Origin of the sequence: Brevibacterium sp. FME37, from assembly GCF_014897485.1 — a bacterium.
In the GTDB taxonomy this organism is placed as follows: Bacteria; Actinomycetota; Actinomycetes; order Actinomycetales; family Brevibacteriaceae; genus Brevibacterium.
In genome coordinates, this window is record NZ_JABUYE010000016.1 from 1 (window position 1) to 112,833 (window position 112,833).

At 61.8% G+C, this 112,833-nt stretch carries 112 protein-coding genes, 1 tRNA gene and 3 pseudogenes (1 of these 116 only partly in view); 53 read left to right on the forward strand and 63 right to left on the reverse strand.

What is annotated here, in order from left to right:
* A pseudogene (locus INT29_RS16125) lies at positions 1–204 on the reverse strand (IS3 family transposase); the annotation flags it as partial.
* Positions 201–509: a transposase gene (locus INT29_RS20250; RefSeq protein ID WP_009883324.1), complete on the reverse strand. Its 309-nt coding sequence runs from the start codon at positions 507–509 to the stop codon at positions 201–203. The gene INT29_RS20250 and the pseudogene INT29_RS16125, both read right to left, overlap by 4 nt.
* A gap of 303 nt (positions 510–812) precedes the next feature.
* Between INT29_RS20250 and INT29_RS16135 the strand changes: the two genes are divergently transcribed.
* Both INT29_RS16135 and INT29_RS16140 read left to right on the forward strand, forming a co-directional pair.
* Positions 813–1,445: a hypothetical protein gene (locus tag INT29_RS16135; protein WP_193072391.1), complete on the forward strand. Its 633-nt coding sequence runs from the start codon at positions 813–815 to the stop codon at positions 1,443–1,445.
* A 497-nt stretch (positions 1,446–1,942) separates the two neighbouring features.
* Positions 1,943–2,704: a hypothetical protein gene (locus tag INT29_RS16140; protein ID WP_193072392.1), complete on the forward strand. Its 762-nt coding sequence runs from the start codon at positions 1,943–1,945 to the stop codon at positions 2,702–2,704.
* Between the two features lie 113 nt (positions 2,705–2,817).
* Here INT29_RS16140 and INT29_RS16145 read toward each other — a convergent pair whose 3' ends face one another.
* From INT29_RS16145 to INT29_RS16155, 3 genes are all read right to left on the reverse strand, one after another.
* Positions 2,818–3,222, reverse strand: a complete 405-nt coding sequence (locus tag INT29_RS16145) for an alpha/beta hydrolase (RefSeq protein ID WP_193072393.1) — start codon at positions 3,220–3,222, stop codon at positions 2,818–2,820.
* Positions 3,223–3,396: 174 nt separating this feature from the next.
* Positions 3,397–4,944 carry a hypothetical protein gene (locus tag INT29_RS16150; RefSeq protein ID WP_193072395.1) on the reverse strand — a complete coding sequence of 516 codons (1,548 nt, stop codon included), beginning with the start codon at positions 4,942–4,944 and terminating at the stop codon, positions 3,397–3,399.
* Positions 4,945–5,426: 482 nt separating this feature from the next.
* Positions 5,427–5,645 carry a helix-turn-helix domain-containing protein gene (locus INT29_RS16155; protein WP_193072396.1) on the reverse strand — a complete coding sequence of 73 codons (219 nt, stop codon included), beginning with the start codon at positions 5,643–5,645 and terminating at the stop codon, positions 5,427–5,429.
* Positions 5,646–5,782: 137 nt separating this feature from the next.
* Between INT29_RS16155 and INT29_RS16160 the strand changes: the two genes are divergently transcribed.
* The gene (locus tag INT29_RS16160) at positions 5,783–6,346 is read left to right on the forward strand and encodes a hypothetical protein (protein WP_193072397.1); all 564 of its coding nucleotides are present in this window, start codon (positions 5,783–5,785) and stop codon (positions 6,344–6,346) included.
* Between the two features lie 218 nt (positions 6,347–6,564).
* On the opposite strand, the gene INT29_RS16165 is transcribed toward INT29_RS16160, so the two are convergent.
* Positions 6,565–6,807, reverse strand: a complete 243-nt coding sequence (locus INT29_RS16165) for a helix-turn-helix domain-containing protein (protein WP_193072399.1) — start codon at positions 6,805–6,807, stop codon at positions 6,565–6,567.
* A gap of 98 nt (positions 6,808–6,905) precedes the next feature.
* On the opposite strand from INT29_RS16165, the gene INT29_RS16170 reads away from it, so the two are divergent.
* Entirely contained in the window at positions 6,906–7,700 is a 795-nt protein-coding gene (locus INT29_RS16170; protein WP_193072400.1) for a hypothetical protein, read from the forward strand.
* Between the two features lie 455 nt (positions 7,701–8,155).
* Entirely contained in the window at positions 8,156–8,473 is a 318-nt protein-coding gene (locus tag INT29_RS16175; RefSeq protein WP_193072401.1) for a hypothetical protein, read from the forward strand.
* 117 nt (positions 8,474–8,590) lie between these two features.
* Here the strand turns inward: INT29_RS16175 and INT29_RS20790 are convergent, their stop codons facing one another.
* A complete protein-coding gene (locus INT29_RS20790) occupies positions 8,591–8,857 on the reverse strand; it encodes an AAA family ATPase (RefSeq protein ID WP_413463167.1) in 267 nt (88 codons plus the stop codon).
* A 367-nt stretch (positions 8,858–9,224) separates the two neighbouring features.
* On the opposite strand from INT29_RS20790, the gene INT29_RS16180 reads away from it, so the two are divergent.
* Genes INT29_RS16180 through INT29_RS16205 form a run of 6 tightly spaced genes read left to right on the forward strand, consistent with a single transcriptional unit; the run spans position 9,225 to position 14,031 of the window.
* Complete coding sequence (locus tag INT29_RS16180; RefSeq protein WP_226842116.1) at positions 9,225–10,172, forward strand: NAD(P)-dependent oxidoreductase; 948 nt, start codon at positions 9,225–9,227, stop codon at positions 10,170–10,172.
* The gene (vanA, locus tag INT29_RS16185; RefSeq protein ID WP_193072403.1) at positions 10,169–11,209 is read left to right on the forward strand and encodes a D-alanine--(R)-lactate ligase; all 1,041 of its coding nucleotides are present in this window, start codon (positions 10,169–10,171) and stop codon (positions 11,207–11,209) included. The genes INT29_RS16180 and vanA overlap by 4 nt, the downstream gene beginning before the upstream one ends.
* Complete coding sequence (vanX, locus tag INT29_RS16190) at positions 11,206–11,814, forward strand: D-Ala-D-Ala dipeptidase VanX (RefSeq protein WP_193072405.1); 609 nt, start codon at positions 11,206–11,208, stop codon at positions 11,812–11,814. The genes vanA and vanX overlap by 4 nt, the downstream gene beginning before the upstream one ends.
* Positions 11,786–12,457, forward strand: a complete 672-nt coding sequence (locus INT29_RS16195) for a hypothetical protein (protein ID WP_193072407.1) — start codon at positions 11,786–11,788, stop codon at positions 12,455–12,457. The genes vanX and INT29_RS16195 overlap by 29 nt, the downstream gene beginning before the upstream one ends.
* Positions 12,454–13,587 (forward strand): UDP-N-acetylglucosamine--N-acetylmuramyl-(pentapeptide) pyrophosphoryl-undecaprenol N-acetylglucosamine transferase, encoded by a 1,134-nt coding sequence (locus tag INT29_RS16200; protein ID WP_193072408.1) that lies wholly within the window; start codon positions 12,454–12,456, stop codon positions 13,585–13,587. Before INT29_RS16195 ends, INT29_RS16200 begins: the two co-directional genes overlap by 4 nt.
* A 3-nt stretch (positions 13,588–13,590) precedes the next feature.
* Positions 13,591–14,031 carry a GNAT family N-acetyltransferase gene (locus tag INT29_RS16205; protein WP_193072409.1) on the forward strand — a complete coding sequence of 147 codons (441 nt, stop codon included), beginning with the start codon at positions 13,591–13,593 and terminating at the stop codon, positions 14,029–14,031.
* Here INT29_RS16205 and INT29_RS16210 read toward each other — a convergent pair.
* Positions 14,011–15,114 carry a sensor histidine kinase gene (locus INT29_RS16210; protein WP_193072410.1) on the reverse strand — a complete coding sequence of 368 codons (1,104 nt, stop codon included), beginning with the start codon at positions 15,112–15,114 and terminating at the stop codon, positions 14,011–14,013. The genes INT29_RS16205 and INT29_RS16210 overlap by 21 nt on opposite strands.
* Positions 15,107–15,799, reverse strand: coding sequence for a response regulator transcription factor (locus INT29_RS16215; protein WP_193072411.1), 693 nt, complete (start codon positions 15,797–15,799; stop codon positions 15,107–15,109). The genes INT29_RS16210 and INT29_RS16215 overlap by 8 nt, the downstream gene beginning before the upstream one ends.
* Before the next feature lie 149 nt (positions 15,800–15,948).
* Between INT29_RS16215 and INT29_RS16220 the strand changes: the two genes are divergently transcribed.
* Positions 15,949–16,506 (forward strand): M15 family metallopeptidase, encoded by a 558-nt coding sequence (locus INT29_RS16220; protein WP_193072412.1) that lies wholly within the window; start codon positions 15,949–15,951, stop codon positions 16,504–16,506.
* A gap of 324 nt (positions 16,507–16,830) precedes the next feature.
* Positions 16,831–17,574, forward strand: coding sequence for a class I SAM-dependent methyltransferase (locus INT29_RS16225; protein WP_193072413.1), 744 nt, complete (start codon positions 16,831–16,833; stop codon positions 17,572–17,574).
* A gap of 6 nt (positions 17,575–17,580) precedes the next feature.
* Here the strand turns inward: INT29_RS16225 and INT29_RS16230 are convergent, their stop codons facing one another.
* Together INT29_RS16230 and INT29_RS16235 are read right to left on the reverse strand one after the other, a co-directional pair.
* Positions 17,581–18,270 carry an isochorismatase family cysteine hydrolase gene (locus INT29_RS16230; RefSeq protein WP_193072414.1) on the reverse strand — a complete coding sequence of 230 codons (690 nt, stop codon included), beginning with the start codon at positions 18,268–18,270 and terminating at the stop codon, positions 17,581–17,583.
* Between the two features lie 128 nt (positions 18,271–18,398).
* Positions 18,399–18,929: a GNAT family N-acetyltransferase gene (locus INT29_RS16235; protein ID WP_193072415.1), complete on the reverse strand. Its 531-nt coding sequence runs from the start codon at positions 18,927–18,929 to the stop codon at positions 18,399–18,401.
* A 40-nt stretch (positions 18,930–18,969) separates the two neighbouring features.
* On the opposite strand from INT29_RS16235, the gene INT29_RS16240 reads away from it, so the two are divergent.
* Entirely contained in the window at positions 18,970–19,593 is a 624-nt protein-coding gene (locus tag INT29_RS16240; protein ID WP_193072416.1) for a TetR/AcrR family transcriptional regulator, read from the forward strand.
* Between the two features lie 131 nt (positions 19,594–19,724).
* Here the strand turns inward: INT29_RS16240 and INT29_RS16245 are convergent, their stop codons facing one another.
* Positions 19,725–20,102 carry a DUF4440 domain-containing protein gene (locus INT29_RS16245; protein ID WP_193072419.1) on the reverse strand — a complete coding sequence of 126 codons (378 nt, stop codon included), beginning with the start codon at positions 20,100–20,102 and terminating at the stop codon, positions 19,725–19,727.
* A 17-nt stretch (positions 20,103–20,119) separates the two neighbouring features.
* Entirely contained in the window at positions 20,120–21,589 is a 1,470-nt protein-coding gene (locus tag INT29_RS16250; protein ID WP_193072421.1) for an MFS transporter, read from the reverse strand.
* Positions 21,590–21,691: 102 nt separating this feature from the next.
* On the opposite strand from INT29_RS16250, the gene INT29_RS16255 reads away from it, so the two are divergent.
* The 6 genes from INT29_RS16255 to INT29_RS16280 all read left to right on the forward strand — a co-directional run bounded on the left by INT29_RS16255 (position 21,692) and on the right by INT29_RS16280 (position 27,182).
* Entirely contained in the window at positions 21,692–22,405 is a 714-nt protein-coding gene (locus tag INT29_RS16255; protein ID WP_193072422.1) for a TetR/AcrR family transcriptional regulator, read from the forward strand.
* A 31-nt stretch (positions 22,406–22,436) separates the two neighbouring features.
* Entirely contained in the window at positions 22,437–23,789 is a 1,353-nt protein-coding gene (locus INT29_RS16260; RefSeq protein WP_193072424.1) for an FAD-binding oxidoreductase, read from the forward strand.
* 144 nt (positions 23,790–23,933) lie between these two features.
* Positions 23,934–24,398, forward strand: a complete 465-nt coding sequence (locus tag INT29_RS16265) for a DUF1801 domain-containing protein (RefSeq protein ID WP_193072425.1) — start codon at positions 23,934–23,936, stop codon at positions 24,396–24,398.
* Positions 24,395–25,210 carry a VOC family protein gene (locus INT29_RS16270; protein ID WP_193072426.1) on the forward strand — a complete coding sequence of 272 codons (816 nt, stop codon included), beginning with the start codon at positions 24,395–24,397 and terminating at the stop codon, positions 25,208–25,210. The genes INT29_RS16265 and INT29_RS16270 overlap by 4 nt, the downstream gene beginning before the upstream one ends.
* 12 nt (positions 25,211–25,222) lie before the next feature.
* On the forward strand, positions 25,223–26,092 hold the full coding sequence (locus INT29_RS16275; RefSeq protein ID WP_193072428.1) for an alpha/beta hydrolase family protein: 870 nt from the start codon (positions 25,223–25,225) through the stop codon (positions 26,090–26,092).
* 178 nt (positions 26,093–26,270) lie between these two features.
* Positions 26,271–27,182, forward strand: coding sequence for a threonine/serine dehydratase (locus tag INT29_RS16280; RefSeq protein ID WP_319020927.1), 912 nt, complete (start codon positions 26,271–26,273; stop codon positions 27,180–27,182).
* Between the two features lie 67 nt (positions 27,183–27,249).
* On the opposite strand, the gene INT29_RS16285 is transcribed toward INT29_RS16280, so the two are convergent.
* Positions 27,250–28,452, reverse strand: a complete 1,203-nt coding sequence (locus INT29_RS16285; RefSeq protein ID WP_226842106.1) for an MFS transporter — start codon at positions 28,450–28,452, stop codon at positions 27,250–27,252.
* Positions 28,449–28,808 carry a VOC family protein gene (locus INT29_RS16290; protein ID WP_226842108.1) on the reverse strand — a complete coding sequence of 120 codons (360 nt, stop codon included), beginning with the start codon at positions 28,806–28,808 and terminating at the stop codon, positions 28,449–28,451. The genes INT29_RS16285 and INT29_RS16290 overlap by 4 nt, the downstream gene beginning before the upstream one ends.
* A gap of 45 nt (positions 28,809–28,853) precedes the next feature.
* Here INT29_RS16290 and INT29_RS16295 point away from each other — a divergent pair, with 45 nt between their 5' ends.
* Both INT29_RS16295 and INT29_RS20795 read left to right on the forward strand, forming a co-directional pair.
* Positions 28,854–29,300, forward strand: coding sequence for a MarR family winged helix-turn-helix transcriptional regulator (locus INT29_RS16295; protein ID WP_193072430.1), 447 nt, complete (start codon positions 28,854–28,856; stop codon positions 29,298–29,300).
* Positions 29,301–29,418: 118 nt separating this feature from the next.
* A complete protein-coding gene (locus tag INT29_RS20795) occupies positions 29,419–29,733 on the forward strand; it encodes a Chromate resistance protein ChrB (RefSeq protein ID WP_413463168.1) in 315 nt (104 codons plus the stop codon).
* On the opposite strand, the pseudogene INT29_RS16300 reads toward INT29_RS20795, so the two are convergent.
* Positions 29,632–29,907, reverse strand: a pseudogene (locus tag INT29_RS16300) (helix-turn-helix domain-containing protein); the annotation flags it as partial. The gene INT29_RS20795 and the pseudogene INT29_RS16300 overlap by 102 nt on opposite strands.
* 68 nt (positions 29,908–29,975) lie before the next feature.
* A complete protein-coding gene (locus INT29_RS16305; RefSeq protein WP_193072431.1) occupies positions 29,976–30,845 on the reverse strand; it encodes an NAD(P)H-binding protein in 870 nt (289 codons plus the stop codon).
* Positions 30,846–30,936: 91 nt separating this feature from the next.
* Here INT29_RS16305 and INT29_RS16310 point away from each other — a divergent pair, with 91 nt between their 5' ends.
* A complete protein-coding gene (locus INT29_RS16310) occupies positions 30,937–31,671 on the forward strand; it encodes a helix-turn-helix transcriptional regulator (protein ID WP_193072432.1) in 735 nt (244 codons plus the stop codon).
* A gap of 32 nt (positions 31,672–31,703) precedes the next feature.
* On the opposite strand, the gene INT29_RS16315 is transcribed toward INT29_RS16310, so the two are convergent.
* The 4 genes from INT29_RS16315 to INT29_RS16330 are packed head-to-tail and all read right to left on the reverse strand — an operon-like array spanning position 31,704 to position 33,433.
* On the reverse strand, positions 31,704–32,261 hold the full coding sequence (locus INT29_RS16315; protein ID WP_193072433.1) for a hypothetical protein: 558 nt from the start codon (positions 32,259–32,261) through the stop codon (positions 31,704–31,706).
* Positions 32,254–32,451 carry a hypothetical protein gene (locus INT29_RS16320; RefSeq protein WP_193072434.1) on the reverse strand — a complete coding sequence of 66 codons (198 nt, stop codon included), beginning with the start codon at positions 32,449–32,451 and terminating at the stop codon, positions 32,254–32,256. Before INT29_RS16320 ends, INT29_RS16315 begins: the two co-directional genes overlap by 8 nt.
* Complete coding sequence (locus tag INT29_RS16325) at positions 32,448–33,239, reverse strand: hypothetical protein (RefSeq protein WP_193072435.1); 792 nt, start codon at positions 33,237–33,239, stop codon at positions 32,448–32,450. The genes INT29_RS16320 and INT29_RS16325 overlap by 4 nt, the downstream gene beginning before the upstream one ends.
* Positions 33,236–33,433 carry a hypothetical protein gene (locus tag INT29_RS16330; protein WP_193072436.1) on the reverse strand — a complete coding sequence of 66 codons (198 nt, stop codon included), beginning with the start codon at positions 33,431–33,433 and terminating at the stop codon, positions 33,236–33,238. Before INT29_RS16330 ends, INT29_RS16325 begins: the two co-directional genes overlap by 4 nt.
* Positions 33,434–33,537: 104 nt before the next feature.
* Between INT29_RS16330 and INT29_RS16335 the strand changes: the two genes are divergently transcribed.
* Both INT29_RS16335 and INT29_RS16340 read left to right on the forward strand, forming a co-directional pair.
* Positions 33,538–33,807, forward strand: coding sequence for a hypothetical protein (locus tag INT29_RS16335; protein WP_193072438.1), 270 nt, complete (start codon positions 33,538–33,540; stop codon positions 33,805–33,807).
* Between the two features lie 2 nt (positions 33,808–33,809).
* Positions 33,810–35,219 (forward strand): type IV secretory system conjugative DNA transfer family protein, encoded by a 1,410-nt coding sequence (locus INT29_RS16340; protein WP_193072439.1) that lies wholly within the window; start codon positions 33,810–33,812, stop codon positions 35,217–35,219.
* A gap of 81 nt (positions 35,220–35,300) precedes the next feature.
* Here INT29_RS16340 and INT29_RS16345 read toward each other — a convergent pair whose 3' ends face one another.
* From INT29_RS16345 to INT29_RS16395, 11 genes are all read right to left on the reverse strand, one after another.
* Positions 35,301–35,924: a hypothetical protein gene (locus tag INT29_RS16345; protein WP_193072440.1), complete on the reverse strand. Its 624-nt coding sequence runs from the start codon at positions 35,922–35,924 to the stop codon at positions 35,301–35,303.
* 52 nt (positions 35,925–35,976) lie between these two features.
* Positions 35,977–36,186 (reverse strand): hypothetical protein, encoded by a 210-nt coding sequence (locus tag INT29_RS16350; RefSeq protein WP_193072441.1) that lies wholly within the window; start codon positions 36,184–36,186, stop codon positions 35,977–35,979.
* A 28-nt stretch (positions 36,187–36,214) separates the two neighbouring features.
* Complete coding sequence (locus tag INT29_RS16355) at positions 36,215–38,404, reverse strand: hypothetical protein (protein ID WP_193072442.1); 2,190 nt, start codon at positions 38,402–38,404, stop codon at positions 36,215–36,217.
* Complete coding sequence (locus INT29_RS16360; RefSeq protein WP_193072443.1) at positions 38,389–38,877, reverse strand: hypothetical protein; 489 nt, start codon at positions 38,875–38,877, stop codon at positions 38,389–38,391. Before INT29_RS16360 ends, INT29_RS16355 begins: the two co-directional genes overlap by 16 nt.
* A 748-nt stretch (positions 38,878–39,625) precedes the next feature.
* Positions 39,626–40,057, reverse strand: coding sequence for a hypothetical protein (locus INT29_RS16365; RefSeq protein ID WP_193072444.1), 432 nt, complete (start codon positions 40,055–40,057; stop codon positions 39,626–39,628).
* 136 nt (positions 40,058–40,193) lie between these two features.
* Complete coding sequence (locus INT29_RS16370) at positions 40,194–40,556, reverse strand: hypothetical protein (RefSeq protein ID WP_193072445.1); 363 nt, start codon at positions 40,554–40,556, stop codon at positions 40,194–40,196.
* Positions 40,546–41,418 carry an endonuclease domain-containing protein gene (locus tag INT29_RS16375; protein ID WP_193072446.1) on the reverse strand — a complete coding sequence of 291 codons (873 nt, stop codon included), beginning with the start codon at positions 41,416–41,418 and terminating at the stop codon, positions 40,546–40,548. Before INT29_RS16375 ends, INT29_RS16370 begins: the two co-directional genes overlap by 11 nt.
* Before the next feature lie 57 nt (positions 41,419–41,475).
* Positions 41,476–42,510, reverse strand: coding sequence for a hypothetical protein (locus tag INT29_RS16380; protein WP_226842110.1), 1,035 nt, complete (start codon positions 42,508–42,510; stop codon positions 41,476–41,478).
* 1 nt (position 42,511) lies between these two features.
* Complete coding sequence (locus tag INT29_RS16385) at positions 42,512–44,398, reverse strand: ATP-binding protein (protein ID WP_193072447.1); 1,887 nt, start codon at positions 44,396–44,398, stop codon at positions 42,512–42,514.
* A gap of 126 nt (positions 44,399–44,524) precedes the next feature.
* The gene (locus tag INT29_RS16390; RefSeq protein ID WP_193072449.1) at positions 44,525–44,794 is read right to left on the reverse strand and encodes a hypothetical protein; all 270 of its coding nucleotides are present in this window, start codon (positions 44,792–44,794) and stop codon (positions 44,525–44,527) included.
* Positions 44,795–44,836: 42 nt separating this feature from the next.
* Complete coding sequence (locus tag INT29_RS16395) at positions 44,837–45,040, reverse strand: helix-turn-helix transcriptional regulator (RefSeq protein ID WP_193072450.1); 204 nt, start codon at positions 45,038–45,040, stop codon at positions 44,837–44,839.
* Positions 45,041–45,180: 140 nt separating this feature from the next.
* Between INT29_RS16395 and INT29_RS16400 the strand changes: the two genes are divergently transcribed.
* The 6 genes from INT29_RS16400 (at position 45,181) to INT29_RS16425 (ending at position 50,722) form a co-directional block, all read left to right on the forward strand.
* On the forward strand, positions 45,181–45,771 hold the full coding sequence (locus INT29_RS16400; protein ID WP_193072451.1) for a hypothetical protein: 591 nt from the start codon (positions 45,181–45,183) through the stop codon (positions 45,769–45,771).
* 495 nt (positions 45,772–46,266) lie between these two features.
* Entirely contained in the window at positions 46,267–46,737 is a 471-nt protein-coding gene (locus INT29_RS16405; protein WP_193072452.1) for a MarR family winged helix-turn-helix transcriptional regulator, read from the forward strand.
* Entirely contained in the window at positions 46,734–47,015 is a 282-nt protein-coding gene (locus INT29_RS16410) for a hypothetical protein (RefSeq protein ID WP_193072454.1), read from the forward strand. Before INT29_RS16405 ends, INT29_RS16410 begins: the two co-directional genes overlap by 4 nt.
* A gap of 337 nt (positions 47,016–47,352) precedes the next feature.
* Entirely contained in the window at positions 47,353–47,673 is a 321-nt protein-coding gene (locus INT29_RS16415) for a YhdT family protein (RefSeq protein WP_193072455.1), read from the forward strand.
* Positions 47,670–49,172 (forward strand): sodium/pantothenate symporter, encoded by a 1,503-nt coding sequence (panF, locus tag INT29_RS16420; RefSeq protein ID WP_193072457.1) that lies wholly within the window; start codon positions 47,670–47,672, stop codon positions 49,170–49,172. The genes INT29_RS16415 and panF overlap by 4 nt, the downstream gene beginning before the upstream one ends.
* A gap of 2 nt (positions 49,173–49,174) precedes the next feature.
* Positions 49,175–50,722, forward strand: a complete 1,548-nt coding sequence (locus INT29_RS16425) for an amidohydrolase family protein (protein WP_264298594.1) — start codon at positions 49,175–49,177, stop codon at positions 50,720–50,722.
* A gap of 264 nt (positions 50,723–50,986) precedes the next feature.
* Here the strand turns inward: INT29_RS16425 and INT29_RS16430 are convergent, their stop codons facing one another.
* Both INT29_RS16430 and INT29_RS16435 read right to left on the reverse strand, forming a co-directional pair.
* On the reverse strand, positions 50,987–52,327 hold the full coding sequence (locus INT29_RS16430; protein WP_319020930.1) for an APC family permease: 1,341 nt from the start codon (positions 52,325–52,327) through the stop codon (positions 50,987–50,989).
* A gap of 144 nt (positions 52,328–52,471) precedes the next feature.
* Positions 52,472–54,172 carry an amidohydrolase gene (locus INT29_RS16435; protein ID WP_193072462.1) on the reverse strand — a complete coding sequence of 567 codons (1,701 nt, stop codon included), beginning with the start codon at positions 54,170–54,172 and terminating at the stop codon, positions 52,472–52,474.
* 108 nt (positions 54,173–54,280) lie between these two features.
* On the opposite strand from INT29_RS16435, the gene INT29_RS16440 reads away from it, so the two are divergent.
* Both INT29_RS16440 and INT29_RS16445 read left to right on the forward strand, forming a co-directional pair.
* Positions 54,281–54,883, forward strand: a complete 603-nt coding sequence (locus tag INT29_RS16440; protein ID WP_193072463.1) for a TetR/AcrR family transcriptional regulator — start codon at positions 54,281–54,283, stop codon at positions 54,881–54,883.
* 563 nt (positions 54,884–55,446) lie between these two features.
* Positions 55,447–55,689 (forward strand): annotated as a pseudogene (locus INT29_RS16445) (transposase); the annotation flags it as partial.
* A gap of 209 nt (positions 55,690–55,898) precedes the next feature.
* On the opposite strand, the gene INT29_RS16450 reads toward INT29_RS16445, so the two are convergent.
* From INT29_RS16450 to INT29_RS16460, 3 genes are all read right to left on the reverse strand, one after another.
* Positions 55,899–57,449 carry a class I adenylate-forming enzyme family protein gene (locus tag INT29_RS16450; protein WP_193072464.1) on the reverse strand — a complete coding sequence of 517 codons (1,551 nt, stop codon included), beginning with the start codon at positions 57,447–57,449 and terminating at the stop codon, positions 55,899–55,901.
* A gap of 27 nt (positions 57,450–57,476) precedes the next feature.
* Positions 57,477–58,235: an enoyl-CoA hydratase/isomerase family protein gene (locus INT29_RS16455; RefSeq protein ID WP_193072465.1), complete on the reverse strand. Its 759-nt coding sequence runs from the start codon at positions 58,233–58,235 to the stop codon at positions 57,477–57,479.
* A gap of 135 nt (positions 58,236–58,370) precedes the next feature.
* Positions 58,371–59,882 carry a sodium/proline symporter gene (locus INT29_RS16460; protein ID WP_193072466.1) on the reverse strand — a complete coding sequence of 504 codons (1,512 nt, stop codon included), beginning with the start codon at positions 59,880–59,882 and terminating at the stop codon, positions 58,371–58,373.
* Positions 59,883–60,040: 158 nt separating this feature from the next.
* Between INT29_RS16460 and INT29_RS16465 the strand changes: the two genes are divergently transcribed.
* Positions 60,041–60,937 carry a LysR family transcriptional regulator gene (locus tag INT29_RS16465; protein WP_193072467.1) on the forward strand — a complete coding sequence of 299 codons (897 nt, stop codon included), beginning with the start codon at positions 60,041–60,043 and terminating at the stop codon, positions 60,935–60,937.
* A gap of 868 nt (positions 60,938–61,805) precedes the next feature.
* On the opposite strand, the gene INT29_RS16470 is transcribed toward INT29_RS16465, so the two are convergent.
* Positions 61,806–62,282, reverse strand: a complete 477-nt coding sequence (locus INT29_RS16470) for a hypothetical protein (protein ID WP_193072468.1) — start codon at positions 62,280–62,282, stop codon at positions 61,806–61,808.
* Between the two features lie 193 nt (positions 62,283–62,475).
* The gene (locus INT29_RS16475) at positions 62,476–62,679 is read right to left on the reverse strand and encodes a helix-turn-helix transcriptional regulator (protein WP_193072469.1); all 204 of its coding nucleotides are present in this window, start codon (positions 62,677–62,679) and stop codon (positions 62,476–62,478) included.
* Here INT29_RS16475 and INT29_RS16480 point away from each other — a divergent pair.
* Both INT29_RS16480 and INT29_RS16485 read left to right on the forward strand, forming a co-directional pair.
* Positions 62,678–63,445 carry a hypothetical protein gene (locus INT29_RS16480; protein ID WP_193072471.1) on the forward strand — a complete coding sequence of 256 codons (768 nt, stop codon included), beginning with the start codon at positions 62,678–62,680 and terminating at the stop codon, positions 63,443–63,445. The genes INT29_RS16475 and INT29_RS16480 overlap by 2 nt on opposite strands.
* Positions 63,438–64,619 (forward strand): tyrosine-type recombinase/integrase, encoded by a 1,182-nt coding sequence (locus tag INT29_RS16485; RefSeq protein WP_193072472.1) that lies wholly within the window; start codon positions 63,438–63,440, stop codon positions 64,617–64,619. Before INT29_RS16480 ends, INT29_RS16485 begins: the two co-directional genes overlap by 8 nt.
* 77 nt (positions 64,620–64,696) lie before the next feature.
* Here INT29_RS16485 and INT29_RS16490 read toward each other — a convergent pair.
* Positions 64,697–64,773, reverse strand: a tRNA-Leu gene (locus INT29_RS16490).
* Positions 64,774–64,936: 163 nt separating this feature from the next.
* Here INT29_RS16490 and INT29_RS16495 point away from each other — a divergent pair.
* Positions 64,937–66,193, forward strand: a complete 1,257-nt coding sequence (locus tag INT29_RS16495; RefSeq protein ID WP_193072473.1) for an MFS transporter — start codon at positions 64,937–64,939, stop codon at positions 66,191–66,193.
* A gap of 102 nt (positions 66,194–66,295) precedes the next feature.
* Positions 66,296–67,198, forward strand: a complete 903-nt coding sequence (gene ppk2 / locus INT29_RS16500; RefSeq protein WP_101569621.1) for a polyphosphate kinase 2 — start codon at positions 66,296–66,298, stop codon at positions 67,196–67,198.
* A gap of 245 nt (positions 67,199–67,443) precedes the next feature.
* On the opposite strand, the gene INT29_RS16505 is transcribed toward ppk2, so the two are convergent.
* From INT29_RS16505 to INT29_RS16525, 5 genes are all read right to left on the reverse strand, one after another.
* Positions 67,444–68,493: a TIGR01906 family membrane protein gene (locus INT29_RS16505; RefSeq protein WP_319020928.1), complete on the reverse strand. Its 1,050-nt coding sequence runs from the start codon at positions 68,491–68,493 to the stop codon at positions 67,444–67,446.
* 130 nt (positions 68,494–68,623) lie between these two features.
* On the reverse strand, positions 68,624–69,550 hold the full coding sequence (locus INT29_RS16510; protein ID WP_193072474.1) for an AEC family transporter: 927 nt from the start codon (positions 69,548–69,550) through the stop codon (positions 68,624–68,626).
* A gap of 104 nt (positions 69,551–69,654) precedes the next feature.
* Entirely contained in the window at positions 69,655–69,972 is a 318-nt protein-coding gene (locus INT29_RS16515; RefSeq protein ID WP_193072475.1) for a hypothetical protein, read from the reverse strand.
* A gap of 59 nt (positions 69,973–70,031) precedes the next feature.
* A complete protein-coding gene (locus INT29_RS16520) occupies positions 70,032–70,382 on the reverse strand; it encodes a DUF202 domain-containing protein (RefSeq protein WP_193072476.1) in 351 nt (116 codons plus the stop codon).
* A complete protein-coding gene (locus tag INT29_RS16525) occupies positions 70,379–70,759 on the reverse strand; it encodes a YidH family protein (RefSeq protein ID WP_101569887.1) in 381 nt (126 codons plus the stop codon). The genes INT29_RS16520 and INT29_RS16525 overlap by 4 nt, the downstream gene beginning before the upstream one ends.
* A 148-nt stretch (positions 70,760–70,907) precedes the next feature.
* Between INT29_RS16525 and INT29_RS16530 the strand changes: the two genes are divergently transcribed.
* Positions 70,908–71,495, forward strand: a complete 588-nt coding sequence (locus tag INT29_RS16530) for a DinB family protein (RefSeq protein WP_193072477.1) — start codon at positions 70,908–70,910, stop codon at positions 71,493–71,495.
* A 110-nt stretch (positions 71,496–71,605) separates the two neighbouring features.
* Positions 71,606–75,931 carry an ATP-dependent RNA helicase HrpA gene (gene hrpA, locus INT29_RS16535; protein WP_226842112.1) on the forward strand — a complete coding sequence of 1,442 codons (4,326 nt, stop codon included), beginning with the start codon at positions 71,606–71,608 and terminating at the stop codon, positions 75,929–75,931.
* A 25-nt stretch (positions 75,932–75,956) separates the two neighbouring features.
* On the opposite strand, the gene INT29_RS16540 is transcribed toward hrpA, so the two are convergent.
* On the reverse strand, positions 75,957–76,331 hold the full coding sequence (locus INT29_RS16540) for a hypothetical protein (RefSeq protein WP_193072479.1): 375 nt from the start codon (positions 76,329–76,331) through the stop codon (positions 75,957–75,959).
* Between the two features lie 127 nt (positions 76,332–76,458).
* Between INT29_RS16540 and INT29_RS16545 the strand changes: the two genes are divergently transcribed.
* The 9 genes from INT29_RS16545 (at position 76,459) to INT29_RS16585 (ending at position 86,724) form a co-directional block, all read left to right on the forward strand.
* Positions 76,459–78,051 carry a peptide chain release factor 3 gene (locus tag INT29_RS16545; protein ID WP_101569889.1) on the forward strand — a complete coding sequence of 531 codons (1,593 nt, stop codon included), beginning with the start codon at positions 76,459–76,461 and terminating at the stop codon, positions 78,049–78,051.
* 185 nt (positions 78,052–78,236) lie between these two features.
* Positions 78,237–79,322 carry an inositol-3-phosphate synthase gene (locus INT29_RS16550; protein ID WP_101569628.1) on the forward strand — a complete coding sequence of 362 codons (1,086 nt, stop codon included), beginning with the start codon at positions 78,237–78,239 and terminating at the stop codon, positions 79,320–79,322.
* Between the two features lie 228 nt (positions 79,323–79,550).
* Positions 79,551–81,134: an AbgT family transporter gene (locus INT29_RS16555; protein WP_193072480.1), complete on the forward strand. Its 1,584-nt coding sequence runs from the start codon at positions 79,551–79,553 to the stop codon at positions 81,132–81,134.
* Between the two features lie 235 nt (positions 81,135–81,369).
* Positions 81,370–82,164, forward strand: a complete 795-nt coding sequence (locus tag INT29_RS16560; RefSeq protein ID WP_193072509.1) for a Bax inhibitor-1/YccA family membrane protein — start codon at positions 81,370–81,372, stop codon at positions 82,162–82,164.
* Positions 82,165–82,229: 65 nt separating this feature from the next.
* Entirely contained in the window at positions 82,230–82,577 is a 348-nt protein-coding gene (locus tag INT29_RS16565) for a hypothetical protein (protein ID WP_101569631.1), read from the forward strand.
* A 78-nt stretch (positions 82,578–82,655) separates the two neighbouring features.
* Positions 82,656–84,230: a molybdopterin-dependent oxidoreductase gene (locus INT29_RS16570; protein ID WP_101569632.1), complete on the forward strand. Its 1,575-nt coding sequence runs from the start codon at positions 82,656–82,658 to the stop codon at positions 84,228–84,230.
* A gap of 151 nt (positions 84,231–84,381) precedes the next feature.
* Entirely contained in the window at positions 84,382–84,564 is a 183-nt protein-coding gene (locus tag INT29_RS16575) for a hypothetical protein (protein ID WP_101569633.1), read from the forward strand.
* Positions 84,561–86,099, forward strand: a complete 1,539-nt coding sequence (locus tag INT29_RS16580) for a sodium/proline symporter (protein ID WP_193072482.1) — start codon at positions 84,561–84,563, stop codon at positions 86,097–86,099. The genes INT29_RS16575 and INT29_RS16580 overlap by 4 nt, the downstream gene beginning before the upstream one ends.
* Complete coding sequence (locus tag INT29_RS16585; protein WP_101569635.1) at positions 86,092–86,724, forward strand: hypothetical protein; 633 nt, start codon at positions 86,092–86,094, stop codon at positions 86,722–86,724. Before INT29_RS16580 ends, INT29_RS16585 begins: the two co-directional genes overlap by 8 nt.
* 44 nt (positions 86,725–86,768) lie before the next feature.
* Here INT29_RS16585 and INT29_RS16590 read toward each other — a convergent pair whose 3' ends face one another.
* Positions 86,769–87,188: a VOC family protein gene (locus INT29_RS16590; RefSeq protein WP_101569890.1), complete on the reverse strand. Its 420-nt coding sequence runs from the start codon at positions 87,186–87,188 to the stop codon at positions 86,769–86,771.
* Positions 87,189–87,206: 18 nt separating this feature from the next.
* Here INT29_RS16590 and INT29_RS16595 point away from each other — a divergent pair, with 18 nt between their 5' ends.
* A complete protein-coding gene (locus INT29_RS16595) occupies positions 87,207–88,106 on the forward strand; it encodes a helix-turn-helix transcriptional regulator (RefSeq protein WP_101569636.1) in 900 nt (299 codons plus the stop codon).
* Between the two features lie 61 nt (positions 88,107–88,167).
* Here the strand turns inward: INT29_RS16595 and nhaC are convergent, their stop codons facing one another.
* From nhaC to INT29_RS16635, 8 genes are all read right to left on the reverse strand, one after another.
* The gene (gene nhaC, locus INT29_RS16600; protein WP_193072484.1) at positions 88,168–89,628 is read right to left on the reverse strand and encodes a Na+/H+ antiporter NhaC; all 1,461 of its coding nucleotides are present in this window, start codon (positions 89,626–89,628) and stop codon (positions 88,168–88,170) included.
* Entirely contained in the window at positions 89,625–90,767 is a 1,143-nt protein-coding gene (gene iadA / locus INT29_RS16605; protein ID WP_193072486.1) for a beta-aspartyl-peptidase, read from the reverse strand. The genes nhaC and iadA overlap by 4 nt, the downstream gene beginning before the upstream one ends.
* Positions 90,768–90,803: 36 nt before the next feature.
* Entirely contained in the window at positions 90,804–91,622 is an 819-nt protein-coding gene (locus tag INT29_RS16610; RefSeq protein WP_193072487.1) for an ABC transporter ATP-binding protein, read from the reverse strand.
* A complete protein-coding gene (locus INT29_RS16615; protein ID WP_101569640.1) occupies positions 91,622–92,413 on the reverse strand; it encodes an ABC transporter ATP-binding protein in 792 nt (263 codons plus the stop codon). The genes INT29_RS16610 and INT29_RS16615 overlap by 1 nt, the downstream gene beginning before the upstream one ends.
* Positions 92,410–93,351 (reverse strand): ABC transporter permease, encoded by a 942-nt coding sequence (locus tag INT29_RS16620; RefSeq protein ID WP_193072488.1) that lies wholly within the window; start codon positions 93,349–93,351, stop codon positions 92,410–92,412. The genes INT29_RS16615 and INT29_RS16620 overlap by 4 nt, the downstream gene beginning before the upstream one ends.
* On the reverse strand, positions 93,348–94,448 hold the full coding sequence (locus INT29_RS16625; RefSeq protein ID WP_193072489.1) for an ABC transporter permease: 1,101 nt from the start codon (positions 94,446–94,448) through the stop codon (positions 93,348–93,350). The genes INT29_RS16620 and INT29_RS16625 overlap by 4 nt, the downstream gene beginning before the upstream one ends.
* 2 nt (positions 94,449–94,450) lie before the next feature.
* On the reverse strand, positions 94,451–96,016 hold the full coding sequence (locus INT29_RS16630) for an ABC transporter substrate-binding protein (RefSeq protein ID WP_101569643.1): 1,566 nt from the start codon (positions 96,014–96,016) through the stop codon (positions 94,451–94,453).
* Positions 96,017–96,128: 112 nt separating this feature from the next.
* Positions 96,129–97,649 carry a malate:quinone oxidoreductase gene (locus INT29_RS16635; protein WP_101569644.1) on the reverse strand — a complete coding sequence of 507 codons (1,521 nt, stop codon included), beginning with the start codon at positions 97,647–97,649 and terminating at the stop codon, positions 96,129–96,131.
* 64 nt (positions 97,650–97,713) lie between these two features.
* Here INT29_RS16635 and INT29_RS16640 point away from each other — a divergent pair, with 64 nt between their 5' ends.
* A complete protein-coding gene (locus tag INT29_RS16640) occupies positions 97,714–98,616 on the forward strand; it encodes a LysR family transcriptional regulator (protein WP_101569645.1) in 903 nt (300 codons plus the stop codon).
* 40 nt (positions 98,617–98,656) lie between these two features.
* Here INT29_RS16640 and INT29_RS16645 read toward each other — a convergent pair whose 3' ends face one another.
* The 3 genes from INT29_RS16645 to INT29_RS16655 are packed head-to-tail and all read right to left on the reverse strand — an operon-like array spanning position 98,657 to position 102,744.
* Positions 98,657–100,765: an iron ABC transporter permease gene (locus INT29_RS16645; RefSeq protein ID WP_226830701.1), complete on the reverse strand. Its 2,109-nt coding sequence runs from the start codon at positions 100,763–100,765 to the stop codon at positions 98,657–98,659.
* Positions 100,766–100,792: 27 nt separating this feature from the next.
* A complete protein-coding gene (locus INT29_RS16650; RefSeq protein ID WP_319020929.1) occupies positions 100,793–101,848 on the reverse strand; it encodes an iron-siderophore ABC transporter substrate-binding protein in 1,056 nt (351 codons plus the stop codon).
* A gap of 50 nt (positions 101,849–101,898) precedes the next feature.
* Positions 101,899–102,744 carry an ABC transporter ATP-binding protein gene (locus tag INT29_RS16655; RefSeq protein ID WP_257929974.1) on the reverse strand — a complete coding sequence of 282 codons (846 nt, stop codon included), beginning with the start codon at positions 102,742–102,744 and terminating at the stop codon, positions 101,899–101,901.
* Positions 102,745–102,936: 192 nt separating this feature from the next.
* Here INT29_RS16655 and INT29_RS16660 point away from each other — a divergent pair, with 192 nt between their 5' ends.
* Positions 102,937–104,070 carry a metallophosphoesterase family protein gene (locus INT29_RS16660; RefSeq protein ID WP_193072491.1) on the forward strand — a complete coding sequence of 378 codons (1,134 nt, stop codon included), beginning with the start codon at positions 102,937–102,939 and terminating at the stop codon, positions 104,068–104,070.
* Positions 104,067–106,745 (forward strand): AAA family ATPase, encoded by a 2,679-nt coding sequence (locus INT29_RS16665; protein ID WP_193072492.1) that lies wholly within the window; start codon positions 104,067–104,069, stop codon positions 106,743–106,745. Before INT29_RS16660 ends, INT29_RS16665 begins: the two co-directional genes overlap by 4 nt.
* Here the strand turns inward: INT29_RS16665 and INT29_RS16670 are convergent.
* The 5 genes from INT29_RS16670 to INT29_RS16690 all read right to left on the reverse strand — a co-directional run.
* Positions 106,732–108,438, reverse strand: coding sequence for a class I adenylate-forming enzyme family protein (locus INT29_RS16670; protein ID WP_193072493.1), 1,707 nt, complete (start codon positions 108,436–108,438; stop codon positions 106,732–106,734). The two genes, INT29_RS16665 and INT29_RS16670, sit on opposite strands and share 14 nt — an antisense overlap.
* 130 nt (positions 108,439–108,568) lie before the next feature.
* Positions 108,569–110,302, reverse strand: coding sequence for a class I adenylate-forming enzyme family protein (locus INT29_RS16675; protein ID WP_193072495.1), 1,734 nt, complete (start codon positions 110,300–110,302; stop codon positions 108,569–108,571).
* A gap of 50 nt (positions 110,303–110,352) precedes the next feature.
* Positions 110,353–111,558 carry an acyl-CoA dehydrogenase family protein gene (locus tag INT29_RS16680; RefSeq protein ID WP_193072496.1) on the reverse strand — a complete coding sequence of 402 codons (1,206 nt, stop codon included), beginning with the start codon at positions 111,556–111,558 and terminating at the stop codon, positions 110,353–110,355.
* Positions 111,542–112,369 (reverse strand): SDR family oxidoreductase, encoded by an 828-nt coding sequence (locus tag INT29_RS16685; protein ID WP_193072497.1) that lies wholly within the window; start codon positions 112,367–112,369, stop codon positions 111,542–111,544. Before INT29_RS16685 ends, INT29_RS16680 begins: the two co-directional genes overlap by 17 nt.
* Positions 112,366–112,833, reverse strand: the end of a protein-coding gene (locus INT29_RS16690) for a phosphotransferase family protein (protein ID WP_193072498.1). 567 nt of this gene lie beyond the right edge of the window; 468 of the gene's 1,035 nt are visible here — the last part of the coding sequence; its start codon lies beyond the right edge, outside the window; it ends in the stop codon at positions 112,366–112,368. The genes INT29_RS16685 and INT29_RS16690 overlap by 4 nt, the downstream gene beginning before the upstream one ends.

A 112,833-nucleotide genomic window follows, 5' to 3' on the forward strand; every position in this document is an offset into this window, starting at 1 on the left:
CGCTTCGGCTTCGTCGGCGAGGTATCGGTACCCGAACTCGGGATCATCGCGGTGGGCATCGAAGAGCGCATCGGCCCGATATGCCTCAATGACGACTGCTTCAGGGATGGGTGCTGCCAGCCACCGGTAGTAGGGCTGGCGGGAGAGCTTCAAGACCCGGCACGACACCGCCACGGGGATCCCGTCGGCGGCGAGCTCTCTCACGAGCGGGTAGAGCCTTTTGACGGCAGATTCGCCTGTGACAGATACGCGGCCGCGCGGCGCAGGACCTCGTTCTCCTGCTCAAGCAGACGATTGCGCCGACGCATCTCTCGTAGTTCGGCGGACTCGTCGCTGGTGTTGCCGGGTTTGTTGCCGGCATCGATTTCTGCTTGGCGGAGCCATTTGTTGATGGTGCCTTCGTGGACTCCGAAGTCCTTGGCGATCTGTCCGATCGTCGTCTTGGAATCCCTGGTCTGGACGACGCGGATGACGTCGTCGCGGAATTCTTTCGGGTAGGGCTGTGGCATGGTGTCTATCCTTCCAGGCTTGCCTATGAACAAGCCAGATTAGATGTCACCTAACCCTGCATCAGTCCCGGTCACTCGTCCCGATGGATGTGACAGTGTGAAGTGGCCTCGGCACGACGGTTTCATCTGCTTGAGTATGCGTCCCGGTGGAAAATGCGGGACGCATGCGGGGTTTGGTGACAATCCTTCTAAGCGTGTCTGAGGACAAGCCAGATTAGATGTGATCAAACCTCGCATCCGCATCAGCCCCTCTTGGTCTGCCGCTCGAAATAGACCCACATACAAGGCGTATGATCGGGAACTATGATGACAAGTGATTTGATTCAGACGATTGTTGCGTTGATCGCAGTCGGCGCAATCGTTGTCAGCTGGTTGGTCTCGTCCAAGTCAATACGCGCCAACGACCGCGCGACAAAACTGCAGAGAGTCATTGAGACATCCGTGGAAATGCAAAGCGAAGTCGGAGTGCTCAGTGCCGAAATACTCCCCTTCTGGACGGATAACGAAACTCGTGCTAAGCATGCCCAGATGCCGCAAACGATCAAGGTGCACCGTGCGATGGAACAGACCAGGGTCTTAAGCAGCATGCTTCATGTACACGTGATGATCGCAGCTCAATCGGAGGAACCAGGCAAGGAGTTGACTTCGGCGGCATCCATGCTAGCCGAGGCCGCCATGACGCTCTACCACGTGTTGATTCCGTCAGAAGGCGCAAAAGAGAAGGTGGAGGAGCCCCTGAAATATTTCCTCAAGGAAGTGGGTGAATCCTCGCTACCGCTAGCAGATGCCAAAGAAATCACAGAGCGAGTTGAACAAAAAATCAAAGAGCACGGTGACCCCTCGGACAGCGGGAACTACGCCGACAAGCTTGTCGAGATGTGCAAAGCAAACTTCGCGGACAAACTTGCCGAGTATGCGGGCAGACCAGTGACTTAACTGGTACCTGCAAATCACTGTCGAAAACGGAACGCTTGTCTTCAGTGGCCTCAGATGAGCATGATGCGAAATAGGATCTAATTGTCGGAGGCAGAAGCATTCTCCTCGGCCATCACAGCCATGGAGGTGTGCACGAAGTCATGAGATCGTGTGTCCCCGATGTGCAGAGACAGGACATACAAAGCTAAGAGACTGGCTGTCCGCGATGTATCGGGGTTCCACACCGAATGCCAAAGTTCGACGTTCCAAGGTACACCGGGCGCGACATCGACGTGCGAGGATCAGCGACGAAATATTTCTGCGCCGTCGCCAGGTTACGCGGCGCGATTGGCTGGTAGCGTCGACACAAACGCCGTATCGTGCCGTTCGCTGGATTCATTCTGAACAGTCAATAGCGTTTGCGTGATGCGCTCCACAGCGGGCGTGTTGTAAGTGTCAAGGGAAATCCCTTATTGTGCGGTGCCTACCGCATCATTGGTTCGGGAGGAGACCATCGTATGGAAATCGTTCCAAAGTTTTCCGCGACTCAGGCGGACCAGCTGGGCAACTATGTGTACGTCTACTACGACACTGAGTCCAAGGAGCCGTTCTACATCGGGCGGGGACGAGCGAATCGTGTTCTCTCTCACATGAGATCCAGTCACAATGACCTGGTGCGCGACCGCATCGATGGCGAGAACTACGACTTCGATATCTTGGCATACGGCCTCGACGTTGAGACTGCGAAGAAGGTCGAAGCCGCCGCCATCGATCTCATTGGTGTCGACAACCTGCTCAACAAGTCGCGTGGTAGCGGTGCGATGCAGTATGGCCGCGTGAACGTGCGGACCCTCCTTCGTTCCCTCGCGTCCGATGACATCACCGAGATCCACCACAATCTCATTGTAGTGTCGATCAACGACACGTATGAGAAATACGGAGACGATCCGCAGGCGCTTCATGAATCGACCCGCGGTGTCTGGGCGGGGATCAGCGACGAGAAAGCGGATGAGTCGGAATACGTCGTTGGTGTGGTCGAAGGGCGCGTCGTCTACGTTATGACCGCCGCAGCATCTCTTCCCGCAGGCTCGACGGAATACTTCGTGCGCGGTGACGGCGAGGCCGAGGGGCGGATCGAGTTCGTCGGACGTACTGCTGACGAAGAGATTCAAGATCTCTATCTCGGGCGACGAATCCGCGCGGGGCAAAGGCCGATGTACTACGGCCCCTTCCACGATAAAGTCTACTTCGTCGACGGTGAATGGCGTTCGGCCAGGTGACTCTCTAACCTGGCTAGTCGTGTCGTCGTATCTTCGAACGGGTCGGGGACCAGGCGGCAACCAACTCCGAATGCTGAGATGACACGCAAGTATCGTGTGCGGATTGCACGCTCCTAATCGTTTGTTCGCCGCGGCGAACTCCGCAGGCTACAAATAATTTCGGCGGGGAACGGATTCTCCGGTGCAAAGCGGTAGTCAACGCTGACACCGATCGCTCCAGCGGCCACTGCGATATCTCGTACGGTGGTATCCGCAAGCTCGAGATCACCGATAGTCCATCCACCACCATGGAAATAGATGAAGGCAGGAGCCGGAGATGGAACATCGATAGGGGTGTAGATTCTGACTGGTGTTCCGGCGATGACGCCGTTCTCGACCTTGGAGAGGTCCTGACGATCTCCAGTCAAGGGCACTGCTTCTGCGAGTTCGGCGCGGTTCTGTTCGGCGGTTTGGGTATCGAGCGGTGGTGTACCGGCGGTGAGGTCGAGGAACTTCTGTGCGTCAGGATGAACCGTCATCAACTACGCCTCCATGTCTGTCTTCGATGAGCTTCTTTGCCTACGAGCAACAGTAAACTTCAGATGTTCTAGCTCTCAGATTCGATTTCGCAAGAGGTGGCATAGAGGCCCTGATTGAATTGTGCGGCTTTCGTGCCTGGCCAGTCCCGACTTCGGTGCGACTCCGAACCTCGGCTACTTCCAGTCAGTCCGATCCGGTGCACCAGCTTCTAGCCATTCGCGGGCGTCATCGAGAGCCTGCCCACCCCAAAAGACGGCATAGTTCAACTGGTGGTCACGAGCACTATGCCGCTTCTGGACATCGCGATGCGTCCAGTTGATGACGGCATTGCGATAGAAGTCTGAGTCCCTCTTTCGCCAGGTCTCAAGGAGAGCCTGATCGTCGTCATCCGTGGTGTCGAACCAGTGCAGGCCATGAGTCCAGAACCCATTGAGTTCAATGAAGAGATCACGAGAAGGAATGTAGAAGTCGCATTCCCAGGGATAGCGATCAGGGTCCTTGTACTGGGCCTTAACGTCGGCAGTGCCGAAGTGTTCGATGAGCAGCTGGTGCAGGTCGCGTTCAGGCTGCGAGTCCCGCCACGTTCCATTCGCACGTTTGACGGACAGCGCCCTATCCGCATTTTCGGGCTCCGCCCACCACTGGGACATCCTGCGCCCGTACGCGGCTTTAGCCTCAGGAGAATAGTCCTTGGCCTCTTGCATGAGAGCCAAGCGCTCATCAGTCATCGCCGCTCGCATCAGGTCTCGTCGCTCAGGCCGCTGGTTATGGTGGTCGACGCCGTAACGATCTCGAGATGTCTCTCTGATCTTCGCCTGAATCGACTCGTGTTGAAGCGGATTGTCGACTCCGTAGCGCGATTGGACAGTCGCGCGAAACTTTGCGGCATCTCGGGCGCGAAGCTCAGGGACCGAGGCCCGTGCACGGTTACTGGCTGCCCGTTTGGCGTTGGCCTCTGCGGAATGGGCTTGCTCGACTGAACGACTCGCGCGCTCCCGCATTGCGCCCTTCTCAGCGCGCTGAAAGCGATCAACCTCGCCGAGAGCTGAGAACAGTGCGCGCAGGGCTGGTAACGAATGTCCGAGCCCCAAGGCATCCAGCAGGCCGTCCCTCTTCAGTTCGCCAGTGGAGAATTGTGAGAGCACCTTGTCAATATCGGTAGGCGAGACGCGTTCGCTGACGTGTGCGGCCGAATACTTGACCCGATCAATGCCGCGGGTTTGGTCTCGTGCGCGCGACCTGTTCCCTCCGAGATCGACGCCGGTTAACGACTCAACCGCGGCTCGATCGAAGCCGCGGCAGGCTAGGTCGGCTGCGCTGTTTTCTTCGAAGAGGCCATTGAAAACTGCCAGTGGTGCATACCGCTCGCGTTTCGGGTTTCGGCCGATGGCTTTGAATACCGCGCGGAGCCGGCTGGATGCGTGGGGTTCGGAGCTTCGAAGTCCCAAGCCCTGCAAGACATCGAGGTGCGCAGCGCCGGCGATGTACCGGTCCACTGCGCGATCGACACCCTGCCGTCCCAGGCGTCGAATCACATGGCATGCTGCGTAGTCGACTCGAACGATACCTGCAGTCTCAGACCTGAGTCTTCTGACCTTGTGCCCAACGTCGGTTCCTGTGGCTTCGAGTATCTCTCGACGATTGAATCCGCGCAGTGCGAGATCGACGGCGGAGCCCTCCTCCGACAGTGTGATGGGCGACGGCTGCGGTTCCATTGTCATCGATCTCCTTTGGGTTCTTCTCAGTGGCTGCTCGCGCGTCCACGGATCAGTCGGTCCACCACTCGTCCTCCGGGACGTCTGAGTCATCCTGGACACTCGCATCATAAAAGCTGAGCGGTGACCATCCGCCGAGGGCCTCGGGGGAGAGGCAGACTGAGCAACAGCACAGCCCGAACTCGAGGCACTGCAGAAGCAGGTTCATGTCATGGCCGGTGTGCCAGTCACCTGTTGTTCGGTCTCTTCCAGGCAGAGCGCCGCAATACGGCAGCAGGTCTCCGAACTCCAGGTATCCATTTCCTGGATTGTTATAGAGGTGGTGAACCACATCGTGTCGGTTAGTGGAAGTCATAGCTTCCATTATCGCATGGAACATTGGATCTGCCTACGGGTACTGCTGTGCAGTTCTCTCGGCTCGGCGGTGGTGTCGTGATCGATGAGAAGTGTTAGTGCCAGTTCTCGCAGACGGCTCCTGCCGCGGATGGCTAGTTGATAGCAAGGAGGGAAGTCGCCGGCACAGCCAGCTTGACGGCCAGGTCATCGACCGAATCGAGTGAGAGATTTCGCTCGCCGCGCTCGATGCCGGCGTAGTACCGAGGTGTGAATCCGAGTTCCTCAGCTATGGCCTCCTGGGTGAGGCTTCGAGCGTTGCGTAGTGCGCGCAACTGCGATCCAAGTATGGATTTCAATGCTCTTTCGGTCATCGTTCCAGACTTTCTAGTAGAAGTGATCGCGACCAGGTAGTTATAGCTTCTAGTTGAGGGTAGATTTGAGGGAGTGCGGTAGAAAATGCGTGTCAGTGGGAAGGCATGTAGGCAGCGGGACGAAGGGAAGGGGCGTTATGAGCATTCGCCGAGACGACGCGTTCGAGGGGATCGTCGACGAAGCGGTGTCGACCAAGGAGCGGGCGGAGATGTCAGCGTCTGCGCAGAGGTTCGCCTTGATCTTCTGGATTCGAAAGAGCGTTTTGGCCGAACACCGCCGGCTGTACTTGTACGCCGATGAGCACCCAGAGGCCGCACAGGAACTGGTCGACCCGTCGATTCGTCTTTCGGAGAGGGCTAGATCCGAACGTTCGTGGAACTTGCCTGCCGGATGGGTACGTATCATCAACGGCCTGCATGCGGATTTGAGTTGTCTGCTCGGTGACTACGAGGTGGCGTACGTTGGTCAGAACGCGGGCGGTCTGCGGTTTCGCACGTCCCCAATCGCCAGGGGAGGGGCTGCTGAGCGAATCGGCGTGGCCAGGGCGGACTCGATGGCGGTGTGCACGGTTTGTGGGGGAACGGCCAGGATTGAGACGCCGCCGCGGTCGGCGACGAGGTGCCCGCGGCACCCAAGCTCGCGTCCGGACAGGATTGTCGGCGCAATCGCGCGTCCCCCGGGCTGGACCATGAAGGGGTGACCAATACATGAGTAAGCACATCCGCATCGTCGTTGCGCAGGCTGCGTTGGTCATTGATGGGCGGCAGCGCGGGCCTATGCTGCGCGCGTGAAGGGTGGGCTGTACTGTTGCCCGGGCCGGCCGCTGGGCCGTGATCAGTCATAGCCTCACCATGCGCGATGGGAGCTGGCCCATGCCTGTTCTTACCGCTCTGCTTGCCTGTCCTGCGGTCGCCAAGCTCAGTTGTTCGTGCCCTGTGGTTCGATCGTCACCAGCAGCTCGGTCGGCGGCACGTCCAGACCACGCGCGAGTTTGACGATGGTGTCGAGGGTCGGGTTGCGCACTCCGCGTTCGATGCCGCTGATGTAGGTGCGGTCGATCTCGACGTGATGGGCGAATTCTTCCTGCGAGTCCCACCCGCTTTCCTTCCGCAGTTCGCGGAGACGATCACCGAAAGCACGGCGATGAACAGGAATGGTCATCTACTAAGCACAACGTTAGGATGACTAAAGATCCACGGACTATGAGTCACATAGTTGAATACTGTCTATTGCAAACCGCCACAGGGGGCACAGAGCGTATGACCACAACCATGACGACTAGGACCGCTACGCGGGTCGCATCCGCTGCGGCTCTGGCTCTGTCAGCGATGCTGGCACTCAGTGCCTGCGGGGGAAGCGACGACGCCAAGGACGGCTCTCAGACTGAGGGGGTCGGTGACAACTCCGAGTCGAATCCCGGGAGCAGCAAGACCTGGGAATACGATTTCAGCAACACGCGCGTTACCGACGATAATGATATTGACCCAGTAGCTGCAGGATCCAGCACCTTCACCGTCACAATCCCCGATGAGCTCAAGGCCGCCAAGCCGAGCAGTGCCAAGACCTGGCTTGTCGACAGCTACAACGTCACAACCAAGGCTTTCGACTCCGGGATCTGCCGTGCCGATGTCACGGTCAACTTTGCCTCCGGTGGCCAGCAGGCGATCACCACCCCGGGACTGAGCTCACGCAGCGGTGTCGAGTTAGTGAGTGGACGTCTAATGGGCGTCCGCTACGGAACAACCGTAGACAAGGTGCCCAGCGATGACGAGCTCGGCACGCAAGGCGGTCTGTTCCTCACCGAGGACTACTCGAAGATCGCGATCGTGAACGACTGCTCAGGGCCCGAGGACCAAGCCGCTTTTGTCGACCTCCGGTTCCCCTACCTCAAAGACGATGGCGACGACGACTACATGGCAGAGGCTGGCGTATCTGTGTATCAGGGTGGTCAGTCGGGCGCAGCTGGTGCGACCACGATGATCACCGGCTCCACCCAAAACGTTGACATTTCGGTCACTGGAGACTGGGTGGCTGAAGACCCCGAGGAGGAGTGAACCTCACGCCAACCAGACACAACAGAAGCTCCCGCGGTCATCATGACCGCGGGAGCTTCATTGAACTTGCAAGAAAAGTAGAACCCCGGCGACATCATTCCGAGGAACGAGGGGTCATCCGGGGTGTTCAAGGATCATTTTGCCACAGTCGCTGGCATCTCGCACCGCCGTCCTGCGCTCGATGACTATCTAGTCGAACTGACTGGCCTCGAGGATGCGTGGGGATAGGGGGCTCCGGCAACAACGCCATAGTGGCACCGGCCTGGGGCGCAGTGCTTGGACTATTCTGAGAAGATGTTCTCGACGATGAGTCCAGTATGAGCACGTGCGCGGTTGTTTGGTGCGACCGATCCGCGATGGCGCGTGGCCTGTGCAAGCGGTGCTATGCGCGGTACAAACGCGGGCTCGTCCCGAACGAGACGAGACAGTACGCGACTTGGGAAGCGAAAGAGCGGGTGCGGTACGAGGCTACCCAGCGTCGTGAGGCTGGTGAAGGTATCGCTGACATCGCAGTTTCTCTGAGTATCAACGAATCGACACTGGGCAAATGGTTTCGAGGGTGGGGAGTGCGGCCTGCAGGCGGGAAGTTCGGGAAGTCTTTGGCGCAGAATCAGTGGAAGCGGTGGACTCGCGATGATGCTGCTATTGCGTATACGCGCACGGATCTGTCAATCGCGATGCGTGCCGAACTCCTGGGCCGGTCATACACAGCAGTGGTTGGATTCGTCCGCGACTACCGGAAGCGACCTGGCGACCCCTATGGGATCAAATAGAGCAGCTTGATGGCCCCAAGGCCGTGGCCGTTGTCCTGCCGGTGCCATAGAATGTCTCGGTCATCCTTCGACTATGCGCTCCGGTAAGAATGCAACGGAGAACCCTTGCCGCCCCGTTCAGATTCGGGAAAGTGCGAACGGAAGGCGCACGTTCGCAGTTCTCTTTGTTCTTCTGCGACGTTGTGGGGTATGAGTTCTGCGTTTCTGTACCCCACTATGTTTCGCTGGAATTTCAGCTTGGAGGAAGAGGTTCCAGATAGCGTGGTTGGCCTTCTCAAACTCATCGAGGAGGACGACACTGCGCGGCCTCTGGAGGACCTTTGTCTTTAGAAGCCCCTCTGTAGTGCTGCCCTTCCAAATCCTGCTCGCACCGATGAGTTTCATTCGTGCATCTGCCTCAGACCGGAGAATCCCAGTAGGAAACGACCTTTACCATCACACCGGGGCAACGGTAGCCCGGCTGGGGACGGTTGCGCACCGCCCGGCTCATCGACTGCCGGAGAGCGATCGCTGCCCCTAGCGGCGGCAAGAGACGTGTTCGATCGATGGGTGAGGCCCAGAGCCTTTAGCAGGGCTGCACATATCGTGCGCATATCGTCTAGCGCATACGTCCTCGCAACATCGCCTCGCGTTAACTCGAGGTATGAACAAGCACGACCCGCCCCTCGCCCTCGGCGACAAAACCTCGACCCCACCACACCCCCGAACGCTGACCAAACCATGTCCCGTGGCCCCATCCACCGCAAGACTGATGGTGTTCGGATGCAGCAACGACGAAGCCCTCGTATTTCGCGAGCTGGGAGCCCGCTTCGCCATAGCGCCGATGATCGTTGAGGATCCCGTGGGGGAATCCAACGCCGATCTGGCCCGCGGTACACGCTGCATCAGTGTGAGTCACAAGACCCCGATCACCAACCGCACGCTCGTGGCACTGAGTAACGCCGGTGTGGAACACGTCTCGACCAGAAGCATTGGCTACAACCACATCGACGTCGCCTTCGCCGAACGCGTCGGAATATCAGTCGATAACGTCTCCTACTCACCCGACAGCGTGGCCGACTACACGCTGATGTTGATGCTGATGGCCGTGCGCCACGCAAAATCCACCATCCGTCGCACCGACGCTCACGACTATCGACTGAGCGAGGTCCGAGGTCGCGAACTCCGCGACCTGACGGTAGGGGTCATCGGAACGGGTCGCATCGGCACGGCAGTCGTCAAACGGCTCCGAGGATTCGGCTGCCACGTGCTGGGCATTGATCGCCAAACACGAGCCGGCATGGCCCACAGCGAGATCGATGACCTCATCGAGCACAGCGACATCGTCACCCTCCACGCTCCACTGACACCGGAGACGCATCATCTCCTCAACCGTCAGCGCATCGAGCGGATGAAGCCCGACGCAATCGTGATCAATACAGGTCGCGGACCGCTGATCGACACGACAACTCTCCTGTCCGCGCTGGAGGCCGGTCAATTGGGTGGCGCGGCTCTCGACGTAATCGAAGGAGAGGAAGGAATCTTCTACGCCGATCACAGAAATCAACCTATTGAGAACGAGGCCCTGGCGCGGCTCCAACGCCTGTCCAATGTACTGATCAGCCCGCATTCCGGCTACTACACGGATCACGCCCTAAGAGACATCGTCGAAAACAGCATCATCAACTATCTGAAGTTCGAAAGCAGGAAATCATCATGAACAAGACAAAAATCGGAATCATCTTCGGCGGCGCAAGCGAAGAACACCCTGTCTCGGTCAAGTCGGCCAGGGAAATCGCGCTCAACCTCGACACTGAGAAGTATGATCCGTACTGGATTCGCATTACGAACAGCGGTGAGTGGAAGCTCTGCGACGGTCCCGGCCAATTGGGGGAGGAGCACTTCGGTCACAGCATCGTTTTGTCTCCTGACAGAAGTGTCCACGGTCTGCTGGTCGAAGCGCAGGACTGCAAAGAGACTGTGCACCTTGACCTTGTCTTCCCCCTCTTGCATGGCACGCTCGGTGAGGACGGTGCCATCCAGGGCTTGCTGGAGCTTGCCGGCATCCCGTACATCGGTTGCGACGTTCAGGCTTCAGCCATTGCTATGGACAAATCCCTGACCTATATCGTGGCGGCCAACGCGGGGGTTCTGACGCCGAACTACGAGGTCGTGGCTGCACACGCTGAACTCGTCAGCAGCCCCTTCGCCTATCCGGTGTTCGTGAAGCCGGCCCGCTCGGGGTCGTCGTTCGGCGTCAGCAAGGTCACAGGAGCAGACGAACTGGCCAGTGCTGTGGACACCGCCCGAGAATTCGACTCCAAGGTCCTGGTCGAAGAAGCCGTGAGCGGCAGCGAGATCGGATGCGCCGTTCTGGGCAACGACGAGAACCTCATTGTGGGCGAAGTCGACCGCGTCGACCTCTCTGGGGGATTCTTCCGCATCCACCAAGAAGACTCGCCCGAAACCGGATCGGAGAACTCGACCTTCATCGTTCCCGCCGACATCTCCGAAGAGTCCCGCCAGTTGGTCCAGGAAACGGCGAAGACCATCTATCGCGCGCTGGGGTGCAGGGGGCTTGCTCGCGTCGACATGTTCCTCACCGATGACGGACACGTGGTGATCAACGAAGTCAACACCATGCCCGGCATGACCTCATACAGCCGCTACCCACGAATGATGGCCGCCTTTGGACTCTCGCTCTCCGACGTCATCGACCAATTGGCTTCGCTCGCGCTGGAGTGGAAGAGGCGATGAACGACGACTTCGTCTTCATCGACGAGTGGGTACCCGGCATCCGCTGGGATGCTAAGTATGCCACCTGGGACAACTTCACGGGCAAACCCGTCGACGGCTACCTCGCCAATCGCATCGTCGGCACCCGGACCCTGTGTGAAGCCCTGGAACAAGCTCGTGACAAAGCCGCGACCATCGGGTCCGGACTGCTTCTGTGGGACGGCTACCGTCCCCAACGAGCCGTCGACAGGTTCATCCGGTGGTCACGACAGCCCGAAGACGGCCAGACGAAACAGCGGCACTACCCGCGTATCCAGCGAACTCAGATGCTCACCCACGGATATGTAGCCGCGCGTTCGGGCCACAGCAGGGGCAGCGCTCTCGATCTGACCCTCTTCGACCTTGCCACCGGTGAGCTCGCGCCGATGGGCGGCAGCCACGACCTCATGGACCCGATCTCAAGCCATCAAGCCCAAGGAATCACACCCGTCGAGGCTGAGAACCGTGCACGTCTTCGCTCCATCATGGAGGACTCCGGATTCGACCGATACGACCGCGAATGGTGGCACTACACACTGAAGCAGGAGCCCTACCCACATGACTACTTCAACTTTCCCATCGCATGATCCGAGCCTGACCTGCATCTCGCAGTGGGGAGATCCGAACCGCAACGACGACGTCGTGATGAGCCACACAGACCAAGCGGGTCTGGAAGTCTTCCTCGGCGATGCAAGTCCCTCACGGCTGCACGACTGGGCCGCCGACGGATACCGGTCAAGTGATGAATACCTGTTCTGGTCCCGGAAGGTCTGCGGTCTGGCATGTCTGCAGACACTGCTTCATGGGTGGACCGATGCCCGGTTGACGATGAGCGAACTCATCGGCCACGCGCTCGAACAGGGCTGCTACACGGTGGAGCCCTCCGGCAAAGTCCACGGTCTCATTTACCGCCCGTTCATGTCCTGGATCAGCTCTCAGTTCGGATTCGACTGCGAACTCGTCGAGCGCACACCCATCCACCTGTCCGGCAGACAGATACGACCGGGACAGGTAATGATCGCTTCGGTCTCGCCTGAGATCCGCGAGCCCGACACCTCTTCTCCACAACCAGGAGGCCATCTCGTACTTGTTTATGCAGTCGACGACGGAGCGGTGCACTTTCACAACCCGTCGGGATACTCCCACAACTCAGACTCAGCAGAGCTGCCCACACAGGTATTCGAGCGGTTCCACGCCGATCGGGGAGTCTTGATTGGAGCGCCATCATGATGTCTGGCGAACCTGCACCCCGCATCGTCATCGCAGGAGGCCACTCGGCTGGACACATCGAGCCCGCGATGAACTGTGCCGACGCGCTGCGTAGACTTGAGCCAACGACCGAGATCACCGCTCTCGGTACGGTCCGCGGGCTGGACACTACGCTCATCCCAGCTCGCGGATACTCGCTCGAGCTCATCCCGCCGGTGCCGCTGCCGCGTACCCTGAGCATCGACCTTTTGCGAACACCGGCCCGGCTCCAAGACTCGGTCCGGGTAGCAGGTTCGGTGCTCGACCGGGTCCGGGCCGAGGTCGTGCTGGGATTCGGCGGCTATGTCGCCATGCCCGCGTACCTCGCCGCCCGACGACGTGGCCTGCCGATCGTCGTCCACGAGGCCAACGCCCACCCCGGAGTGGCCAACCGAATGGCCGCCCGGATGACGCCCCGCGTGTTCACCGCCGCCCCGAACGTCCCATTGGTGCACGCCACCGCGATCGGCATCCCGCTTCGACCAGCGATCACCGGGCTCGACCGACACGCGTTGCGCGACACAGCCCGGCAGCGGTTCGGGCTGCAGTGCGAGGGGCAGGTCCTGCTGGTCACCGACGGTTCGCAAGGAGCGGGGACGATCAACAGCGCAGCGTCCGGCGCTACTGCCGCGTTCCGCGCCTCCGACGTGCAGATTCTTCACATCACCGGGCGGCAGCACATGATCGACGTATTGCCCAGCTGCCCAGACGACCCGCCCTACTTCACCGTCCCATACGTCGACGAGATGCAATACGCGTACGCTGCAGCCGACTTCGTGATCTGCCGCTCCGGGGCGATGACGTGCGCAGAGCTCGCCGCCATCGGGCTGCCTGCCGCATACGTTCCATTGCCGCTGCGCGGCGCTGAGCAGCGGTTGAACGCCGAACCCGTCGTCGCTGCCGGTGGAGCGCTACGCGTCGACGACGCCGACCTTGACCCAAGCTGGATCGAGACCACGCTCATCCCTCTGCTCACCGATCCCGCGCGGATCGCGACGATGTCGGCCCACGCGTCAGCGTCCGGCGTGCCGGACGCTGACGTCGTCCTGGCCCGGCAGGTGCTCGCCGCGGTCGCGGAGCAACGAAACGTCGACTCACGGAATTTGAGGTAGACCATGCTGATAAGGCTCGCTCGCAGCGCTGACGCCGAAGCCGTCAACGAATTGCTCGGCCAGCTGGGCTATCCCCAGGACGATCGGGGAGCGACGGCTGCTCGGCTCCAGGCCTGGGGTGACGCCCCGGCCGGAGCGGCCTACCTCGCCGAAGCCGACGGCGAGGCACTGGGCGTCATCGCTGTCTACGTCTGCCCGTTCTTCGAGCACGACGGTGCATGGGCACGGATCACCGCACTGGTCGTCTCCGAGCGAGCTTGCGGACTCGGGGTGGGATCCCGGCTCGTCGACGCCGCCGAAGCCTTTGCCGCCAGACACGGTTGCTCCCGGGTGGAGGTCACGAGCCACGATGGACGGGTGAACGCCCACAGGTTCTACGAGCGCTGCGGCTACACGATCCAGACTGGACTCTCGTCGCGCTTCCTACGAGACCTTTCGACTTGATACCGGCAGTCGCACCGTGGCGCGGAGTCCACCCTCGGCGCGGGGGCTGAGCGACAGCGTTCCGTCGTGCACTTGCGCGATGTTGTTCACGATCGCGAGACCGAGCCCGACGCCGGCCTGGCCGTCGTGGATTCGTTCGGTTCCGCGCTGGAACGGCTCGGTCAGTGTCGACACCAAATGGGGACTGAGCTTGTCACCGGTGTTCTCGACGGTCAGTGTGGCGGCGTCGTGCCCGAGCGAGGTGTGGACGTTAACACTGCCGCCTGTCGGGAGATTGTGGACGATGGCGTTGTGCAGGAGATTGGTGGTCAGCTGCAGCAACAGCGCAGGTGATCCGGTGGCTGGTGCGATCTTTCCGGAGACTTCAATGGCGACACCGCGCTTCTCTGCGAACGGCAGCAGGGTCTCGGCGGCTTCTTCGGCGATGAGCGACAGATCGACGTCTTCGCGTGTGAATGTTCGCTGGTCCGTGCGACTGAGCAGCAGCAGTGCTTCGGTGAGCTCGATCGCTCTGGCATTGACGCTACGGAGGCGCTGATCGACCTGGCTGTCGGTGTGTGCGGGATCGTTGCGGGCGACGTCGAGGAGGGTCTGTGTGATCGCCAGCGGGGTGCGCAGCTCGTGGGAGGCGTTCGCGGCGAAACGCTGCTGCTCGGCGACGTGTGCTTCAAGGCGGGCGAGCATGCCGTCGAAGGCATCAGCAAGCTCACGGAACTCGTCCCGACTGCCCTTGAGCTCGATCCGATGCGACAGTGAGCCTCGCGCAGCTGTGCGCGTGGCGTCCGTGATCCGAGACAGGGGTGCGAGCATGTGGCCGGCGAGGATCCATCCACCGACCAGGCCAAAGACCAGCATGAACCCGAGGATGAGGATCGCGGCTGGAATGAACACCACCGGGCCACGACTGTTCGAGTCGAAGACTCGGGCGAAGTCGGAGACATCTGGGAATTGGAGTCCCAACGATGATCCTCTGAGTAAGAATGCCCAGACCGCGACCAGGAGCAGGACGCTTGCGATCATGAGGAACCCGGCATAGCTGAGCGTTAACTTGGCCCGTGCGCTGAGTCCCTTGTGCCTATCCAAGGACTTCACCATCCTGAGCGTCCTGGCCGTCATCGATGCGGTACCCGACTCCGGCAACCGTGGCGATCAGCCATGGCTCGCCGAGACGCTTGCGCAAAGCTGAGACTGTGATGCGTACGGCGTTGGTGAACGGGTCGGCATTCTCGTCCCAGGCTCGCTCGAGTAATTCTTCGGCGCTGATGACGCCGCCTTCGGCTGAGACGAGGACTTCGAGCACAGCGAATTGTTTGCGGGTGAGCGCGATGTAGCGGCCGTCACGGTAGACTTCGCGGCGGAACGGGTCCAGTCGCAGCCCCGCGATTTCCCTCACGGGTGGCCTGTTGTGAACGCGTCTGCGGTCGAGTGCTCGCAGCCGGAGGATGAGCTCGCGCAGTTCGAAGGGCTTGGTGAGGTAGTCGTCGGCACCCAGTTCGAAGCCCGATGTCTTGTCGTCCAAGCGGTCTGCGGCGGTGAGCATCAGGATCGGCATTCCGCTTCCAGAGGCGACGACGCGTTCTGCCACTTCGTCTCCCGACGGGCCCGGGATGTCGCGGTCGAGGACTGCGATGTCGTAGCTGTTCACGCTCAACAGCTCGAGCGCGGTGTCGCCATCTCCGGCGATGTCGGCTGCGATTGCCTCCAGGCGCAGCCCATCGCGGATGGCTTCGGCCATATAGGTCTCGTCCTCGACTACTAGCACTCGCATGCTCCAAGCCTACGCAACCGCACCTATCGTCAGCATATGCAGAACCGCATACGGGCTGGCAACGCGCCGCTGGCTTGACTGGCAGTATGAACCGAACAGCAAGAATACCTGCACGTAACCACAAATCCCTCAGGACCACCATCGGCACGATGACCGTTGTGGCAGCTGTGGTCCTCGCATTTGTCGTCTTTCAATCCTCAAACGAGTTCTCACTCAGCTCGACTTTCAGCAGTCAGAGCGATTCGACAACCTCCGACTCAGGCGGCGATCTTCCGGAAGGTGTCTCCGTTTTCGACGACGAGTACGCTGGGGTGGCCAATCTCGACCCGGCTCTCCTTGCCGCTGTGCGCGACGCGGCGACGGATGCAGAAGCCGCTCGTGGCATCGAGTTTTCCGTCAATAGCGGATGGCGATCACGCGACTACCAGGACCAACTCCTGCGCGAAGCCGTGTCGGAATACGGAACACTCGAAGAGGCCTCTCGCTGGGTTGCCACCCCGGACACGTCGTCACACGTGTCAGGGGACGCCATTGACATCGGCGGTCCCCAGGCGGCGGATTGGCTGTCCGAGCACGGCAGGAAGTACGGCCTGTGCCAGACCTACCTCAACGAGTCCTGGCACTATGAACTCCATACCGAAGCCCCTGACGTCGGGTGCCCACGAATGTATGCAGATCCGACGCATGATCCGAGGATGCAGCAATGACAGCACGGAAAGGTCGCATCGCTGAAGGGGTGCCACGTCAACTTGAGCGTGAGAACGGCAAACACATGCAACGAGTTTTTCACTTCGCTGCGACGACGTCGCTAGAATTCCAAAGGGATATACGGCCCAGGCGACAAGCGACACGATACAAAGTCCTTCGTAACAGGCCGGAAGTTTCAAAACGACCGGAATCCTCACAGTCAATTCGCGAGACTCGAAGAGCGGCAAGATATGTTGCTCGGTGAGAACTCGGCCATCTTCGACGACACGCGTCCTCCTCGTTGAACCTCAGCTTGGGAACTGCAATTTGAGAGACTGGTCCATATGACTGACAGACATCTGAACACCGAGGCTCCGAGAGGGCCGCGTGCCAACGACTACGAGGCCTTCGCTCGAGCTTACTCGGCCGAGAACGACGACAGCCTCGCAAACGCGTACTACGAGCGGCCCGCCATGCTGGCGCTGGCTGGTGACGTGGCGGGACGCAACATCCTTGACGCAGGGTGCGGATCGGGCTCGCTCAGCTCTGCCCTCCGCGACCGCGACGCGACTGTTACGGGCATCGACGCCAGCGCAGGAATGGTTGAACTCGCCAGGCAGCGACTTGGCGACGGTGTCGACCTCCAGGTAGCAGACCTTAACGATCCGCTGCCGTTCGATGACGGCTCGTTCGACGACGTGATCGCCTCGCTGGTGCTGCACTACATCGAAGACTGGGGCCCGACGCTGTCGGAGATGCGACGCGTGCTCCGGCCGGACGGCTGCCTATTCGCATCCGTCGACCATCCGATCGTCGCCTACACCATTCAGGAACCCCGGCCGGACTACTTCGCAAACACCAGCTACGAATTCGAGTGGGAGTTTGGCGGGAAGCGCGTCCCGATGCGCTTCTGGCGCAAGTCGCTGCAGCAGATGCTCAACGCCTTCGCATCAGCCGGATTCCGTCTCACGAGCATCACCGAGCCGCAACCCCTCCCTGAGGCACGTGAGCTCCATCCCGATGGGTTCGCGCACTTTTCTGCGGCACCGGGCTTCCTCTTCTTCGCGCTCCAAGCAACTGCTGAGTAGCCACTCTCACTGACCGCGAACGAGTTGGAGGATCTCGTCTGTTGGTCGTACGTCGCCGTAGGAGCGGTAGATGGTGTGAATCGCCGCGTTGTGATCCTGATCCCGCCCTGCAGCGCAAGCGTCGGCAGCAAGGATCACCCGCAGCCCCTGGGTGCTCGCGTCGCGCACCGTCGCCTCCACACAGACATTCGTCACTGCCCCCGCGACGATGAGGGTGTCGATGCCTCGTGCGTCGAGGATCCCGGGCAAAGGGCTGCGGCCTGGGAAGTACGCGCTGTGCGCAGTCTTCTCGACGGCGATATCGTCGATTTCATGGTCGAGGCCCGGCCAGAGCCGGGTCTTCGGTGCGCCAGTGCCGCCCGCGTGCGCGTACGCCTCAGCGACCTCGTCGCCGAGAAATTCGCGCGCTGTCGCCGTCGGCTCGCGATAGCCGGGGACGACCCAGGCGACTGTTCCGCCGACGTCACGGACAGTCGAGGCGAGCTGATTGACTCGAGGCACGATTCCGCGGGCATAGGCCGACTGCTCGACGAAGAACCGGATGAGGTCAATCACGACGAGCGCCGTGCGCATCGGGTCGACGTACTCGAAGGTGTGCCGACGGCCTCGACGCTGCTCGTGGCGACGATACTCGCGCTCCTCGATGAACCAGTCGTGCGCGTCGGAGGTGACTACCGGTTCGTCGTGAGTCGACATGGTTCCAATCGTATTCGTTCGTCGCCGATCTCGGTGCCCCTGCGCCGTCCACGAGTCCACTCTCTCGACCGGTGAGAGCGTTGGGTCATCATTCAGCGGAGCTTCCCACGGTTCCTATCACGAATGACTCATGTTATGCGTTCGTACTGGATGAGCGCGAGGTCGTGACCCGATGGCGCGGTTCCCACCTCACGACCGGTCTCCACAAAGCCGGCCCGGGTGAGGACAAGCTGAGAGCCGACGTTGTCGGTGGCTGTGCGAGCTGTGAGCCGCTTGAGGCCGCTGCGGTGGGTGAACTGCGCTGCGAGGTCCAGCGCCGCAGTACCGACGCCGCCTCCGCGGTGATCTGGGTGCACCCAGAAGCCAACCTCCGCTTGGTCCCCGGAGACATCAAAAATCACGAGGCTACCTGCAAACTCGTCGGTCTCGGCCTTGGCAATCGCGAGGACTGCCAGATCGCCGCGCTCGAGTCCGGCGCGAACCTCGCCATCGATTAGGGTCTTCACGGACGTCGGCGTGTAGGTGGGCTCCGGCAGGTGCCCGTACCTCTGGACGGCGGGGTCATCCGTCCCCGCAGCATAAGCAGCGGCATCGCCATGGTGAAGCTGGCGCAGGCGCACGTGATCGTTGCGCAATGGAAGAAAAGCGGCATCGAGCATATCCTTAAACTAACATAGTTCGCATAGGAGGGGATGCTCAATGAGCTACTGGGACCACCGCAAGCCCATGCAAAGGGCGCGAGCGGTTGACGTGGAGGCCATCGCCCGCGAATCTGTCGGACTGTTAGATGCTGGCGGGCTCCGAGCGCTGACGGTCAGAGCGGTGGCGGCCCGGCTGGGCGTCGCCCCGGCGAGCTTGTACTCGCGGTTGAACTCGGCCGACGACCTGTTCGACCTCGCTCTCGACCAAGCTCTCACCGACGACGAGTACGTGCAGCGGGGGATGGGTGAGATGGGCATTCAGGACCTCATGCTCGCCTTCCATCGGCATCTGCTCCGGCATCCGTGGGCCTGTCAGGTCATCGGCTTCCATGCCCCGCGAGGACCCTCTTACCTGCGTCTGTCCGAGCGCATGTGCAGCCTGCTGGCGGACGTGAACGTGCCGGATCCGCTCAGCACCTCCTACGCGCTGTCGAACTTCGTCATCGGCAGTGCGACGACCACACCCGTGTCCGACGATGAGCGATCCCGCCCCGTCGATGCGTCCATTGCCCCGCTGTATGGCAAGTTGCACGCGGAGCATGTCGATAGTGCGCACCAGATCGTCGCCACCGGTTTGGCAGCGCTGCTCCACCACGGCTTCACAATGCAGCCCGACTCGTAGATGGTCGAGCCGCGGTACACAGCAGCAACGGCGTCCAGGTCGACGTGTGTCGACCTGGACGCCATCGCGACTAAGATGGGATCGGAGTCGCAGCCGGCCGGTCGTGCCCCGTAGCGGATCGAGGGCAGAACCTACTGCGGCTCGTCCTCGATGAGGGGCGTCAGCACCGCGATCCGCCAGCCGTCTGAGGTCTGGACAAGCTGGTAGATGAACCGCTCAGCCGGGACGCCGTCATAGGACCAGCTCACCTCGACCCAGGAGCTGTGGCCGGTTTCGGCGACCGTTCTGATGTCAGCGGTGACGTTGTCGACGTCTTCGTACTGGCCGAACGAGGCCGCGAAGAACTGCTCGGTCTGCGATGAGTCAGAGACGGCCACAGCCTGGCCGGGGAACTCGACCAGGGCCGGCACGGCGTAGAGGCCGGCGATTGCCTTCGCGTCTCGTGCGAGCATCGCGGCGGCGTAGGCGTCGAAGAACTGCTGGGAGTCGAGCTTCTCGTGGGTGTTCATTTCTGTGTTCCTCTCTGTCAGGAGCCGTGGGTCGGCTCGGTCTGGTGCTCAGGAAGCGGAAGGTGCTCAGAGCCGCTCGATCTGCGTCGCAGCAGGAGGCCGGCGAGGATCGCTGCGGCGACCAGGACCCCCGTGCTGACGGTCAGGGCGGTGGTGTAGCCGTGAATGATGGCCCCGTCGTCACTCGCCGCGCCGGTGGCCTGGTAGGCGGTGCTGGAGATGACGGCGACGGTGTTGAGTAGGGCGACGCCGATCGCGGCACCGAGCTGTTGGGAGGCGTTGTAGGCCGCTGATGCAGCCCCGAGCTCGTGGACGGCGACGCCCTCGGTGGCCGTGCTCGCGGTAGCGGCGATCACCAGGCCCATCCCCAGGCCTGTCAGCACCATGGCGGGCACTAGGTAGATGGGCAGGACATTCGTCGACTCGGCGTCGAGGAATGTGAGGACGGCCAGTCCGGCCGCGGCGGCGAGGAGGCCGCTCACCACCAAGGCCGCCGGTGAGACGAGACCGAGGAGTCGCCCGGCGATGATCATGGATCCGATCAGCGCGGCGAGGGCGTGGATGAGCAGCACGAGTCCGGCGTTTAGCGGCGAGTAGCCCAGCTGGGCCTGCATGTAGTAGCTCATGAACAGGTAGAAACCGAACATCGCCAGGAATATCAGCGCGATCGCGATGAACGAGCCGGCGCGGGCGCGGTTGGTGAGGATTGTCAACGGGAGGATCGGGTTGTCCACCGCGCGCTCGACGAAGACGAACGCGACGAGCAGGACGAGACCGCCTCCGATCAGGGCTGCGACGGCGGGCCCCGAGGTCTGCTGCCCGTCGAGCTGGCTGATGCCGATCACGATCGAGGCAATGCCGCCGGCGCTGAGCAGCGCGCCGAAGACGTCGATGCGACCGGCCTGCTTGACTCCCGGCATCCGCGGGATGACAGCGGCACCGAGCGCGACGATAACGGCGATCGGGACGTTGATGTACAGGCACCAGCGCCAGCTGGCGAAGTCGGTCAGTGCCCCGCCCAGGAGCAGGCCGATGGCCGACCCGGCTGCGCCGACGGCGGCGAAAACGCCGAAGGCCCGGCCCCGTTCCCTGGCCTCGGTGAAGGACGTCGCGAGCAAGGACAGGGCGGCGGGTGCCAGCAGAGCGGCGAACGCCCCTTGAAGGGCTCGGGCGGCGATGAGGATCTCCGCACTCCAGGCCAGTCCGCCGATCAGGGACGGAACCGCGAATCCAATCAGGCCAATCACGAACGCCCGCCGGTGCCCGATGGCGCTGCTGACGCGACCGCCTATGAGCAGCAGCCCACCGAACGTCAGCAGGTAAGCGGTGATGACCCAGTGCCGATTGGCCTCGCCCAGGCCCAGCTCGACATCGGCCGAGGGCAGGGCGATGTTGACGATGGTGCCGTCGAGGACCACCAGCAACTGCGCCATCGCCACCAGTGCCAACGTCCACCAGTGCGCCGACGATTCTTCTCGTTTTTCCATCTTCGACTCTCGTCTCCCTAACAGTGGTCACGTATCCCGAACAGTGTTAGTCTAGTCTAGCAGGACACCGGGACCCGGTGACGAGTCAAGGAGGGCGATCGGATGCCAGGACCCCGTGAAGGGCGCGCAGAACCGTCGAATGTATGGCTGCGCCCGCAGCGCAGCCGGCGCGGCGAGCCACCGGTGACCAGCGAGCGGATCGTTGACGTCGCAGTCGAGATCCTCGACGGCGGCGGCCTCGAAGCACTGACGATGCGGCGTGTGGCCGAGCAACTCGGCGTCGTCGCCCCGTCGCTGTACTGGCACGTCAAGACCAAGGACGACATTATCGACCTGGCCGTCGATCACGTCTTCGCGAAGGCCGACGCCCCGACCGGAACGCAACACAACAATTGGCGGGCGTGCATCGAAGCCATCGCCCTTGCGTGGCGGGCGACCCTGGTCGCCCATCCCTGGGTCGCGCCGGTGGCGGCGTCTCGTCCCAGCTTCGGCCCGAGCTACCTGGACCAGCTGGAGCTGGTCATGTCGACCCTGCACCGCGCGGGTCTGGCCGGTGCTGAGCTGTCGGCGGCGATGTGGACGCTGCACAATCTAATCTTCGGCTCGGCCTCGACCGAGGCGACGTTGAACATCAGCGACCACGACCGCGAGGTCGGGCAGGCACTACTGCAGGAGCACGCGGACCGCTATCCAACCCTGGCCGGCCACCGCTATCTCGACGATGACGATTGGCTCGGTGACTTCACCCGGGGTCTCGCGTATTTCCTCGACGGCCTCGAGCTCCGGATTCGCGCCCGACCCGAGCCCACCTCATGACCACAGTCCCCACTTGGAGAGGAGAACGACCATGAGCCAGCAACACGTTGCGGCGATACCCGGCTTCCGCGGCCCCATCACGGCGGAGGACGGGGGAGCGGGCACGGACTGCATGCAGACTGCCGTCACGATCCGTCCCGAGCTGACGGTCGAGCCGCTCGGCAGCGACGATGTGGCCCGCGCGATCGGCCATGCCGCCGAACAGAGCCTGCCGGTGTCGGTGACCAACACCGGACATGGTGCGACATCACTGACTGGCGGACTGCTCATCCGCACACACCGAATGTCGGAGATCAGGATCGACCAGGAGGCTCGGACAGCCGAGATCGGGCCCGGTGCCACCTGGGCGCAGGTCACGGCCGCAGCCGCGCGGCACGGGCTGGCCCCACTCAACGGCACGGCCGCCACGGTCGGGGCCGTAGGCTACACCCTCGGCGGAGGGATCTCACCGCTGTCACGGGCATTCGGCTACGCCGCCGACCACCTCGTCGACCTCGACCTCGTCACCCCCGACGGACGGCTGCGGCGCGTGAGTGCCGAGGACGATCCGGACCTGTTCTGGGCCGTCCGCGGAGCCGGAGCCCAGCTCGGCGTTGTCACTCGCATGACCTGCCGACTCTTTCCCATCGACCATGTCTGGGCCGGGGTGCTGCCCGTCGTCAGCGACGACTGGGCGGAGATCGCTGATCGATTCGTCACGTGGTCGGCGAGCATTCCCGACCAGATGGGTGCGTTCCTGTCGCTGAAGGCCTTCCCCGACATGCCGAGCCTGCCCGAGGTCATCCGGGGCAAGCGCACCGCGTCGATCTATGTGACGTCGCTGGGCACCGAGACCGAGGCAGCTGATCAGGTCAAGGCCCTCGGCGGGCTCGTGGATCAGTCCGCGCGTCTCGCACCGACACAGCCGGCCGACTTGGCGGAAGTGTTCCGCGAGCCGACCGGGCCGCACGCGTTCCAGGGCGACGCCATGGCGACGTCAGGCATCAACGCAGAAGCACTGACGACCCACAGGGACGAGCTAAGGGCCGAGGACAGGCCACAGTTCGTGTTCATCCACCGCCTCGGCGGGGCGATGAGAACTGCGCCCGACGGCGGCACACCCATCGGCAACCGCGGCGCTGACTACCTCGCCCGGATCATCACCGGCCCCGGCCCTACTGACGACTCCGCATCCATTGCAGATGAGCAGGGCAGCCTCCTGCGGTCGCTGAGCATCGAACCCAGCGGGCGCGTGCTCAACTTCCTGTTCGGCGACAACCAGAGCACCGCCCCCACCCAGGACTGCTACGCGCACGATGACCTGAGCAGACTTACGAGCATCACTGCACGCGTGGACCCGAACCGACTGCACCGGCCGGCCCGAGGACGACTCGATGGCCGGTGAACGCATCGACTGCCAGCACCGGATGCGACTGCTACCCGCTGTTTGTCGCTCGTGAAGGATCCGTCAGGAATCGAGAAGCACCACGATCAGGCTCCCCATAGCCTCGAAGCACCAAAGTTCACACCACCAAAAGAGGAGAGAGAAATGACTGAGAAGACAGCCCATCCCCAGACTGATGACGACACGATGTCGGCGCAGGAGCGCGCCGCGATCAAGGAACGCGCCGCGGAGCTCAAGGCCCAGGGCCGCGCCGGCAAGGCCGCCGAGAAGGCCGCCGCGAACGAGGCGGCCCTGCTAGCGAAGATCGCCGAGATGTCCGAGCCCGACCGCAGTCTCGCCGAACGGGTGCACGCCATCGTCACCACGTGCGCTCCGGATCTGGAGCCGAAGCTGTACTACGGCCAGCCCGGGTATGCGAGGAAGGGCAAGGTTCTGTGCTTCTTCCGCAGCGGGCAGGGCGACAAGGAGCGGTACTCGACCTTCGGATTCAGCGTCCAAGCCGACCTCGACGACACCAGCGGACTCTGGGCGACTTCCTACGCGCTGACCGAACCGACCGAGGCCGCCTGGGCCGAGTTGGAGACACTGATCAGAAAGGCCGCCCGGTGAACGAGCAGACCCGTCACACAAAAACACTGTTCGCCCTGGACGTCGTCACCCTCGCAGGAGACCCTGCTGCGTCCAAGGACTTCTACGCCGCAGCCTTCGGCCCGCTGATGAGCAAGAGCGCCGGGTCTGTCGAAGTGGACATGCACGGCACCGGGCGCTTCGAACTGGCATCAGCAACAACTGTCGGCAGCGGCGGCGAGGGCGCATCGTCGTCGTTCCCGGGATACGTCGTCACCTACGCGCTGGCCCAGCCGTCCGAGGTGCAGGCGGTGATGGACACCGCCGCCCACGCTGGTGCACAGGTGCTCAAGCCGGCCAAGAAGGCCCTGTTCGGGTCGTTCTCGGGATCCTTCCGAGCGCCCGACGGCGCGATCTGGAAGGTCGCTGCGGACTCCAACAAGAACAAGGGGCCGGCCGCAGCGGCACCTCGGCCCACCGAGATCAGCATCATCCTCGGCGTCAAAGACCCCAAGGCATCACGGGCGTTCTACCAGGCACTGGGATTAAAAACCGATCGTGACTACGGGAATAAGTACATCGACTTCCACCCTGTCGATGGTGCGGTACGTCTCTGCCTGATGCAGCGGGGCGTCCTGGCCAAGGACGTTGGCATCAACGACCCCGGCGATGGCACCGGGGGACTCACACTGAGCCACCGGGCTGCAACCAACGAGGACATTGAACAGCTCATCGCCGTCGCCGACTCGTCCGGCAGCCGCTCCGCAACGCCGCGAGCTCACGAGGCAGGGTCGGGCTCGGGTCACTTCGCGGACCCGGACGGCTTTCGCTGGAATCTGTCGACCTCGAAGTGATTGGAGAGGTCCATGGCTCCGCAGCCACCCGCCGTCGCAACGCTGTACGACGCCTCCCGGCCCCACTGGTCCGCCCCATCCAGAGTGCGCCCCATCGTGACCCGGATCTGGGCACCTCCAGAACCGGACGTCCCCGCACCGGCCATCCTGCTGTCCCACGGGACCGGCGGCGCAGCCGAGGACCTCGATTGGCTCGCCGAGCACTTGAACACGGCGGGCTATCTCGTAGCCGCGGTCGACCATCACGGGAACAACGCCAATGACGAGTACCTCGTCGAAGGCTTCGCGTTCGTGTGGGAACGCCCCCGCGACCTCTCCTTCCTACTGGACCATCTCATCGAGTCCTACGAGGTCGACAGCACAAGGATCGGCGGGGCAGGGTTCTCGCTCGGCGGGTACACTGTCGCCGGGATCCTCGGCGCTCGGATCGATCGGGCAGTGACGCAGGCGGTCTTCCACGGTGCACTGCAGGCACCTGAGGTGCCGGAGTTTCCTAGCTTCATCGCTGTGCTGCGCGCCAGCTACTCCGACGAGCAGCTCGCCGCGATCGTCAGGGACAGCGCGCAGAGCTTCGCCGATCCACGGATCCGCGCCGGCTTCGCCATCGCGCCGGCGATCGGCCGGATGCTCGACATCGGCAGTCTCGAGTCGATCACTGCCCCCTTTCGAGTTCGGTGGGGCGGGGCCGACGACATCGCCCCGCCCGAGGACAACGCCCTCGTCTACCTGGACGCCATCCCCACGGCGACCGGTGAGAGCGTCGGACCAGACGTCGGCCACTACGACTTCAGGGCCGAGAACGACGACCCGCACGGCGCACGTCCGCGGGTTGCTGCCGATGCGCTCGGATTCTTCGACTCGGTCTTCGATGCCCCCACATGAGCGGACTGTGTGACGAGAATCGGAACGTTGACACCGTCGTCCACGATCAAAGAATCGAGCTCCGGGCATGACGCGACCACCAACAGACAATGCGCCAGTAGTGCGAGGCGCAGGCGTCACAACGCCGACGCGCCTCGACACGGCTCGGATCCGCGCGGCTCGAGAGGTGATCGACCCCGTGTTCCTCGACACGCCGCTGTACCGCTGCGAGGCGCTGGAGCCGGTCTTGGGGTGCACGGTGAGCATCAAGCTCGAGACGGCGAACCCGATCCGCAGCTTCAAGGCCCGCGGTACCGAGCTGGTAGCGAGCCAGCTCGCCGCCAGAGGCGAAAAGGCCGTGGTGTGCGCCAGTGCGGGCAACCTCGGTCATGCCTTGGCCTGGTCCGGCCGCGAACGAGGACTCGACGTCACTGTCGTGGCGTCCCGGCATGCGACGGCGACGAAACTCGACCGCATCCGAGCTCTGGGAGCCAGGCTGGAACTGGTTGACGGCGACCACGAGCTGGCCCGTGAGCGGGCAGCGGCCATCGCCGAGCATGAGGGCATCCGCCTGGTCGAGGACAGCCTCGACGTCGAGACCTGCGAGGGCGCGGCGACCATCGGACTGGAACTGGTGGAGACGCTGCCGTCGTTCGACGCCGTTCTGATCGCTCTCGGCGGCGGAGCGCTAGCAACTGGCGTGGGCCATGTAGTGAAGTCCTGCGCACCAGGGACAGAAATGATCTGCGTCCAGCCGCAGGGCGCGCCGGCGATGACGCGCTCGTGGCACCAGCGCCGCGTCGTCACCACCGGGCCGACCGACACAATTGCCGACGGCGTCGCCGGCCGACACCCCATCCCCGCGGTGCTGGACGACCTCGTTCTTGTCGCGGACGACGCCGTCCTGGTCGACGAGGCCTCGATCATGACAGGCATGCGGATGATCTTCGAGCATGCCGGGCTCGTCGTCGAACCATCGGCCGCCCTCGGCATCGCGGCCATCCTCGAAGACCGCGACCGCTTCGCCGGCCGGCACGTGGTCACCATCGTGTGTGGCAGCAACGTCGACACTGACACCTACCGCGGGTGGGTCGACGCCGCACCCATGTAAAAGATGCGAACACCGCTCGAGGCTGACCGGTCGATGACGTCAAGACCATCGGCGGCATCCGGACGACCTATGCTGGCAATTCTTCTTGATCCTGTGTCGTCCGTGCCTGAATGACGGTGAGCAGGGTGGCCAGCAGGGCCATGAGGGCCGCGGGCACGCCGAGCAACGCGATGGCGAGCCACTCCTGGGCGATTCCGCCGAGGATGCCTCCCATCGCGACTCCGACGTAGATCGCCGAGGAGTTGAGCCCGAACAACAGGGGAGCGGAAGCCGGGGCAATCATCACCAGTCGGTGCTGCTGGACCACTGATGCCATCCCATCGGTTGCTCCCCAGACCAGCGCCCAGACGACCACAATCGCCAGATGGTCGACCGTGAGCGGACTGATCGCGAGCATTACGGCACCGCCGCTGAGTGCGGCCACGGCGACTTTTTCACCAGAGATCTTGTCGACCCAGGAACCGGCGAGGAAGTTGCCGGACAGGACGCCCAGGCCCCAGGCGAAGAGGATCAGAGTGAGAGCGTGTGGAAACGAGCCGGACGTAGCGTCGGCGGTGATCGCACCGATATAGGTGTAGACGGTGTAATGCCCTGCCATGACCAGCGCCGTCGCCGCCAGGATCGTGAGAACCTTGGTCTGTCGCAATGGCGCGAGCCGAGCGGTCAGGCTCACGGCCGGCAGCGAGATCCTCGGCAACGACGCCCAGATTCCCAACGTGGCGAGAACTCCGAGGCCGACCACAGCCCACAACGTCAGTCGCCAGTCGACGCTCCCGATCAGATTGCCTAACGGCATACCCAGCGCGGTCGATAGAGTCAAGCCGCCGATGACCAGCGCCATGGCCCGGCCTCGGCGCTCCTCGGGCGCGATTGCGACGGCCGCGCTGGAAGCCAGCGCGGTGATCGTGGCAGCTCCCAGGGCGGTGAGAACTCGGGACGTCATCATGATCGAATAGCTCGGACTCAGCGCGGTCGCGATGTTCCCGACGACGAACACTGCCAGCGCCAGCTGGAGCGCCCTCCGGCGATCGAGGGAGCTCAGCAGCCAGCTCAGCACCGGCGCGGCGATCGCCAGCGTCAGTGCGAACACGGTCACCAGCTGTCCGGCCGCCGCGGTGCCAACCTCGAGATCGGCGGCGATCGCTGGTAGGAGGCCCGCGATGACGAACGCGTCGGTCCCGACGGCGAACGTCGCCACGGCCAGCGGGAGCAGCGACTTGACCAAGCCCGATGGCCGAGCGGCTGTTCGAGCGTCCTCGGTCTGGGTCAACCCTGCGCTCCGGGCTCGTGGGAGAGGCTGAACTCCACGCCCTGGTCGTCGACGCAGTGAGCGAACGCGCCGGACGGGATCGTCACAGGGTCCTCGGCAGTGCCGCCCAGTTCGCGTACACGGGCCACGGCCGCGTGGATGTCGTCGACGGAGAAGAAGATCCGCGGGTGCCGCGACGGTTCCTCGTGCGGTGCTCCGCCCAGAGGGTTGGGTCCGTCGATCATCGAGTATCCGGGGAAGTTGCCTTCGCGGAATGTCCAGCCGAACAGCGTGCCCCAGAATCGCTGCGTCGCTTCGATGTCGTTGCTGGGCACCTCGAAATATGTGACATTGCCGGCCATGATCTGCTCCTTCATTTTGATGTCAATGTGTTGACACGAACGCTATGTCACAATGTTGACATGAGTCAAGAGGTAGTCGGTGATCTCGATCTGTCAGTGAGCTACGTCCTGAAGCAGGTGCACGCGTCGATGCGCGCGGCTATGGAGGAATCGCTGCGTCCGATGGAGCTGACGGTTCCTCAGTACGCGTGTCTCGAGCTACTCGGGCGCAACTCCGGGCTGTCGAGCTCGGAACTGGCTCGACGTGCCTTCGTGAGCCGGCAGTCGATGAATCTCGTCCTGCGCCGGCTCCAGGAGCGCGGGCTACTTGCCCGGCCGAGCCAAGCGCCACATGGCCGAGCGCTGCCGAGCGAGCTCACCGATGACGGCCGCGCGGTACTTCGTCATGCCAGTGCTGCCGCCCGCGCCGCGGAGAAGGAGTTGTTCTCGCCCCTGTCTCTGGAGCGGCAGCGACGGTTGCGCGAAGACCTAGCGGAGTGCCTGGCGGCTGCAGCGAACAGCGAGTGATGTCCAGGAGTCATTGATCGGCACCTTCAGGCAAATAGGTTCGCGGCTGACGCCTGCGCCACAGATTGATTCGGTGACAGGTGTTAAATGTCCTCCGGTAGCACAGTGTTCTGACCATATGGATTGGTTGGTTCTTGTCGTCAGGCTGACGGGCGCGGCATCCCGGACGAGGGTCGGCGTATGGTGGGAGCTGCGGAAGATCGGCGCGGCACCTGTCGTCTCCAGCGTGTGGACGGTTCCCGACACGCCGCCCTTCTCCGACGGGGTGCCGAAGGTGGTGGAGCTGGCTGATCGCGGCTGTGGAAGCGTGTTGGTCTTGCCGACCCGGGGCAGCGAGCTGAACCGGCCCCTCCCTCAACCGCATTCGCAGGCTCACGCACCGTATTGTTACTGCCTTCCGCGTTTTGTTCGGCGAGATTTTGAGTTGCGATGAGCGGTCGAGCATGGCCTCCCCAGCGAGAAAACTTCCGACCCATCTCTTGACGGTCGGCCATGAAGCTTGAAAGCGGGCTGCGACCTCACTGATGGGCCACCCATCCTCGACGACGAGGCGAGCGACTTTGAGTCGGTGACGCGGAGTCAGGGCAGCGTTGGCGTGTGAAATCAGTTCTCATATATTCAGCTGGGCGGCCCCGCGCGGGGCCGCCCAGCGTTTGATCCGGTCTGCCGAGTTCTTCAGAGAAGCGGGATGAGCTCCCCATGGATCCAGGTGCGCAGGCGCGTCGGTGTGGTGGTGAGTACTGAACGGTTTTGTTCGGATTCGAACCCCTCACGCAGGCCGGTGGACATCCCCAGGATTGCGTCGGCCATGCCGGGTGACATGCCCACCTGAAGGTACTGGTCACGCATCTGGGCATCGCTGATGCGCTCGACGTGAACCACCCGATCGAGCTCCTCAGAAATGATCGTCGCCGCTTGGGACCATGTCAGATCCTCGGGGCCGTGAACTGCCCGAACATGGCGTCCAGACCACTCTGGATTCAATAGGATAAGCGCTGCCACCTCAGCAATGTCTCGTGGGGCGACCCAGCTCATCGGCGAGTTGAGTGGCAGCACGGTCTGTAGCCGCCCGGACTTGATCGATGCCAGGTCCAACAACAAATTCGTGAAGAAGAAACCGCACCGCAGGTGTGTGACATCCACATCACAGGCGTCGAGGGCGACCTCCGTCTCAGCGAGGCCGTCGATCTCGCCCGCGCCATGACGCTTTTCCGCGCCGACGCTGCTTTGAAAGACGACCCGTCCGATGCGGTTCGCCTCGACCGAGGCGACGATTGACTCCGTCGCACGGCGATAGTCGCCCAGCGGATCAGGGGAGTCAGTGGATGGGTCGACCCAATAGATCGCATCGACACCAGCAGTAGCAGAGACCACTTGGTTCGGGTCGCGTGAGTCAGCCTTCACTAGGTCCACATGCTCGGCAAGGGCCGTGGAGACGTTCTCAGGGTGGCGGCTAAGCAATAGCGGTCTGACTCCGGCCCGGATGAGCATGCGCGTCAGGTGTTGACCAACGTTGCCTTGCGGAGTTGTGATGGCGATCTTCATGGTGAGTTCTCTCTGCCGTTCGTATGTCGTCCTACCACGCTAAATGCAGATCAGGCCTGATCCTGTCCGCATTTTCTGGGAACATGGATCCATGGACAACCCCTCGACACGATCACTCAGGTTGCTGGCGCTGCTCCAGTCGGGGCGCGATTGGGGCGGTCGCGATTTGGCGGATCGTCTGCAGGTGAGCGAACGAACCGTGCGGCGGGACACCATGCGTCTGCGCGATATGGGTTACGATGTCCGCTCCCGTCCGGGCCCAGGCGCTGCTTACGCACTGCGGCCGAGCATGAAGATTCCACCGTTGCTGCTCACGGCGGACGAGGTCGCGACAATCATCACAAGCCTGTTGATTCTCGAGGCATGGTCGCCCGACGACGCCACCGCTGCGACCGCGCGCGCGAAGCTCGAGCAGGTGCTGCCCAGAAAGCTTCAACAGCGTGCTGCGGCAGTTGCGCTCTCAACACAGGTCTTGCGAGAGCCTCCGGCGTCCGTGGATTGGCACCTCGTCGGGGAGATCGCTGACGCCGTCGCGAATGCTTCGCGGCTCACCTTCGACTACACCGACCAGTATGGTCGTCATTCGCATCGGACCGTGGAACCGTATCGACATCTCCTGCGTCAGCAGCGCTGGTATCTCATTGCCTATGACCTCACACGCGAGGATTGGCGCATTTTCCGCCTCGACCGTATGGAGGCAGCCGCAATCTCGCCCGGGTCGCATGATCCGCGAGCCTTCCCATGGGCCTCGATCGAGGATTGGCTCACAAGCAACTTCGGAGCAAGCGACGAACACTCAACTGATGTCCCCGGTCAGTACAATTAGAGCCGCGATTACACTGGCAATCAAGGTGATCATCATGCGACACCACCTTCCTCGGCCTCAGGCTCCGCAGAACGAGTCTTGATCTCGACACCACTGCGGCTCTTCATTTTCGAGAGCATCCCAGAGAAGAGCTTCGGGGAGACGATCAACGAAGCGATGAGGGCAGAAGCAGCTCCGGCGATCCAGATGTTTCCGAAGACTCCCAGGGCGACGGACAGACCGAATCTGAAGAGCATGTAGGCCAGGGTGAAGCCCAGCGCCAGCAGCGCCATGCGCCAGATGGGGGAGCGGCCCTGGAATTCCTGGAACTCCCGCCAGAGAGTCTTGAGAATGTTTCGTGACTCGGAGAAGTCCGAGCTGTTCTTCTCCGGCACGACGATGAGGCCGGCCTTGAACAGCATCGTCACGAGCTGAAGGAAGAAGAACGACAGGCCGGTGGCGGCCATGTCGAGCATTCCGGCGTTCGAGATCGCCCAGGCGGCCATGCCCACGGCTCCGCAGGCGAGCAGGCTGCCGAGCACGGTCCACGCATGGTTCTCCGGTCCTCCGCCTCGCTCGACGTTGATGTTGATGTTCTGGTGGTCAGTCATGGGATTGGGTCCTTTCGTTGATATTGATGACGTCGTTGAGTTCCATCTCGAGCTCGTCGCCGAGACCTCTCAGCACCGTGCGCCCTGTCCGCGACAACAGCACCATGAGGAGCAGCAGTGTCATGCCGCCCACGACGAGCCAGAGTCCCGCGGTCGCGAGGACGCTCATCACCGTTTCGATTGAATTCATGGTCTTTCCCTCTCTGTTTCGTTCTCGTCCGCGTACACCGGCTCGTCCTGCTCCTCGACCATCCAGTCCTCGAGCTCCTCGTCGTCGACGCTGATCTCGATGGGAGCGATGGCCGGTGCGTCGTTGTGCGGCGCTTCCTCCAGCTCGGCGTGCTCGAACACCTCGAGTTCGACCCCCTGGACGGCCGTCGCCGCCGTCCGTTCCACCCGAGCGACTGCGGGCCAGCCCCAGGCCCGCACGCGCCACCCGGCGCGAACGAGACCCAGCACGAGTTGCAGCCAGAGGTAGACAGTCAGGAATGCTGCGCCGCCTGCGAGTGGCCAGACCTCCAAGGAGCCGACGAGGACGCGGGCCACGCCCTCTGTCGCCAGCAGGGAGTGGGCGGTCAGTATCGCGACGCCGACCGCCGCGACGGCTCCCGCGGCTTTGAAGTACGGCATGCTCCGCATTCGGCCCCACCCCTCGACCTTCCGCCACCAGAGGCCGTATGCCCCGAGGCCGATGAGTAGCGCAGGCCCGACGAGCACGTAGGTCGCGGACATCCAGATCAGCGTCCAGATCAACCAGCCGGCCAGGTTTGCAGCGCCCTCCTCGCGGTGAACGCTGCGGTAGAAGATGTTGCGGGTCGTGACCTCGCCGAAGGCGCTGTCGCCGACGCCGGCCTCCAGCCGCTCGTGCTGCCGTGCGGTCACAGCGAGCTGCTCGGCCCGACGCCTCGCGCCGAGTCGGTGCCCGACTCGGGCTTTGAGCCAGGCGCTCCGTTCCTTCTCCCACCGGGTCGTGCTCACGGCGCATCCTCGGGCTGGTCGAGGCAGGCCTCGAGCTCCTGTTCCGTCTCCAGAGGCAGGCAGTCCACGATGCGGCTCTGCACGCCGATCTCAGCCACGTCGTTGGCGAAGCCGCCCCCGACCACGATCCCGAAGATGAAGATCGTGCCGACGACCACCAGCCCGATGACCGCCTGAAAGATGAACTTGCCCATTCGGGGCCTCCTTGGTCGTAGTGAATGGTCGAGGAAAACGTGTACCATAATACTATACCCACGACGGGTGTGGAACAACCGACGAGGCAGGAGAAGGAGCGTCGATGAGCAGGTCCTTGGACGCCAAGCAGACGATGGCCCTAACGACAGGCGATCGCGAATCGATTCGCCAGCAGGCGCGCTCCCGAGGCATCGGGAACGGGCTCTTGGCCCGTGCGTGTCTGCGGTACGGCCTCCTACGCATTGATTCGCCAGAGGTCGAAGAGTTGGTCGCCGAGGAAGCAGCCGATGAGCGGGAACGCATCAGCGCCGCCGGACGTGGAAACATCGCGCGCCGCTGGGGTGCGAAAGACGACAACAAGAAGGAGAGATGACCATGTTCAACAGCAAGAGGGTCACGCACTCAGCCAGAACTGCCGTCGCTGCGGAGACGGCACTGATCTACACGCGTCCGCCCACCCCTTTCGGCGGGTTCATTGACGGTGTGCCGGCTGAGACGGCCCCTCATCTGCTGGTGTCGGGAGTCAGCGGCTCGGGCAAGACCCGCCGCGTGCTCGCACCCGCGATTCTCATGTGGAACGGTCCAGTGGTCGCCGTGAGTAGCAAGCCCGATCTGATCCAGGAGTGTCTGCAGATGCGCTTGGCCCGCGGCGGCAAGGGCTGCACTTTTGTCCTCGACCTCTCAGGAGAGGTCCCCGATGACCAGCTGCCCGAGGGCGTGACGCGTGTGGTCGTCGACCCCACCGCGCTCGTGGAAAGCGACGACGACGCCCTCGACCTCGCGACGATTCTGCTGCAGTCGGGTTCGGCCGGGTCCGGTGGCGCTTCGGGTGGCGGCGGAGACGGGACCGCAGAGTTCTTCGAGACTCTTTCGACCGCTCCGTTGGCGGCGATCCTGCGGGCCGCTGGTCCGGACGGCATGGCCTGGGCGCGCTCGGCAGTCAGCAGGCTCAAGGGCGAGAGCGCGGAGGATGGGTCGCCGAGCTGGGTCACCGCGATCGATCGCCTCAAGGAGGTCTCGGCGATCCTGTCCGAGGAGCTGCTCTCCGCGTCCGTGCAGGACGAGAAGCAGGTCTCGAACGTGATGATCACGATGAAGGCCGCCGTCGCCCCATGGCTGCGCTCCACCGTTCGTGGTGACGGCACGACACCGCCGCTGACGCCGAAGATGCTCGAGCGCAAGGGGGCGACGCTGTTCATCGTGGCCCCGGCCACGGGTGTCGCCGCCGGTGCTGCAGTCGGAGCCGCCGGGGCCATCACCAAGCGCTGGCGGTCGAACCAAACGGAGAAGACGAAGCTGCCCCGCCTGCTCCTGGTGGTCGACGAGCTGTGCAACACGATGCCGTGGCAGGAACTCCCGACCGTGGTCACGGAGTCGAGGGCGATGGGCATCAACCTGCTCTGCGCCGTGCAGGCGACCAGCCAGTTTGAGCTGCGCTACGGCTCAGCGGGCATGACGGCGCTGCGCGACACTTGGCCCGCAGTGCTCTGCCTCGTCGGCGCTCCCGAGAAGGAGATCCTCGAGAAGGCGGCCTGGTGGTACGGCCAGACGGAGCAGCAGAAGACGACGGTCGACCACCTCGGCAAGCAGTCGCAGACCTCAGAGCGGGTCGAGGCGTTCCAGGGGTCGGACTTCCTCCCGAAGACGCGTAACGAGGGACGGCTTTTGCGGGGCCGTCGCCCCAACCTCGCCGAGGTCGATCATGACGGCATCCACGAGAAAGGACTGATGGTGACCCTCGTCGACATCAGCGCAATCCCGTTCACGTCGAAGCGGGTCGCCTGACGGTCAAGAAGAGGCCCCCGGAGCATTGCTCCGGGGGCCTTCTCGTGCGCGTTCACCGTGATCGCCCGGTGGCATCGGGTCTCATCGATCGATGCCGTGCGCCGACCTTTCCCGGCTCTCGCGCTGGGCGCGGGAGACCTGCTCGTAGGTACTTTCCGGGCGCTGCCTCTCCTTGGCTTGGGAATCGCCCTGATCGGCCGTGTCGGCACCAGTCGTCTCAGAAGCCTGCCGGCGCACGCTGCCGACGCGATCCTGCTGCTGGCTTTCGGCACCGGCCCTGTTCTGGCCGTCGCGCTTGACCTGCTGATCCGCTCGCGGCACATCGGCAGACTGCTCGGAGCGATCCTGCTCCGGACGGGACTTCTCCTGGCCGCGGTCGTGATCCTGTTCGACCTGCTGGTCCTGGTTCTGCTCTGTCTCCTGCTCCTGGGCCTGGCCCTCGACTGCCTTCTGACGCTCGAGTTCGGCCTCACGCTCGCGATCGAGTTGCTCCTGCTCCTCGATTTCAGCTTTGAATCGCTTGGTCCTGGCGCTGGCTCGCTGGGCGAGTTCCTTCTGCGCCTGCCGGTACTCGGGGGAATTCAACTCTTGCTCCCCGAAGCGGTGCTTGACCGCCTCTTCGTTTTCCTCGGCGAGCAGGTGACGGATCTGGGCCGCCTTCTCCTCGTCGATCTCCTGCTGGTCGATGGCGCTCTCGGTAGCCATGATTGCTGTCCTTTCTCTCTTGTCTGCCTCTTAGTCGGTTTTTCGATCGGAGCTACGACGTCTTGCGCCGCAGACGCTGCGCCTGGGCGCGGAGGTCCCGTGCCTGCCGGCGGTAGCGGTCGATCCGTTCGAGGGAGTCGTAGTACCCGCTCACTGATCGGTGGAGCATCGGAGTCTCCGCCTCCCGGTCATTCGCTTGGCGCTCGAATAAGTCCGCCCTCGACTCAAGGCCCCGGACCTCGATCTCAGTCACCCTGTTCATCGGTCATCACCTCCTCTCCGTCTCCTCGTCATCGGCTCATGCTCCGATTGCGGTCGCGGCCCTCGTGAGCCTTCGAGACGATCTCGTACGCGCTCGGCTTGTTCTTCCTGGTCTGCCTGTCGGTGCGCTCGGCCGCACGCCCGCGGTCCTCAGAAGATCGCTGATCGGCCAGGACGTCCTGGCCGATCAGCTCCCGACTGGAGGACTGGAACGTGTTGGGGTTGGGGACGTGACCGCCCTGCCTGGGCATCCCGATGTCGGAGGCCAGGCCATAGACCGTCTTCCCTTCGGTCTTGACGCAGTTCTCGCCGGCGGCAATCTTGAGTCGGTCGTACTGCTGGGCGGTCAGCTGCGTCCAGGTCTGCATGACCTCGCGGTCGGTGCCGTCCTTCTGTCTGCGCGTCCTTTTCTCGGCGAACAGGTGCAGACCTGGTCGCTGGCGCTCTCCTGGCTCGGGTGTGGCAATCTGGAAGTCGACGTAGGCCCCACCGTCGGCCCTCTCGCTGCGCACTACGGCGATCAGCTCCGCACTGCGGCGCTCCTCCATGCTCAGGACCCGTGCCCGGCGCTCATCGCGCTTCGGCGTCGGACGCTTCGGCCTGGGGGCTGCCGGCTCCGGCGACCGCTCTGGCTGCGAGGCGCGATCTTCTGCGGGCTCCTTGTCCGGAGAGGCTGAAGCTGCCTCGGACGTACGGCCAGCACTGCGGGGATACTCCTGTTCTGCCGGCTTCTGACGCTGCGTGAGCTCGGCGCGCACCGCCTGGAGGTCGGTCTTGAGCGAGCCTTCCAACGCATGTGCGTAGAGCTGCCCATCGACCATCTGCGCGGCGACCCTTGGATCCGCGGTCGGGTGCTGCCGCAAGTGCTCATCGATGAGTGTCCGACGAACCTCGGCCAGCTCTCGGCCGAAGTCGCGCTCGTAGGGCTTGAGCACCTCAGTTGCTGTGGTGACCGTCTTCGGTCGGGGCTGATGTCGAGGCGGCTCGCACTCGGTCTGCTGGGCCTGGCGCTCTGCACGGGCCATGCCGTCGGCAGCGCGCTGCAGTATCGCGACCTCCGCGTCCGGCAGTCTCTCGATCTCTTTCGGCGGGCCGACCTCGCCGCGTGCGAACGGCTTCCAGCTTCCCTGCGCGATATAGTCGAGCTGCTCCTGTGCCCCGCCGACGGTGGCGGTCGCATTGGCGTAGCGATCTCCGAGCTTCGTGCTGGCGATCGGTTGCGTCCTACCCGGCACGACGAAGGAGCGAATCTTGACCTCGCAGGCATTCGTCCTTCTCAGCTTCAGCGCGACATCGCCTGTGGCAGCGACCTCTGCGGCCAGACGCTCAATGCGTTCGGCGTCGTCGAGTCCGGCCAGTTTCGCGGGGTCCGCGGCGAGCCCTGCATACCCGGTCTCGATACCGCGCCGGGCACGGTCGTGATCGGAGATCTCGCCACGCTCTCGTGCCCAGAAGTCCTGCTCCGTGTGACGCACAGCCCGGTACTCACAGCTGCCGACCTCCGGCAACACCGAGCGGTCCTGCGGCGACAGCCCGAACTCGTGGCCGCGGGCCTCGAGGAACTGATCCCAGGCTGCGCGGTAGGTGTCGACGTGCGTGATCGCGCCGGCAACGCGTTGCCCCCGGCTGTACTGCCGACCCTCAACCACCATGTCGGTGTGCACGACGGCGTTCATCGCCTCGTGGACGTGGAACTTGCCGCCCTCGCCGCGCTCGATCGCGATCTTGGAACCGGTGGCGTCACCGTGGGCGACGAACTTGGACTGCGTCCCCGGCATGTGCTCTTCGCGGAAGGCGACGACGGCTTCGAAGGCCCGCTGGGTCTGCTGAGGGTCCTGCGGATTGACCGTCGCCAGGTCGAAGCTGAAGACGAAGTGCTTGGCCTCGTCGCGCTTGACGTAGGGCACCTCGGGAGCAATCCGAATAGTCGTCGCGGTCTCACCGGGCTTCGCCGCGCGCCAGTTCTTGCCGATCTTGATGTGCGTCGCGTCGGCCGGGTCCTCGGGCTCCTTGTACTTGGCGGCGACCTTGCGCACCGCGCCCTGCTGGCCGTGCATCTCCCGCAGTGCCCGGAACTCCTGTGCCGCAGTCTCCGGCCGGCAGTGCTGGCCGGATTGGTAAAGCACGCGGGGCAGGTCGTTGCCCTCCTTCTCGCGATCCAAGTAGGCATCGAGGTTGCTCGACGACGTCGACGGAATGTGTTTCACTGTGGCAGACACGAGGTCACCACCGACTCGACGTAGGCATCCTGGTGAGCGAGAACCGAGGTGCGATCCTTGACCGCCGAGAGCTGTCGCCCGATGCCTTCGACCGCCTCCGTCGGGATGGTTCCTGCGGCTCCCAGATTGATCTGGTGCCCGAGCTTCACGAGCTGATTGCAGCTCACGCCTATCGCGTGCACCTGCTTGGTGAGCTCGTTGTACGCCCGCGTCCGATCTTCCATTGCTGCGACGATCGTGTCGACGTCGTTGCCCGACAGGGCCTCCTTGCCTTCGGCGGCGTCGGCCCTGTCCAGGTCGTCATCATCGAGTGCTTCGATAAGGCGGCGCACGGCGTCGGGCCGGCTCGGTAGCGCCGGCTCCATCGCCTGCACCGCGGCCAGGCGCTGCGCCTGTTTGGAGGTCAGTCGCGTGAACACTTCGGCGACGTATTTCGAGGTGCTCTTTGGTTGCGCCCGCTTCACCGTGACCATCGAAATCCGCCTCCCCTGAGATGCATCTGTACATTGCGGTCAATGAAAGCATCTACCGAAATTATACCGTCTGGTTGTCGGTATGTACAGGAAAGAGGCATCGATGCGGCGACATAGCCAGCAATCAGCCCAGATATCAGACGTCGCGCAAGCGCTCGTCCGAATCAGTGCTGTGCTGGCCAGGGGGCTGCGCCCCCATGGACCCCCGGTACTCATCCCTCGCGCTCCGCGCTCGGCTGCGAACCCGCTCGTGGCCTGCTCGCGACGACCTGCTCATCTGCTGGCGACGCCGCGCAGTATAGAAGCAGGAGTCGACGGGAACCAGACGTGGCAGCAGGGCCTCGCAGGCGTCTGCCGCGATGCTTCGATGTCGATCCGCAGCCGTCATCGGGTGCGATTAATCAGTCGTGCGACCCCAATGACGCCGCGTAACAAAGTGGCCTATTCGGACCCATCGCCGACCAGTCGACGACCGAAAAAGATGCCGACGGTATCCGGATATGACCGACACGTCGGGGGAGTTGGCCCCTTCGCCCGTTGAAGGGCTCGTTGCGTCCAAATCGAGGCTCGATTGGACCCGGGAATGACTAACGCTGGAGGGATGGAGAGTTGGGGCCCATTGATGACCTATTCGCACTCTCGAAACGTCCGCAACGCACCCGTCAATGGCCATCCTTGCTTTGAGGTACGAAGAAGCCCCGGCTATCAACTGATCACAGGGGCTTCTGGGCGGTCGTCGAGCCTGTAGCTACGACGCTTTGGATGTTGCCTCGACACTGCTTCCGACCTTGCCGGGCACCGCCGTCGGCACTGGCGGCGTGATCGGCTTAGACGCCTTGACCGCCGTGTCGATGGCCGCTTTGAGCCGCTGCATCCGCATCGTCTCGTCCGGGTCGGGATCGACCGTCCTCGGCTTTCCGGTCTTCCTGTCCAGGATCACCTCGCCGGTGCGCTTGTTGCGCCGCTGTTCGAGCTCGACTGTGTCGATGCCGAACTGCTCCAGCAGTTCCTCGACGAGCGCGACGCGCGCCCGTCCGCTCGTTGTCAGCGCGTCGTCGAGAGCCTTGTCGTGGGCGGCCTGCTCGGCCCGGATGGCTTCGAGCTGCCGTTGATTCTCGGCCTCCTGCTCCTCCAGTCGGCGGGCGAGCTCGGCGGCCTTGCTTGTCGTGTAGGTGGTCATCGTTCTCTCCTTACATTGATGCTGAGTTCGTGATTCTTTCGGCCAGGCCTAACGGCCTGGCGGGTCTGCGGGAAGTCCCGCGCTCAGCGCGGGGGAGGGGCGCGTTCATCGTGGGATTCGACGGTTCTCGTCAGGGTCATGGGATATTCCTCTTCCCTGCGTGGGCCAGGCCTCGCAGGACGGCGTCGAGGGCGTCGTCGTCGAGACCGCAGACCGCGTCGGAGAGGTCGAGCGGGTGTTCGGCTGAGGCGAGGCTCATCACGATGGTCAGCACCCGTCGCTCGCCGCCACTGAGAACACCTTTCTCGACCGCGGCTATGTCGGGGTCGAACCAGTGCTGGCCACATGCGTCGAGCCGAATCCATGGACCGTAGAGGAGTCGTCCACCGCACGCGGTCGCAATCAATTCGACCGCTGCCTCGAGGGGGAGAAGACCTCGTGCCCAGTCACGTAGCCCTGTTGCCACACGGCCCACAGGATCGTCGTGATCATCGCTCATTGTGGTGAAGACCTTTGGACTCGTCATACTCGATCAGTTCGTTCGCACGGTGGAAAACCCACGTCGCGACGCGCTCGAGGTCCATTTCGTCCGGAACAATCAACGATGTTCGGAATGCTGGATCTGACCAGAAGTAGATGTCGGAATCAACGGCGACGACGCGTTTGAGCTGACCGTCACCACAATCGAAGCTCGCGACCGCGGTCTGTCGCTCGATATTAAACGACATGTCTACGTTCACCAGACCGAAGCGTTGGTGCAGGAGGTGTGTCAGCCTTTCACTGTCCTGGCCAATACGCATTGTCCAGGTCACGATGTCGGCGACTCGCTCCACCGGGGTCGAGGCCGGAAGACTGTGTTCTGTGTTCAGGACCTGCCCGAAGTCGTTGCATCTCCCAGTTTCACCCCACGTGAATTGCCCCTTGTGCTGGCCCTCACTCCAGAGGGACACGCACTCTACGATTTCCGTGGCATCGACGATATTGAAAGCGGCGTCGCCATTGACTTGGCTCAGCCCTCCGATGCCCCAGCCATCTTCTCGGATCAGTTCCGCGAGCTCCTTGACGAGCGGCTCGATCCCACGTTTTACCGGCATCCTTTTGTCGTACTGGACCTGTAGCCCCAGGCGTGCGGCAGGCGGATTGGCACGGTAATGTTCGAACCAGGGGGCACAGAAGTCTCGACCTTCGATAGAGTTACAGCTTCTGCAAAGCAGGCCCCTGACCAACCCGGTGTAATGGTCGTGGTCAACGACCAGACGTTTGCGTGTCTCCCCGCAAACAGCGCAGCGGCCAGCCTGGTGCTCCCTCAGCAGAGCGATCGGGTCGATATCGACGGCGTAGTCCTGGTCGGTGGTGCTCATTTTTTGTTCCTCTCGTAGCTTTCCGCGGCGAATGTCGCTGGATCATGTTTGTGAGCCTCAGTCACCCGAGGTGGGGCCTGGCCTTCCAGTTGCTTTGCGCCTATTTTCCGCAACCATTGCCGCCGACCGGTCGAGCAGGAATGGCCGACCGTTGCGGCGCTCCCGGTGCTTCGACCGTGGCGGCAAGACCTGTTGCACGGCTTCGTAGAGCAGCCACGCCACGTCGCCGTCGGAGTAGCGGGTCTTCTTGAGGAAGCCGATGACGACGAGGTGTCGTTGCATCTCCCTGTGCAAAGTCCCCAGGACTGAGAACTCCCACCGCGACGTGTCGTTCTCGAAGTCGTCGAGTGACTTGAGCCGAGGCTCAGCCTTGTCCAGCGTTCGACTGACGATCTCTTCGCCACCGGCGATCTCCGGGGCCTCGACCGCAGTGCGGACTTCGGTCGAGACGGCCTGGGTGACCTTGGCGCTGCGTGCCAATGAGGCGTAGAGGGCGGCTGTCGATGAGTACCGTTCCTCGGTCTCGTCGACGGCCCGGGCCCGTTCCCAGACGTCTTCGGAGATCGGCCGGCGAGTGAAGGTGCACCAGTGCTCTAAGAGGATCTCGTAGTAGCCGTGCTCTTCGCGCAGCACCTTCTTGCCCACCGTAATCTTGTGGTCGTGGAAATTCTCCGGCAGCGGTGTCACTAGGTGGAAGCCCCGCCCCGACATCGACGTCTCGGCGTAGAGCGTTTCAGGAATTGTGAGCAACTGCGTCGAGATCTCCGCAGGGCAGTCCGGCTCGATGTCGATGACCATGAGACCATCGCTCAGAGCCTGCAGGTAAAAGGCCGCGTTAGCTGCGTTCGGCAGTTGCTCGGTCAACTCGTCGAGCGTGACCAGGCACTGCTCATCACGAGCCCAAGCCCCACGAACACGACCACCGGTGTCGAGCAGGTGGCGCATATCGACGGGAGCTTTTCCCTTGCTCTCCTCGCCGAGTCGTCCCGAGACGGTCCAGCGGGCAGCACCAGCCAGCGTCGCGGTGGCAGAGTTGCCATAGAACTCAGGGAAGCATGCCCGAGGGTCGATAGCCTCGATGATGGTGGTCATTTCACTCACTACCCAGTTTTGAGCGCAGCGTCTGGCCGTCGCCGTTACCGCCGACCCAACGGTCACAGGTTGCGTTCGTGGACTCCTCCTGCGCCTTGACACTGGCGTCACGCTGGGCGACGAGGCCATCGAGCTCGGGCAGACTGATCCGCAACGGAATGAGTGCGAGCATCAGCTCGTGGTCAACGCCTTCGGAGCGCTCTGCAAGCAGTCCGTACTCGTCGTACCACGTCGACGCGGAGCAGTTCGGATTGCGGCAGTCGAAGTGCAGGCCCTTCCTGTGTGCAGTGACATGGTCAGAAACGCAGTCGGGAACAGCGCCGTCACGCATGACGCGCCCCTCCCATTCGTCGAGGTCGAGGCTGTAGAGGCTTCTGGCCCGCTGCGCCGTGGCGATCGCATCGTTGTCGAACCCATCCTCAGGTGCGATCAGAACCCACGTTTTGGCGCGCTTGCTCCTCGGGTCGGGAGCAACAGCATCGACGGTCCAACCGGCCTTGCGAAGGTCAGGGGCACGCCTCTTGAGCGCCCCGTCGACGCCCCGGGGGCGTGGCCAATACTTCTGATCGGCCGACGCCGGCATCCGCAGGATCTTGTGCAGGTCGGAACCGGTTCCCTCCCAGCGCCCGGTCACCTGTTCCGTCAGGGCCACGAGGAAGTCGTCAGTCTCCACGATCGAGGTGGCGATCGTCTCCTGCGACAGTGTGTAGTACTCGAGCCCGTTGGACCCGGTGGCCAGGTCGAGAGCGGCGAGAATCTCGGCGAAGTCGGCCATGCGCGGCTTCTCGTCCAGGTGCACTTCGGGGAGCTTCTGCAGCGTCATGACGACGAGATCGAGGAGTCCGCCGAGCATGGACGGGTACGCCTTCGCCCAGGCGGCGTTGAGCTCGTGCTCCGACTTCCTCTCTGTCGCCGAGATGACCCCGAGGTTGCCCCAGACCGCGCGCTCGGCAAAGTCACTGTTGAGGGACCCGACGTCGATGCTTGTGATGCTGATGACGCCCTGCGTTTTAATGACATAAGCGTCGCCGTTGGTGTAAAAGGTCCGATTGACGTCGGCGTCTCCGGTCACTGTTCTGCACATCGCATCCGAGAGCCAGTGCGAGATCGAACTCAAGTTGTCAAAAATCGTTCCCCGTGATGACTGAACCGCATGGATATACGAGTCGGCGTCACTGGGCGGTCGTCGGACCGGAGCCGTCGTCGGGTCGATGAGGGCAAAGACTCGGCGCGCGGAACTCGTCTTGGCGGTTCCCTGTTCGCCCAGCAGTGCCAGGATCGGGCAGGGCAGGCCGACAAGGACGTGAGCCCCGACGAGGAAGCCACGCAGCACCTGGCGATCATCTTCGGAAGGCATGTTGACGAACTGCCACAACTGCTCGAGGTCACCGCCGGGCTCCGGGATCGGCAGTGGTGCTGTGAGATTGGTACGGCGGAATAGGACCGGCACATCGCAGTTCGCGTTCAAGACCTCCCAGCCCGTGGGCGTGACGTGGATGACGCGCTCGTCAGCGTCACCCACGTCAATGTAGATCTGGTCTGGATTCGGGCGCGCGGCGCGGAGGAAGAGCTGAGTGGGTTCGCCGGTGTACTCAGCCTCGGCCTCGAGGACGGCGATCGCCTCGGTCAGGGCGTTTTGCGATGCAGGCCTGCCCGTCTGACGGTAGAAGAGGCCGCCGAGCTGTTTGCGTACAGAGAAGCGGCTATCAACGAGTGGGCGTGCGACGTGGCCACCCTTGCGGACACCGAACGCCTTGCCATCGTTGTCGATGCCGAGGTCGTAGCAGTCGAATGCGAGTTCGACGAGCTGCTTGGCCACCGACTTCTTCTCACCTTTTTTTGGGGGCCGACTGCTGGTCATCGGTGCTCTGGTTTTCGCTTTCGCCATTGGGTACAATGGTCATGTTCAATTCCCTTCATGGAAATGCCTGATTTCGAGTGGTCGACTCTTCAGGCGGATGGATTTTGAAAGAACGCCCCGGTTGCCGCCGGGGCGTTTTCATATCTAGCTATCTCAGTCGGCCGTAGCTGGCAGTCGCCCCTCGGTGGCAAGCTGGTCGTCCAACGCCCGCCACTCTGACAGTTCTTGCTCGAGCTCCTCCCAGCTCAGCTGACAGAATTCGGCGTCGATGTCGGCATCGATGCGGAACATGACGGCAAGGCCGTCGGAGTTCACAGTCTCGGCGATCACTCCGTGATCCAGTCGCTTGTCACGCCAGAAGTGAAGAATCTCGGCGTCTGTATCAGGTCGGCGCTCGATCGCGTCGGTCAGTCGTTGCTTCAAGTCGTAAATGGAGGTGCCCTTCCTTAGTTGGAGACGAAGTTCTCACGCCGTACCGGCTGGACGTTCCAGTGACACCAGCCAGTTCAAGACGGTGCTGCGCCGATACAGCACTGTGCGACCGGACTTGATGTAGTCAGGGCCAATGCCTGTTGCGCGATGCAGACGCTGCGTACGCGGGCTGACTCTCAAGATCTGGGCTGCTTCCGCTTCGCTGATGAAGTCGTCGTCGGGCTCAATGGTCCTCATGTCAGTTCCCTTTCATGTCATCGGTAGGAATAATTCAACAGTACTTGAATTGCCTGGTAATGACAAGAAAAGGAAGGTCCTGCCATGAATTGCCATCGCTATTGCCGTGTCATGTCAGCCCAAGGAACTATGCTCGGACTATGGAGTACATGCGTTTACCGATCAGAGTTTCGACCACGGACATCACGGAACGCGGATGGTCCCTGCATGTCTCGTCTGAGAGTGTGGAGCCAATTCCGGGAGTAAGTGCGCCCTGCGTTGTGCATGCCAACGGCCCAGTCGACACGCTCCCGCCACACCTTGCAAGTGGCATCGATGAGACGGATAAGGGAGTGGCGCTTGAAGTCGAGGCGACCTTTGACGAGGAACAAGGCCGATTCCTCCTTCGCCGTCTCGGCGTGGCGGCACCTGTTGAAGGGGAAGTCACAGGAATCCTGTTGCGGCAAATTGCGCCGCTGGGCCTGGTGAGATGGCTCGTGCCACACACGTTTACGATGACTCTTGAATCGTTCGGGCCCTATGTGGCGAACTTCGTCACCCCAGATGTTCAACCCGCTGTGGAGCCCGGCGTCAGTTCGAAAGCATCACTTCGGGATGCTGCGATGATCTATCGACTCGCCGAGGTCGTTCGCGAGCCACCAGTGAAGGCCGTGGCCGAAAGTCTGGGTCTCCAAACGCGGACGGCGACGAATTGGATAGTCCGCGCAAGGAAGCAGGGGCTTCTACCGTGATGAGGCCAAGTGATTGCAAGTGCGGGGTCTCGAGATCGCCGCATTGTCTTCCTGACGCACTCGGGATGCTCCGCCAATCGAAGTCCGGGCGACAGGTGGGCAAGATCTATTGACGGCGTCAAATGCGGAAATGCGGAACTTGCCCGACACATCTCTTGTTGTTACCAAGCCCTCTGTCATCTTTCGACCTGTAAGGAGAGGAATAGGTAGGCTCCGTCCGCACTTCCGCACTTAAGCCGACGGAAATAGTCCTCACCAGGAGAAACAGGTCAGCGGAACTGTCTGCGGAACTTGTGCGGAACGTTCGCAGCGACAAGTTCCGCAGACAGTTCCGCAGACTTCCGTGGTGCTCGGGAAGGCGTCTTCCTTGGCCGACTGGTGCAATGAAGCTGCAGGTGGCGTGCCGCTGCGCGCTCTCGCAGTAGGAACACTTTCGCGAATGTGGCAAAGTAATGATGAACCGTTTTGCTACCACGACAACCCTGAAGGAGCCTCATGCCGAGCATGCCCGATCCGTCGACAGAGGTGGCCCCGGATCTACAAGTCCCGCCGGAGTCGGCCCTCCTGCGGATGACGTATAAGAAGTCGGGGATCAAGGTTGCCGACCTCGCCGCGGCTTCGGGATTGAGTGTCAGCTCAATCCACATTGCGCTCAACGGGTTCCGTTATCGAGACGGCGTGGCCAGGGTTGCGGTGCCGCCTGACCGCACGCTGGTGAAGCTTGGCTCGGTCCTCGGCGTTGAGCCGGACGCATTGCGCGAAGCAGGCCGAGAACGCGCCGCTGAACTTCTGGACGAGGTCAGTGAGTCTGACCAGAGTCTGCCGACGACCTTCAGCTCCGATGCTGAGGCTAAGGCTCACGCTGCTGGTAGGGCCGCCCTGGCTCGGCAGGTGCTCGCAGCGTTCAGCCTCGAGGAGCTTCGCGCCGAAGTCTCGCGCCGGGAGGAAGGTGGCGCGCGTATGTGACAGTCACGGATTTCTGCGATGACCGGATCAATTACAGAAACATCGACAAGGTAGCGTCAATCGAACCCCAGCTGTTCACTGAGGAAGAGCACACGACAGGAGCATTTGGCGCTGCTTACTACGACCCTCCAGAGTTCAAGTTCTCTTGGTTTCAAACGATCGGCGTCGAAGCGGGTGCGCTCCGAAACTTCAGCGTCGAGCGTTCTGACGCGTTTCCAGACACCGATGGAGTGTTAGACCAATCTGCCTCGTCATTTGATGCGGTCGGTGTTGGCTGAACCGACACTTGGGTCAAATAGCCAACTCAGACCTCGCAGTATCCATACCCTCGTCGCCGGCGCAGCCGAAGAGGTGTGGGTGTGACTCCAATCAGTCTGGCATCACGGGTAACCACCACGGGAGCAGCTCGGTGCGAGAACATAGCCTGGCTGAGCAATTTCGAACTCGACAGATCCACACAGGCAATTGGAACTACGTGGTTCTTCCGCGGAGAGAACTGTTTCCCCAGACCTTCCCACCCTGTTGCTGAGTCCGGGCATCATGTAACGTCACTTGTGTCGGCAGCGGTCGCAGCTGTCGGCGCGCTGTTATATATCAACGACGATGGGCAGCACAATGAGCAGAAAATTCACGTTTGAGGTCGACCGGCGATACCGACAGGCGAACAAAGAGGCACTCGTCGCATTTCTTTATTGGGTTATTTACCTCGTGCTCACCTCCGCGGTGGCACTAGGCATCGGGCTGAATAAGCCTGCCGAAGATATCGACTTTATCCTCGGCTTTCCTGCTTGGTTCTTTTACTCCGCCGGCGTAGTCCTGGTGGTTCTCTGTGTCCTTCCGTACTTCATCGTCCGTTTCTTCTACCGGGACTATTCTCTTGACGCTGAGGAACCTGAGTTCCGTACTCCTCCCGAGTCGGAAGAGGAACAACGATGAATCTGTCTCAGCTCCTGCCAACCATCATCTATCTCCTCCTCATCGCTGGCATCGGCGTATGGGCCGCTCTTGATCAGAAGCGTTCAGCTACTGGGAAGAAGACGGAGAACTATTACGTTGGCGGTCGTCGACTAGGGCCATTCGTACTGATCTTTACTATTCTTGCGTCGGCCGCCAGCGCCGGGACGTTCATCGGCGGGCCTGGCCTTGGCTATGACAGCGGTCTCAGCTGGGTTCTCATGGGACTGTTTCAGACGCCGACTGCCCTGCTCACTGTCGGTCTGCTCGGTAAGAAGTATGCAATCCTGGCGCGGAAACTTAACTTCTATACATTCATCGATTTCTTCAAAGAAAGATATGCCAACAAATTCGTCGTCATTGTCGCATCAATTGGCATCATCATCTTCCTCACCGCATACATGGTCGCCCAGTACGCGGGTGGTGCTCACATCCTGAACTCCGTGACTGGCGTTCCCTATCCAACCCTCGTCTGGGTGTTTGCTGGAATCGTCGCCATATACACCGCATTCGGTGGCTTCATGGGAGCTTCGATCAATGACACCGCTCAGGGCGTCATCATGTTCGTCGGTAGCATCGTACTGTGGTTCGGCGTCTTCGCCTTCCTCGGAACCCCGACTCCCATGGATCACGAGTTCGCCGTTCGCTTTCCTGACCTTGTCACCTTGCCAGGCGGTATTGATGCAACACCCGCAAACTTCGTATCCTACTCAGTTATCTTCGGTCTGCTCATCGTGGCGATGCCACACACCGCTGTCCGAGCGATGTCGTACCGCGACTCCATCACGGCCCACCGGACCATGATCTGGAGTCCATTGGTCATGGCTGTGTTCTCGCTGGGGTTCGCTGTGATGGGTGTCGTTGCACGCCTTATCGACGCCAGCTTGGAAAATCCGGATTTGGCTATTCCGACGCTCATCTCTACGACAATGCCCGGTCCACTCGGGGGCGCATTGTTCGCTGCGCCGCTGGCCGCAATCATGTCGACGGTGTCGTCTATGTTGCTCATCGTTTCCGGTGCCGTTGTTCGCGACGTCTACAACAATTTCTTCAACACGAAGCTTGGAGATGGGTCTCGGGCACGGATGAGCATGGTCGTGAGCCTCATCATTGGGTTTATCGTCTTGCTGATTGCTCTGAAGCCTCCTCCAGCTCTCGAGCTCATCGTTATCTTCGCGATCTCTGGACTGGGTGCCACTTTCTTTGTCCCATTGATCGGTGGACTGTACTGGTCGCGCGGCAATGGCTACGGCGCTGCCGTCTCCATGGTCTGCGGATTAGCCTGGTACATCGTCGGTGAGCAATGGGTTCCTGCCTTGGGCCTCGGGTTCCAACCGGTCGTCACAGCGATCCTCGTCGCAATATTGACCTATGTAGTTGTCAGTCTGATCACTCCACCACCTACGCGCGAGATACTAGTCAAGTTCTGGGGTACCTATCGAGAGATTCAGAAGCTCGATTCCGAACGAACAGGAGAATAATGATGGCGCAACGAGCCGATGTGGTGCTGACCGGTGGTCGAGTCATCGATCCTGAGACAGGATTTGACGACATCGCTGACGTAGGTATCGGCGGAGGGAAGATTGTTTCCATCGGCACTGATTCTGTAGAGGCGGCCCAAGTCGTTGACGTGACTGGGCATGTCGTCGCCCCCGGTTTCATCGATCTGCACAGCCACGCTCAGAATCTTCCTGGTCACCGATTGCAGGCACTCGATGGGGTGACAACGACACTTGAGCTCGAAGCTGGTGCGTTGCCCATCGCCGACTACTACGCCGCAGCGGTGTCTGAAGGCCGACCGCTGAACTTCGGATATTCCGCCGGGTGGGTCCATGCCAGGATGAGTGTTCTCGACGGTGCCCCAGATGCTGACCCTCTCCACGACCCCGGCGACCGTCTGGGGATGAGCACTTTCGAGAAGTTCCAAGATGGGCCTCGCTGGCGCGAGGCTGCTGACACTTCAGAAATCGACGATATTCTTGCTCGGGTCCGTGAACAGATCGCAGCAGGTGCAATCGGAGTTGGTGTCCTAGCTGGGTATGCGCCCGGGTTCACCCAGCAAGAACTTGATGGTCTGGCCCAGCTTGCCTCTGCGGTCCAGCAGCCTCTGTTCGTCCACTCTCGTTCAATGGCCGACGTCGATCATGGGGGAGCGCTCGACGCGGTGCGGGAGCTGATTGACGTCGCTGAACGCTTTGATGCTCCAATTCACCTGTGTCATATGAATTCGACTTCGGGACAGCGGATCAACTCGATCGTTGAAGAGATGCGAGAGGCTCAAGCGCGGGGAGTCTCAATCACGACGGAGGCGTACCCGTATGGCGCAGGATCAACGGTCATTGGCGCATCGTTCCTAGATCCGCAGCGCTTGGCGGCAAACAACATGTCGCCTGAGTCAATCATCTATTTGGCAACGGGGGAGCGTATCGCTTCTCCCGAGCGCCTTACTGAGATTCGTGAAGCCGACCCAGGTGGGATATGCGTCCTCGAGAACTTCGATCTGACTGACGAACGCCAGAAGGGCCTACTGTTCGAAGCGCTTACCTATCCAGACGCAGCAATGGCATCCGATGCGATCGCGGTGACGTTCAACGGTGACGAAAAGCATCGTGAAGCGGCAGAAGCTGCGATAGCAGGAGACGTGTGGCCATTGCCGGACGGGCTAATCGCCCACCCACGAAGCTCTGGCTGTTTTGCAACTGTATTCAGTTGGCTGGTCCGTGACGCCAAGGTTCTCGGTTTAACAGACGCGCTCCGCCGATGCACTCTCATCCCCGCTGACATTCTTGGCGACGCTGCCCCGTCGATGCGTGGGAAGGGGCGGTTGCAAGTGGGAGCAGACGCTGACATTTGTGTGTTTGATCCTGAAAGCATTTCCGCAAATGGAGACTATCAGCACCTTGGGACTTCTACCGGGATCGAATATCTCTACGTCTCTGGCACACCAGTCGTTGCAAAGGGGCAAATGATCCCGACCGCGTTGCCGGGCAAGCCCATATATGGTTCGAAACGAGGCAGTGCCCTCGGATAAACAACATCCTGAAGTGGAGGAACCCGGAAAGCGGTAAGCATCTGCTGCCTTGCAGCGGATGCTTCGACATTACAACTAGTCGAACTACACCTGCGCGGCGTGGAAGAGGAACCGAAGCCCCAAAGCATCGAACCTGGGGGTCGGCACAAGCACGATCTGCTTCGGGAGTGGACACCAAGTCACGCACTCGTTCGTTCCTGGAACCCAGGAGCCTGGCGGCGGAGCTACAGAGCTCCAGAGGAAGAAAGCGAGTGGCTACGCGGTCTAGTCCATTTCGGGCTCTGCCATTGCGGGAGCCGGAATGCGGAACCCTCGGGTGGTGATGAGGAGGAATGCGAAGCCGACCAGCGCCCAGACCACGCCGACGATCTTCGCGTTCGTGTCCAGGCTCAGCCAGAGAGCGAGGTTGATGACCACGCCCAATGAGGGAAGGATGATGCCGGCGAAGACCCCGATTCGTCCTTGAGGTCGCAGGTATTTCACGGTCGCGAAAATCAGCGAGAGATTGACTGCTCCAAATGCGACGTAGGCACCGAAGTTGATCAGCGAGGCTGCCGACGCGAGATCGAGGAGCATCGCCGAGCAGGCTAGGACCGCAATGAAGACGATGTTGATCACCGGAACACCAGTGCGCCGATTGATGCGGCCGAACATGCGCCGGGGTAGCGTACCGTCGCGGCCCATGGCATAGAGCAGGCGAGCAGCGCTCATCTGCTGGGTCAGACCGCATCCCAGGACTGCGAACATGTAGCCGCCGACGAACAACGCTTGGAAGAGTGCTCCACCGATGTATTGCGCGATCTCGGGGGATGCGCCGACGATGTCTCCGACGGTGGAGACATCAGGGAAGAGGATCTGCATCGTGTAGGTAATGGCGACGAAGAAGACGCCAGCGCTAACGACGATGAGGATAATCGCTCGCGGGATATCAGTCTTCGGGCGGATCGCCTCTTCGGACATTGTCGTGACAGCGTCGAAGCCGAGGAACGATAGTGCCAACAGAGACGCACCTCCAAGCAGGGCACCGGTCGGGACACCGGTGGGGGCGAACGGTGTGAGACTGAGAGCAGCACCATCAATGCCCATGGCGATGTTGCGAATGGCAAAGAACAGGAATGCGGCGGCGACGACGATCTGGACGACGACGAGAATGACATTGACCTGGGCTGCCAGCTTCACACCGACGACGTTGAGTAGCGTGCAGATGACGATCGTCGACAGCACCCACACCCAAGCTGGAACGCTCGGCAGGACTGCGCCCATGTAGATGGCGGCCAGAAGTGCGTTGAGCATGGGCAGCAGGAGGTAATCAAGAGTTGCAGCCCATCCGACCATGAACCCGACATGGGGATTCAGGGTCTCTCTGGCGTAGGTGTAGGCCGAGCCCGCGCCCGGATAGTAGCGGGACATTTTCGCATAACTGAGCCCAGTGATGGTGACGGCGATGATGATGAGTATGTAGGCCAGTGGCACCCGGCCGTTGGTGGCTTCGGCGACGATGCCGAACGTGTCGAAGACCGCTAGCGGGGCCATATAAGCGAGTCCGAGGAAGACAATGTGTCGGAGTTTGAGGCGGCGGCGCAGGCCTCTTTCTCCTGTCGGCACAGAGTCGGTTGGTTGTTTCGAACTGTTCTTCGTTGAATCGGTTCGCAAGGGCTTTACCTTTCGGTCGTCGTCGACAAATGGTTACCGGGACGGGAACGAGTTTGTTGGTCGTTTCATGTCACATAGTCATGGCTTCTGGGTCATTTAGCTGTGCACGTGTCCCGCGCAACTTTTGTCGGGGTTCAACGTCTTCGCCGCAAGGTCGAAGCGTGTTCCACTGTTCGCTGTGGTCCCGTGCCCGTCGACGTCGTGAACGATGTCGCCTGCGACGATGGTCAAATCGGCTCGCTGCTCGAGGATCCCTGCCGGGTCGAGCTGGTAGAGATCGGCAGACCAAGCAACGATGTCGGCCTTGGCTCCCACCTTGAGTACCCCGAGATCGTCCTCGGCATGCCAGGCCCACGCTCCTTGGCGGGTGTATCCGCACAGGGCTTGATCGAGAGTGAGGATTTCATCGGGCGTCCAGGACTGTCTACCGTCGAGCCCCGCGCGGGTCAGTGCAGAGTAGACGCCGACGAGTGGATCCATTTCACCGACTTGCCAATCGCTGGACAAAGCGACGTGGGCACCAGAATCCATGAGGGATCGCGTACGCCATGCACGGTTCCAGCGGTTCTGTCCGACATTATCCATCCACGTTCCTTCGATGAGATCGGGGGAAGCGTGCCTGGGCTGCATGGCTGCGGTGATGCCGAGCTGTTCGAACCGAGGAAGATCGGAGGGGTCGAGGCATTCAACGTGAACGATCCCGTGCCGGCGGTTTCTTGTTCCGTTGGTCCGTTGAGAGGCCTCGATGGCATCGAGCGCCAAGCGAACGCCGCCATCGCCGGTGGCATGGGTGTGGGTTTGGAAGCCGAGCCGGTCGAGCTCGGTGACGATCTTGGTCAGTTCTCCAACTGGGGCGGAGGGGTGTCCGCGGTGGCCGGGGCGGTTGGCGTAGTCCTCGAGCATCCATGCGGTGTGGGGTTCGATGACGTCATCGGCGTAGAGCTTGATGGGGCCGAAACGAAGCCTGTCGCTGTGAGGAGAGTCGTCAATTGCTTCACGCAACTCCTGGCGAAACTCGGGTGCGGAATCGATGGGGTGGAAGAGGGCAGCGATGACTCGGGAACTGAGTTTGCCCTCACCTCGCGCTTTGTCGAAGAGGCCGATCTCGGCGACTGGCACCTGGGGCTCAACGACAGTGGTGATACCCGAGCGGGTGGCCATTTCGAGACTGCCGAGGATCTTTTTGTAGCGGCGCTCTGGCGAGTACATGGGAATATCGCGTTGCAGGGCGGCGAGGCCCGCACTTGTCATCGCAGAAGTGTAGAAGTCAGTGATCCAGCCAGTCGGATGACCATCGCGATCAAGTTCCGGGTTGCCCCAGGCGATGTCATGTCCGGCGGTGATGCCCAGAGCACGTAGCGCCGGGGTGTTGAGCCAGACGGAGTGCTGATCGTAGGTGGTCACGAAGATCGGGCGTTCGGTGATTCCATCGAGATCTCGAGCATTGGGCCGACGATTATCGACGATGGAATAGACCGCGTTTTCGGCACAGATCCATTCCAGATCAGGACGTTCCACAGCCAGCTGCTTAATGCGGGCCCGAACCTGTTCGAGGGTTTCTGCGCCTTCGAGGCTGACGGCATCGGGGTCGAAGCCGAGCAGGAGATGGTTGTGGCTGTCGATGATTCCCGGTGTCACCAGTCTCCCGTCGAGATGGCGAACTTCCCGCGCGCTTGGAGCTTCGGCCGAGGTTCCCACGTAGGCGATCCTGCCGCCGGCGATACCGATAGCGTCGGCCCAGGGCTGGGCGGCGTCGAAGGTACGTACTCGGGCGTTGGTGAGCAGGAGATCCAGCATCGGTTTGCCTCTTTCGCGTGCTGCAGTGCACGATGTCAGCGTATTCTTTGACGATAGTGTCAAAGAATAGTTATAACTGTCACACCGAGGTCGCGATATTGTCAAGGTATGGCTCGAACGAAGAATCAGGCACATCGCCGGGAAGCGCTCATCAGTGCCACGCTTGAGACTGTAGGCGAATCCGGGCTGAGGTCCTTGTCCCTAGCCGATGTGGCCCGCCGTGCTGGATTGACAAGGGGCGCGATCCTCTACTATTACGAAGACCTAGATGCGCTGCTTGTCGAGACTCACCGGGCGGGCGTGCAGCGTTTCTGCGATAGTCGAGACGACGCTATCGCCGGTATCTCGGACCCGCGGGACCAGCTTGCTACCGCGATCGACGAGGGGTTGCCCAGCGGCCCGGACGATGCGCTTATGCGACTGCTCTACGAGTTCGATGTTCTGGCTGGAACGTCTGCGGCTCACGATGAGATGGTCGAGGGCATGTTTACTCGCCAGATGGAGATCTACCGGCGGGTCCTTACTGCTGGGGTGGCATCCGGGGTTTTCTCGCTGACGATGCCGATTGAGCAGATGGCCATGAACCTAGTGGCGTTGGAGGACGCCTATGGGCTGCACATTGTGGCCGGCAACAGCTTGATCACCGTTGAGGCTGCAAAAGCGGCCATGCGTGCGGCCGCCGAAGGCCTAGGAGCAGGCCCAACAGGCTGAGAGTTCTCGAGCAACTTTGAGAAGTCGACGTCCTTGCCATGGTGCAATGCGCCCACCTGTGCCACGGGGTAGTTCCTCAACTGGCTGGTGGAATGGCCGTGACTCTAAGGGTTCTCCGGAGAGGGACTCGGGGGTTGAAACAGCCGAATGATCGTATCGGGTGGTCTCTCGGATTTGAGTCGTTGCCGAGAGTCGGTCCTCGAAACATTGACTAACGCTGGATGTTAACGCGGCAAACTTGAGTGTGGGCGCGGACATTCCTGAGCGTGCCCATTTGCACGCACCCATTTACATTTTCGCCCCCCACCGACGGCTCTCTCATCTTCCGACCTACAAGGAGAGAAGTAGGTGGGCTCCGTCCGCAGTTCCGCACTTTTCAGCCGGAGTTTCAACGTGACCTGGGTAAACGGCTCCGCGGAACTTCCGCCGGAACCTGTCTCCGTGGGACTTCCGCAAGAGTTCCGCTCCCCGGGCCTGCCGACCGCCGATCCCGAGAGCAATCTCCGGCCCGACCCGGGCGACCAGCTGGCCCGACCGGAGGCCGCGCGATCAATGCAGTCGCCATCGGTGTCCCTACGGCGCTCATCGAGATCCACAAGCTCGGACGCACCCTCAAGAAGCGCGCTGTCGACATCCTGGCGTTCTTCGCCCGACCCGGCACCAGCAACGGCCCCACCGAAGCGATCAAAGTACGACTCGAACACCTCCGCGGCACCGCCCTCGGGTTCCGCAACCTCGACCACTACATCGCAAGATCGCTACTCGAAACCGGAAGATTCAGACCCCGACTACACCCTCGTTCGTGAAGAGCCGAAAAATCCCACTAATCACGGGTGCGTGTAGCGGGACGTATCGCTGCCAGTCCTTGGCGCAACCTTGAACGTACGTGCACAGCCTGCATCTTCCGATAAGAGCAAGCTGTGCACGAGCGATCTCTTGCCAATGACCCAGGCCTACGTTTTTAGAGATATGCATTTAGGGTGTCACTGTAGATTCCGATAGCCCATTTTGATAATCAACCGGCGTCGAATGCACTGTTCACGTTGCGTGGTAACCGGTGCTTAGCAATTCTCTGGCTCGGAGTGATCGGCATTTCTGATACGACTTTCAGATAGCGAGGGACCTGAAATTTCGCCAGTTGACTTCGGCCCCACTCGAGTAGTTCCTGTGGTTTGACACGATGGCTCGCCGCCGCGGTAATCACGAGCATCATTTCTTGTTCACCCACTTCGGCATCTACACCGATTACTGCGCAGCGGTCGACATCAGGATGGAGTCCGAAGACGCTTTCGATCTGCCACGCTGAAACATTCTCACCTCGAACACGTATGCTATCGCTACCTCGCCCCACGAAATGAAGGTTGCCGCGCTCATCCAAGTATCCGAGGTCTCCCGTCTTGAACCATTCTCCGTCACGGGATTTGAGTGTGGCGTCCAAATTGCCCAAATATCCTTTGGTCAGCAGGCCCTCCACTCGACTGCGAACCCGGATCTCACCTTCAGTAGGTGCCTCCGTCTCCCTTTCAAAGGTACCGATACTGATATCGATCCAAGGGAACGGGATACCAACTCCACTTGTCGACTCATTTCGATTGACTGTTAGGATGCTGGACGCTTCGGTCATCCCGTAGCACTCGTGGAGTGCGAACCCGTAACGAGAATGACATAGATCGCGAATTTCCGGGGACGCCCCTGCGCCCCATGCAATTCGGACCCGATTGTGAGTCTCCTCGTCTACCGGCGGGAGCTGTAAGAGTATTTGCAGGATGCCGCCGAGATAATGTATGTGGGTTACATCGAAATCGACGATATCTTGCCAGAATCGCGAGGCCGAGAACTTCGGCACTAAAGCTAAAGTGATCTCGCAGAACAGGGGCAAGAAAACAACCTGTGCACCACCGATATGAAACAACGGCTCCCAAACATAGAAGACGTCACCTACACGAGGTTCAGTTACTTCTAAAGCACCTAAGACAGCGGCTTTGAGCATTGTCTCGCTGACCAAAGCACCTTTCGGCGGCCCTGTCGTACCAGAGGTATACATGAGGAGACATGCGTCATCCAGCGCGTCCGCCGGTGTCTGTGCGGAGTTAGACCGCTGGGATCCGTCGAGGATACTCGCTGACGGGATCACCACAAGTTTCAGTTCGCCAGGATCGGGGATCTCGATGTCTTCCGCGAAGTCCGTATTCGGCAGATTGACGACCAGAGCTCCGTTCGCTTCGGCGATGATGACGTCTGCTCGGGAATCTCGCAGTTGATGCTTCAAGGGTTCCCCTCTGACCTGGGTATTCATGGGGATCCACAGAGAACCGATTCGCAACAAAGCGAAAATCAACGCCACGTGATCGATGCCCACGTCAAGGGCGAGTACTACTCGTGATTCAGCCCGGATCTCGCGACGACGGAGGGCCTCTGCAAAGGCATCGACGCGTCGATTGAGCTCGGCGACTGTCTGAGCACGATGCCTTTCACGAAGATACACACGATCGGGATCGGTACGAGCAAGACGTTTCAGGGCGTCGGAAAAGCCGTGACCGTGAATGAAACGATCAGCGTCTGCCACCCTCGAACTATTGTCCGGCACTGTGACTCAGGCACCCTTCTTGGAGACGAAATCAGCTGCGGTCTGCTGCGGCTCACCATCACCATAAGCTTGCTTGTCGATGTCAAGAGCTGCAGCGAACGCTTCTTTCAAACCCGGCAATAAGGTTGCACGAATGCGCTGCTTGGTCATCGCAAATGCTTGAGTCGGCAATTGTGACAGCTTCTTCGCTTCAGTGATACTGCGCGACAACACTTGGTCCTCAGGAACCACTTCGGCGATGAGTCCATGTCCTTTAGCGTCCTCTGCGTCGAGGAGTTCGCCGGTAAGCATCATCTGTGCGGTCTTACTGTGACCAACGGACTGCCATGTAATGTACATGCCGGTGACGCTCGGGATTCCCGATTTCACTTCCGGCTGACCGATCCGGACTCCGGGGTGGGCGATACGGAGATCACATAGCATCGCTAGCTGATATCCCGAACCAGCGGTCACACCGTTGAGTGCAGCGATGACCGGTTTGGAGTTCGATAGTACAGCGTCGTAGACCTCATAGAAGGTGTCGAGCCATTCTTGGACATGGTTTTCGGTGAAGTTGGCCAACTCGTTGAGGTCCTGTCCGGCGCAGAAGGCACGGTTGCCTTCGCCGGTGATGACGATACCCTTGACCGCGGGGTCCGTGTCCAGGTCATTTAGTGTCCTCGTGACGTTGCGTTGCATGTCCTGTGTCCAGGCGTTCATTGCTTCTGGATTATTGAGGGTAATGATTCCAATTCCGTCGGTGATCGTTACGTCGAGCTGTGCCATGATAAATCTCCTTCTGTGCGGAACAAGTCCGCACTGTAGTCGACAGATTTCTTCTGTCGGTTTTCTATGTCGCAGTGGGGACCACTGCAAGTTCATTTGTAGGGGTCGGCGGGAGAAGGGGACTAGCGCATAAACCTATTTGGCAAATACGCTTTCGAAGTGTTCGACCACTTCTGGTTTGGCGCGAGGACCGAACCGATTGCCGATCCACAAAGCGATGAGTCCAGCCGCAAACCCCGGGACCAATTCGTAGAGTCCGATCGTGTCGAGCTGGCGGTAGATGATGACTGTCGATCCGCCGGCGATGATACTCAGCAACGCACCGAACCAAGTGGACTTTTTGGAATACAACGCAGCTAGGAGCACCGGTCCGAAGCTGGCTCCAAAACCCGCCCAGGCATAACCGACGAGGTCTAGGATCGTTCCACCGCGAAGCGCTACGATGATTCCGACTAAGGTGCAGAATCCGACCGCGATGCGGCTCAACCAAATGAGCACCTTGTCTGGTGCCTTGCGGTTGATGAATGCTCGATAGAAGTCTTCGGTGAGTGTGGTCGAAGCAACTACCAGTTGAGAGTCGGCAGTGCTCATTACCGCAGACAGCACTCCAGCAAGGAAAATTCCAGCCATCCAACTTGGCATGAGCTCCGACACCAGGTTCATGTAGGCGTCTTCGGGATTGCCTAGATTCGGACCGAACAATGCGATTGCTGCAAACCCGATGACACCCGCGAAACCGAGCAAGGTAATCGACAGGAAGACTCCAAGCCGGGCACCATTTTTGGCCGATTCTGCTTTCCGCATTCCCATAAAACGAGCCAAGATGTGCGGCGATCCAAAATAGCCCACTGCCCAGGCCAAGGACGAAATGATGGCGATGAAGGACACCGAGCTCGTCGTCGTCCAGCTACCGTCGATGAGCTCGACACCGGCGAAAGGGGAACCGAGATCGGAATTCTGTTCCGTGATCGCGCCAATGAAGCCTCCGACGCCTCCGACCTTGACGATCGCGACCACACTGAGGATCAAGAGGCTGAAGAACATGATGAATCCCTGTACGACATCGGTATAGCTGCTGGCAAGGTACCCGCCCAGCGACGAGTACACCATGACGACGATCGCGCCGACGATTGTGCCGGTTGTCACGGATGTGCCGAAGATCTGGGAAAAGATCACGCCGGTGGCTATGAATGCCGAACCAAGGTAGATGACGTAGAAGATGATGATGAAGATAGCTGTGACCCAGCGAAGCGAATCGTGTCGGAATCGGTTGGCGAAGAAACCCGGCAACGTCACCGACTCTGTGGCTCCACCCTCATGCCAATCTTTGGTTTCAGCCGAATACGTACGTAATTTACCGGCGATAAATTTCCAGCTGAGATAAAAGCCGAGAGTGAGTCCGATGATCAGCCACACGTTGTTCATGCCGCTGATGTAGAAAGCGCCCGGCAAGCCGAAAAAGACCCATTGGCTAGAGTCAGTGGCCTTGGCGCTGAGCGTCGTGACGAACGTACCTAAGCGGCGTCCACCGATCGCGAAGTCACCCATGTCGGTGTTCTTCTTGTACGCCCATATGCCGATAGCGAGCACAGCTATCAGGTAGACGAGAAAGACGATGATTGTTGACGTGTCACCCGTCGTTTTCATAGTTAGCTCCACACTTCATTGTCGGGGCAAGGACTGGATGTCTTCGCGTTCCAGCCTATGGAATCCGGTGTGCGGCAAATAGGGGCCAAGGCCCAGAGCTCAGACCATGGAGCCGTAGTATTCCTTATGCTCGGATGCACTAGACGTAAAGTTGATTCATGGTCATTGAAACGAAAGCACTTTCCACCCTGCATGCTGTGATGCGCGCCGGTTCGTTTGCGGAAGCAGCTCGCGAATTGGGTTTCACCGGTTCTGCAGTGTCCCAGCAGATGTCTGCGCTTGAGCGTAGTTTGGGAATAAGCTTGTTCGAGCGGCAAGCAAAGAGAGTCATTGCGACTGAGGCGGCACACTACTTGAGTCAGCGTGCAGATGAAGTCATCGATCTCGTCGGCCAGATTGAAATCGACATAGCTCGTTTGGGAGCTGGTCAGGTTGGCAAACTGCGTGTGGGCACTTTCGATTCAGCTGGCGGTCCGATCCTAGGGCGGGCTATGGCCCGATTCTTAATAAGGAGGCGTGAAGTCGAGATCACCCTGGACGAAGGCGAACCTTATGAGCTGTTCCCTCGGGTCTCCGAAGGAAGCCTCGACATAGCTTTGGGATTTAGTTACGACCTGGTGACTCCACACTTTCCGGGCGATCTGCGTGTGAGCAAGGTGATGACTGAAGACCTCTTCATCGTGGTCTCTAAGAAACATCGACTGGCAGCCAAGACAAATGTCGAAATGGACGAGCTCGCCGATGAAATATGGGTGGCACATCGGCCTGAAACTGCGTCTCATCAATGCTTAACAACACTGTGCGCGCAGCACGGATTCTCACCCAAGATTGCCTTTCGGAGCAACAACATAGGCACTGTTCAAGGAATAGTCGCAGCAGGCCTCGGGCTAGCGATGATCCCAGAAATCGCGCTCAGCGAAGAAGCTGGCACCGTTGCGCTTCCGATCAACCGCAGCTTGCCGCGACGCCACATAGTCTCCGCTACTCGAACCAACGACAACAACCCTTTGGCCGCACAATTCCTCGAAGCCCTGAAAAAATCGGCGAGTATCTGAGTCACTTCATTCGATCCCTTCGTCGGCGCATAGTCGAAGAAGGCTAGATTGTCACACCTGCTTCCACCGGTCCGGCATCAATGAGAACGCTTCTTCTCCGGCGTGTGTGGGTGGGAAGACTGTCGCAAGGTCTAAAGGGACTGATGCAGGTTGAGGAGACACTCACACTGACATCTCTCCTTGCATCAGTCCCGGCATGATCAAACCGATCGGTCGTCAGGTCTACGCGCCGCATACCGCCGACCAGCGAGTGATAACCCAGGTTAGGCCCTGCCCGTCGTTCGCTAATCGTTCGACCTCAAAAACTGGGTGGTGGAAGTGTCAGGTTGGGCCGCGGTGCCACCGCAGTCACTCTGAAGCTCTGGCTTCGAGGTGATGTTCTTGTCCCAGTTGCATGCCAATCAATGTCGGGCACCTTGTCTAGGGTCCCAGCCGATATTCATCCCTTCAGCGGTCTTGATGACCGCCTGGGGGAGCATCCCTTGTCGATACAGTGACATAATACGGGCAACCCATCGCCCTGCACCCCGGCAATTCTTCTGTATCGACCAGCTGTGGCACGTTGATATGGCCGTGTTGGCTGTAGAAGTCATCGAGTCGTTTGAGTCGCTCGACGTACTCGCCTTCTTTTCGCTTGGCACGTGACGGAGGCTTCGGCTTCGGGCCCCGGTATGGGGGACTGAACCTAACTCCGATATCCTCGGCCGTTGCGACTTGGTCGTCCGTCAGCTTGTTGGAACGGAGCTTGACTCGCAGACTCGCAACCCAGGGCCCGAGGATCTTCTTCATCCGTCAGCGTGAAGACGATGACGCCGACCACTCCATCGGTAGCCGAAATTGATTCCGGCTGGAAGATCGCCTCGTCTCATCAGCCGAGTGATTGCGGATTCATCGCGCTTCTCCGCCAGCAGATATCTTCCACGTACAATTCCAAGTACTCCTGGGAGGGCACTTTGGTTTCGGGCCCGAACTGGCGCTTGAGCGCCTCGCGGTAGCGTTTCTGCGCTACGCGCCAAGCGATGTACAACTCGTTGGCTGGGGCTGGGATGAGTAAATCGCTACGATCATGTTCCCATTTCGTGCCAAGGCCCATGGCGATTTCGCTGGACGAATAGCGCCAGAACTCCTTCAATGAGATGACCGCGTAGTCGAGTTCCCGCTGAATCTGTGTCTCGAGTTCCCAGAGGTAGTTCAGCGCCCCCAAGAGCGAATTCGGATCGTCATGGTGGACTTCGCGCGTCTGGCTCTCGGCGAAGCTCAGGAGCAGATCGAGACGCTGCCAAATATTGCGTCCTGAAGCATCGAGCGGGTCCAGACTCGTGTCATGGTATAAGTTCTCCGTCATTGAATTTCTTTCTCTAGTAGCCGATTGCAGGGTTGCAGCCTCTGCTGGACATTTCACGAATCAGGCAAGTCGGGGTTCGGGTTTCTACTCGAGCCAGGCGTCAACATCGACCTGCTCTCTTCGAACGGACCGCTTCAAGGTCCCGTTGCACAGGGTTCGTGGACCTGGCCAGTGCGGACGCTAGCTGAGTCCCTCATTCGGATTCGGCAACTTCCTGGAGCGTCGAGTACCAGGCGTCGACGTCGTCACGTGAGAAACGCAGATGACGGCCGATCTTGTGTGCTGTCGGCCCGTACCCTTCGACGCGCCACCGGTAGATCGTCTGCTTCGGGATCTGCAGTTCAGTTGCGAGGTCGTCCGCTGTCAACCACCGGGCGTCGCTGTAGGTCGTCGTCATGGTCATCATCTCCTTCATTGCACCATTCGTAAATTATCGATGCAATCATATTATCAGGAGTTTGCATCGATTGCCGAAGATCGGTGAAATTGATAAAGTGGTGGCTATGAACTTTGCTGATCGACGTCCCGTGCCTGTAGTAACTCCGGCCGAGAATCAAGGATTGATTGATGGCGAGTGGGGGAGGGCTATAAATGGCGTGGGAGAATCGGCGGACTTCTGGCACCGCATCGACGTTCCCGACGTCCCTTTTCCGTTGTGGGCGCGGGTGGCACAGACTGAGCACGGTGACTTCGTTATTACAGGGATGCTACTTGGTGATCCGGACGGGGGTCAGGCGATTGGTACCGGCAATATCTCCAGAATTGCGATCAATGAGATCCTGGCAGCCATCGATGATGCCGACCGATCTGGTACTAGCGACTTTCGGGAGTTCTCGCCGGAGTTCAGAGGACGCGTCCCACGGCCCGGCGGCCAGGTGCTTGGAGATGACACCATTCGTGAGGCAGCGACCGTGGCAACCCTAGTGAAGATGTACAGCAACGGTCGTCCGGTGATTTCCACAACTGCTGAAGCGCTCGATGTATCGCGGGCTACAGCCTCCCGACGCATCCAGCGTGCTCGAGACATGGGCTTGCTCGACGAAGCCGCCGAAGCCCTCGAAAAGTCCGATACTGTTGGAATCGCGAAGATGGCCGAAGAATACGGAATAATTGAGTTCATGGTGCATCTCGAAGGCCTCGGCGAAGGTAGCGGCGGTGCCTAGGCCCCGCCTTGAACTCGGGGCGTGGGGCAAAATCACTCGAACCGAGATCGCTGAAAACAAGTGGCGGGCGCGAGCTCGGTTCCGTGACTTCACCGGCAGGACGAAGCAGCGCGAAGCTTACGGCGATTCCGGGGCTAAGGCCGAACGCAACCTACTCAAGACCCTCCGTGGCGAAACCGAATCGGCTGGCGACTCGATCACCGGCAAAACCACCGTGACTGCATTGTCGAAGGTCTGGCTGGCCGATACAGACCTTATCGAACGTTGCACTGCCCAGACCATCGAACGTTACACGGACAGTCTTGAACAGCATGTTCTGCCGGCTCTCGGCGAATACATGCTCATGGAGGTCACTGTGTCTCGTGTCGATCGCTTCCTCCGGGAGCAGGCAGTGTCGACTCCGGGGCTCGCGAAGACCGCGAGGTCCGTCCTCAATGGCATGTTCAAGCTTGCCGTCCGTCACGACGCGGTCCGGTCGAATCCGGTGCGAGATGTGCGTCTGCCGTCGAGGCCGAAGAAGCCTGTCGAAGCTCTCACCGTAGATGAGGTCGGCGCGCTCCGCGAAGGTCTGCGCAAATGGCAGCACGGGACAGGCTACCGAGGACCGCGACGGGGGAGTGATCTGCTTGATGTCGTCGACGTGATGCTCGGGACGGGGTTGCGAATTTCTGAAGCCCTTGCATTGCGCTGGGATGACGTGGACCTAGGTGAGCAACCTACAGTGACAGTTTCGGGCACACTTGTCTATCTCAAGAAGAAGGGGTTGCGTAGACAGGCACACACAAAGACATCGAGCGGGTTCCGGATCCTCACTCTGCCAGCATTTGCGGTGGACGTGTTGCTTCGTCGTAGCGTCGAGGCGATCCCGACTGAGACCAACGCGGTGTTTCCGTCCGGCAAAGGCACCTGGAAGTGGCCGAATAACTATCGGCGGTCCTTGCGCGACGCTCTCAAGACGATGGAAAACCATGGCGGGATCTCGCCCCACGTGTTCCGGAAAACCGTGGCTACGCTCATCGACGCTGAGGCGACTCTCGAGGCGGCTGCGGCAGTCCTCGGTCATTCTGGCACAGCGGTCACATCGACGCACTATGTGGCGAAGGCGGCAGCGGCTCCCGATATGTCTGCGATCCTCGACCAGTTCGGCGGAATCCGAAACGAAAAAGATGGGTAACCGTGGGGAACTCGACTCCCCATCAGATCCGACTCAGCCTCTTACTTTGCATTGTTGCAGGTGAGAGGCTGTTCCGTTGGTCCCCCCAGTGGGACTCGAACCCACACTTGATCGATTTTAAGTCGACTGCCTCTGCCGATTGGGCTATAGGGGGATATTTGGGCTTGCAGCCCATTGTGCAGGCACTGCAAGGGCAGCGCCAGCACTCACTTTATAGCGAAAAGTCGCCCGCCGCGATCCGGGACACGACGGCAGAGCGTCCGCCGCGATCTGAGACGCAAAGACGGATCGTATGTGAGACGACTAGTCTCAAACTTATGACAGAGAACTCGCCCAGCAGACAGGCCTGGGTGATCCTCGTCATCCGAGTGCTCTCGCAGATGGCGGCCACGGTCGCGATCACCGGACCAGCTTTCCTCATTCCGTATATGCACACGGATCTTGGCTACACGCTCACCCAAGCTGGCACTGTGGCCGCAGCTCCGAGCTTCGGCCTCATCCTCACCCTCATCGCCTGGGGCGCCTTCGCCGATAAGTTCGGTGAACGATTGGCCATGACTCTGGGCATCGCCCTGACGGCTTTGGCCTCGGGGCTGGCGGTGGCTGTGGTCGGCTCACCAGTGTGGATGGTCATCATCATCGCGGCCTCCGGTGCTGCCGCCGCGTCCGTGAACTCGGCCAGCGGACGCGTGGTCATGGGCTGGTTTCCCCGGCACCGCCGCGGTCTGGCCATGGGCATCAGGCAGATGTCACAGCCGCTTGGCACAAGTGTCGCGGCACTGAGCGTCCCACCCATCGCGTCATCCGGTGGGTTCACCGGCTACCTGTGGTTCGTCGTCATCGTCACAGGGGTCATGTCCGTGATCTGTCTCGGACTCGTCCGGGACCCTCCCCGCGCCGAGGTGGCACCCACCGTCGTACACACGGCCACCGATGATGCCGGGCCAGGCTCCGCCTCGGCGAGGGGAGAGGTGAAGGCGCCATCTGCGACGAACAACCCCTACCGGATGGATTCGTTCCTGTGGCGCATCCACGCCGTCTCCGCGCTGCTGGTGATCCCACAGTTCGCGTTCTCCACCTACGGTCTCATCTGGCTCATCGCGAATCAGCACATCAGCCCCGGCATCGCCGGCGGCATCGTCGCGGCCTCTCAGATCGTGGGAGCGATCGGGCGCATGATCGTCGGTGGGCTTTCCGATCGCCTCGGGTCCAGGGTCGGGCTGATGCGGATCGTGGCCATTGCAGCCGTCGTCCTCGTGGCGGCGATTGCGCTCATCTCCATCACTCCGATGCCCGTAGTGGCGGCGGTGGTGTTCATCCTGGCCTCGACCGTATCGGTGGCCGATAACGGGCTGGCCTTCGCCTCGGTCGCCGAGGCAGCTGGTCCCCAATGGTCAGGCAAGGCCATGGGTACGCAGAACACGGGACAGTTCGTCATGTCTGCGATCTTGGGTCCGGGATTCGGGACGCTGATCACAGTGTTCGGATACCCACTGTCATTCGCCTTCGTCGCCGTGGCGCCCCTGCTGAGTCTGGGAATCATTCCGAAACAGGACATCGATCGGATAGCCTGATGTTCATCTCTACTCAGTACTGTGCCTGGGGACTGGTGATGACCACAATATTGAGGCCAGGCCGCTGAAGAAGACGAACGCTGTCGATATGAAGGAGCGCCTGTGAACAATCTGCTCAATGAGAACCTGCGCGAATACATCGACAAGCTTCGGATCGAAGGCTATACGGTCGAGGACTCTCACACCACGGACCCGAACCTCATCGATCCGATGGGGCGCGCGGTTGAAACCTGGCGTGAGGGCTACCCATACCCGGAGCTCATGGACCGGGAAGAATACGAGCTCGAGAAATACCGGCTACAGGTCGAACTGCTGAAATTCCAGTACTGGGGGCAGGACACCGACCGTAAGCACGTCATCGTCTTCGAAGGCCGTGACGCCGCCGGCAAAGGTGGAACGATCAAACGCTTCACCGAGCACCTCAACCCGCGTGCGGCACGCGTCGTGGCCCTGAACAAGCCATCTGACAAGGAAGCGGGCCAGTGGTATTTCCAGCGCTACATCAGCCACCTGCCCACCAGCGGCGAGTTCGTCATGTTCGACCGGTCCTGGTACAACCGAGCCAACGTCGAACGCGTGATGGGCTTCTGCACGGACTGCGAATACGAGACGTTCATGGAGCAGGCCCCGGTATTCGAGAAGATGCTCATCGATTCCGGCATCCACGTCACCAAGTTCTGGTTCTCTGTGACTCAGCGGGAACAGCGCACCCGTTTCGCGATCCGCCAGATCGACCCGGTGCGACAATGGAAGCTCTCTCCCATGGACCTCGAGTCCTTGGGTCGCTGGGACGATTACACTGCAGCGAAGGAAGAGATGTTTCGCCGCACGGATACCGATCATGCTCCCTGGATCACCATCAAGAGCAATGACAAGAAGCGCGCACGCCTCAATGCCATGCGCTACTTCCTCAACCAGTTCGACTACGAGGACAAGGACACCTCGATCGTCTATGAACCGGACCCGATCATCGTCCGCCGCGGACGCGACGCCGTCGACGACTGAAGTAGCTGGACTGAAGCAATCGCGGTGACTGAAGCAACCGCGGCGGCCGACGCGACCTGCCTTGACTGAAGCGGCCTGGCGGCAGGTGCCGGTACTGATATTGCGAGGAACGAATCGGAGCGATGAATATACTGCGGCCGGGTGGAAGGGGAAAGACCACCCGGCCGACAACCGTGGAGCGGACAGAGTCCGCAGTACTCATCTGGGCGAGCAGCCCGTTGTGCTGGGCGTAAAGCCGGCTGTGCTCAGGCCTCTCGCCGAGCCTTCTTCACTGCGCGGCGCTTCTTGTGGCCAGCGAAGCTGAGCCAGAAGAGGATGACGGCCAGCAAGACGAAGAGCCCGCCCCCGGCGATTCCTGCGTCGACCCAGAACTGGGGTGGGAACAGTCGGATGAGGGAGTCGTCGCTGTAGAACTCCCAGGTTCCGTTGGAGAAGAAGATCTTGTGGAATCCGCGGAAGAAGGTGTCCCAGCCGAGGAATGCGAGCACTGCCGCGCCGGCCATGCCGATGATGCTGATGATGGCACCCAAGCGCAGTCCGACGTGGATGCCCAGGCCGTGTGTGCGTGACATGTAGAGGCCGAAGAGGATAGCGCCGATGAGGCCGACGAGGGCAATCAGGTACAGCAGGGAGATGAGATCCTTGACGTCGGCCATGTGGTTGAGCTCGTCGGAGATGAAGATGGGTTCGCCGTTGGGCATGATGACGTCGGCGAGATAACGCCGGGAGTCGAGGTTCGCCAGATAGTCGATGACGTAGGTGCCGTAGTGTTCGCGGTCGGCGCTGCCGAAGCCGAACTGGTCGGCCGGGAACCCGGGACGGAAGTACTCGAACTTGAGGAACAGCCCAGAGGCCACGAATCGGACAGCCAAAGCCAGGAGAATGAACGGCGTGGCCAGCGTGATCCAGATGGTCCCGATGACATCGAGGACGCTGCTGCGACGTTCGGGCACCTCAGGGTCGTGTGTGTCTGTGGACGTCGCGGCCTGAGTCACAGCGGCCCAATCGGCTTCGCTCATCACCGCTGTGCGGGAGTTAGCAGGAACCTCACGTGTCCGGGCAGTCTCGGGAGGAGTCGACGAATGAGCGGGCGCAACGCGCACCGGCCCGGTTGAGGGCTTCGGCTCGTCCTTGGCGATCGGTTCCCTGATCGGGTCGAACGCCTCGGTGTCCGTCGAAGGATCGTTCGCGGCCTCCAAGGGAGGCTCCGTCTGCTTTTCGGCAGCACTACTGGATCCTGAACTCATCCGCCTGCTCAGGAGGTCTTCGGTCTCGTTCTTCTCGTCTCCAGCCACATCCCCATTGTCATTGACCCGAGTGGGCAAGCGGGCTCCGACACGCCACAGACCTCCAGATCAGGAAGGAGGCTGGGATCGTCGAGGTGGCTCGCCGTCCCGATTTCCGTTCCCCAGTCCGCCAGAGAGGTCAGCCCAACAGGGCTGCGATGATGACGAGAGTGGGCACCGCCAGCACGGTCGTGATGAAGACCGCATCACGCATGAGTGCTTCGGACTGTCGGTACTGCATGGAGTAGATGTAGACGTTCTGCGCGGTCGGCAGCGCCGAGGTGACGACGATGGCGAACAGGGCGATGCCGGAGTACCCCAGCAGGGGACCGCCGATGATCCAGGCCAGAGCAGGCTGGATGATCTGTTTGCCGACCGTGATGTACGTCAGCTGTTTCCTTGTTCCCGGAGCCGGCAGAGCCCACCCGTCCTTGAGTGAGATGCCGAAAGCCAGCAGCGCTCCGGGGACTGCGGTGGCACCGATCATGTCGATGGGCTCGAAGATGAAGCGCGGAAGTTCGAATCCCGTAGCCGAGGCGGCCACGCCCGCGGCAGCACCCAGGACAATCGGGTTGCGGAGAATCTGGAGCACACCCGAATACCAGTGCTGATCAAGCTTCTTCTTCCCCGAAGCATCGAGGACGGCCATGCCGATGGGGGCGAGGATGAGCAGCTGGAAGAGCAGCACCGGTGCGACATATCCGATGTCGTGGAGCACATAGGCTGCGATCGGGATGCCGAGGTTGCCGATGTTGACGTAGCTGACGGCCCAGGCGGAGAACATCGCCTCGCCGGTGCTGCGTTTGCGGATGTATCGGGTGAGGACGAACAGGAGCACGCCCACAATCACGGCCGACCCGCCCGTGGCCAGGAGTGCCGTGTTGAAGATCAGCCCCAGGTCGGTGTCGGCAACAGTGACATAGAGCAGGGTGGGAGTACCCGCATAGAAAACGAGTTTTGCGATGACCTGCTGCCCATTGGGTCCGAGGACCTCGGAGCGTCCGAGCACGAATCCGACCAGGATGACACCTGCGATGACGGCGAAGCCTTCGAAAACGGCCAGCATGGGCTACCGGTGGTCCTCACTTTCCGGATCAGTCGGCTTCAGCCGAGGCGCAGGGGGTGTGGTCTTGGACGTTAGTTGCGGCCAGACCGAGTCGGTTTGTTCGCTCAGTCAGCTTCGACGGAGTCGACCGCCACGTAGGCCGCCGCCGCCGCGACAGCAGCAACGCTGAGGACCGAAGGCCATGCACCGATCTTCTTCGCCAGAGGATGAGAGGCCCCGAACCCGCCGAGGTAGCCCAAGGTCAGCGCTGTGCCGATGGGCCAGCCCTGCTTGGTGAACCAGGTCCGAGCGGCATAGGTGCCCGCAGCTGCGAGCACGACACCGCCGAGGGGGCGGATCCCCGTCTCGCGGGCGGTCAGGAATCCGCCGACGAGGCCAACGGCGACAAGTGGGGCGGTCGAAACTTCACGTGCGTCCTTCATGAAGACCAGTTTAGGCAATGCCGGTCGGGAACTGGACGGCGGTCTCACAACGAGGAACCTCAATTGAGGGAGATCTTGATGACTGAGGCGATTCCGAGAGCTGCGATGAGGCAGACCGAGCTTGTGAGGAAGAGGACCGCCCAAGGCGTCGGGCGGCCACGTTCGGCACGGATGGACACCGAACCGAGGCGGTAGCGCCTGACCTGCAGAGCGATTGCGGCGATCGCCAATGCGATGCAGATGACGAAGACGATGACAGAGAGACCTTCGAACACATTGATCCACCGGATGAACAGCAGACTGACAACGGTCATCGTGAGGCTGGTGCGCAGCCAGGACTGAGTCGTTCGCTCCGGTTGCAGCCCAGGATCGGGGTGTGGCTGGGGCCGTCTGGGACGCCGCGCGGTCACAGGACTCCGGCGAAGACCAGAACGAGGAGGCCAGCACCCAGCGCGGAGGCCAGACTGACGATGGGAATGATGAGGGGAAGTGGCAGCGAGGTTTTGTGGCGCATGGCCGACTCGATGCGGTGCCATCTGAAGGCGGCACCGGCGGCGAGGATGAACCCGATGACCATCAGCACGATCGACAGGGTCGCACGCAGTCCAGAGGTGAAGATCTCCGAGGTGAAGGCCTCGACCGCGATGCCTCCGCCGATGAACGCCAAGGCTGTGCGGATCCAGGACAGGAACGTGCGTTCGTTGGCGAGGGTGAAACGAGGGTCGGGGTCCTCGCCGTCGGGAAACAACCGTCGGGCGATCCTGCTGCGAGAGTCATCGGGGGTCACGTATCGAGGATAACTGGTGTGGTCGAATAGCGCGCCGAGGTTCCGCCGTGCGGCGGAATAGTTCTTCCATCGGGCGGATGGGAGATATTCGTGGTGGATCGCCGCGAAGGACCTATCCTTCTTCCCGAGGGTGCGGCAGACTAAAAGCATGGCCCGCGACGATGCGATGAAGACGATACTCAAGAACCACCTGCAGGCATGCCGCAATGATCTGATGTGGAAGCTCATCGGACTCAGCGAACGCGACCTGCGGCTGCCGCAGACGGCTACGGGGCTCAATCTCGCAGGCATCGTCAAACACATGGCGAATGTGGAGATCGGGTACTTCGGTGACACCTTCGGCAGGCCTTGGCCACATCCCGGTGAGGCCATCACCGATGCGCAGTTCGAGGCCGACCCACAAGCCGACTGGTACGCGGCAGAGGGCGAAACTGCGGACTCCATCCTCGACTTCTACCGACGTGTGTGGGACTTCGCCGACGAGACGATCGATACCCACGCGCTCGAGGCGCAGGGCACGGTTCCCCATTGGCAGGCTGAGAAGGCGGCGGTGTCTCTGCAGCAGATCATGGTGCACGTCATTGTCGACCTTGCGAGGCATGTGGGTCAGGCCGACATCGTGCGCGAGAGCATCGATGGGAAGGTCGGACTCAACCCTCGCAGTCCGAACATGCCCGAGGGTCAGGACTGGGAGGCCTACCTTGCCAAGCTGCGGGCGCTGGCCGACAACGACTGAGCAGTGGGTGGCCAATAGCGCCTGAGCACCTGCAGGCACGCGGCAGCCGGACGGGTCCAGACACCGAGGATCTCCGCCTCGGCGGGGCAGACGTTAAGCTGGGAACTGAAATGGCACATGAGAACTCAGCATCGTCGAGCCCGGACACGGGCAACTCGACCCCGCGGACGGATACGCCGTCACCACGCCCGGGCACACAGCCACCGCGTCAGGGCTCAAAGACCTCGCGCAAGGGCTCCCAAGTCCCAGACAAAGACAGTCACACCGTGGGCAAGGACGCACGATCCGCCAAGCGCTCACCTCGGCGGAAGAATGAGCGACGCAAGAACACCGGCGCCTCTCACCGTGAACGTCGGGCTCGGCTGACGGCAGCCCGGCAGTCCCGGTCTGTCGACGTCACCTACCCGGCGAACCTGCCGGTCTCGGCCGCCAAAGACGAGATCGCCACGGCTATCCGAGACAACCAGGTCGTCATCGTCGCCGGCGAGACGGGATCGGGAAAGACCACCCAGCTGCCCAAGATCTGCCTCGAACTGGGGCTGGGAGTCAACGGACTGATCGGGCACACGCAGCCTCGGCGAATCGCTGCCAGGACCGTGGCTGAGCGCATCGCCGACGAACTCGGTGAGGATCTCGGCGGGACCATCGGCTACCAGGTGCGATTTACCGCGCAGGTCGCGGATTCGACCCGGGTCAAGGTCATGACCGACGGCATCCTGCTCTCCGAACTCTCTCGGGACAAGCTGCTGCGCGACTACGAAGTCATCATCATCGATGAAGCGCACGAACGCAGCCTCAACATCGACTTCCTCCTCGGCTCACTCAAAGAGGTGATGGGCAAGCGGCCCGAGCTCAAGGTCATCATCACCTCGGCGACCATTGACCCGCAGTCCTTCGCCGCACACTTCGACGACGCTCCGATCATCGAGGTCGCCGGCCGAACCTATCCGGTCGAGGTGCGCTACCGTCCACTTGTCGACGACTACGAGGAAGACGGCGACGACGGTCCAGGGGAATCCGGGAGCTACGAAACGGGGCCCGAGGAACAGACCGAGGGCATCATCGCCGCCTTCGACGAACTCAGCGCAGAAGAACCCGGCGACATCCTCGTCTTCCTCTCCGGGGAACGCGAGATCCGCGACACCGCCGATGCCCTCGAGGCTCACGTGCGCAAACGTCCGCGTCTGAGCAACTGGGAAGTCGTGCCGCTCTTCGCCCGACTCTCCGCCGGTGAACAGCAGAAGGTCTTCAAACCTCACTCCAGGCCACGCCTCGTGCTGGCCACGAACGTCGCCGAAACCTCGCTGACGGTGCCCGGCATCAAATACGTCATCGACGTCGGCACCGCCCGCATCTCCCGGTACTCCAACCGCACCCGGGTCCAACGACTGCCGATCGAGCGCATCTCCCAGGCGAGCGCGAACCAGCGCAAGGGCAGGTCGGGTCGCACCAGCGACGGCATCTGCATCCGCCTGTATTCGCAGGAGGACTTCGAGTCGCGACCCGAGTTCACCGACCCGGAGATCCTGCGCACCAACCTCGCCAGCGTCATCCTGCAGATGGCCGACCTGGGGTTCGCCTCAAGTGACAAGGAGATCCTCGAGTTCCCGTTCCTCACCCCACCAGAGGCCAAAGCCGTCCGCGACGGGCGCACCATGCTCTCCGAACTGGGGGCTCTGACCAGCGATAAGGCCGGAACGATCACGGTCACCCCGACCGGTCGACAGTTGTCCCTGCTCCCGATCGATCCGAGGCTGGCGCGCATGGTCATCGCCGGCGCCGAGGCGGGATGTGGGGGAGAGGTCACCGTCATCGTGGCCGCGCTGTCCATTCAGGACCCCCGCGAACGACCTACCGAGGTGCGCGCGGCCGCCGATGAGAAGCACGCCCGCTTCACCCACCCGGGCAGCGACTTCCTGTCCTACCTCAACCTGTGGAACTACCTCGACGACCAGCAGTTCGCGCTGACGAGTTCGAAATTCCGCCGCCAATGCAAGGCCGAGTTCCTCAACTTCGTGCGCATCCGCGAATGGCAGGACCTCGTCGGCCAGCTGCGCTCTTTGCTCGGCTCCTCCGGCATCCGTGTCAACAAGTCGGTGTGGCGCCCGGTCGAGGCGTCTGCTGCCGACGCATCGGCGTCGCCGGCAAAGGCTTCCGGGCCTCAGTCGAGCACGTCGAACACTGCCGCTGCTCCGACGAGCTCGAAGAGCGCCAGCGGCAAGGTCGGATTCGCCGAACTCAGCGCACAGAAACGCAGCGCGAAGAAGAACGGCGGGCAGGATGCGGAGAAGGACTCCGGACAGAGTGCTGCAAGCGCGAGACTCGACCCTCATGCCGCGGCTATCCACCGGGCACTGCTGACGGGGCTGCTGTCGATGATCGGTGCCCGGTCCGAACGCAACAAGGACTATCAGGGAGCCCGAGGTACCCGCTTCGCGATCTTCCCCGGATCGGGTCTGTTCAAGAAGAAGCCCGACTTCGTCATGGCCGCCGAACTCGTCGAAACCTCCAGACTGTGGGCCCGTACCGTTTCAGCGATCGAACCCGACTGGGTTGTCGAAGCAGCCGGTGATCTGGTGACCAGACAGTATTCGGACCCGCACTGGTCGAAGAAGGCCGGCGGTTCGATGGTCTACGAAAAGATCTCGCTCTACGGCGTCACTCTCGTCTCCGACAGGCGGGTCGGCTATGGGACCTTCGACCAGGAGGCCGCACGGGACATGTTCATCCGCAAGGGCCTCATCGAAGGTGACTGGCACGAACGCTTCGGATTCCTCGAACACAATGTGACGGTCATCGATGAGGCAGAAGCGCTCGCCTCACGCACACGCAACCGCAGGGTCCTGGACCAGGACGATGCGCTCTTCGAGTTCTACGATGAACGGATTCCTGCCACAATCACCTCGGCGGCGGACTTCCGTGCCTGGTGGAAAAAGCAGAAGCGTCGCGACTCGCATCTGCTGGATCTGAACACGTCGATCCTGCTCAGCGACGACAGCGAGGAACTCACCGCCTCGGTGGCCGACGATTTCCCGATGGAATGGGAACTGGTCGACGGTTCGATGGCGAAGCTGAGGTATTCCTTCGAACCCGGCAGCACCGAGGACGGGGTGACCGTCGAACTCCCGGCAGCGTCCGTGCCCCTGGTGGATTCCGATGAGTTCTCCTGGCAGGTCCCGGGCCTGCGTGAGGAACTCGTCGCCGCCTACATCCGGTCGCTTCCGAAGAACAAGCGCCGCTATTTCGTACCCGCGCCTGACGTCGCCCGCGACATCCTGCCCATGCTCACTCCCTACCGCGGGGCTCTGCCCGAGGTGCTCGCCGCTCACCTGAGCGAACGTGCGGGCGGGGGAGGCCTGAACGACCTGGTTCCCATCACCGTGACCGCCGCGGACTTCGACGAAGATCGTATTCCGCCGCACCTGCGGATCCGCTTCCGCGTCATCGACGGGACCACAACAGTGGGTATCGGCGAGGACCTGACCAAGCTGACGGCGACGGCGAAACCTCAGGTGCGCAGGGCCCGGGCTAAGCAGGTCTCGTTCAATGCCAAGACGGGACTCACCTCATGGTCGTTCGGCACGCTGACCAGCCCGGACGAGGCTGAAGTCGGGGCTGTGCCCGGGTTGGTCGACCGTGGAACCAGCGTCGACCTCGTAGCCTTCGACACGGCTGCCCAGGCCCGTTTGGCCTCACGCGAGGGGCTCATCACCCTGTTGGGCCTGCGCACGAACGAGGCACTGAAATACCTGCGAGAAGGACTGACGACCGATGAGAAACTCGTCCTCGCCGGTCACCAGCAGTCCTCGGACGAAATGCTCCACGCCCTCATCAGGGCAGGAATCCGCAGCGTCGTCGAGACCGAGCTGGGTGCTGCTGAGACCAGCTGGGTGGCAGATGCCGGAGAGTTCGGGAAGCTGGAAGCCGCGATGCACGCGGCCCTGACCGACATGTGCTCGAACCTGCTGCCTCATCTGATGAAGGCACTGCGGTCCACCACCGAACTCGACCGGCGCGTATCAAAGGCCTCATCGTTGGCGATCCTGTCCAACCTGGCAGATGTGCAGACATGGCGGGGAGCACGAGTCACAGGTGAGTCGGTGGCCGCGATGACCGGGCAGATGCTCCGCGATCTGCCCCGGTGGGTGCAGGCTGAGGTAGTCCGCATCGATGGAATGCAGAACTCGCCGATGCGCGACAAGCAGCTCATGGACCGTATCAGCGGCAGCAGCGACGCCGTGTTGAAGAAGGTCGGCAACAGGTTCCCCGAGCTGGCCAAAGCGAATTGGTCACGGATCGTGGTCTCGGTGCCCAGTGAGTGGCGGGACGTGATCATTATGCTCGAGGAGCTGCGCGTCAGCCTCTACGCGAATTCGCTGGGAACTGCCCACCCGGTGTCGGAGAAGAGGATCGCGAAGGCACTCGCACAACTGTGATGGGTCGCGGCGCTGAGAGTTGCGACTAGGCGGGGCCGGAGGTGAAGTAGCCGGCGAACAACCACCAGATGGGGAGGACCGCGGCGGCGAGGAATGCGGCGACAGACCACCAGATACGCCATTTCCACGTCCGTCGGCGGGTCCCGACGAAGAGGAACACGAGGTAGAAGACAAGGCAGAACGCGCCTGAGAGACTGAGCATCACCATGCTGAAGGCCTCCCACCCGGATGTCCCGAGGTCGAAGAGGTAACTGGTGACTTGACCGATCTCGAGCGAAAACTTGATCGCGTACACCAGGGCAGGGATGCCGAGGATCGCCGCGAAAATCAGCGGCAGGGCCTTGAGCAGGCGTTCCCTCGGTTCGGAGCGTCCGGCGTATTCAACAAATTCCTCATTCATCGCCATCCAGCATAAACGCGAAATCCGACAAGACGCTGGACACCCCGCAGAGCCGACCGCGCACACTAACCACAACTGTGACTGACCGGACACCCGTTCAACGACAGAAGAGAGATAAGATATTTTGGTGACTTCTGGCCAGTATTCTGACAAGGACATTCGAACCGAGGCGGCTCGCCGCCGGACGTTCGCTGTCATTTCGCACCCCGACGCGGGTAAATCGACGACCACCGAGGCGCTCGCACTGCACGCACGAGCCATCGGCAAGGCCGGCGCCACCCATGGCAAGGCCGGCCGCCGCGCCACTGTCTCCGACTGGATGAAGATGGAGCAGGACCGCGGCATCTCGATCTCCTCAGCGGCGCTGCAGTTCGAGTATCGGGATGCGGTCTTCAACCTCGTCGACACCCCGGGTCACGCGGACTTCTCCGAGGACACCTATCGAGTACTCTCCGCCGTCGACTGTGCCGTGATGCTCATCGACGCAGCCAAGGGCCTCGAAGCGCAGACCATGAAACTCTTCGAAGTCTGTGCCCACCGCAACATCCCGATCATCACCGTGATCAACAAATGGGACCGTGCCGGTCTCGACGCGCTGGAGCTCATGGATGAGGTCCAGGAACGCACCGGACTCCTGCCCACCCCGCTGACCTGGCCTGTTGGCCAGTCCGGTGACTTCAGGGGAGTCCTTGACCGTCTCACCGGTGACTACACGAAGTACGACCGCACCAATGCCGGTGCCACCATCGCCGGCGAAGAGACCTATGGCGCGGACAAAGCCGTCGAGCTCGAAGGCGATGCCTGGCAGACTGCTGTCGACGAATCCGATCTTCTCGACATGGAGGATCAGAACCACGATCAGGAGACGTTCCTGGCCGGCAAGTCGACCCCGGTGATGTTCGCCTCGGCGGTGCTCAACTTCGGTATCCACAAACTCCTCGACATGCTCGTCGACCTGGCGCCCGCGGCAGAGGCGCGTCTGGACAAGAACGATGTGCCGCGCGACGTGGCCGATCCGTTCTCCGGATTCGTCTTCAAGGTCCAGGCAGGCATGGACTCCAACCACCGTGACCGGCTGGCCTACATTCGAGTCTGCTCCGGTGTCTTCGAACGCGGTTCCGTGCTCACCCACGCCGCGACCGGCAAACCCTTCGCTACGAAGTATGCGCAGCAGGTCTTCGGCCGTGACCGCGACGTCGTCGATGAAGCCTTCCCAGGAGACGTCGTCGGACTGGTCAACGCCAGTGCACTGCGGGTGGGCGATTCGCTCTACCTGGACAAGAAGGTCGAATTCCCCGGCATTCCGACGTTCTCTCCCGAACACTTCATGGTCATCAAGGCCAAGGACTCCTCGAAGTACAAGCAGTTCCGCCGCGGTATCGAACAGCTCGACCACGAAGGAGTCATTCAGGTGCTTCGCTCTGACCTGCGCGGTGACCAGGCCCCGGTTCTCGGAGCCGTTGGACCGATGCAGTTCGAGGTCGCCGAGGACCGGATGAACAACGAATTCCACGCGCCCTGTTCGCTGGAGCGCCTCAACTTCTCCTTGGCTCGGCGCACCACACCAGAATGCGTGCCGACGCTGGCGAGGGAACGATCAGTTGAAGTTCTGCACCGCTCTGACGGTGAGCTGCTCGCCCTGTTCTCAGACAGGTGGCGCCTCCAGGGCGTGCAGAAGAATCATCCGGATCTGGTTTTGGAACCGCTCGTCGTCAGCTGAGCCCACACACCGCGATCGGCAGGGGAATAAACTTCCGCCGATCACACGTTCGACGTTTCGACGAGGACGTCTCGCCGTTTTGACGAGGACATTAAGATGAATAGTCGGGGTCATTTCAAGATGGCCCCAGTTGGGGAGACCTGACGCTCGGGGAGACCCGAAATGACAAAGGAGAGATCACAGACGTGGGAACGAAATCGATTCGAGTCGCGATTGCCGGATTGGGCAACTGCGCCTCTTCCCTGATCCAAGGTGTTGAGTATTACCGGGATGCGGCCCCAGGAAGTAAAGTACCGGGACTCATGCACGTTGAGTTCGGCGATTATCACGTCGGTGATATCGAATTCGTCGCCGCATTCGACGTCGACGGCAAAAAGGTCGGCGCCGATATCGCTGAGGCGATCACGGCCAGTGAGAACAACACGATCAAGATTGCCGACGTGCCATCGACCGGTGTCGAGGTTCAGCGCGGACCGACCTTGGACGGCCTCGGCGAGTACTACCGCGAGACCATCGTCGAATCCGACATCGAACCCGTCGACGTCGCACAGGCGCTGCGTGAGGCACAGGTCGATGTTCTCGTCTGCTACCTGCCCGTAGGTTCGCAGGAAGCCGTCGAGTACTACGCACAGGCCGCCATCGATGCGAAGGTCGCCTTCGTCAATGCCCTGCCTGTCTTCATCGCCGGCACCAAGGAATGGGACGAAAAGTTCCGTGCCGCCGGCGTGCCGATCGTCGGCGACGACATCAAGAGCCAGATCGGTGCGACCATCACTCACCGTGTGATGGCCAAGCTGTTCGAGGACCGCGGCGTCGTCCTCGACCGCACCTACCAGCTCAACGTCGGCGGCAACATGGACTTCAAGAACATGCTCGAGCGCAAACGCCTCGAGTCGAAGAAGATCTCGAAGACCCAGGCCGTGACCTCGAACACCTCGGCCGAGCTCGAGCCCCGCAACGTCCACATCGGACCCAGCGACTACATTGAGTGGCTCGACGATCGCAAATGGGCTTTCGTCCGTCTCGAAGGCCGCAACTTCGGTGATGCTCCGGTGTCGCTGGAATACAAGCTCGAGGTCTGGGACTCACCGAACTCGGCCGGAGTCATCATCGACGCCGTGCGTGCGGCCAAGATCGGACTCGACCGCGGCGTCGGCGGAGCTCTCATCTCCGCCTCGTCGTACTTCATGAAGTCGCCCCCGGAGCAGAATGGCGATGACGCAGCTCACGACGCAGTCGAAGCCTTCATCCAGGGAAACCTCGAACGCTGAGCTGAAGACCCCCGCAACCTGAGAATGCCGATCGCACCTACGTGCGGTCGGCATTTTCGCTGCGCTCAGGCGATCCAGGATATGAGATCGGCTCGCCTGTAATCGGTGTTGTCCATAACACTGGGGCGTGCACACAGTGGTCCCTGCCACAGACGAGCCGTGACTCGACCACTGGATGAGCTTCGGCCCATCTGCACACCCCTTCTGACGAATCACCGAGGAGTATCGATGTCACGCAATGCAGCTGCCACCGACACCGCGAAGAAGAAACCGGCCGAACTCGACTGGCTGATGCGCCTGTTGGTCATCATAGAAAAGGCCGGAAACAAACTTCCGCACCCCTTCTGGCTGTTCCTGTCCCTGGCCGTCGTAGTGATGGTTCTCTCCGCGATCTTCTCCGCCGTCGGATTGGAGGCCGTCAACCCGGCCACCGACAAGACGGTGAGCGTCACCAACCTCTTCAGCACAGAGTCCCTGCGGGAGATAGTCGCCGGAGCCACGAACAACTTCGTCACGTTCCCACCGTTGGGTCTCGTGCTCATCGTCCTCATCGGCGTAGCCGTGGCCGAGCAGTCCGGACTGATCCCGGCGATGCTGCGCGGAACCATCGCCGGTGCCTCACCGAAGTGGATCACGTTCATCGTGGCACTTGCCGGAACCGCTTCCTCGATTGCCTCCGACGCCTCCTACATGATCATGATTCCCCTGGGCGGGCTCGCGTTCAAAGCTGTGGGTCGCAATCCGCTGCTGGGGTGTCTTGTCGCCTATGCCGCCACCTCGGGTGGGTATTCTGCGGCGCCGATGGTCAACTCCCTCGACACCATCCTCGGCGGGCTCTCCACGTCGGCGGCTCAGATCATCGACCCCGACTACGTGGTCAGCCCGATTGCGAACTTCTACTTCAACTTCGTCTCGATGTTCGTCGTCGCCGCCGCCGTCACTCTCGTCACCGAACTGCTGCTGTCGAAGCGAGCCGACCAGATCGAACTCGACGAACCAGACGAGAACGATCCCGACAACTTCGATGTCAAAATGGCGCTGGATGCCAACGAGAAGCGCGGCATGGTCTTCGCTGTGCTCAGCATCGTCGCCTGCGCCGCACTCCTCTTCTTCCTTGCACTGCCCCAGGATTCGTTCCTGCGCGATGAAGCCGGTGGCTTCGGCCCCGAATCGGGACTGATGGCAGGAATCGCAGCCATCATCGGCTTCGGATTCTTCATTGTCGGCATCGTCTACGGCTACGCCACAGGATCGATCAAGAAGACTTCGGACATTCCCGACATGATGGGCAAGGGACTGCTGCCGTTCGTCCCCGTCATCGTCCTCTTCTTCGCCGCCAGCCAGTTCCTCGCACTGTTCAAGATGTCCAACCTCGGCGAGATCCTCGCCATCCGCGGCGCCGAATTCTTCGGCTCACTCGACACCGGACCCTTCGTCATCCTCCTCGGCGGGTGGCTGTTGGTTGCCCTCGGCGCACTGTTCCTGACCTCGGGATCGGGACTGTGGACCCTGATGGCACCGGTCCTCGTGCCGATGTTCATGCTCCTGTCCATCGCCCCGGAGACCACGCAGGCCCTCTATCGCATCGGTGACTCCACGACGAACATCATCTCCCCGATGAGCCCGTACTTCGTTGTGGTCCTCGGCTTCATCCAGCGATATAAAAAGGACGCGGGAATCGGCACCGTTCTGTCGTTCACCATTCCGCTCTCGTTCGCAATGTTCATTCTCTGGGGACTCCTCTTCTTCATCTGGTGGGCCACAGGAATCCCATGGGGCCCGGGTGCAGCCACGAGCTACCACATGGGCTGAGGGTTCTGGCTGGGCTCGCGAGGCGGGGCGGACACAACGCCTGCCGTGGATGTGGGAATAACCTTGCCGCCGACGAGCGTTACGATCGTGCAACGCTCACTGGCTCTTGCGCCGGGTCATCAGTGACTGTCCAGCTCAAGTGACTAGACTGAGACCAAGATTCAACTCTCGTGCGGCATTTCGACTGCGCGAGCAACCTGCTCAGATCGAAAGGATCTCGACCGTGAGTAACCCCATGATGAACCGGGCTCTCAACCAGGGAGTTCAGGCCGGACGCAACGAACCGGTCATGTCCGACCAGGAGCTCAACAACCTGTTCGACCAGCCAGCCGCGCAGAACCGCAATGCCGGTCCGCAGACTGCTGACCGGGCGATGACCTACGACGACGTCATGATGAAGACCGGTGTTCTCTTCACCATTCTTCTCGCCGGTGCCGTCCTCGGCTGGTTCGTTCCGCCACTGGCTTTCCCTGCGATGCTCATCGCACTGGTCCTCGGTCTTGTCAACGCCTTCAAGAAGGAACCGAGCAAGGCCCTGATCATCGGCTACGCCGCGTTCGAGGGAGTCTTCCTCGGCGGCATCTCCTCGATGTTCGAAACGATGTTCCCCGGTATCGTCATCCAAGCCGTGCTCGCCACACTCTGCGTCTTCGGCGTCATGCTCGCCCTGTTCAAGTTCAAGGGCGTGCGCTACGGCTCGAAGATGAAGAAGTTCATGATGATCGCCATCGGTGGGTACGCCATCTTCTCGCTCATCAACTTCGGCATCGCGATGATGACCGGCACCGGGGGTGCCCGCAGCGTGCCGATCAACATCATGGGATTTGAAATGCCGCTCGGTGTCATCATCGGCATCGTCGCCACCGTGCTGGCGGCCATGACCTTGATCATGGACTTCCAGATGATCGAGCAGGGTGTGAAGCAGCGGATTCCGGAGAAGTACTCCTGGATGTGCGCCTTCTCCCTCATGGTCACCCTCGTGTGGCTCTACATCGAAATCCTGCGTCTCATCTCCTACTTCAGGAACTAGACACCGTTGGTCCCGGCACCCCACACCAGCTGTGTGGTCCCGGGGACAGCGTCTATGATTGGGCCATGAACAACGTGACGGCGGACCTCGAAACGGAGGTCCGCCGTCTGCGTATCCGCATCATCGGCCTCAACCCGCGTCAGCTCGCCGCGGCGGGCCCGAATTCTCCCCCCACCGACGTCGGCTCCATGTCCAGGAGAGACACCATCGCCGAGGCGCTCGCACGGTTCTCATCCATCGGCTCCGGTGGCCGTACGGTCCCTGACCTGGGAGATCAGAGCCTGGCTGATCAGGTCGTCGTCCTGATCGATGAGGGGATAGCCTCGACCGCGAATCTGCCGGAGGTGCAGCAACAGGCACGCCTGGAGCAGCTGCTCGACGCCGCAGTACGACTGCGCCGAAACCTCGCCTAGAAGTTCCTGCCCGCTGACGGTCGCGGAGGAGGATAATCGAGGGCACCATCACTTGCCCTAAGAAGGTGCGAAAATCCGATGACAGATCGCCGCCCGCTACTCTTCACCCTCGCCGGTATCGTCGCGACCCTGGTGTATTTCGGTACTGCAGAGTTCATCGCCGGCGCCGTCTCTGCAACCTCAGCGCCCCTGCTGATCCTGGGGCAGACGATCATCCCACTCGTGCCTACCGCCATGATCAAGACCGCCATCAGCGTATTCGGTACGAACGACAAGCTCGCACTCGTCATCACCCTCGTCATCGTCGGAGCGATCCTCGGCGGTGTGATCGGGCGCATCGGCCTGCACCGCAGGGCCCTGTCCTTCGTCCTCCTCATCGGCCTCGGAATCCTGCCCGTCGTGGTGCTGCTGAGCACAGGAGGAACGATCCTCGACACGGTTCCGGCACTCGTGGGTGTGGCGTTGGGATGTGCAGCCTATGTGGCACTGATCCGATTCAGCAACGGCACCGAGTCATCTGCCCGAAATTCTGTCGGACGCGATGAGGACTTCGGTGCTGACAATCAACCGGGCACCGACCGTCGCGCCTTCTTCGGTCTCGCCGCAGGTCTGAGCGCGGTCGGCATGGCCGCGATCGCTGCAGGTCAGTCGGCTTCGATCCTCGCCCGAAATGCGGCAGGAGCGGTGACTAAGCTGGTGCTGCCACGGCCGGCCACCTCGGCGCCCAAGATTCCAGCTGGAGCAGACTTCGACATCGAGGGGCTCACACCGATCATGACACCTAACGATGACTTCTACCGCATCGACACCGCACTCATCCCGCCCTCCGTCGACGCCGCGTCCTGGTCGCTGCACATCCACGGAATGGTCGAAGACGAAGTCACGATCACCATGGCGCAGCTGCTCGAGCTGCCGCTGGAGGAGCATCGTGTGAGCCTGACCTGCGTCTCGAACGAGGTCGGCGGCGACCTCGTGGGCAATGCCACCTGGCTGGGCTACCCGGTGCGTGAGCTGCTCAAACGCGCCGGCCCGAAGAAAGGCGCAGACATGGTGCTCTCGACATCCGATGACGGCTTCACTGCCTCGACACCTCTCGAAGCACTCACAGATGATCGGGCGTCCCTGCTGGCAGTCGGGATGAACGGTGAACCGCTGCCCCGCGACCACGGGTTCCCCGCCAGGCTCGTCGTCCCCGGACTCTACGGTTTCGTCTCCGCGACCAAATGGGTGACCGAACTCGAAGTCACCCGCTTCGCCGACAAACAGGCCTATTGGACGAAACGAGGATGGTCCACCCACGGACCCATACTCGTCGCTTCTAGAATCGACGTTCCCCGCGCCGGTGTCCATGTCAGCCCCAACAAAGACGGGCAGATCGTCACCGCGGGAATGGCCTGGGCCCAACACGTCGGCATCGCCGAGGTGCGAGTGCGCATCGATAACGGCGACTGGCACACAGCGGAGCTGAGTGAGGAGCTGACCACCGACACCTGGCGACAATGGCGATGCCCCTTCGACGACTTGGAACCGGGCACCCACACCGTGACGGTCAGAGCGGTCGACGAAGACGGCAACGTTCAGATCTCCGAACGCCGCCCCGCGATCCCCGGCAGCGCCACCGGCCTCCACGACCGCCAATTCGTCGTGGACTGAGAGGCTGGTCGCGGTGTCCTGAACAGCGGCACGCCCCGCGCGTGAGAAGTGTGTGAGCTGACTGACAAAACGTTGTATGGTCACCTATGGTGCGGTCGCTGTAGGGGCCGCACCTGCCAGTCCTGTTCAGTGACACAACGAGGTGGTCTCAATGTTCGGTCTCCCGACGGCAACCGTCGTCATCATCTTCGGCATCCCCGCAATATGGGTGATCTACACGCTGATCTTCGTCTACCTCTCACGCGGTTGGAAAGCCGAGGATGTGGCCGAGGACCAGCTCACCCCCTCGGCGACGGAGCGCCGCTCCGGGACTGAGAACGGGGGACTGGCATGAACCTCGAAACCTGGTTCCTCGTCATCTACTTCATCGCCATGGCCGGCATCGGCGTGTGGACACTCAAGATCGGCAATAAGGACAGCGAAGGCTACCTGCTGGGCGGGCGCAGCCTGGGTCCTGCGGTCACGGCACTGCGCCTGCAGAGTTCGTCGATGTCGGGGTACATGTTCCTCGGTGCCGGATCGCTGGCGTACACGAAGGGCTACTTCTCACTCTGGTACGCGATGGGCGACATCGGCGGCGGAGTGCTCAACCTGTCGATCCTGGGGCGGCGCATGCGCAAGCTCTCCCAGATCCTCGGATCGCTGACCTCGATCGAATATCTCGAGCATCGCTACCCTTCGAAGTGGATCCGGATGATCGCGGCCCCGGTGGCGGTGTTCTGCATCTTCTTCTACGTGATGACTCAGTTCATCGCGGGCGGTCGCGGCTTGGAGATGGTCACCGGCATTCCCTACGCTTGGGCCCTGCTCGTCGCCATCGGCGTCATCGTCTTCTACACCTTCCTCGGCGGCTACCTTGCGGTGGCGTACACCGACTTCGTCCAGGCCATCATCATGCTCATCGGCATGGTCTGGATCCTCATCGGCACCCTGCAGGCCGTCGGCGGTTGGACTGCCGGCAACAATGCGGTGGGAGAGATCAACCCGAACCTGCTCACCATGTGGGGGCCCGAGGGATTCGGCTCGGTGCAGTGGGGCGTCATCATCGGCGCCGTCCTCGTCTTCTCCATCGGCTACATGGGCTGGCCGCACGTCAACGTCAGCCACATGGCCATGAAGCGCCCCTCGGTCGCGCGCACAGCAAGCCTGTACGCCACCGGCTTCAACCTGCTCTTCATTCCGGCGCCCTACATCGTGGGCATCATGGCCTTGATCATCTTGCCCAACCTCGACAACCCTGAGCTCGCAGTCTTCCAGGTCGCGGACACGGTTCTGCCGAACTTCGCCGTGGGTATCGTCATGGCAGGCATCATGGCCGCGATCATGTCCACGGCCGATGCGCTGCTGCTGCAGTCGGGCACGATCGCCAGCCAGGATCTGTTCCAGCGCTTCATCAAGAAGGATATGAGCGACAGGCAGTCAGTGTGGGTCTCACGCTTCACCGTCCTCATCCTCGCGATCATCGGCTACTGGGTTGCTGTCAACGACCCGCCCTCGGTTGCCGAGGTGGCCATCTTCGCCACCACAGTCCTCGGTGCCGCATTCGTCCCCGTCTACGTGGCGGCCGCCTGGTGGAAGAAGGCAAATGTTCCCGGAGCCATCGTCTCCATGATCCTGGGCACCGTGTCCTCGGTGAGCTGGCAGATGGCTGGCCTCGTCGACGTCACCGGTGTCGATCCGATGGGTGTCGGCATCGTGTGCTCGACCCTGGGCCTCATCGTCGTGTCTCTGGCCACGCAGAAGTCGCACCCTGTCCCGGCACATGTCATCGACGCGCTCAAGGAGACCGACAAGATCGGCGCCATCCCCGCACGCATGCTCATCGGCCAAAACGATGCGCTCGCCGGACAGGTGCCCAAGGATGCGTGAGCACCCGGACAGTTTCGCCGGTGGGGGAGAGAAGCCAGAGCTGATCGCCCCGGAGACGGCGTTGAAGCTGGCACCGAACATCACCGCCGCCGAGGCGCTCGCCGTCTTCAGGCGCAAGCTGCCCAATGCCGACGCCGAGGTCAGAGAGGTCCTCCACCCCTTCTGGTCGACGGTGCTCAGTGCCCAGACGAGCAGCATATTTCGGCGGAACCGAAAACCTGAACCGGCCGGTCGTGCTAGGGCGGAGGCAAGCCCAGGGCAGTGCATGAACGTCCTGGTCAACGCCTATTCGGGCAAGGGGTATCTCGCGGACTTCGATCCTCGTGGTGAGACGGTGGCCGTGACAGAGTGGCTGGATGCCTTCGAATCCTCTGATCAGGCGGGCCCACAACCTGGCCCAGATGATGTGAGGCGAACAGCACGTGCGTTGGTGCGCACGAAGGTGCTGAAGACGGTGAAACTGGGCATGGGGCTGAGCCTCGACGAGATTGCCGCACCCAGTGGAATCCTCAAACCCAACTGGGTGGTCACCGGCGACAACGACAAGTTCTCGGCCACGATCCTCGTCGACGGCCTCGACTCCTCCCATTACATCGTTCGGGTCGAGAAGCTGACCCAAGATTGAGACGCGTCCCCGCGGGGACGTTTCGGTGGGACAGCGCAGATGCGTCAGCCCCAGTTCTTCGCATCAGAGAGGCAGAATGGGTGCCCTGCGGGATCGATGAGCACTACCCAGGTTTCGCCTGGCTGAGGATAGGCCCTGCTCGCTCCGAGTTCGATGCAGCGAGCGGCCGCAGCTTCGATGTCATCGGCGGCGAGATCGAGGTGGAACTGCTTGCGTCCGTCGTCGGGCCAATCCGGGCGTTTGTAGTCCGGGATCGTCCCAATGCCCAGAGCGTTGCTGGGGCCGGTGAGCATTGCGTAGTTCTCATCTGAGTACGCCACCGGCCAACCCAGCACCGCGGAATAGAAGTCGCCGAGCGCCGAAGCGTCCGGGGCGTCGAGCGTGACCATGGCCAATTTCGCGACAGGTGTTGCCTCGGTGGTGGAGGCAGTGGCAGGGGCTTCCTTCATCTCTGTGTCAGTCATGTCTGCCATTCTTGTTCCATGGACGATGTCGTCGATAGGAAAAATCCGCCACGTAGCGAATCACCGCCCGAACATTTCTTCGGGCGTGTGCTCAGGCCGGCGGAGATGCTTCAGCACGCCAACTATTCCGTGCCGGCGGTGGTCGTCGAAGAGCTGCGTCCCTGGGTGAAGCGGTTGTGGTCGGTGACATGGGACCTGCCCGAGGGCGAGCGCTATCAGACGGCGACAGTGTCGGAACCAGGCATCAACCTCACCGTTGAGTTCGGCGATCTCTATCGGGCGAACACGAACGGTGCCGGGACGTGGCTGACGGGTCCGGTGACTACTCGTCGATTCGATGTCGGGCTCTACGGTCGTGGTGGTGTCATCGGGGTCAACTTCCACCTCGGCGGGACACTGGCGTTCGCGAATGGGTCGCCGGCACTGATCCGGGACACAACTGTGCGGGCCGGTGACTGGTTTCCGGGAATTGATGAACAACTGGGCGTTGACGAGCAGCTGGATGTCGACCAGGTGCGTGAAGCTGATCTGGCCTCCTCAGCTGAGGTGCTTCAGGCGTGGCTGCTGTCTCTGCACCCGAGGATGACCGAGGGATATACCCGGTTCCGACGCGTGCTGGAACTCCTCGACGATCCGAGCGTCATCAGCCTCGGCGAACTGTCATCGCATTGTGCAATGAGTGAACGGTCGCTGCAGCGGATGTTTCACGAATACTGCGGTGTCGGTGTCAAGAAGATCCTCACCCGTGCCCGCGTCAGAGATGCTGTAGCGGCAATCGATCAGGGGTGGGATCGGTCGTTTGTCGAGCTTGCTGCTTTGTTCGGTTGGTTCGACCAGTCGCACTTCACAGCGGATTTCCACCGCGTGACCGGATGCACACCAACCGAGTATCTCGGCTCCCGGATGACGAGCGCCTAGGAGTGCGGCGGCGACGAGAGCAGGACGCAGGAGAGGAGCGGCGTCAGAGGTCGCAGCACGCTCAATCAGCGTCAGAGGTCGCGACACGTTTGGCGATGCCGAATCCGGTGTATCCGAGGATGATGGCAAAGGCGAAGCCGACGTAGCAGAACACTGCCCACGGGGCGTAGTCGAGGACGGAGACGCCCAGTACGCCGGCCATGTAGACGCCTGCCGAGGACCAGGGAACGAGTGGAACGACGACCGTGCCGGAGTCTTCGAGTGTGCGTGAGAGGTTCTTGGCATCCAGGCCCCGATCAGCGTAGGCCTTCTTGAACAGTTCGCCCGGGACGATGATCGACAGGTAGGAATTGCCGGTCACGATGGCCATCGTGATGCATGAGAGCACCGTGGAGAGGACGAGGTCACCTGTGCGCTTCACGAACGTCAGCAGGGACCGGATGATGGTCTCGAGAGCACCGGACTTGGACATGATGCCGGCGAAGGCGAAAGCGCTGAATGCGATGAGGATGACACTGGTCATCGATGCCATTCCGCCCTGGGTCACCAACTCGACGACCTGCGGGTCCAGATTCTTCAGGGTCGAGGGCCCGACTTCGAGCATGTCCGGGGTGAACCCGTCGACGGTGGAGGCGAAGATCGATTCGATGTTGACCTTCTGGAAGATTGCGGCGAGGATGCCGGCAACCAGTGAGGAACCGATGATCGTGGGAAGAGTGGGCAGTTTGAGAATCGCTCCGCCGAGGACGATGAGCATCGGCAGGAGCAGGAGGACGTTGAAGGAGAAGAGACTGTCCAAGGTTCCGGTGACGGCACTGATCTGATCCGAATCGGTCCCGCCGGACTGCTGGTTGATGCCGACGATCAGGTACAGCGCCAGGGCCACGACTGTGGCCGGGATCGTAGTGTAGAGCATGTGCCGAATGTGCTCCCACAAGGTGGTGCCGGCAGCGATCGGAGCCAGGTTGGTCGTATCCGAGAGCGGCGAGAGTTTGTCACCGAAGTACGCACCGGCGACGATCGCTCCGGCGGTGGCCGCCAGCGGTGCGTCCAAGCCCGCGGCGATTCCCATGAGGGCGACGCCCACTGTTCCTGCCGATCCCCACGAGGTGCCGGTGATGACCGAGACGATCGCAGAGATGACGAAGGCGATGAGCACGATGAACTGTGCGCTGATGAGTCCCAGGCCGTAGTAGATCATCATCGGAATGGTGCCGGCGATCATCCAGGTGCCGATGAGAATGCCGATGGAGATGAGCACGAGCAGCGCCGGCATTGCAGTGTCGAGTTTCTCCCTGATGCCAAGGAGCATCTCCTCCCAGCTCAGTCCCATCCGCAGAGCCACCAGGCCGGCGATGATGGCGGAGAGGATCAGCAGCGGTTCGGGCGCGAGCCCGAGAACGCCGTAGCCCACAGCCAGCAGCACGAGCATCGCCGCCAGGGGCACCAGTGACCAGCCCAGGGATGGGCGCTTCTCCTCGACATCATCGGGCAGAGCCGTCGTGTCGTGCTCATGGCTCATTCGAAGGTTCCTCGGATCTGTGGTGTGCCGTCGCGGACGACCTCTCGTCCCCGGGCAAAGGCAAGCTGGATGGTGTGGTCATCATCGGTCAGCAGGATGTCGGCATCCGCTCCGACACGCAGGCGTCCCTTGTGGCTGAGGCCGAGCGCATCGGCCGTATTGGACGTGACGAGAGATATGGCCGCAGACAGGTCGACACCAGGGAGGTCGGCACACGCCCACACCTGCTCATACAGGGTCGTCTGCTTAGCGACGTCCATGCCGATGAGCCGTCCATCGGGGTCGAACTCCGGCAGGCTGCCGTTGGCATCGGAGGAGAGAGTGAGACGGCCAAGGTCACCGCCGAGGTCGATGTAGCGTGTCAGCGACCTGGTCGTTGTCGACGAGGCCGTCATATCGACTGTGGCGCCTTTGGCGGCCAGATCAACGGCGTCGGCCAGCAGCTCGGGGGACCGGGTGATGTGGGTGGCGTAGATGGCCTGCGGTGCGATCGGATATTCGTCGAGGAGACGATGCAGCGGGGCCAGCCGGGTCTCGTAGGGGCCGACGTGGAAGTGGGTGATTCCGGCCTTGCCGGACAGCAGCCCACCGACATGAGACTGGCTGACGAGCTCGGCCAGAGCCTCGATTGTGGGTTGGAACGAACGCCGGTCCGAGATCGCAACCTCTCCGACGCCGATGACCTTGTCGATGAGGACGACATCATCGACGACAGCACCGGTCAGGGTCCGTGCCGGGACCTGGTAGCTGCCCGTATAGATGTAGGTGGAGATGCCCTCGGCTTCGAGCCCTCTGGCCTTGGCGAGGAGATCGGCGTGGCTGCGGGTCACACCGTCGGTTCCCAGACAGCCGATGACGGTGGTGACTCCGGCGCCTACGATGTCGCTGACCACGATCTCGGGGGTGCGGTTGGCGTAGCCGCCTTCGCCTCCGCCGCCGGCGATGTGGACATGAGGATCGATGAAGCCTGGAGTGGCTGTGAGTCCCTGTGCATCGATGACGGTGGCGTGGGGAAGACCGTCGAGGGCCTCGGCGGGGAGGTCACCGATGAAGGTGATCTGCCGTCCCTCGATGAGGATGTCCTGCTTGCCGAGTCGTTCCGGGGCACAGATGTCGGCGCCGCGCAGCAATGTGACCATGGTTCGTCTTCTCCTCGGGGTCTTTCCTCGCAATGGCTATCCGGGAATGATTCCTTTGCCGTCGACCTTTGGGATGGCAGCGAGCAACTTCTGCGTATAGGGATGCTGAGGGGCATTCCAGATCTGTTCTGTCGAACCGACCTCGACAATCCTACCTGCCTCCATGACAGCCACACGGTCCGCGATGTCACGCACGACCGAGAGGTCGTGGCTGATGAAGATCATCGACGCGCCCGAGTCAATGGCCAGATCTCTCATCATCCGCGCGATCCTGGCCTGGAGAAACGCATCCAGAGAGGCGATCGGCTCATCGCCGACGAGCACCTTAGGGCCGGCCGCCAGCGCACGCGCGATGGCGATGCGCTGCCGTTGCCCGCCCGAGAAGGAATGCGAGAACCTCTCCGCAGCATCGACGGGCAGATCGACGGCTTCGAGGAGGGACTCCACGCTCCAGTTCTGTTCCGGGTCGAGAGCAAGGGCGTCGGTGAGCTGATCCCGGATGCGTCTGCGCGGGTTCAATGATGCGTAGGGATTCTGGAAGACCATCTGGACTCCCAGCAGGTTTTTGGGCCGGCGGGCAAGGCCGAGGGGTTTCACCGGGTGGGATTCGAAGGTGATGGAGCCACCCGCGGTCTTCTCGAGTCCGCAGATGAGTTTGGCCAGCGTGGACTTGCCGCAACCGGATTCGCCCACGAGACCCAGGACTTCCGAATGCCGCAGCTGCAGGGAGACGTCACTGACGGCACGGAACCGGCCACCGCCATTGAGCTTGTACTCACACGACACATTGTTGAGTTCAAGCAGCGGCGTCTGGGACGTACGAGGAGCACCCTCGGTCGTTGTCGTCGTTGTCATCAGCGTGAGACCTCTGCTCCGGGCAGCGATTCGATGAGTGAGCGGGTGTACTCGTGTTGGGGTGCTGTGATCACAGGTTCGCGATCACCGGTTTCGACGACCAGTCCGTTCTGCATCACGACGATCGTGTCGGCTACCGAGGACAGGACCCCGAAGTCGTGAGTGACTAGGAGGACGGCCAAGTTGAGGTCATCGCAGAGTTCACGCAGCAGCCGCAGGATTCCCGCCTGCACGGTGACATCGAGGGCGGTGGTCGGTTCATCGGCGATGAGCACGTTCGGGTCGCAGATGATCGCCGAGGCGAAGGCGATGCGTTGGAGCTGACCGCCGGAGAATTGGTGGGGATACTTCCCGATCGCCTCCTCAGGGTGCGGCACGCGGGTACGTTCGAGGATATGGACCGCGCGTTCCAGGGCTTCCTTCTTCGAGACCTTCTTATGATGGCGAAGGTGATCGGTGATCTGATCGCCGACGGTGAGCATGGGATGGAACGCGGAGGAGGGATCCTGGAACACCATCGACAGCTGCACCCCGCGCAGCCGGTTGTGGACCTTGGCAGGCATACCCACCAACTCGGTGCCGTCGAAGTCGATGCTGCCGCTCAGCTGGGCGCCGGCGGGGGAGAGGCCCATGATCGCCAGTCCCGTCTGGGTTTTGCCCGAGCCGGAGGCACCGGCGACTCCGGTGATCTTTCCTGCCTCCAGATCGAAGGAGACGTTGCGGAGGATGTGCTTCTCGTCCTTGCCCGTCGTCACCGACAGGCTGAGGTCTCTGATGCTGATCATGCTCATGAGGTGGTCTCTCCGACTTCCTGTGCCGTATGCGGGTCAAGTGCATCGCGCAGACTGTCACCGATGAAATTGAAGGCCATGACGATGGTGAGGATGCACAGTCCGGGGAAGAACGCGATCCACCATGAGGCGAACTGCGAGACTCCTTCGCTGATCATGGCTCCCCAGTCCGGAGTCGGTGGGACGACGCCCAGAGACAGGAACGAGAGTCCGGCCATCGTGAGAATCGCCGAACCCACATCGAGGGTGGCGAGAACCACGACCGGGGAGAGCACATTCGGCGCTATCTCGCGGATGAGGGACTTCCCGGCGCTGAAGCCGAGCAGTCTGCCGGCGACGACGTATTCGCTGTTGCGTGCTGACATCACCAGAGACCTGGTGACACGGGCATAGGAGGGCCAAGAGACAAGGAGAATTGCGATGATGGCGTTCTTCAGACCCGGTCCCAGCGCTGCTGCGATGACCATGGCGAGGATGATGGTCGGAAACGCGAAGACGAGATCGGCTATGCGCATGATGACCTCGTCCACTGCGCGTCCGAAATAGCCGGCGATCGCACCGAGAACTGATCCGAGCAGTGATGAGCAGATGACGACGAAGACCGCCGCGGGCAGGGTGGTGCGTGCGGACACGACGAGTCTGGAGAGCACGTCTCGGCCCAGGGTGTCGGTGCCCAGCAGGTTCCCGCTTCCAGGAGCGTTGAGCCTGGGGAAATCCTGGGCCAGCGGATTGAACGGGGCGATGAGAGGGGCGAAGATCGCCACGATCAGCCAGAGGGCAAGGATGACGGCGCCGACGAAGCCCAGGGGCGTGCGCAGTGCCTTCGGGAATCTCAGCTTCCACCGTTTGACACCGAGGTCGACGGGATTGCGATCGAGCACCTCGGCGCCGGTGTCATGGGTGTTCGTCGGTGGCTGTTTGGGAGTCCCGATGCTCATCGCACCCTCACTCTCGGATCCACGAAGCTGTAGATCAGGTCGACGATGAAATTGACGATGATGTAGACGATGCCGATGACGAGGCCCACGCCCATGATGACCGGGAGATCGAGTGTCGTAGCACCGCGGAATGCATATTGACCCAGACCATTCCAAGCGAAGACGGTCTCCGTGAGCACCGCACCGGAGAGCAGTGAGCCGAAGGCCAGGCCGACCACCGTGATGATGGGGACGAGGGCGCCGCGGAAGATGTATTTGAAAATGACGGTGCGCGCAGACAGGCCTTTGGCCTTAGCCGCTGTGACGTAGTCGAGCCTGATGATGTCGAGGACACTGGAGCGGCTGAACCGTGTGAGCAGGCCGATCGTGAACAGTGCCAGGACACATGAGGGCAGGATCAGATGCCCGAAGGCGTTGACGAACGTCGACATCTGGCCGGCCAGGAGGGAATCGAGGGTGTAGAGGCCGGTGACCCGAGGAGGTGGTGTAATCCAAGGGTCGAGGCGCCCGGCACCGGGAACCACACGGAGTTTGAAGAAGAAGACGTAGTAGCCGACGGCTGCGATCCAGAAGGTCGGGGCGGAGATGCCGATGAGGCTCAGCGTACGGATGGCGTGATCGAGGAACCGGTTTTGATTGAGCGCGCTGGCCAGACCCAGCAGCAGGCCGATGATCACCGAGATGAGGATGGCTCCGATGCCCAGTTCGATCGAGGCAGGGAAGACCTGCCCGATCGACTGGAGGACTGGTGTTCGGGTTTGGTTCGAGACACCCATATCACCGTGAAGCAGATTGCTCAGATATGTGAAGTACTGCACGATCAGGGGTTGATCGAGGCCGAGGCGCTCGCGGGTAGCCGCGACGATAGCGGGATCCGCGGCCGCCCGGTCGCCGAGGATGGCGGCGACCGGGTCGGTGGGAACCAGGTTCGTCAGCAGGAACGTCACGACGGTGACACCCCAGATGAGAATCAGGCTGATCCCAATCCGAATGAGGATGTAGCGCAGCAGCGGAGGCAGCAGCGGGGGTTTGATGCGCTGCGCTTCGTCGGAGCTCGGCGGGTGTGCGGTGGAGCTATCGGCAGTGCTGACCGACATTCTTACTCGGCTTTCGCGAAGTCGAATGAGATGTCGGCATTGGAGACGTACTTGTTGATGCTCGATCCCACTGCCACGGTGTTGACGGGCTGGACCAGAGGAATCCAGACACCCGTGTCCGTGGTCGCCTTGTACAGCTTGGCATAGGCGGCGTCACGGTCGCTGTCTGTGGCCTTCTCTGCCTCCGCGGCGAGTTTCTTCAGCTTCGGATCGGAGTCCCAGTTGACGCGATCGGCGACACTGCCGCCGGGGATGAAGACGTTGTAGTTCGTGGGATCCGGGTAGTCGGCACCCCAGGTGCCGATGCCCATGGGCTGTTTGGCCGAGCGGAATCCGTCGAGCTGTGTCGAGCTCGGTGCCGGTTTCAGCGCGAGATTGATGCCGGCCTCCTTCAGCTGAGCCTGCAGAGTCTCTGCCAGCTGAGCCAGATCGACTCCGTTGACTGCTTGGTCACTCGAGTAGTGGAAGGGAATCTTCTCACCCTTGTAGCCGGCCTTCTTCAGCAGCTTCTTCGTCTTGGCAAGGTCCTTCTCTGGCGCCTGATCCTTCGGGACGGCACCGATGAACTCGTTGGGGACGAGGCTGGCCATGCGCTGAGATCCCTCCCCGGCGAGGTCGGTGAGTTTGTCGTAGTCGATGGCGGACATCACGGCCTTGCGGAAGTTCGGGTCGGCGGCCGGTCCGCCGAGCTTCTCATCGGTGTTGTTGAAGATGTAGAGGCTGCGTGTCGATGGCAGGCTCGCGATCTCACCCATGGAGTCATCGATCTGCTTCGCCTGGTCGGCATTGAGGTCATAGGCGACCTGCGCCTGACCGGACTGAATATCGGTCAGCTGGGTCTCTGCAGAGACGTTGCGCAGCACGACGCGCTTGAACTTCGGCTTCGGGCCGTTGTAATGCTCGTTCGCCGTCAGCACCACCTGGCTGTCGGCATCATATTTGTCGACCTTGTACGGCCCCGAGCCCTGCGAGTTCTCGTTGAGGAATGCCTCGGCACCGTCCTTCTCATCGGTCGTGCCTTCATTCTCCTTGACAACTTTCGAATTCACGATGCCGATCGAGGCATTGGGCAGAATGTAGGGGAGCGCAGGATTGGGCTTTTTGCTGGTCAGCTCGACGGTCTCATCGTCGACTTTCTTGATGGTGACGCCGTCGAGGAAGAACGAGGGATTGCCCTTGATGCCCTTAAGCCGTTCGAAGGAGAAGACGACGTCATCCATGGTGACAGGGTCGCCGTTGGAGAACTTCGCGTCCTTCTCCTTGAGCTTCAGCGTCATCTTCTTGTTGTCGTCGGACATCTCGAAGGAGCACAGGCCATCGGTCGGCTTGGTGAGATCGCCGTCTTTGAACTCCAGCGCCGTCTGATAGATCGCGGTGTCGATCGTGGAACCGGTGAACTCGAACTGTCGGTGGGGATCGATCGTCTTGAGGTTGAAGGCGGTTTCGGCGACGATCGTGTCGCCGGCCTCGCCTCCTCCTTTGTCGCCTCCGCTGCATGCTGCGAGACCGAAGGTGAGAGCCAGGGCGGAACCGATCGCGAGCGCTCGGCGGGGGAGACGGACCTTCATGTGAGCTTCCTTACGTTAGGTGTTGTAGCTCACACTAAATCCCCATCGGCCTCCGTTCAATCTGCCATGCCACAACGCTGAGTGTTCTATGCTGTGGCATTCCACCAATGTCTCACCAGGTGGGAGCCTTAACCTGCGGTTTCAGCCGGGCGGAGGTGCCGAGCCCGAGTGCAGCGTCGGTGGCGGCGGAACTGCGCGCTACAGCCTCGGTGTCCCAGTCTGTTCTGTCGATGTCGGGGATCGCCTGGCTCATGATGTCCTTCCATCCGCGATGCCACCGGGTGGGGAAAGCCGAGCGCAGCAGATTGAGCATGATCGGCACGGCGGTCGAGGCTCCAGGAGAGGCGCCGAGGAGTCCCGCGATCGAACCGTCGGCACCGACGACGAGTTCCGTGCCCTGCTGCAGAACGCCGATGTGCTTGGCATCCGGTTTCACCAGCTGTGCTCGCTGCCCGGCGGGAACGAGCTGCCATTCGTTGAATCGTGCCTTCGGATAGTAGCGACGCAGCTGTGCGAACTTCTTCTTCGGACCGGCGGCGAGCTCCGTGACGAGGAATTTCACGAGGTCGAGGTTCTGCAGGCCCGCGGCGGCGATGACGTGGAGATTATCCAGGCGCAGCGTGGTGAAGAAGTCACTGAGCTTGCCGTGTTTGAGCAGCTTGGTGCTGAACGTCGCATAGGGGCCGAACAGCAGATGCTCCTTGCCGTCGATGATGCGTTTGTCGAGATGGGGCACGGACATCGGGGGAGCGCCGACATCGGCCTGACCGTAGACCTTCGCCTCATGGTGCCGGACTGCAGCGGGAGTGGAGCTGCGGTAGAACGAAGCGCCGACCGGCAGCACGGCATAGCCCCGCACCTCCGGGATGTGACTCTTCTGCAGGAGATGCAGGGCGAATCCGCCGGCGCCGACGAAGACGGTTCCTGCGCGAAGTGAAAATCGGCCATGGTGTGATTTGCCTGTGATCTCCCATCCCTCGGCGGTGCTGGACAGCCCGGTGACCTCATGGCCGACAAGGATCTTATTGGCCGAATCGTCGGTGACGATCGACATCAGTGCCTTCGTCAGTGCTCCGAAGTCGACGTCGGTGCCACGCGGATCGCGTGATGCGGCGATGGGTTCGCCGTCGCGGACTCGCCCGTCCATGGTCAGCGGCGCCCACTTCGCGATCTGCTCAGGGTCAGCGGTGAATTCCATGGTCGAAAACAGCGGATTCTCCCGCAGCGTTTCGACTCGATGACGCAGATAGGCGACATCCTCGGCTCCGAAGACGAGGTTCATATGGGTCGTGGAATGGATGAAGTCGTCTGCGGCGATGAGGCCCTGCTGAGCCAGGTATGACCACCACTGGCGGCTGAGGTGGAACTGCTCGGCGATCGCGGCCGGCTTCGCGCCGTTCGAAGGGTCTGCCATGTAGTTGAGTTCGCAGAGCCCGGAGTGTCCGGTTCCGGCATTGTTCCAGGGGTCGCTGCTCTCGCCAGCGATGGTGTCGGCCTTCTCAAGGACGACGACGCGCAGCTCGGGGTCGAGCACAGTGAGCATTGAGCCCAGGGTGGCCGACATGACGCCGCCTCCGATGAGTACGACATCTGCGTTGGGGAGGGTGTGGGGTGCAGCAGTATTTCGCTTCATGCTCTCACCATGCGCCGCAGCGAATCATCCGTCCAATGCGGAATAGTATCGATATAATCCGAATATGGATGGATGGGTGGCGGGCCAGATCCCGCAGCTGAGCGCTCTGGTGGAACTTGTCGACCAGGAGGGGCATATGACTGAGGCTGCTACGGCACTCGGCATTCCCCAGTCGACGATGAGTCGGCGGATTCACGGTCTTGAGGACCATCTCGGCGTGCCCCTCATCGTCCCCGATGGAAGGGCGATCAGCCTGACTGGGGCCGCCAGGGCGCTCGCAGATTCGATTAGGGGGCCGATGCGAGAGATCGGAATCGCGATCGCGGACCTCGCCGAGGCTGCCGATCCAGATCATGGAACGATTCGGTTCGGGTTTCCGCTCACGATGGGTGCGGGCCAGATCCCCGACCTTCTGGCCGCCTTCAGCTCGCGACACCCAGGAATCCGACTCGATCTCAAGCAGGCACATGGTGCTGAGCTTGTCCGGGATCTGCAGAAGGGGGCACTCGACCTGGCGATCATCATCCCGACACCGTTCCAGATGCCGCATGAGGTCATCGCTTCTCAAGAGATAGTGGCCGCAGTACCTGCTAATCATCGGCTTGCGGGCAGGCGAAGTGTCACCGTGGCGCAGCTGGCGAACGAGGAATTCATTGCCAATCCAGCGACCTACAATCTGCGCAGCCTCACCGACCAGTGGTGCGCGGATGCCGGGTTCGGGCCACAGGTGAAGACCGAAGTCACGGAGTTCTCAACGATCCGCGAATTCGTCAGCCGGGGAATGGGTGTCGCGCTGATCCCGCGCAATGTGCGCCACATGGAGGGAATCGCCGAGGTTGTCCTGCGTGGCGGTGACTATGTCCGTGAGGTCTCTGTGTGTTCGGCTGTCCGTCATCCCAGTCGCGTCGTTGGCCGCCTGCGCGACTTCATCCACGAGCGAGCCCAGCAGTGGGAGGCGATGCCGTAACCTCGGCGGCAGCCTGACCAGCGGTGAGGAGCACTCCTTCTCAGGCCCGCGAGCGCGCCAATAGGTACACGAAGTACGGAGCGCCGATGAGTGCGACGATGAGTCCGGCAGGAATCTGCGCGGGAGCAATGACCGTCCGTCCCAAAGCGTCCGCCACGACCAGTCCGAGCGCACCCAGGAGCATCGCGGTCGGAACGACGCGGGCATGCCGGCTGCCGACGAGGGCACGGGCCGCATGCGGAGCGACAAGTCCGATGAATCCGACGACGCCGACGGCGGAGACGCTGACAGCGGCCAGCACCGCCGCAGTGACGAGCACGCCCAGGCGCACGGGTTCACGCGGAACCCCGACCAACCTCGGCGTATCGTCGTCAAGTGCCAGCAAGTCCAGCTCCCTGGTCCACACGAAGGCCAAGGGAATCGCTGCGAGGAGAACGAGGGCCACAGGCGCGACATCCGCCCAGGCCCGGCCATAGGTGGAACCGGAGAGCCAGGTGAAGAGCGTTGGAGTGTCCCAGGGATTCGCGCGGACGAGGAACAAGGTGGTCAGGGCGGTGAAGCCGAACCACATGCCGATGCCGATGAGCACGAGTCGGTCGGTGTTCATCCCACCGCGCCAGGAGAGTCCGTAGATGATGGCGAAGGCCACGAGAGCACCGATGACGCCGGCGCTCGAGATGAGGACGACGGTGGCTCCGGGAATCAGAGTGATGACGATGACGGCACCGAGACCGGCGCCACCCGTGATGCCGAGCAGTCCCGGCTCCGCCAACGGATTGCGGGCGCTGGCCTGGACGAACGTCCCCGACAGCCCCAGGGCGGCACCAGCAGCCAGAGCAGCAGCTACACGCGGTGCGCGGGAGTCGAGCGCAAAGGAGATGACCGGTGCCGCCCGGTCCTGGAGCCACAGCGCGACGTCGCCGAGGAGGTAGAACCGTTCACCGGTCAGCAGCGCGAGGACGGCGACGGCGATGAGCACGACGACCCCGGTGGCGATGATGACGACTGCGCGACGAATGCCGAACACCCGCGATCGGGCGGCCGAGGTCGCTTGAGCAGGTCCCGAGGAGCGCATGGAACGAGCCAGGACCACGAGGACGATTGCGCCGAGCACCGTAGTGGTCACCCCTGAGGGCAGGGTGATCGCCTCGGTGGCTCCGACGATGGCGCGCAGCACGGCGTCGGCGAGGATGACGATGATCGCGCCGATGAGCGCCGTGGCCGGAATCATCACCGCATGCTTGCCGAGCACTGGAACGAGGCGCGTGAGCAGCCTGGCGATGACCGGGGCGCAGAGCCCGACGAACCCGATCGGCCCGGCCAGGGTCACTGCCGTGGCGGTGAGGATGACGGCGAGCAATATCCCGATCGCACGAGTCGAGCGGATCGGCACGCCGAGAACCGAGGCGGCATCATCACCGAGACTGAGCAGATCGAGGCGGCGTGAGAGCAGTATGGCGGCGGCGGTGATGACGGCGATGACAGGGATGCTGCGGATCGCGGCCGTCCCATCGAGCTGATTGAGGGTACCCGATCCCCAGGAGTAGAGGCTCGTCGTCTCCTCCTGGAAGAGGATGAGCAGCGTCGAGGTGCCGGCTTGCAGGGCCAATGCGGTCGCAGTGCCTGCGAGCACCAGGCGAGTAGTCGAGGACGCTGCGCCTCCGGCGAGGCCGAGAACGAGGGCGGCAGCGAGCAGGCCACCGACGAAGGCGACACCACCGGAGGCCCACATCGGAATCGAGATCCCGAATGCCGTGACCACGGTGACGGCGAAGTACGAGCCTCCGGTGACGGCGAGGGTGTCCGGTGAGGCCAGCGGGTTGCGTGCCAGTGACTGGAACAGTGCACCTGCCACGCCGAGGGCGACGCCCACGAGTATTCCGGCACCCACGCGCGGCAGCCGTGACCCGATGAGGATGTCACGGGCACTCGGTCCCACCTCGGCGGGGGAGTCCGAGGCCCCTGTCAGCGCAGCGAACAGATCCCGGAATCCGATCCCCGAGGTGCCCTGAGTGATGTGCCAAGCCGAGATCAGGGCAAGGACGACAGCCAGTCCGAGCAGGACGCCGCCGGCGGAAAGTGCGCCGATGGCTCCGAACCTCCGTGCCGGAGCGTCGGGCGTCGACATCGCCGAGGTGTTCGCAGGCATTTTCGTGGGTGTGTGAGCGGACATGGACTACTTGGTCAGCGCCTCGACGTAGGCGTCGAGAGCCTGTTCAGAGGACTTGGGCCCGCCGAAGGTCCAGATGCCGGAGGGGAATGGGTAGGTGCGCTTGTCCTTGACAGCAGGAATGTTCGACCAGATGTCGTTCTTCTTCAGCAGCTCGACATAGTCCTCTGATTCCGGGTCGTCGGTACCGGTGTAGAAGAAGTTCGCGTCACCGACCTTCGAGATGCCCTCGATATCGGTCTGCCCCAGGCCATAGGCCGGGTCGACCTCACCGGTCCATACGTTCTTCAGTCCCAGTTCCTCACCCAGCTCACCGAACAGGGAACCCTGACCAAAGGGGCGCAGGGCGACATTGGAGCCGTTGACCCAGCCGTCGAAGTAGACGAAGTCCTTTGTGGGCAGGTCAGCGTCGGCGAGTTCTTTCTTCGACTCCTCGACCTTGGCATCGAAGTCGGACAGGACAGTCTTCGCGCGCTCGCCACGGCCGGTCACCTCGGCGAGGGTGGAGAAGGTGTCCTTCATGTAGCCGATGGGATCCTTGCCGTTCGCTCCGGTCATCGCCATGACGGGGATGCCCTGGTCCTCGAGCTGACCGACGATCTTGTCATCGCGAGAGGTCGTCTCGATGATGACGAGATCGGGGTTCGCCGAGAGGATCGACTCCACATTGGGTTCCTGCCGGGTACCGACATCGGTGACGCCCTCAGGCAGCTTCTCCGCAGTGTCCCAGGTGGTGAAGCCCTTCGCATCGGCCACGGCAGCCGGGTCGATGCACAGTGAAACCAGATCCTCGGTGTACTGCCACTCGAGTGAGACGACCTTCGCGGCAGGTTTGTCGAGATCGATCTGGTGGCCAGTGTCGTCCTTGACGGAGACAGGGTCCGCCGAGGTGGTGCTTGAGTCGTCGGCACACGCTTCGGATGTCGATGTGGATGAGCCATCATCGGCCGAAACATCGGTGGAGGTCGTGCCGCAGGCCGACAGTGTGAGGGCGCAGACAGCCGAGACGGACGCGAGGACGAATACGGGCTTGCGCAGATGTGTCTGAGGCGAAATTTTCACGGAGGTGTCTCTTTCTTGAGAGGTGAAACGGCGGTATTTCAGTGAAGAAGTCAGGAAGCTGCGTCGAGGGTCCGACGACGCCGACGTGGCAGCGCCTCAATCCGGACCATTCCGGTGTCCTCATCGAGGCGGGTGGTGATCGGAAGACCATAGACTTCGGTGAGCACATTGGCGGTGAACACGTCCTCGCAAGTGCCGGCGGACCTGACCCGGCCCTGGCTGAGCAGGACGATGTCATCGGCGACGGCAGCGGCATGGTTGAGATCGTGGAGGACGACGCCGACGGCGGTCCCGTGATCATCGGCCAGGTCGCGCATGAGGTCCAGGATCTCCGCCTGGTAGCGCAGATCCAGGTGGTTGGTGGGCTCGTCGAGGAGCAGGACGCCGGTCTCCTGGGCCAGGCAGGTGGCCAGCCACACCCGTTGGAGCTCGCCTCCGGAGAGCTGATCGACGGAACGATCGGCCATCGAATCGGTGCCGGTCAGTTCCAGGGCCTGATCGATGGCGGCCCGGTCGTTGGTGGTGAGTGAGGCGAACCGGCGGCGGTGCGGGTGGCGGCCATAGGCCACGATCTCGCGCACGCTCAGCCCCGATGGATGGGGGCGCGATTGGGAGAGCAGGGTGACCGTGCGAGCGAATTCGCGGACCGACAGTGCAGCCGCCGGCGTGGTCGATCCTGCCGAGGAGATGGTGACCTCGCCCGAGCTGATGGGATGCAGGCGGGCCAGGGACCGCAGCACCGTCGATTTCCCGCTTCCGTTGGGGCCGATGAGTGCTGTGACTTTCCCAGGGGCGATCGAGACGGATACGTCATGGACGACCGACGCATGGTTGTAGCCCAGGTGCAGGCCCGAAGCCTGCAGCTGGGCTCGGTTCAAGGTCTCTGTGCGGTTCACATGCATAGCCTAACCTAAGTAAGGGTGGGGTGGGTTGAAATTCGAGCCTGCGAGCGAGGGTCGACCGCGTCATGCGGCAAATTTGCTGGGTGCACTCCCGGTGAATATGACTCGCCTCACATGCCATGTCAGTGTCGAATCGTAGGGTGGGGTCTGAATACATAGGATGGGGGAGACCCCGAGGAGGAACCCATGAGATTCGTCGCCACTGGTGACTGGCAGCTGGGCATGACGGCTCACTACCTCAGCGCCGAAGCCCGCCCCCGGTTCCACCGTGCCCGCCTCGACGCTGTCGCGCGGATCGGTGAGATCGCGGCCGAACGCGACTGTGAATTCGTCCTCGTCTGCGGAGATGTCTTCGAGTCGAACCAGCTCGACCGTGCGATCGTCTCCCGCACCTTCGAAGTCCTCAACACCTTCACTGTGCCCGTCGTTCTGCTGCCGGGTAACCACGATCCTCTCGACGCTGCCTCTATCTACGACTCCTCGGATTTCACCTCTCGTCAGCCAGACCACGTGCACGTCCTGCGTGACAGCGAACCGTTCGACGTCATCCCCGGCGTCGAAATCGTCGGCGCCCCATGGTTCTCCAAGCGTCCTCAGGCCGATCTGCTGGCTCAGGCAACCCGGAACCTCGTCGAGGTGGCCCCGGGGAATGTGCGCATCATCGCCGGTCACGGGGCCGTGAGTTCCCTTGACCCCGACCGGGATTCGCTGGCGACCATCGATGACGCTTCCCTCCGAAGCGTGCTGATCGAGGACCGAGCCCAATTCGTCGCATTGGGTGATAGGCACGCAACCCATGCGGTGACTGAACGCATCTGGTACCCGGGCGCTCCCGAGGTGACATCGCGCCGCGAGGACGATCCGGGAAATATCCTCCTTGTCGACATCGACCCCGAAACTCATGCTAGTTCCGTGGAGAAGGTGCACGTCGGAGCCTGGTCCTATCTCGTCGTCGAGGAGGACGTGAACTCCTATGACGACATCACCCATTTCGAGCAGCGGCTGGCCGATATTCCCGACAAGGACCGGACGGCTGTCTGGTTGATCCTGCGCGGAACACTCTCGACTGCAGCTAAGACGAAGCTCGATGAAGTCCTCGACCACGCCTCGGACCTCTTCGCTGTCGTCTCCCTGTGGGAACGACACACCGACATCGCAGTCATCGCCGCCGATGACGACTTCGCCGGACTGGGATTGAGCGGATACCTGCAGGAATCGCTCGACGAACTCTCCACGCAGGCGGCCGGCGACGAGGAAAGCGCGGTGGTCGCACAGGATGCCCTGGGACTGCTCTACCGGTTTGCAAGGAGCGGATCATGAAACTCCATTCCATCCACCTGCAGAACTATCGCGGGATCACGGATGCGCGCGTCGAATTCACGGATGGCGTCACTGTCGTCGAAGGGCCGAACGAGGTCGGGAAATCTTCGATCCACCAAGCCATCACTCACCTTCGTGACGACAAATCGAGCTCACGCAAAGGCAGCATCAAAGACATACAGCCCGTCGGAGCCGATGTGGGCCCTGAAGTCGAGCTGCATCTGAGCACCGGCGGCTATGAGCTCAAATATCGCAAACGGTGGCTCAAACAGCAGGAGACGCAGCTCAATGTCCTGCGGCCGGCCCCCGAGCAGCTGAGCAGCGACGATGCCCACGACAGGTTCCTTGCGATCCTCGACGAGACCGTCGACGTCGACCTTCTCGTTGCACTCGACGTGGCGCAGGGGGAGAGCCTGGCACAGGCACCCCTGGCACAGATCAAGGCGCTTCACAGCGCCTTGAGCGAATCCGGCGCCGAAGTCGCTGATCACGATGACTTCCTCGACCGGGTTGAGGCCGAGTACCTGAAGTACTTCACCGCCAAGGGGCGGGAGACGGGGGAGTACAAGGAACTCATCGCGCAGGTGCCTGTCGTCGAGGCCGCCTATGAGGACCTGCTCGAACGCAGTCGCGGAATGGATGACCTCGTCGACAATCATGCACGGGCCGCGGCACGATTGGAGACCGTGCGCATCCAGTTGACGCAGGCCAGCGAGGACAAGGAAGAGGCAGAGAAGGCCTCGGCAGCGATTGCGGAGCTCAAAACCGTCCTCGACCAGGTCACTGATCGCGCGAAATCCGCTGCTCGGGATGAACAGATCGCCCGGGAGTCCTTGGACCGCCGTACAACGCTCATCGAAGAAGTGACCGCAGCCGAAGACGCCGTGGACGCTGGTTCCAAAGAAGTATCCGAGCTGGAATCCTCTCAGAAGGAACAGGACACAGAGTTCGAAACAGCGCAGAAGGCCGTCGATGCGAAGCAGGAGGTGCTCAACGCCTCGCGTTCCTCGGCGAAGGATCTGACTCGTGAACTCACACGGGCTCGTGCCCGGGCAGATCTGACCGATCTGAGCCAGCGCCTCGAGACCGTCAGAGACCATGACGAACGTCGAACCCAAGCGCAGGCGACCATCGCATCGATCGCGGTGACCAGCCGGGACGTCGAGACACTGAACTCGCTGGCGACAGACCTGCGCATCGCCGAGAACGCGAAGACGTCCGCGGCGGCGCGGATCGTCGCCACCCAAGTCGGAGACCAAGCGGTGACGGTCGATGATGCGATCGTCGGGCAAGGGGCCACTGAAGACGTTGCTGTCGTCAAAGACGTGCATATCACGATCGGCGGAATCGCCGACATCACCATCCGGCCGGGAATCTCACCAGCAGAACTGGACCAAGCGATCACTTCGGCGAAGAAGGCCTTCGATGCCGAGTGTGAACGGCTTGGAGTCGATTCGGTCGAGCAGGCACGAGAGCGGGCCCACCGGCGGGCCGATGCCGAAGCTGTCCTGGCCGAATCGACGTCGACTCTCAAGGCGCTGCTGGGCAACGAAGAGCGCACGACCCTCGAAGCGAAATTGGCCCGAGCTCAGGAACTGGCCGGTGCAAACGTCGAAGACAGCACAGGCGATGACGACAGTGCAGACGGCGAATCATCTGCAGAACGTGAGACCGACACGGCTGATGAGGCTGATACCACCGCCACCCGCAGCATCAAGGAATTCGAAGCTGCCGTCGAGGAGGCAGAGAAGGCCGCCGACACAGCACAGCGTGACCTCGATGCTGCCCGGACAAATCTCGACCGTCTCCGCACGTCACGTGATGAAGCACGCGTCGCCACCGTCCGCGCCCAGACGACGCTGCAGGAAGCGAGCGCACAGCACGTTCGTCTGAAGGAATCACTTGAACAGGCCCGAGCCGCAGCAGCGGATGAGGATCTCGAAACTGCAGTGAAGGCGGCGGCATCGGAGTCCGAGACCATTGCTGCCAAGGTGTCAGAGGCCAGAGCGAACTACGAGGCTGCCGACCCCGAGACGTTGGAGATGCAGCTGCAGAACGCCCGCCAACTGGTGCTCAGCAAGGAGACGCAGCGGGAGACCGACCGGCAGAAAGTCGACCAGCTGTCGGCACTCATCGACGACCGTGCGAGCGAAGGCATCTACGAGAAGCTCGCTGCCGCCGAAGAGACCATGGAATCGGCACGTCGGAGACTGTCACGTCTGAGACGCCAGGCCCGAGCAATCGACCTGCTGCGATCCACGGTTCTTGCGCACAAGGAAGAAGCACAGCGGAAATATGTGGCTCCGTTCAAGGAGCAGATCGAGCGACTGGGACGACTGGTCTTCGGACCGGGACTCTCCGTCGATGTGTCGGAGAACCTCGAAATCGTCTCACGGACCCTCAATGAACGCACCGTTGCATTCGAATCACTCTCCGGAGGCACGAAGGAGCAGCTGGCACTCATCGGCCGCCTCGCTGTGGCCACGCTCGTCGACAGTGATTCTGGGGCACCGGTCATTCTCGACGATGCCTTCGGCTTCGCTGATGCTGAGCGTCTCAACGCTCTCAACGTCATCCTCGGTACAGTCGGTCAGCGCGCTCAGGTCATCCTGCTCACCTGCCAGCCCGACCGCTTCGGGAACATCGGCGGAGCAACGACGGTCAGTCTGAGCTGAGCGCGGCCTCGCGCGCATCCTGAGCTGCCTCGACAGCATCCTCTCGCAGCGTCCGCCGGAGGATCTTGCCCGAAGTCGTCTTCGGCAGCTCACCGATGAACGTCACCCGGTGCGGAGCCTTGAACGAAGCGAGATGTTCGCGGCAGTAGGCGATGATGTCGGACTCGCTGACAGCGTCGGCCTCGGCGCCGGGCGCGAGCGTGACGAACGCAGCAACGTCCTCGCCACGGTACTCATCGGGAATGCCGACAACTGCGGCCTCCTGGATGGCCGGATGAGTGTAGAGGACATCCTCGACCTCACGCGGCCAGACCTTGAAACCGGAGGCGTTGATCATGTCTTTCATCCGGTCGACGACGAAGAGCCACCCTTCGGAATCCATGAAACCCACGTCGCCCGTGCGCAGCTCCCCGCCGGGAATCTGCTCGGCTGTGGCCTGCGGGTCATTGAGATACTCGGAGATCACCTGAGGGCCGGAGATTGCGATCTCCCCGATCTCGTTGGGCCCCAGCGCCTGACCCGAGGCATCGAGGATCCGGATCATCGTGTCCGCTTGGGTGAGTCCGCACGCGAGGTTCCCGCTGTTCTCATCCACCGGAGCACGCAGATTCGTGGGCACTGTCGCGGCCTGAGCGCAGGTTTCAGTCAGACCATAGCCTTGAGCGAGGTAGAGACCTGTCCTGTCCTCGAACTTGCTGACCAGGCCCTCGGGCAACGGAGCGCCACCCGACTTGAGGCGTGTGAACGAGGAGAAATGATCCCTCGTGAAATCAGGATGCGCCAACATCGCCGTGTACACAGTCGCCGGTCCGACCATATAGGTCGGCCGTTCACGCCGGCACAGCTCCAGCATGGGACCCGGCGCGAAGCGATAGTTGAGGATGAGGCGGGCACCACCGGCCACAGCAGCGATGAACTGGCTGACGAAACCGGTGATGTGGAACAGCGGCGCCAACGTCGCGAAGCCATCACCGGGTGCGAATGCTGCGGTGCGCACGGTCTGGCGAGCATTGTTCGAGACGTTGCCGTGCGATGCTAGCGCACCCTTGGACTTACCGGAAGTCCCTGATGTGAACACCACGAGCGCATCGTCGTCAGGCAAGGGAGTGAAAGGAGTGAAGTCAGTCTCGAGGTAGGCCTCAATGATCTCGTGGACAAGGTCGAGCTCAGGAGTCGCTGGTAGATTCGCGAACCCGGAGAAGATGGCCTCCGGGCCGTGAACCTGATAGCTGAGGTCATCGCTGAGCACGACCACGGGAAGCGATTGTGCATATGGCTTGACCCGGTCGAGGTAGGCGGCTTTCGACACGACGAGGCCCTTGACCTCGGCAGTCGAGAAGATGTGTTCGAGTTCCCCGCGATACATCGGGTTGAGCGGGACCACGGTGCCGCCTGCTTTCCAGATGCCGAAGGCGGCGAGGGCGAATTCCGGGGTGTTCTGGTCATAGATGCCCACCCTGTCCCCGCGAGTGATTCCCTGCGCCGCCAGGTACGCGGCGAAAGCTGTGGACCAGCGGTCGAACTGCGACCAGGTGAGCGAGAAGCCGTAGTAGCTGATGGCTTCTCGCTCGCCGTGGTGTTCAACGGTGTCGGACAAATCCGCAAGAAGCGTCGACGCTTCCAGTCTGTAGGGCCGTGGAGCATCCTCGCCCAGTGTTGCCAACCAGGGTCGCGTCTCGCACCAATCGCTCATATCCGAATTTACCTTCTTCGTGTTTCTTCAGGTCGGCGCACGTCACCGGCTCCATAGAAGTACGCTACTGCGACTGCCTGCCGAGAGCAATCGAACGATCGAATAGCGGCAGGATCGGGTGTTGTACCGTTCAGTTCGTGCCGGCTGCCTGTTGCGCGGCCTTGGCTGCGGCAACCGCATCGGCACGAATGGTGCGCCGCAGAATCTTGCCGGAGCTCGTCTTCGGCAGCTCGTCGATGATGGTCACCCGACGTGGAGCCTTGAAGGAGGCCAGCTTCTCGCGACAGAACTCGACGATAGAGGCCTCTGTGACCTCGTCGGCTTCGGGACCTGACTGCAGAGTCACAAACGCAGCAACACTCTCTCCCCGATACTCATCGGGAATGCCGACAACTGCTGCCTCCTGAATCGCGGGATGCATGTACAGGACATCTTCGACTTCCCGCGGCCAGACCTTGAAGCCGGAGGCGTTGATCATGTCCTTCTTACGGTCGACGATGAACAGCCATCCTTCGTCGTTCATATAGCCGACATCGCCGGTGCGTAGCTCCCCATCTGGGATCTGCTCGGCCGTGGCCTTCTCATTGTTGATGTAGGCGGAGACGACCTCAGGGCCAGAGATGGCGACTTCGCCGATCTCATCGGGTCCCAACGGTTCGCCGGCATCATCGAGGATGCGAATCATCGTGTCTGGCTGCGGCAGACCGCAGGAGAGATTGCCGCTGTCGGGATCCACCGGCGCCTTCAGCCCGGGCGGGACAGTGGCGGCCTGCGCGCATGTTTCAGTCAGGCCGTATCCCTGCCCGATGTAGACACCGGTCTTGTCCATGAACTTGTTCACCAGTCCCTCGGGCAGGGGAGCTCCACCCGACATGATCCGCTTGAACGACGCGAAGTGTTCTGCAGTCGCAGCGGGATGGGCAAGCATCGCCGTATAGACCGTGGCTGGCCCCGCCATATACGTCGGCTTCTCCCGCAGGAAGAGTTCGAGAAGAGTTCCCGGCTCGAACCGATAGTTGGGGATCAGCCGAGCACCACCACTGACTCCAGCGATGAACTGGCAGATGAACCCCGTAATGTGGAAGACCGGGGCCAGCGTGAGGAAGCCGTCACCTGGTTCGAAGGTCGGTGTCCGCACACAGTAGCGTGAGTTGCTCGACACCGAGGCATGAGATCCGGAAGCGCCCTTTGCCTTGCCAGAAGTCCCGGAGGTGTAGACAACGATCGCCTCGTCCTCAGGAGTTGGGATGACCGCCGTGAAATCGGTACCCAGATGGGACTCGACAACGGCCTGGAAATCAGGGAGGTTCGGTGTCTGGCCCATGCCGGGATTCTCGCCAGGTGTTCCGGGCAGTTCATCGAACATAGAGAAGATCGCATCGGGACCATCGACCTGATAGCTCCGGTCATCGCTGAGCACGACAACAGGCAGGGCCGCCGCATACGGAGCCACCCGGCCCAGGAATGCCGCTTTCGAGACCACAAGTCCCTTCACCTCGGCGTCGGCGAAGATGTGCTCCAGTTCCCCGCGATACATGGGGTTGAGCGGGACGACGACGCCTCCGGTCTTCCAGATGCCGTAGGTGGCGATCATGAAGGCGGGAGTGTTCTGCTCGTAGATCGCGACGCGATCGCCGGCGGTGATTCCCCGTTCCACCAGATAGGCGGCGAACGCCGTGGAATACTGGTCGAACTGCGACCAGGTCAGGCCGAATCCGTAGTAGCTGATGGCCTCTTCGTCGCCGTATGAGGCGACCGTCGACGCCAGGTCTTGGAGAGTGGTGGACTTCTCGAGGGTGTAGGGGTTATTCGCGAGATCTCCCCAGGTCTTCAGCCAGGGCCGGGTGTCAAACCAACTGCTCATTGCTTCGCTTCCTTCGTCGTCGAATGGATGTCGAACAGGATGTGCTGGACTTACTTACGATACTTCTTGATCTCGTTGCGGGCGATCGAACGTTTGTGGACCTCATCAGGACCGTCGGCCAGACGAAGGGTGCGCATGTGCGCCCACATGCTGGCCAAGGGGAAGTCCTCGGTGACACCGGCGCCGCCGTGGACCTGGATCGCGCGATCAATGATCTTCAGCGCCATGGCCGGGGCGACGACCTTGATCTCAGCGATCTCGTTCTTCGCGACCTTGTTGCCGTGCGTGTCCATCATGTCCGCAGCATGCAGCGTCAGCAGCCTGGCCTGATCGATCTCGATCCTGGCCTCGGCGATCCAGTCCTGAATATTCGCGCGAGACGACAGCTTCTCACCGAAGGTCACACGCTCCTCGGCGCGTTTGACCATGAGCTCCAGCGCCCGTTCGGCCGCACCGATGGCACGCATGCAGTGGTGGATGCGACCTGGACCCAGGCGGGCCTGGCTGATCACGAACCCCTCACCTTCGCCCTTGAGGATGTCGCTGGCAGGGACCTTGACGTTTTCAAACGTGATCTCGGCGTGGCCCTCCCGATCGTGGTAACCGAAGACGGGCAGGTTGCGGACCACGGTGACACCGGGGGCATCGATCGGCACGACGAGCATCGACTGCTGACGGTGCACCTCGGCATCGGGGGAGGTCTTGCCCATGACGATGAGGACACGGCAATTGGGGTGCATGCCATTCGAGGCGAACCATTTGCGGCCGTTGAGGACGAACCCGTCCTCGGTGGGCTCCATGCGCATCTCAACATTCGTGGCATCGGAGCTGGCAACCGCGGGTTCGGTCATGGCGAATGCCGAGGCGATCTCACCGTTGAGCAGAGGTTTGAGGTATTTCTCCTTGTGCTCATCGGTGCCGAAGCGGGTGAAGACTTCCATGTTGCCCGTGTCGGGGGCATTGCAGTTGATGGATTCGGGGGCGATCTCGATGCTGTGGCCGGTGATCTCGGCCAGGGGCGCGTACTCGAGATTCGTCAATCCCGGCCCCCATTCGGGGTCGGGATGGAAGAGGTTCCACAGTCCCTGGCTCTTGGCCTCGGCCTTGAGGTCCTCGAGGATCTGCGGCTGAGTGTGCGGGCTGTCTGCCGCAGGCATCTGCTCGGCATAGACGGACTCCGAGGGGTAGACGAAGTCGTTCATGAACGTGGTCAGACGCTCCTGGTAATCGCGGCTGCGTTCACTTGTTTCCAGCATGTGTGGTCTCCTCGTTGAGTCGGTTCGCTTCGTTGAGTCGGTTCTGATAGCGGCTCATGCCCTTGAGCCAACGGTCGTAGTCGCTGCCCTTCATGCGGTACATGTCGAGCACCTCGGGGTGGGGGAGGATGAGGAACTGCTCAGCCTCGACGGCATCGAGGGCGACGTTTGCGACGGCCGCGGGCGTGTGCACCGCGCCGGCCTCGGTGACCGCGGACTGTGCCGGTCCGTCGGCACCGCTGTCGCGCAGCAGGTTTGTGTCGACGCCCATCGGGGCGATGACCGAGGCCCGGATGCCGTCGTCGCGGTAGGTCAGGGACAGCCATTCGGCGAACCCGACCGAGGCATGTTTGGTCACCGAGTACGCGGCCGATCCGATCTGGGTGAGCAGGCCGGCCGCTGAGGAAGTTGCGACGAAATATCCTGATCCGGCTTCCTGCCAGCGGGGGATGAGGGCTTGAGCTGCGCGGATGTGGGCGCGCAGGTTGACGTCGATGATTGCGTCCCAATCTCCGTCGGAATCGCCGAGACCAGCAGGCCCGATGATGCCGGCGTTCGCAAAGTACATGTCGACCCCGCCGAGGCGGTCGTCGGCGAAGGCGATGAGATCGTCGATTCCGTCGACCGAGGACACGTCCCCCACCCACGCGTGCGCACCGGAATGGAGCCCGGCGGCGGTGTCGGTGACAGTCGCGGACAGGTCGGCGAGGACGACGGTGGCTCCGCGGGTGATGAGTTCGGCAGCAAGGGCGGCACCGATGCCACCGGCGGCCCCGGTGACGATGGCCTTGGTATTGGCGAGGCTGCTCATGATTTCTCCAGAAGTGTCAGGGCCTGCCGTGCGAGGTCTTCGACTCCGGCACCGGCGGCTTCCGGATCGAGGTCGAGGTCGCCCATCTTGCCGGTCACCAGGCGTGTGTAGACACCTTCGCGGATGCACGCGAGCTTCCACATCGCGAAGGCCTCGTAGTAACCGACGTCGTGGACCTCGTGTCCGCTGACCTCTTGGTAGCGGTCGATGATCTCCTCAGCCTCCGGGAAGCCGAGGTTGGGGGTAGGAACCCAGATGCTCGTGTAGTCGGTGGGCACCGTGAGCATTGCGACGAAGTAGCCCAGATCGGTGAGCACCTCGCCGACGGCGGTGAGCTCCCAGTCGACGACCGCGTTGACCGCACCGCCCGGGGCAAAGATCATGTTGTTGGGCTTGAAATCTCCGTGAGCCAGGCCGACTGGGCTGCCGGCCGGGTCGGGCATTCTCTCGGCCAGGGCGTCGTG

What these genes read in the sequence shown, in the direction of transcription:
- INT29_RS16140 (WP_193072392.1), top strand. Translation starts at nt 1,943, where the DNA reads ATGGAAATCGTTCCAAAGTTTTCCGCGACTCAGGCGGACCAGCTGGGC.
- INT29_RS16290 (WP_226842108.1), bottom strand. Translation starts at nt 28,808, where the DNA reads ATGAAGGAGCAGATCATGGCCGGCAATGTCACATATTTCGAGGTGCCC.
- INT29_RS16165 (WP_193072399.1), bottom strand. Translation starts at nt 6,807, where the DNA reads ATGACCATTCCTGTTCATCGCCGTGCTTTCGGTGATCGTCTCCGCGAA.
- INT29_RS16645 (WP_226830701.1), bottom strand. Translation starts at nt 100,765, where the DNA reads ATGCCTGCGAACACCTCGGCGATGTCGACGCCCGACGCTCCGGCACGG.
- INT29_RS16405 (WP_193072452.1), top strand. Translation starts at nt 46,267, where the DNA reads ATGCCGAGCATGCCCGATCCGTCGACAGAGGTGGCCCCGGATCTACAA.
- INT29_RS16345 (WP_193072440.1), bottom strand. Translation starts at nt 35,924, where the DNA reads ATGGCTACCGAGAGCGCCATCGACCAGCAGGAGATCGACGAGGAGAAG.
- INT29_RS16610 (WP_193072487.1), bottom strand. Translation starts at nt 91,622, where the DNA reads ATGACAACGACGACAACGACCGAGGGTGCTCCTCGTACGTCCCAGACG.
- INT29_RS16530 (WP_193072477.1), top strand. Translation starts at nt 70,908, where the DNA reads ATGGCCCGCGACGATGCGATGAAGACGATACTCAAGAACCACCTGCAG.
- INT29_RS16375 (WP_193072446.1), bottom strand. Translation starts at nt 41,418, where the DNA reads ATGAGCACCACCGACCAGGACTACGCCGTCGATATCGACCCGATCGCT.
- INT29_RS16235 (WP_193072415.1), bottom strand. Translation starts at nt 18,929, where the DNA reads ATGCTCGATGCCGCTTTTCTTCCATTGCGCAACGATCACGTGCGCCTG.
- INT29_RS20795 (WP_413463168.1), top strand. Translation starts at nt 29,419, where the DNA reads ATGGATTGGTTGGTTCTTGTCGTCAGGCTGACGGGCGCGGCATCCCGG.
- INT29_RS16335 (WP_193072438.1), top strand. Translation starts at nt 33,538, where the DNA reads ATGAGCAGGTCCTTGGACGCCAAGCAGACGATGGCCCTAACGACAGGC.
- vanX (WP_193072405.1), top strand. Translation starts at nt 11,206, where the DNA reads ATGAACGACGACTTCGTCTTCATCGACGAGTGGGTACCCGGCATCCGC.
- INT29_RS16260 (WP_193072424.1), top strand. Translation starts at nt 22,437, where the DNA reads ATGAGCCAGCAACACGTTGCGGCGATACCCGGCTTCCGCGGCCCCATC.
- INT29_RS16595 (WP_101569636.1), top strand. Translation starts at nt 87,207, where the DNA reads ATGGACGATGTCGTCGATAGGAAAAATCCGCCACGTAGCGAATCACCG.
- INT29_RS16365 (WP_193072444.1), bottom strand. Translation starts at nt 40,057, where the DNA reads ATGACCACCTACACGACAAGCAAGGCCGCCGAGCTCGCCCGCCGACTG.
- INT29_RS16435 (WP_193072462.1), bottom strand. Translation starts at nt 54,172, where the DNA reads ATGCTGGATCTCCTGCTCACCAACGCCCGAGTACGTACCTTCGACGCC.
- INT29_RS16425 (WP_264298594.1), top strand. Translation starts at nt 49,175, where the DNA reads ATGGCGCAACGAGCCGATGTGGTGCTGACCGGTGGTCGAGTCATCGAT.
- INT29_RS16675 (WP_193072495.1), bottom strand. Translation starts at nt 110,302, where the DNA reads ATGAGCAGTTGGTTTGACACCCGGCCCTGGCTGAAGACCTGGGGAGAT.
- INT29_RS16575 (WP_101569633.1), top strand. Translation starts at nt 84,382, where the DNA reads ATGTTCGGTCTCCCGACGGCAACCGTCGTCATCATCTTCGGCATCCCC.
- INT29_RS16455 (WP_193072465.1), bottom strand. Translation starts at nt 58,235, where the DNA reads ATGGCACAGCTCGACGTAACGATCACCGACGGAATTGGAATCATTACC.
- INT29_RS16400 (WP_193072451.1), top strand. Translation starts at nt 45,181, where the DNA reads ATGGAGTACATGCGTTTACCGATCAGAGTTTCGACCACGGACATCACG.
- INT29_RS16370 (WP_193072445.1), bottom strand. Translation starts at nt 40,556, where the DNA reads ATGAGCGATGATCACGACGATCCTGTGGGCCGTGTGGCAACAGGGCTA.
- INT29_RS16255 (WP_193072422.1), top strand. Translation starts at nt 21,692, where the DNA reads ATGCCAGGACCCCGTGAAGGGCGCGCAGAACCGTCGAATGTATGGCTG.
- panF (WP_193072457.1), top strand. Translation starts at nt 47,670, where the DNA reads ATGAATCTGTCTCAGCTCCTGCCAACCATCATCTATCTCCTCCTCATC.
- INT29_RS16170 (WP_193072400.1), top strand. Translation starts at nt 6,906, where the DNA reads ATGACCACAACCATGACGACTAGGACCGCTACGCGGGTCGCATCCGCT.
- INT29_RS16570 (WP_101569632.1), top strand. Translation starts at nt 82,656, where the DNA reads ATGACAGATCGCCGCCCGCTACTCTTCACCCTCGCCGGTATCGTCGCG.
- INT29_RS16150 (WP_193072395.1), bottom strand. Translation starts at nt 4,944, where the DNA reads ATGACAATGGAACCGCAGCCGTCGCCCATCACACTGTCGGAGGAGGGC.
- iadA (WP_193072486.1), bottom strand. Translation starts at nt 90,767, where the DNA reads ATGGTCACATTGCTGCGCGGCGCCGACATCTGTGCCCCGGAACGACTC.
- INT29_RS16215 (WP_193072411.1), bottom strand. Translation starts at nt 15,799, where the DNA reads ATGCGAGTGCTAGTAGTCGAGGACGAGACCTATATGGCCGAAGCCATC.
- INT29_RS16230 (WP_193072414.1), bottom strand. Translation starts at nt 18,270, where the DNA reads ATGTCGACTCACGACGAACCGGTAGTCACCTCCGACGCGCACGACTGG.
- INT29_RS16590 (WP_101569890.1), bottom strand. Translation starts at nt 87,188, where the DNA reads ATGACTGACACAGAGATGAAGGAAGCCCCTGCCACTGCCTCCACCACC.
- INT29_RS16665 (WP_193072492.1), top strand. Translation starts at nt 104,067, where the DNA reads ATGAAACTCCATTCCATCCACCTGCAGAACTATCGCGGGATCACGGAT.
- INT29_RS16380 (WP_226842110.1), bottom strand. Translation starts at nt 42,510, where the DNA reads ATGACCACCATCATCGAGGCTATCGACCCTCGGGCATGCTTCCCTGAG.
- INT29_RS16585 (WP_101569635.1), top strand. Translation starts at nt 86,092, where the DNA reads ATGCGTGAGCACCCGGACAGTTTCGCCGGTGGGGGAGAGAAGCCAGAG.
- INT29_RS16625 (WP_193072489.1), bottom strand. Translation starts at nt 94,448, where the DNA reads ATGTCGGTCAGCACTGCCGATAGCTCCACCGCACACCCGCCGAGCTCC.
- INT29_RS16305 (WP_193072431.1), bottom strand. Translation starts at nt 30,845, where the DNA reads ATGAAGATCGCCATCACAACTCCGCAAGGCAACGTTGGTCAACACCTG.
- INT29_RS20250 (WP_009883324.1), bottom strand. Translation starts at nt 509, where the DNA reads ATGCCACAGCCCTACCCGAAAGAATTCCGCGACGACGTCATCCGCGTC.
- INT29_RS16440 (WP_193072463.1), top strand. Translation starts at nt 54,281, where the DNA reads ATGGCTCGAACGAAGAATCAGGCACATCGCCGGGAAGCGCTCATCAGT.
- INT29_RS16145 (WP_193072393.1), bottom strand. Translation starts at nt 3,222, where the DNA reads ATGACGGTTCATCCTGACGCACAGAAGTTCCTCGACCTCACCGCCGGT.
- INT29_RS16465 (WP_193072467.1), top strand. Translation starts at nt 60,041, where the DNA reads ATGGTCATTGAAACGAAAGCACTTTCCACCCTGCATGCTGTGATGCGC.
- INT29_RS16470 (WP_193072468.1), bottom strand. Translation starts at nt 62,282, where the DNA reads ATGACGGAGAACTTATACCATGACACGAGTCTGGACCCGCTCGATGCT.
- INT29_RS16580 (WP_193072482.1), top strand. Translation starts at nt 84,561, where the DNA reads ATGAACCTCGAAACCTGGTTCCTCGTCATCTACTTCATCGCCATGGCC.
- INT29_RS16540 (WP_193072479.1), bottom strand. Translation starts at nt 76,331, where the DNA reads ATGAATGAGGAATTTGTTGAATACGCCGGACGCTCCGAACCGAGGGAA.
- INT29_RS16180 (WP_226842116.1), top strand. Translation starts at nt 9,225, where the DNA reads ATGGTGTTCGGATGCAGCAACGACGAAGCCCTCGTATTTCGCGAGCTG.
- INT29_RS16495 (WP_193072473.1), top strand. Translation starts at nt 64,937, where the DNA reads ATGACAGAGAACTCGCCCAGCAGACAGGCCTGGGTGATCCTCGTCATC.
- INT29_RS16240 (WP_193072416.1), top strand. Translation starts at nt 18,970, where the DNA reads ATGAGCTACTGGGACCACCGCAAGCCCATGCAAAGGGCGCGAGCGGTT.
- INT29_RS16480 (WP_193072471.1), top strand. Translation starts at nt 62,678, where the DNA reads ATGGTCATCATCTCCTTCATTGCACCATTCGTAAATTATCGATGCAAT.
- INT29_RS16310 (WP_193072432.1), top strand. Translation starts at nt 30,937, where the DNA reads ATGGACAACCCCTCGACACGATCACTCAGGTTGCTGGCGCTGCTCCAG.
- INT29_RS16245 (WP_193072419.1), bottom strand. Translation starts at nt 20,102, where the DNA reads ATGAACACCCACGAGAAGCTCGACTCCCAGCAGTTCTTCGACGCCTAC.
- INT29_RS16135 (WP_193072391.1), top strand. Translation starts at nt 813, where the DNA reads ATGATGACAAGTGATTTGATTCAGACGATTGTTGCGTTGATCGCAGTC.
- INT29_RS16415 (WP_193072455.1), top strand. Translation starts at nt 47,353, where the DNA reads ATGAGCAGAAAATTCACGTTTGAGGTCGACCGGCGATACCGACAGGCG.
- INT29_RS16395 (WP_193072450.1), bottom strand. Translation starts at nt 45,040, where the DNA reads ATGAGGACCATTGAGCCCGACGACGACTTCATCAGCGAAGCGGAAGCA.
- INT29_RS16460 (WP_193072466.1), bottom strand. Translation starts at nt 59,882, where the DNA reads ATGAAAACGACGGGTGACACGTCAACAATCATCGTCTTTCTCGTCTAC.
- nhaC (WP_193072484.1), bottom strand. Translation starts at nt 89,628, where the DNA reads ATGAGCCATGAGCACGACACGACGGCTCTGCCCGATGATGTCGAGGAG.
- INT29_RS16510 (WP_193072474.1), bottom strand. Translation starts at nt 69,550, where the DNA reads ATGCTGGCCGTTTTCGAAGGCTTCGCCGTCATCGCAGGTGTCATCCTG.
- INT29_RS16630 (WP_101569643.1), bottom strand. Translation starts at nt 96,016, where the DNA reads ATGAAGGTCCGTCTCCCCCGCCGAGCGCTCGCGATCGGTTCCGCCCTG.
- INT29_RS16220 (WP_193072412.1), top strand. Translation starts at nt 15,949, where the DNA reads ATGACCGTTGTGGCAGCTGTGGTCCTCGCATTTGTCGTCTTTCAATCC.
- INT29_RS16565 (WP_101569631.1), top strand. Translation starts at nt 82,230, where the DNA reads ATGAACAACGTGACGGCGGACCTCGAAACGGAGGTCCGCCGTCTGCGT.
- INT29_RS16670 (WP_193072493.1), bottom strand. Translation starts at nt 108,438, where the DNA reads ATGAGCGATTGGTGCGAGACGCGACCCTGGTTGGCAACACTGGGCGAG.
- INT29_RS16195 (WP_193072407.1), top strand. Translation starts at nt 11,786, where the DNA reads ATGACTACTTCAACTTTCCCATCGCATGATCCGAGCCTGACCTGCATC.
- INT29_RS16250 (WP_193072421.1), bottom strand. Translation starts at nt 21,589, where the DNA reads ATGGAAAAACGAGAAGAATCGTCGGCGCACTGGTGGACGTTGGCACTG.
- INT29_RS16555 (WP_193072480.1), top strand. Translation starts at nt 79,551, where the DNA reads ATGTCACGCAATGCAGCTGCCACCGACACCGCGAAGAAGAAACCGGCC.
- INT29_RS16615 (WP_101569640.1), bottom strand. Translation starts at nt 92,413, where the DNA reads ATGAGCATGATCAGCATCAGAGACCTCAGCCTGTCGGTGACGACGGGC.
- INT29_RS16360 (WP_193072443.1), bottom strand. Translation starts at nt 38,877, where the DNA reads ATGGTCACGGTGAAGCGGGCGCAACCAAAGAGCACCTCGAAATACGTC.
- INT29_RS16340 (WP_193072439.1), top strand. Translation starts at nt 33,810, where the DNA reads ATGTTCAACAGCAAGAGGGTCACGCACTCAGCCAGAACTGCCGTCGCT.
- INT29_RS16205 (WP_193072409.1), top strand. Translation starts at nt 13,591, where the DNA reads ATGCTGATAAGGCTCGCTCGCAGCGCTGACGCCGAAGCCGTCAACGAA.
- INT29_RS16265 (WP_193072425.1), top strand. Translation starts at nt 23,934, where the DNA reads ATGACTGAGAAGACAGCCCATCCCCAGACTGATGACGACACGATGTCG.
- INT29_RS16330 (WP_193072436.1), bottom strand. Translation starts at nt 33,433, where the DNA reads ATGGGCAAGTTCATCTTTCAGGCGGTCATCGGGCTGGTGGTCGTCGGC.
- INT29_RS16200 (WP_193072408.1), top strand. Translation starts at nt 12,454, where the DNA reads ATGATGTCTGGCGAACCTGCACCCCGCATCGTCATCGCAGGAGGCCAC.
- INT29_RS16660 (WP_193072491.1), top strand. Translation starts at nt 102,937, where the DNA reads ATGAGATTCGTCGCCACTGGTGACTGGCAGCTGGGCATGACGGCTCAC.
- INT29_RS16315 (WP_193072433.1), bottom strand. Translation starts at nt 32,261, where the DNA reads ATGACTGACCACCAGAACATCAACATCAACGTCGAGCGAGGCGGAGGA.
- INT29_RS16295 (WP_193072430.1), top strand. Translation starts at nt 28,854, where the DNA reads ATGAGTCAAGAGGTAGTCGGTGATCTCGATCTGTCAGTGAGCTACGTC.
- INT29_RS16320 (WP_193072434.1), bottom strand. Translation starts at nt 32,451, where the DNA reads ATGAATTCAATCGAAACGGTGATGAGCGTCCTCGCGACCGCGGGACTC.
- INT29_RS16275 (WP_193072428.1), top strand. Translation starts at nt 25,223, where the DNA reads ATGGCTCCGCAGCCACCCGCCGTCGCAACGCTGTACGACGCCTCCCGG.
- INT29_RS20790 (WP_413463167.1), bottom strand. Translation starts at nt 8,857, where the DNA reads ATGAAACTCATCGGTGCGAGCAGGATTTGGAAGGGCAGCACTACAGAG.
- vanA (WP_193072403.1), top strand. Translation starts at nt 10,169, where the DNA reads ATGAACAAGACAAAAATCGGAATCATCTTCGGCGGCGCAAGCGAAGAA.
- INT29_RS16640 (WP_101569645.1), top strand. Translation starts at nt 97,714, where the DNA reads ATGGATGGATGGGTGGCGGGCCAGATCCCGCAGCTGAGCGCTCTGGTG.
- INT29_RS16155 (WP_193072396.1), bottom strand. Translation starts at nt 5,645, where the DNA reads ATGACCGAAAGAGCATTGAAATCCATACTTGGATCGCAGTTGCGCGCA.
- INT29_RS16620 (WP_193072488.1), bottom strand. Translation starts at nt 93,351, where the DNA reads ATGAGCATCGGGACTCCCAAACAGCCACCGACGAACACCCATGACACC.
- INT29_RS16685 (WP_193072497.1), bottom strand. Translation starts at nt 112,369, where the DNA reads ATGAGCAGCCTCGCCAATACCAAGGCCATCGTCACCGGGGCCGCCGGT.
- INT29_RS16560 (WP_193072509.1), top strand. Translation starts at nt 81,370, where the DNA reads ATGATGAACCGGGCTCTCAACCAGGGAGTTCAGGCCGGACGCAACGAA.
- hrpA (WP_226842112.1), top strand. Translation starts at nt 71,606, where the DNA reads ATGGCACATGAGAACTCAGCATCGTCGAGCCCGGACACGGGCAACTCG.
- INT29_RS16475 (WP_193072469.1), bottom strand. Translation starts at nt 62,679, where the DNA reads ATGACGACGACCTACAGCGACGCCCGGTGGTTGACAGCGGACGACCTC.
- INT29_RS16515 (WP_193072475.1), bottom strand. Translation starts at nt 69,972, where the DNA reads ATGAAGGACGCACGTGAAGTTTCGACCGCCCCACTTGTCGCCGTTGGC.
- INT29_RS16350 (WP_193072441.1), bottom strand. Translation starts at nt 36,186, where the DNA reads ATGAACAGGGTGACTGAGATCGAGGTCCGGGGCCTTGAGTCGAGGGCG.
- INT29_RS16680 (WP_193072496.1), bottom strand. Translation starts at nt 111,558, where the DNA reads ATGCTGGAAACAAGTGAACGCAGCCGCGATTACCAGGAGCGTCTGACC.
- INT29_RS16635 (WP_101569644.1), bottom strand. Translation starts at nt 97,649, where the DNA reads ATGAAGCGAAATACTGCTGCACCCCACACCCTCCCCAACGCAGATGTC.
- INT29_RS16225 (WP_193072413.1), top strand. Translation starts at nt 16,831, where the DNA reads ATGACTGACAGACATCTGAACACCGAGGCTCCGAGAGGGCCGCGTGCC.
- INT29_RS16385 (WP_193072447.1), bottom strand. Translation starts at nt 44,398, where the DNA reads ATGGCGAAAGCGAAAACCAGAGCACCGATGACCAGCAGTCGGCCCCCA.
- INT29_RS16160 (WP_193072397.1), top strand. Translation starts at nt 5,783, where the DNA reads ATGAGCATTCGCCGAGACGACGCGTTCGAGGGGATCGTCGACGAAGCG.